At 64.4% G+C, this 115,343-nt stretch carries 104 protein-coding genes, 2 tRNA genes and 1 pseudogene (1 of these 107 running past the window's edge); 56 read left to right on the top strand and 51 right to left on the bottom strand.

The genetic code is table 11. The features are described 5' to 3' along the window. Window positions 1-1,191: the 5' portion of an acyl-CoA synthetase gene (locus DK926_RS17630; RefSeq protein WP_114331486.1), read on the bottom strand. It extends 357 nt beyond the left edge of the window; 1,191 of the gene's 1,548 nt are visible here — the first part of the coding sequence; the start codon lies at window positions 1,189-1,191; the stop codon falls past the left edge of the window. Between the two features lie 265 nt (window positions 1,192-1,456). Here DK926_RS17630 and DK926_RS17625 point away from each other — a divergent pair, with 265 nt between their 5' ends. The 7 genes from DK926_RS17625 to DK926_RS17595 all read left to right on the top strand — a co-directional run bounded on the left by DK926_RS17625 (window position 1,457) and on the right by DK926_RS17595 (window position 8,378). Then, entirely contained in the window at window positions 1,457-2,854 is a 1,398-nt protein-coding gene (locus tag DK926_RS17625; protein ID WP_114331485.1) for a 4-hydroxyphenylacetate 3-hydroxylase N-terminal domain-containing protein, read from the top strand. Window positions 2,855-2,890: 36 nt separating this feature from the next. Continuing rightward, the gene (locus DK926_RS17620) at window positions 2,891-4,081 is read left to right on the top strand and encodes a thiolase family protein (protein ID WP_068421057.1); all 1,191 of its coding nucleotides are present in this window, start codon (window positions 2,891-2,893) and stop codon (window positions 4,079-4,081) included. A 14-nt stretch (window positions 4,082-4,095) separates the two neighbouring features. Continuing rightward, window positions 4,096-4,926: an NAD(P)-dependent oxidoreductase gene (locus DK926_RS17615; protein ID WP_114331484.1), complete on the top strand. Its 831-nt coding sequence runs from the start codon at window positions 4,096-4,098 to the stop codon at window positions 4,924-4,926. A gap of 106 nt (window positions 4,927-5,032) precedes the next feature. Continuing rightward, window positions 5,033-5,794 carry a 3-hydroxyacyl-CoA dehydrogenase gene (locus DK926_RS17610; protein ID WP_114331483.1) on the top strand — a complete coding sequence of 254 codons (762 nt, stop codon included), beginning with the start codon at window positions 5,033-5,035 and terminating at the stop codon, window positions 5,792-5,794. Between the two features lie 20 nt (window positions 5,795-5,814). Next, window positions 5,815-6,561: an enoyl-CoA hydratase/isomerase family protein gene (locus tag DK926_RS17605; RefSeq protein WP_243636875.1), complete on the top strand. Its 747-nt coding sequence runs from the start codon at window positions 5,815-5,817 to the stop codon at window positions 6,559-6,561. 23 nt (window positions 6,562-6,584) lie between these two features. Then, window positions 6,585-7,382 (top strand): crotonase/enoyl-CoA hydratase family protein, encoded by a 798-nt coding sequence (locus DK926_RS17600; RefSeq protein WP_114331481.1) that lies wholly within the window; start codon window positions 6,585-6,587, stop codon window positions 7,380-7,382. Window positions 7,383-7,664: 282 nt separating this feature from the next. Then, entirely contained in the window at window positions 7,665-8,378 is a 714-nt protein-coding gene (locus DK926_RS17595; RefSeq protein WP_114331480.1) for a GAF and ANTAR domain-containing protein, read from the top strand. Window positions 8,379-8,452: 74 nt separating this feature from the next. Here the strand turns inward: DK926_RS17595 and DK926_RS17590 are convergent, their stop codons facing one another. The 3 genes from DK926_RS17590 to DK926_RS17580 all read right to left on the bottom strand — a co-directional run bounded on the left by DK926_RS17590 (window position 8,453) and on the right by DK926_RS17580 (window position 10,847). After that, window positions 8,453-8,632 carry a hypothetical protein gene (locus tag DK926_RS17590; RefSeq protein ID WP_114331479.1) on the bottom strand — a complete coding sequence of 60 codons (180 nt, stop codon included), beginning with the start codon at window positions 8,630-8,632 and terminating at the stop codon, window positions 8,453-8,455. Window positions 8,633-8,683: 51 nt separating this feature from the next. Next, window positions 8,684-9,127, bottom strand: coding sequence for an Hsp20/alpha crystallin family protein (locus DK926_RS17585; RefSeq protein WP_114331478.1), 444 nt, complete (start codon window positions 9,125-9,127; stop codon window positions 8,684-8,686). Between the two features lie 199 nt (window positions 9,128-9,326). Further along, entirely contained in the window at window positions 9,327-10,847 is a 1,521-nt protein-coding gene (locus DK926_RS17580) for a UDP-N-acetylmuramoyl-L-alanyl-D-glutamate--2,6-diaminopimelate ligase (RefSeq protein ID WP_114331477.1), read from the bottom strand. Window positions 10,848-11,068: 221 nt separating this feature from the next. Between DK926_RS17580 and DK926_RS17575 the strand changes: the two genes are divergently transcribed. Together DK926_RS17575 and DK926_RS17570 are read left to right on the top strand one after the other, a co-directional pair. Further along, window positions 11,069-11,980, top strand: coding sequence for a manganese catalase family protein (locus DK926_RS17575; RefSeq protein ID WP_114331476.1), 912 nt, complete (start codon window positions 11,069-11,071; stop codon window positions 11,978-11,980). 88 nt (window positions 11,981-12,068) lie between these two features. Then, complete coding sequence (locus DK926_RS17570) at window positions 12,069-12,785, top strand: hemerythrin domain-containing protein (RefSeq protein ID WP_114331475.1); 717 nt, start codon at window positions 12,069-12,071, stop codon at window positions 12,783-12,785. Window positions 12,786-12,799: 14 nt separating this feature from the next. On the opposite strand, the gene DK926_RS17565 is transcribed toward DK926_RS17570, so the two are convergent. Continuing rightward, window positions 12,800-14,158, bottom strand: a complete 1,359-nt coding sequence (locus tag DK926_RS17565) for a serine/threonine-protein kinase (protein ID WP_114331474.1) — start codon at window positions 14,156-14,158, stop codon at window positions 12,800-12,802. Window positions 14,159-14,300: 142 nt separating this feature from the next. On the opposite strand from DK926_RS17565, the gene DK926_RS17560 reads away from it, so the two are divergent. Further along, window positions 14,301-15,578, top strand: coding sequence for an EAL domain-containing protein (locus DK926_RS17560; RefSeq protein WP_114331473.1), 1,278 nt, complete (start codon window positions 14,301-14,303; stop codon window positions 15,576-15,578). Between the two features lie 14 nt (window positions 15,579-15,592). Here DK926_RS17560 and DK926_RS17555 read toward each other — a convergent pair whose 3' ends face one another. From DK926_RS17555 to DK926_RS17535, 5 genes are all read right to left on the bottom strand, one after another. Continuing rightward, window positions 15,593-16,603, bottom strand: a complete 1,011-nt coding sequence (locus DK926_RS17555; protein WP_114331472.1) for an NAD-dependent epimerase/dehydratase family protein — start codon at window positions 16,601-16,603, stop codon at window positions 15,593-15,595. Window positions 16,604-16,752: 149 nt separating this feature from the next. Continuing rightward, on the bottom strand, window positions 16,753-17,373 hold the full coding sequence (locus DK926_RS17550; protein ID WP_114331471.1) for a TetR family transcriptional regulator: 621 nt from the start codon (window positions 17,371-17,373) through the stop codon (window positions 16,753-16,755). A 137-nt stretch (window positions 17,374-17,510) separates the two neighbouring features. Next, window positions 17,511-17,756, bottom strand: coding sequence for a hypothetical protein (locus tag DK926_RS26675; RefSeq protein ID WP_165839599.1), 246 nt, complete (start codon window positions 17,754-17,756; stop codon window positions 17,511-17,513). A gap of 63 nt (window positions 17,757-17,819) precedes the next feature. Next, a complete protein-coding gene (locus DK926_RS17540) occupies window positions 17,820-19,031 on the bottom strand; it encodes an acetyl-CoA C-acetyltransferase (RefSeq protein WP_114331470.1) in 1,212 nt (403 codons plus the stop codon). Further along, window positions 19,024-19,806 (bottom strand): IclR family transcriptional regulator C-terminal domain-containing protein, encoded by a 783-nt coding sequence (locus tag DK926_RS17535; protein ID WP_243636873.1) that lies wholly within the window; start codon window positions 19,804-19,806, stop codon window positions 19,024-19,026. The genes DK926_RS17540 and DK926_RS17535 overlap by 8 nt, the downstream gene beginning before the upstream one ends. Here DK926_RS17535 and DK926_RS17530 point away from each other — a divergent pair. Both DK926_RS17530 and DK926_RS17525 read left to right on the top strand, forming a co-directional pair. Continuing rightward, window positions 19,747-20,427: a CoA transferase subunit A gene (locus DK926_RS17530; protein WP_243636872.1), complete on the top strand. Its 681-nt coding sequence runs from the start codon at window positions 19,747-19,749 to the stop codon at window positions 20,425-20,427. The two genes, DK926_RS17535 and DK926_RS17530, sit on opposite strands and share 60 nt — an antisense overlap. 31 nt (window positions 20,428-20,458) lie before the next feature. Then, window positions 20,459-21,067, top strand: a complete 609-nt coding sequence (locus tag DK926_RS17525; RefSeq protein WP_114331468.1) for a CoA transferase subunit B — start codon at window positions 20,459-20,461, stop codon at window positions 21,065-21,067. A 20-nt stretch (window positions 21,068-21,087) separates the two neighbouring features. On the opposite strand, the gene DK926_RS17520 is transcribed toward DK926_RS17525, so the two are convergent. Both DK926_RS17520 and DK926_RS17515 read right to left on the bottom strand, forming a co-directional pair. Beyond that, a complete protein-coding gene (locus DK926_RS17520) occupies window positions 21,088-22,506 on the bottom strand; it encodes an acyl-CoA desaturase (RefSeq protein WP_114331525.1) in 1,419 nt (472 codons plus the stop codon). 34 nt (window positions 22,507-22,540) lie between these two features. Continuing rightward, the gene (locus tag DK926_RS17515; RefSeq protein ID WP_165839598.1) at window positions 22,541-23,638 is read right to left on the bottom strand and encodes a ferredoxin reductase; all 1,098 of its coding nucleotides are present in this window, start codon (window positions 23,636-23,638) and stop codon (window positions 22,541-22,543) included. A 167-nt stretch (window positions 23,639-23,805) separates the two neighbouring features. Between DK926_RS17515 and DK926_RS17510 the strand changes: the two genes are divergently transcribed. From DK926_RS17510 to DK926_RS17500, 3 genes are all read left to right on the top strand, one after another. Next, window positions 23,806-24,921, top strand: a complete 1,116-nt coding sequence (locus DK926_RS17510; RefSeq protein ID WP_114331467.1) for a hypothetical protein — start codon at window positions 23,806-23,808, stop codon at window positions 24,919-24,921. Window positions 24,922-25,282: 361 nt separating this feature from the next. Continuing rightward, window positions 25,283-25,423 (top strand): hypothetical protein, encoded by a 141-nt coding sequence (locus DK926_RS26670; RefSeq protein ID WP_165839597.1) that lies wholly within the window; start codon window positions 25,283-25,285, stop codon window positions 25,421-25,423. Window positions 25,424-25,609: 186 nt separating this feature from the next. Continuing rightward, entirely contained in the window at window positions 25,610-27,901 is a 2,292-nt protein-coding gene (locus tag DK926_RS17500; RefSeq protein ID WP_114331465.1) for a zinc-dependent metalloprotease, read from the top strand. A 12-nt stretch (window positions 27,902-27,913) separates the two neighbouring features. Here DK926_RS17500 and DK926_RS17495 read toward each other — a convergent pair whose 3' ends face one another. The 10 genes from DK926_RS17495 to DK926_RS17450 form a co-directional block, all read right to left on the bottom strand. Continuing rightward, a complete protein-coding gene (locus DK926_RS17495; RefSeq protein WP_114331464.1) occupies window positions 27,914-28,600 on the bottom strand; it encodes a GntR family transcriptional regulator in 687 nt (228 codons plus the stop codon). A 13-nt stretch (window positions 28,601-28,613) separates the two neighbouring features. Further along, window positions 28,614-30,251: an ABC transporter ATP-binding protein gene (locus tag DK926_RS17490; protein WP_114331463.1), complete on the bottom strand. Its 1,638-nt coding sequence runs from the start codon at window positions 30,249-30,251 to the stop codon at window positions 28,614-28,616. Continuing rightward, complete coding sequence (locus tag DK926_RS17485) at window positions 30,248-31,156, bottom strand: ABC transporter permease (RefSeq protein WP_114331462.1); 909 nt, start codon at window positions 31,154-31,156, stop codon at window positions 30,248-30,250. The genes DK926_RS17490 and DK926_RS17485 overlap by 4 nt, the downstream gene beginning before the upstream one ends. Beyond that, the gene (locus DK926_RS17480) at window positions 31,153-32,097 is read right to left on the bottom strand and encodes an ABC transporter permease (RefSeq protein WP_114331461.1); all 945 of its coding nucleotides are present in this window, start codon (window positions 32,095-32,097) and stop codon (window positions 31,153-31,155) included. Before DK926_RS17480 ends, DK926_RS17485 begins: the two co-directional genes overlap by 4 nt. Before the next feature lie 4 nt (window positions 32,098-32,101). Continuing rightward, a complete protein-coding gene (locus tag DK926_RS17475; protein WP_114331460.1) occupies window positions 32,102-33,742 on the bottom strand; it encodes an ABC transporter substrate-binding protein in 1,641 nt (546 codons plus the stop codon). After that, window positions 33,742-34,794 carry a 2-dehydropantoate 2-reductase N-terminal domain-containing protein gene (locus DK926_RS17470; protein ID WP_114331459.1) on the bottom strand — a complete coding sequence of 351 codons (1,053 nt, stop codon included), beginning with the start codon at window positions 34,792-34,794 and terminating at the stop codon, window positions 33,742-33,744. The genes DK926_RS17475 and DK926_RS17470 overlap by 1 nt, the downstream gene beginning before the upstream one ends. Then, window positions 34,791-35,612, bottom strand: coding sequence for an SDR family oxidoreductase (locus DK926_RS17465; protein WP_114331458.1), 822 nt, complete (start codon window positions 35,610-35,612; stop codon window positions 34,791-34,793). Before DK926_RS17465 ends, DK926_RS17470 begins: the two co-directional genes overlap by 4 nt. Then, entirely contained in the window at window positions 35,609-36,511 is a 903-nt protein-coding gene (locus tag DK926_RS17460) for a polysaccharide deacetylase (RefSeq protein ID WP_114331457.1), read from the bottom strand. Before DK926_RS17460 ends, DK926_RS17465 begins: the two co-directional genes overlap by 4 nt. Continuing rightward, window positions 36,508-37,890 carry a M20/M25/M40 family metallo-hydrolase gene (locus DK926_RS17455; RefSeq protein ID WP_114331456.1) on the bottom strand — a complete coding sequence of 461 codons (1,383 nt, stop codon included), beginning with the start codon at window positions 37,888-37,890 and terminating at the stop codon, window positions 36,508-36,510. Before DK926_RS17455 ends, DK926_RS17460 begins: the two co-directional genes overlap by 4 nt. A 151-nt stretch (window positions 37,891-38,041) precedes the next feature. Then, window positions 38,042-39,166: an acyl-CoA dehydrogenase family protein gene (locus tag DK926_RS17450; protein ID WP_114331455.1), complete on the bottom strand. Its 1,125-nt coding sequence runs from the start codon at window positions 39,164-39,166 to the stop codon at window positions 38,042-38,044. Window positions 39,167-39,504: 338 nt separating this feature from the next. Here DK926_RS17450 and DK926_RS17445 point away from each other — a divergent pair, with 338 nt between their 5' ends. The 10 genes from DK926_RS17445 (at window position 39,505) to DK926_RS17400 (ending at window position 48,948) form a co-directional block, all read left to right on the top strand. Then, window positions 39,505-40,608 (top strand): ABC transporter substrate-binding protein, encoded by a 1,104-nt coding sequence (locus tag DK926_RS17445; protein WP_114331454.1) that lies wholly within the window; start codon window positions 39,505-39,507, stop codon window positions 40,606-40,608. Between the two features lie 28 nt (window positions 40,609-40,636). Continuing rightward, the gene (locus DK926_RS17440) at window positions 40,637-41,479 is read left to right on the top strand and encodes an ABC transporter ATP-binding protein (protein WP_114331453.1); all 843 of its coding nucleotides are present in this window, start codon (window positions 40,637-40,639) and stop codon (window positions 41,477-41,479) included. Further along, on the top strand, window positions 41,460-42,296 hold the full coding sequence (locus DK926_RS17435; RefSeq protein ID WP_114331523.1) for an ABC transporter permease: 837 nt from the start codon (window positions 41,460-41,462) through the stop codon (window positions 42,294-42,296). The genes DK926_RS17440 and DK926_RS17435 overlap by 20 nt, the downstream gene beginning before the upstream one ends. Then, entirely contained in the window at window positions 42,293-43,195 is a 903-nt protein-coding gene (locus DK926_RS17430; RefSeq protein ID WP_114331452.1) for a MetQ/NlpA family ABC transporter substrate-binding protein, read from the top strand. Before DK926_RS17435 ends, DK926_RS17430 begins: the two co-directional genes overlap by 4 nt. Before the next feature lie 12 nt (window positions 43,196-43,207). Beyond that, window positions 43,208-43,921: a YcnI family protein gene (locus DK926_RS17425; protein WP_243636871.1), complete on the top strand. Its 714-nt coding sequence runs from the start codon at window positions 43,208-43,210 to the stop codon at window positions 43,919-43,921. After that, window positions 43,905-45,446 (top strand): copper resistance protein CopC, encoded by a 1,542-nt coding sequence (locus DK926_RS17420; RefSeq protein ID WP_114331522.1) that lies wholly within the window; start codon window positions 43,905-43,907, stop codon window positions 45,444-45,446. Before DK926_RS17425 ends, DK926_RS17420 begins: the two co-directional genes overlap by 17 nt. A gap of 164 nt (window positions 45,447-45,610) precedes the next feature. Then, entirely contained in the window at window positions 45,611-46,681 is a 1,071-nt protein-coding gene (locus tag DK926_RS17415) for an aldo/keto reductase (RefSeq protein ID WP_114331451.1), read from the top strand. A gap of 44 nt (window positions 46,682-46,725) precedes the next feature. Next, a complete protein-coding gene (locus DK926_RS17410) occupies window positions 46,726-48,012 on the top strand; it encodes an acyl-CoA dehydrogenase family protein (RefSeq protein ID WP_114331450.1) in 1,287 nt (428 codons plus the stop codon). An 82-nt stretch (window positions 48,013-48,094) separates the two neighbouring features. After that, the gene (locus tag DK926_RS17405) at window positions 48,095-48,556 is read left to right on the top strand and encodes a MarR family transcriptional regulator (protein ID WP_243636870.1); all 462 of its coding nucleotides are present in this window, start codon (window positions 48,095-48,097) and stop codon (window positions 48,554-48,556) included. Further along, complete coding sequence (locus DK926_RS17400) at window positions 48,553-48,948, top strand: DUF5313 family protein (protein ID WP_114331448.1); 396 nt, start codon at window positions 48,553-48,555, stop codon at window positions 48,946-48,948. The genes DK926_RS17405 and DK926_RS17400 overlap by 4 nt, the downstream gene beginning before the upstream one ends. A gap of 67 nt (window positions 48,949-49,015) precedes the next feature. Here DK926_RS17400 and DK926_RS17395 read toward each other — a convergent pair whose 3' ends face one another. After that, window positions 49,016-50,035, bottom strand: a complete 1,020-nt coding sequence (locus DK926_RS17395) for an LLM class flavin-dependent oxidoreductase (RefSeq protein ID WP_114331520.1) — start codon at window positions 50,033-50,035, stop codon at window positions 49,016-49,018. A gap of 43 nt (window positions 50,036-50,078) precedes the next feature. Continuing rightward, entirely contained in the window at window positions 50,079-50,288 is a 210-nt protein-coding gene (locus DK926_RS17390; protein ID WP_068421151.1) for a hypothetical protein, read from the bottom strand. A 357-nt stretch (window positions 50,289-50,645) separates the two neighbouring features. Here DK926_RS17390 and DK926_RS17385 point away from each other — a divergent pair, with 357 nt between their 5' ends. Beyond that, complete coding sequence (locus tag DK926_RS17385; RefSeq protein ID WP_114331447.1) at window positions 50,646-51,446, top strand: alpha/beta hydrolase; 801 nt, start codon at window positions 50,646-50,648, stop codon at window positions 51,444-51,446. Beyond that, window positions 51,443-52,639, top strand: coding sequence for a SpoIIE family protein phosphatase (locus tag DK926_RS17380; RefSeq protein ID WP_114331446.1), 1,197 nt, complete (start codon window positions 51,443-51,445; stop codon window positions 52,637-52,639). Before DK926_RS17385 ends, DK926_RS17380 begins: the two co-directional genes overlap by 4 nt. Here DK926_RS17380 and DK926_RS17375 read toward each other — a convergent pair. From DK926_RS17375 to DK926_RS17330, 10 genes are all read right to left on the bottom strand, one after another. Then, window positions 52,629-53,714: a glycosyltransferase family 4 protein gene (locus DK926_RS17375; RefSeq protein ID WP_114331445.1), complete on the bottom strand. Its 1,086-nt coding sequence runs from the start codon at window positions 53,712-53,714 to the stop codon at window positions 52,629-52,631. The two genes, DK926_RS17380 and DK926_RS17375, sit on opposite strands and share 11 nt — an antisense overlap. A 30-nt stretch (window positions 53,715-53,744) precedes the next feature. Further along, window positions 53,745-54,911 carry a lipase family protein gene (locus tag DK926_RS17370; protein ID WP_243636869.1) on the bottom strand — a complete coding sequence of 389 codons (1,167 nt, stop codon included), beginning with the start codon at window positions 54,909-54,911 and terminating at the stop codon, window positions 53,745-53,747. Window positions 54,912-54,948: 37 nt separating this feature from the next. Beyond that, on the bottom strand, window positions 54,949-56,238 hold the full coding sequence (locus DK926_RS17365) for a hypothetical protein (RefSeq protein WP_243636868.1): 1,290 nt from the start codon (window positions 56,236-56,238) through the stop codon (window positions 54,949-54,951). Then, window positions 56,225-57,334, bottom strand: coding sequence for a glycosyltransferase (locus DK926_RS17360; RefSeq protein WP_114331442.1), 1,110 nt, complete (start codon window positions 57,332-57,334; stop codon window positions 56,225-56,227). Before DK926_RS17360 ends, DK926_RS17365 begins: the two co-directional genes overlap by 14 nt. Further along, window positions 57,324-58,595, bottom strand: coding sequence for a hypothetical protein (locus DK926_RS17355; RefSeq protein ID WP_125833410.1), 1,272 nt, complete (start codon window positions 58,593-58,595; stop codon window positions 57,324-57,326). Before DK926_RS17355 ends, DK926_RS17360 begins: the two co-directional genes overlap by 11 nt. A gap of 212 nt (window positions 58,596-58,807) precedes the next feature. Continuing rightward, window positions 58,808-60,325 (bottom strand): flippase, encoded by a 1,518-nt coding sequence (locus DK926_RS17350; RefSeq protein WP_114331440.1) that lies wholly within the window; start codon window positions 60,323-60,325, stop codon window positions 58,808-58,810. A gap of 4 nt (window positions 60,326-60,329) precedes the next feature. Beyond that, a complete protein-coding gene (locus DK926_RS17345; protein WP_114331439.1) occupies window positions 60,330-61,379 on the bottom strand; it encodes a glycosyltransferase family 1 protein in 1,050 nt (349 codons plus the stop codon). Further along, window positions 61,289-62,680 (bottom strand): O-antigen ligase family protein, encoded by a 1,392-nt coding sequence (locus tag DK926_RS17340; protein ID WP_114331438.1) that lies wholly within the window; start codon window positions 62,678-62,680, stop codon window positions 61,289-61,291. The genes DK926_RS17345 and DK926_RS17340 overlap by 91 nt, the downstream gene beginning before the upstream one ends. A 33-nt stretch (window positions 62,681-62,713) precedes the next feature. After that, window positions 62,714-64,195 (bottom strand): sugar transferase, encoded by a 1,482-nt coding sequence (locus DK926_RS17335; protein ID WP_165839596.1) that lies wholly within the window; start codon window positions 64,193-64,195, stop codon window positions 62,714-62,716. A 166-nt stretch (window positions 64,196-64,361) separates the two neighbouring features. Next, window positions 64,362-65,066, bottom strand: a complete 705-nt coding sequence (locus DK926_RS17330; RefSeq protein ID WP_114331437.1) for a GAF domain-containing protein — start codon at window positions 65,064-65,066, stop codon at window positions 64,362-64,364. A gap of 99 nt (window positions 65,067-65,165) precedes the next feature. On the opposite strand from DK926_RS17330, the gene DK926_RS17325 reads away from it, so the two are divergent. From DK926_RS17325 to DK926_RS17305, 5 genes are all read left to right on the top strand, one after another. Next, window positions 65,166-66,278, top strand: a complete 1,113-nt coding sequence (locus DK926_RS17325) for a beta-xylosidase (protein ID WP_114331436.1) — start codon at window positions 65,166-65,168, stop codon at window positions 66,276-66,278. Window positions 66,279-66,475: 197 nt separating this feature from the next. Further along, complete coding sequence (locus DK926_RS17320; protein ID WP_114331435.1) at window positions 66,476-67,129, top strand: MSMEG_1061 family FMN-dependent PPOX-type flavoprotein; 654 nt, start codon at window positions 66,476-66,478, stop codon at window positions 67,127-67,129. Window positions 67,130-67,195: 66 nt separating this feature from the next. Continuing rightward, on the top strand, window positions 67,196-67,795 hold the full coding sequence (locus tag DK926_RS17315) for a hypothetical protein (RefSeq protein WP_114331434.1): 600 nt from the start codon (window positions 67,196-67,198) through the stop codon (window positions 67,793-67,795). 98 nt (window positions 67,796-67,893) lie between these two features. After that, on the top strand, window positions 67,894-69,165 hold the full coding sequence (locus DK926_RS17310; protein WP_114331433.1) for a BTAD domain-containing putative transcriptional regulator: 1,272 nt from the start codon (window positions 67,894-67,896) through the stop codon (window positions 69,163-69,165). Window positions 69,166-69,267: 102 nt separating this feature from the next. Beyond that, window positions 69,268-70,728, top strand: a complete 1,461-nt coding sequence (locus DK926_RS17305) for a hypothetical protein (RefSeq protein WP_114331432.1) — start codon at window positions 69,268-69,270, stop codon at window positions 70,726-70,728. Here DK926_RS17305 and DK926_RS17300 read toward each other — a convergent pair. Next, window positions 70,717-71,082 (bottom strand): hypothetical protein, encoded by a 366-nt coding sequence (locus tag DK926_RS17300; RefSeq protein WP_125833409.1) that lies wholly within the window; start codon window positions 71,080-71,082, stop codon window positions 70,717-70,719. The genes DK926_RS17305 and DK926_RS17300 overlap by 12 nt on opposite strands. Before the next feature lie 40 nt (window positions 71,083-71,122). After that, the gene (locus DK926_RS17295; protein ID WP_068421204.1) at window positions 71,123-71,770 is read right to left on the bottom strand and encodes a TetR/AcrR family transcriptional regulator; all 648 of its coding nucleotides are present in this window, start codon (window positions 71,768-71,770) and stop codon (window positions 71,123-71,125) included. 90 nt (window positions 71,771-71,860) lie between these two features. Here DK926_RS17295 and DK926_RS17290 point away from each other — a divergent pair, with 90 nt between their 5' ends. The 3 genes from DK926_RS17290 to DK926_RS17280 all read left to right on the top strand — a co-directional run bounded on the left by DK926_RS17290 (window position 71,861) and on the right by DK926_RS17280 (window position 75,639). Further along, on the top strand, window positions 71,861-72,730 hold the full coding sequence (locus DK926_RS17290; RefSeq protein ID WP_068421206.1) for an SDR family oxidoreductase: 870 nt from the start codon (window positions 71,861-71,863) through the stop codon (window positions 72,728-72,730). Between the two features lie 28 nt (window positions 72,731-72,758). Beyond that, window positions 72,759-74,252, top strand: a complete 1,494-nt coding sequence (locus DK926_RS17285) for an NAD(P)/FAD-dependent oxidoreductase (protein WP_114331430.1) — start codon at window positions 72,759-72,761, stop codon at window positions 74,250-74,252. Between the two features lie 193 nt (window positions 74,253-74,445). Then, window positions 74,446-75,639, top strand: coding sequence for an Ig-like domain-containing protein (locus DK926_RS17280; RefSeq protein ID WP_114331429.1), 1,194 nt, complete (start codon window positions 74,446-74,448; stop codon window positions 75,637-75,639). Here DK926_RS17280 and DK926_RS17275 read toward each other — a convergent pair. From DK926_RS17275 to orn, 3 genes are all read right to left on the bottom strand, one after another. Beyond that, window positions 75,636-76,388 carry a M23 family metallopeptidase gene (locus DK926_RS17275; RefSeq protein WP_114331428.1) on the bottom strand — a complete coding sequence of 251 codons (753 nt, stop codon included), beginning with the start codon at window positions 76,386-76,388 and terminating at the stop codon, window positions 75,636-75,638. The two genes, DK926_RS17280 and DK926_RS17275, sit on opposite strands and share 4 nt — an antisense overlap. Window positions 76,389-76,693: 305 nt before the next feature. Beyond that, a tRNA-His gene (locus DK926_RS17270) sits at window positions 76,694-76,769 on the bottom strand. An 87-nt stretch (window positions 76,770-76,856) separates the two neighbouring features. Then, window positions 76,857-77,459 (bottom strand): oligoribonuclease, encoded by a 603-nt coding sequence (orn, locus tag DK926_RS17265; RefSeq protein WP_084423536.1) that lies wholly within the window; start codon window positions 77,457-77,459, stop codon window positions 76,857-76,859. Window positions 77,460-77,558: 99 nt separating this feature from the next. Here orn and DK926_RS17260 point away from each other — a divergent pair. After that, window positions 77,559-79,314 (top strand): annotated as a pseudogene (locus DK926_RS17260) (helicase HerA-like domain-containing protein). A gap of 56 nt (window positions 79,315-79,370) precedes the next feature. Here the strand turns inward: DK926_RS17260 and cmrA are convergent. Genes cmrA through DK926_RS17245 form a run of 3 tightly spaced genes read right to left on the bottom strand, consistent with a single transcriptional unit; the run spans window position 79,371 to window position 82,759 of the window. Continuing rightward, window positions 79,371-80,174, bottom strand: coding sequence for a mycolate reductase (gene cmrA, locus DK926_RS17255; protein ID WP_114331427.1), 804 nt, complete (start codon window positions 80,172-80,174; stop codon window positions 79,371-79,373). 24 nt (window positions 80,175-80,198) lie between these two features. Further along, a complete protein-coding gene (locus tag DK926_RS17250; RefSeq protein WP_114331426.1) occupies window positions 80,199-82,262 on the bottom strand; it encodes an NADPH-dependent 2,4-dienoyl-CoA reductase in 2,064 nt (687 codons plus the stop codon). Next, complete coding sequence (locus DK926_RS17245; RefSeq protein WP_114331517.1) at window positions 82,232-82,759, bottom strand: PadR family transcriptional regulator; 528 nt, start codon at window positions 82,757-82,759, stop codon at window positions 82,232-82,234. The genes DK926_RS17250 and DK926_RS17245 overlap by 31 nt, the downstream gene beginning before the upstream one ends. A gap of 124 nt (window positions 82,760-82,883) precedes the next feature. On the opposite strand from DK926_RS17245, the gene DK926_RS17240 reads away from it, so the two are divergent. Continuing rightward, window positions 82,884-84,203: an MFS transporter gene (locus DK926_RS17240; protein WP_114331425.1), complete on the top strand. Its 1,320-nt coding sequence runs from the start codon at window positions 82,884-82,886 to the stop codon at window positions 84,201-84,203. Here DK926_RS17240 and DK926_RS17235 read toward each other — a convergent pair. Both DK926_RS17235 and DK926_RS17230 read right to left on the bottom strand, forming a co-directional pair. Then, the gene (locus tag DK926_RS17235) at window positions 84,200-85,030 is read right to left on the bottom strand and encodes an alpha/beta hydrolase (RefSeq protein WP_114331424.1); all 831 of its coding nucleotides are present in this window, start codon (window positions 85,028-85,030) and stop codon (window positions 84,200-84,202) included. The genes DK926_RS17240 and DK926_RS17235 overlap by 4 nt on opposite strands. Then, window positions 85,027-85,668 (bottom strand): TetR family transcriptional regulator, encoded by a 642-nt coding sequence (locus DK926_RS17230; protein ID WP_114331423.1) that lies wholly within the window; start codon window positions 85,666-85,668, stop codon window positions 85,027-85,029. The genes DK926_RS17235 and DK926_RS17230 overlap by 4 nt, the downstream gene beginning before the upstream one ends. Window positions 85,669-85,879: 211 nt before the next feature. On the opposite strand from DK926_RS17230, the gene DK926_RS17225 reads away from it, so the two are divergent. The 4 genes from DK926_RS17225 (at window position 85,880) to DK926_RS17210 (ending at window position 89,801) form a co-directional block, all read left to right on the top strand. Then, window positions 85,880-86,989: a ferredoxin reductase gene (locus DK926_RS17225; RefSeq protein ID WP_114331516.1), complete on the top strand. Its 1,110-nt coding sequence runs from the start codon at window positions 85,880-85,882 to the stop codon at window positions 86,987-86,989. A 31-nt stretch (window positions 86,990-87,020) separates the two neighbouring features. After that, complete coding sequence (locus DK926_RS17220; RefSeq protein ID WP_114331422.1) at window positions 87,021-88,205, top strand: acyl-CoA desaturase; 1,185 nt, start codon at window positions 87,021-87,023, stop codon at window positions 88,203-88,205. Window positions 88,206-88,255: 50 nt separating this feature from the next. Beyond that, a complete protein-coding gene (locus DK926_RS17215; RefSeq protein WP_068423860.1) occupies window positions 88,256-88,501 on the top strand; it encodes a hypothetical protein in 246 nt (81 codons plus the stop codon). A 169-nt stretch (window positions 88,502-88,670) separates the two neighbouring features. Next, complete coding sequence (locus tag DK926_RS17210; protein ID WP_114331421.1) at window positions 88,671-89,801, top strand: PucR family transcriptional regulator; 1,131 nt, start codon at window positions 88,671-88,673, stop codon at window positions 89,799-89,801. 29 nt (window positions 89,802-89,830) lie between these two features. Here the strand turns inward: DK926_RS17210 and DK926_RS17205 are convergent, their stop codons facing one another. Continuing rightward, window positions 89,831-90,433: a YdcF family protein gene (locus tag DK926_RS17205; protein ID WP_243636867.1), complete on the bottom strand. Its 603-nt coding sequence runs from the start codon at window positions 90,431-90,433 to the stop codon at window positions 89,831-89,833. Window positions 90,434-90,704: 271 nt separating this feature from the next. Here DK926_RS17205 and DK926_RS17200 point away from each other — a divergent pair. The 3 genes from DK926_RS17200 to DK926_RS17190 all read left to right on the top strand — a co-directional run bounded on the left by DK926_RS17200 (window position 90,705) and on the right by DK926_RS17190 (window position 94,113). Next, a tRNA-Arg gene (locus DK926_RS17200) sits at window positions 90,705-90,777 on the top strand. Window positions 90,778-90,871: 94 nt separating this feature from the next. Next, window positions 90,872-92,011 carry an XdhC/CoxI family protein gene (locus DK926_RS17195; protein WP_114331419.1) on the top strand — a complete coding sequence of 380 codons (1,140 nt, stop codon included), beginning with the start codon at window positions 90,872-90,874 and terminating at the stop codon, window positions 92,009-92,011. Between the two features lie 71 nt (window positions 92,012-92,082). Beyond that, the gene (locus DK926_RS17190; protein WP_114331418.1) at window positions 92,083-94,113 is read left to right on the top strand and encodes a cytochrome c oxidase assembly protein; all 2,031 of its coding nucleotides are present in this window, start codon (window positions 92,083-92,085) and stop codon (window positions 94,111-94,113) included. Between the two features lies 1 nt (window position 94,114). Here DK926_RS17190 and DK926_RS17185 read toward each other — a convergent pair whose 3' ends face one another. After that, a complete protein-coding gene (locus DK926_RS17185) occupies window positions 94,115-94,540 on the bottom strand; it encodes a MarR family transcriptional regulator (RefSeq protein WP_114331514.1) in 426 nt (141 codons plus the stop codon). An 84-nt stretch (window positions 94,541-94,624) separates the two neighbouring features. Between DK926_RS17185 and DK926_RS17180 the strand changes: the two genes are divergently transcribed. The 8 genes from DK926_RS17180 to DK926_RS17145 all read left to right on the top strand — a co-directional run bounded on the left by DK926_RS17180 (window position 94,625) and on the right by DK926_RS17145 (window position 106,159). Further along, window positions 94,625-96,454 carry an ABC transporter ATP-binding protein gene (locus DK926_RS17180; RefSeq protein WP_279387093.1) on the top strand — a complete coding sequence of 610 codons (1,830 nt, stop codon included), beginning with the start codon at window positions 94,625-94,627 and terminating at the stop codon, window positions 96,452-96,454. A 37-nt stretch (window positions 96,455-96,491) separates the two neighbouring features. Then, window positions 96,492-97,112 (top strand): YigZ family protein, encoded by a 621-nt coding sequence (locus tag DK926_RS17175; RefSeq protein ID WP_243636866.1) that lies wholly within the window; start codon window positions 96,492-96,494, stop codon window positions 97,110-97,112. A 194-nt stretch (window positions 97,113-97,306) separates the two neighbouring features. Then, window positions 97,307-97,813: a single-stranded DNA-binding protein gene (gene ssb / locus DK926_RS17170; protein ID WP_068423812.1), complete on the top strand. Its 507-nt coding sequence runs from the start codon at window positions 97,307-97,309 to the stop codon at window positions 97,811-97,813. A 124-nt stretch (window positions 97,814-97,937) separates the two neighbouring features. After that, window positions 97,938-99,617 (top strand): energy-dependent translational throttle protein EttA, encoded by a 1,680-nt coding sequence (gene ettA, locus DK926_RS17165; RefSeq protein ID WP_068423855.1) that lies wholly within the window; start codon window positions 97,938-97,940, stop codon window positions 99,615-99,617. A gap of 5 nt (window positions 99,618-99,622) precedes the next feature. Then, window positions 99,623-100,048: a thioesterase family protein gene (locus tag DK926_RS17160; RefSeq protein ID WP_114331415.1), complete on the top strand. Its 426-nt coding sequence runs from the start codon at window positions 99,623-99,625 to the stop codon at window positions 100,046-100,048. 97 nt (window positions 100,049-100,145) lie between these two features. After that, window positions 100,146-104,975: an NAD-glutamate dehydrogenase gene (locus DK926_RS17155; protein ID WP_114331414.1), complete on the top strand. Its 4,830-nt coding sequence runs from the start codon at window positions 100,146-100,148 to the stop codon at window positions 104,973-104,975. A gap of 40 nt (window positions 104,976-105,015) precedes the next feature. Further along, on the top strand, window positions 105,016-105,480 hold the full coding sequence (locus DK926_RS17150) for a thioesterase family protein (RefSeq protein ID WP_068423806.1): 465 nt from the start codon (window positions 105,016-105,018) through the stop codon (window positions 105,478-105,480). Beyond that, window positions 105,473-106,159, top strand: a complete 687-nt coding sequence (locus DK926_RS17145) for a hypothetical protein (RefSeq protein WP_114331413.1) — start codon at window positions 105,473-105,475, stop codon at window positions 106,157-106,159. The genes DK926_RS17150 and DK926_RS17145 overlap by 8 nt, the downstream gene beginning before the upstream one ends. Here DK926_RS17145 and DK926_RS17140 read toward each other — a convergent pair. From DK926_RS17140 to DK926_RS17125, 4 genes are all read right to left on the bottom strand, one after another. Further along, on the bottom strand, window positions 106,132-107,058 hold the full coding sequence (locus DK926_RS17140; protein ID WP_114331412.1) for an EamA family transporter: 927 nt from the start codon (window positions 107,056-107,058) through the stop codon (window positions 106,132-106,134). The genes DK926_RS17145 and DK926_RS17140 overlap by 28 nt on opposite strands. Then, window positions 107,046-108,632, bottom strand: coding sequence for a glycoside hydrolase family 13 protein (locus DK926_RS17135; protein ID WP_114331411.1), 1,587 nt, complete (start codon window positions 108,630-108,632; stop codon window positions 107,046-107,048). The genes DK926_RS17140 and DK926_RS17135 overlap by 13 nt, the downstream gene beginning before the upstream one ends. 66 nt (window positions 108,633-108,698) lie before the next feature. Further along, entirely contained in the window at window positions 108,699-109,094 is a 396-nt protein-coding gene (locus DK926_RS17130) for a globin (RefSeq protein WP_114331410.1), read from the bottom strand. 51 nt (window positions 109,095-109,145) lie between these two features. Further along, a complete protein-coding gene (locus DK926_RS17125) occupies window positions 109,146-110,078 on the bottom strand; it encodes a mechanosensitive ion channel family protein (RefSeq protein ID WP_114331409.1) in 933 nt (310 codons plus the stop codon). Window positions 110,079-110,312: 234 nt separating this feature from the next. Here DK926_RS17125 and DK926_RS17120 point away from each other — a divergent pair, with 234 nt between their 5' ends. The 3 genes from DK926_RS17120 to DK926_RS17110 are packed head-to-tail and all read left to right on the top strand — an operon-like array spanning window position 110,313 to window position 111,749. Further along, window positions 110,313-110,984 (top strand): HNH endonuclease, encoded by a 672-nt coding sequence (locus DK926_RS17120; RefSeq protein ID WP_207890853.1) that lies wholly within the window; start codon window positions 110,313-110,315, stop codon window positions 110,982-110,984. 50 nt (window positions 110,985-111,034) lie between these two features. Next, window positions 111,035-111,286 (top strand): hypothetical protein, encoded by a 252-nt coding sequence (locus tag DK926_RS17115; protein ID WP_068423786.1) that lies wholly within the window; start codon window positions 111,035-111,037, stop codon window positions 111,284-111,286. After that, a complete protein-coding gene (locus DK926_RS17110) occupies window positions 111,273-111,749 on the top strand; it encodes a DUF5130 domain-containing protein (protein ID WP_114331408.1) in 477 nt (158 codons plus the stop codon). Before DK926_RS17115 ends, DK926_RS17110 begins: the two co-directional genes overlap by 14 nt. Before the next feature lie 71 nt (window positions 111,750-111,820). Here the strand turns inward: DK926_RS17110 and pepN are convergent, their stop codons facing one another. Beyond that, entirely contained in the window at window positions 111,821-114,394 is a 2,574-nt protein-coding gene (gene pepN / locus DK926_RS17105) for an aminopeptidase N (RefSeq protein WP_114331407.1), read from the bottom strand. 155 nt (window positions 114,395-114,549) lie between these two features. Here pepN and DK926_RS17100 point away from each other — a divergent pair, with 155 nt between their 5' ends. After that, entirely contained in the window at window positions 114,550-115,173 is a 624-nt protein-coding gene (locus DK926_RS17100; RefSeq protein WP_114331406.1) for a DsbA family protein, read from the top strand. Window positions 115,174-115,343: the final 170 nt, after the last annotated feature.

The following is a 115,343-nucleotide window of genomic DNA, read 5'->3' as shown; positions in this document are numbered from 1 at the left end:
GTCCTCGTCGAGGTATCCGACGTCGCCGGTCGTCGACCAGTTGTCGTGCTGCGGGTGCTGCGCCTTCTTCGTCTTCTCTGGGTCGTTGTGGTACGCGAACGGCATCACGTCGCGCTCGAAGTAGACGTCGCCGATCTGATTCGGCCCCAACACTTCTCCATCGGGACCACAGATGCGAACCGTACCCAGCAGACCGTCCTTGCCTACCGAACCGGGCTTCTTCAGCCACTCGTCGGAGTCGATGCTCGTCATTCCGGCGAGTTCGGTGGAGGAGTAGTACTCCTGCAGAATCGGACCCCACCAATCGATCATGGCGCGCTTGACGTCGACCGGACACGGCGCTGCGGCGTGAATGGCAGTGGTGAGCGACGACAGATCGTACGACTGACGAATGTCGTCGGGCAGCTTGAGCATTCGGACGAACATCGTCGGTACCCACTGACTGTGCGTCACGCGAAACTTGTCGATGCAGGCCAGGGCGTGTTCGGCGTCGAACTTCCCCATCACGACGACCGTTCCGCCCAGAGCCTGCACAGCTGCCGCCGTCCGGAGGGGCGCGGCGTGGTACAGAGGCGCCGGCGACAGGTAGACGGTGTCGGAGTTCATTTTCCATACGCCGGACGCCAGCCCCACCATCGTGTCACCGGGCTCGTCGATCTGCCGGTTCGGGAGCGAGGGTTCGATGCCCTTCGGCTGGCCGGTAGTGCCAGACGAATACAACATGTCCGCGCCGCGGGGCTGAGACTCGAGGGGTTCGTCGGAGAGGCCGACGGTCTCCTCGTCCAGGTCTGCGAAGCCTGGAATCGAGCCACCGAACGCAAGCCGAAGTTCGACGGCAGGCGTCTGGGTTGCAACGAGTCCGGCAACGTCGTGAAGAGTCGCGGCTGCAACCACAGCGCGCGCCCCGCAATCGTTCACGATGTACGCCATCTCGCCGGCCGTCAGATGGCGGTTGATGGCAGTGAAGTACAGCCCCGATCGCGTTGCGGCCCAATAGATCGCAAAGACGCGGGGGTTGTTGTCGCTGATGAGCGCGATGTGATCGCCCTCGCGAAGGCCTGCGTCGCGGAGATATCGGGCGATCCGAATGGACTGCGACTCCAATTCACCGAAGGTCACTGTCTCACCCGAATCGGCCATGATGACCGCTGGCTTGTTCGGGTGGGTTTTCGAGTGGGCCCCGGGGTACATAAATTGCCTTTCGCTGAACAGTTATCGTGCGATAGATCACCAGCCTAACGTGAAGTGACCGTCTAGGGAAGAACGATTTCCGACGCATCGACTTGTGCTGCATAGCCGCGTGAATAGGGTTTTTTCAGTCGGCAGCGCGTGACCGACTGGCGTTGACATGAGCCGCTACGCTCTGTCAAGCTAAACAGCAACCGAACAATTGAACGGTCGCCCGTGTCGCCGACGCCGGTGAGCCGGACCCCGACAACTCGAGAGGTTCCACGAGATGGGCATTCGTACAGCGCGTCAGTACCGGGATGGTTTGAAGGACGGTCGACGAGTCGTCTACCAGGGCCGACGCGTCGACGACGTCACCGAGTTCGCCGAGTTCGACACGGCGATCTCGCATTCCGCGCTCGCATACGACATCGCCGAGCTCGAACCCGACCTTGCCGTAGCGGACGACGGCGACGGTCCCTACACAGCGTTCTATCGCGTTCCGCGCACCGCAGACGACATCGCGCGCCGCGGTCAGCTCATCGAAAGTGTCTGCAGACTCGGGACTGGAACGATCGTTCTCAAAGAGGTGGGCAGCGACGCGCTGTTCGGGCTCCTTCGCGCGCTGACAGGCGAGGGTCTCGAGAACGCCAAGGCGTTCTACGACCATTGCTGCGCCAACGACGTCGCGATTGCCGTCGCGCAGACCGACGTCAAGGGCGATCGCTCGCTCGCGCCCCATCAGCAGGCCGACCCGGATCTCTACCTGCACATCGTGGACGAGGACGAGGAGTCCATCACGGTCCGCGGCGCCAAGGTGCACACGTCGTTCTCCGCGAACGCCGACGAAATCCTCGTTCTCCCGACCCGCGCGATGGGTGCAGCGGACGCCGACTACGCACTCAGCTTCGCGGTGCCGGTCGATACTCCAGGCCTCACCCTGTACGTCTCGCCGTATCTGCACGGCGACCGTGACGAGTTCTCGCATCCGCTGTCGTCGAAGCACAAGCTGCTCGAGAGTCTGACCGTGTTCGACAACGTCCGCGTCCCCAAGAACAGGGTGTTTCTCGCACGTCAGCCCGAGCTCGCCGGGCCGTTGGCCATTGCATTCGTCGACTATCACCGATACACGGCGATCAACTACAAGCTGCCGCTCCTCGACCTCCTCGTCGGCGCCGCGACCATGGTGGCCGAAGCGAACGGCATCATCAAGGCCGGCCACGTCAAGAGCAAGCTGACAGAGCTGATCTCGTACACCGAAACCGTCCGCGGGTTCGGTCAGCTCGCGGCGCTGCGTTCGACCCAGGGCGACAACGGAGTTCAACTGCCGGATCCTCTCGCCGTGAACATGGCCAAGTATCACTTCGCGCACGGTTTCACTGCCGCGACGACGACCGTGCTGGACTTGGCGGGCGGTCTGGTGGCCACCGGTCCTGGCGGAGGCGACTGGGCGGATCCCGATACCCGCAAGGTTCTCGAAAAGTATTTCGCCGCAGCCGTTCCCGCGGAACAGCGTCTGCGCTTGATCAACTTGATCGGCGACCTCTGCACGGGAAGCTGGGGTGGATATCAGACCGTCCTCGCCACCCACGCCGAAGGTTCGACGGAGGCCGAGAAAATGCAGATCGCGCGGTCGTTCGACCCGACACGAGCGCGCAACTACGTGTCCGAGCTTCTCGGAATCTGAATCTTCTCGACCACCTACGAAAGGAATTCGAACTTCATGACTACCGCAGTGATCGTCGACGTCATCCGAACGCCGTCCGGGAAGGGTAAGCCGGGCGGCTCTCTGTCAGGGGTTCACCCGGCAACCCTGCTTGCGGACCTCCTGGCCGAGCTGGTCCGCAAACACGACCTCGATCCGGCGTTGGTGGACGACGTCATCGCCGGTTGCGTGACGCAATCCGGCGAACAGGCAGTCAACATCGCGCGCACCGCCGTTCTGGCGGCAGGCTTCCCGGAGTCGGTTCCTGCGACGACGATCGATCGTCAGTGCGGTTCCAGCCAGCAGGCCGCTGCGTTCGCCGCCCACGGTGTTGCAGCCGGAACGTACGACATCGTCATCGCCTGCGGAGTCGAGTCCATGAGTCGCGCACCCATGTTCTCGAACGTGGGAGACAAGGACCCCAACGTCGGACCCTTGGCCAAGCGCTTCCCGGAAGGCCTGGTGTCCCAGGGCATCGGAGCCGAGCTGATCGCCGCGAGGTGGAAGTTCGGCCGCGAGGAGTTGGACGAGTACGCAGCCCGTTCGCATCGTCGTGCATCCGAGGCGGCAGGGCGGCAGCAAGTCGATCAGATCGTTCCCGTCCGTACGGTCGACGGGTCCGGTAACGAAGTCCTCGTCAGCACGGACGAGACAGTGCGGCCCTCGACCACGGCAGAGTCGCTGGGCGGCCTGCGTCCTGTGTTCCAGAGCGAGGCCATGTCGCAGCGATTCCCTGAGATCGAGTGGTCCATCACCGCAGGAAACTCGTCGCCCCTCACGGACGGCGCGTCGGCCGCCTTGATCATGAGCGAGGAGAAGGCTGCTGCGCTCGGGTTGACACCGCGCGCCCGTTTCCACAGCTTCAGTGTGGCGGGAAGTGACCCACTCCTGATGCTGACGGGGCCGATCCCCGCCACCGAGAAGATCCTCGCGCGTACGGGAATGACGCTGGATCAGATCGACGCGTACGAGGTCAACGAAGCGTTCGCTCCGGTTCCGTTGTTGTGGCAGAGCCACTTCGACACCGACCCCGAACGCCTCAACCCGGCCGGTGGCGCCATCGCGCTGGGGCACCCGCTCGGTGCGTCGGGCGGCAGGCTTCTGGCCTCGATGCTGACGTATCTGGAAGCCACCGGTGGTCGATACGGCTTGCAGACCATGTGCGAAGGCGGCGGCATGGCCAACGCCACCATCATCGAGCGACTCTGACGAGAAGGACTGACATGAGCGACCTACGATTCGACGGTATGACAGCGGTGATGTCGGGCGGAAGCCGCGGCATCGGTTTGGCGATCGCCACCGAATTGGCCAGGGGCGGTGCGAATTTGGTGCTGCTTGCGAAGACCGACAATCCCGACCCTCGCTTGCCCGGAACCATTCACACGGCGGTCGAGCAGATCGAAGCTGCCGGTGGCAAGGCTGTCGGAGTCGTCGGCGACGTGCGAAACGACGACGACGTCCAGCGCGCGGCGTCGACCGCAGCGGACACTTTCGGGGGCGTGGACATCTGCATCAACAATGCAAGCGTCCTCAATCTGGCCGGGACCGAGGACCTACCGCTCAAGCGTTTCGATCTCATTCAGCAGGTCAACGTGCGCGGAACGTTCGCTCTCACGCAGGCGTGCCTGCCATTCCTGAAGAAGTCGGAATCGGCGAGCGTGTTGACGCTGTCACCGCCGCTGAACATGTCCGACGAGTGGCTGGGAAAGCACCCGGGCTATATGCTCGGCAAGTACGGAATGACGTTGTTGGCCAGGGGCTTTGCCGCAGAATTCGCGGACGACGGTATCGCCAGCAACTGCCTGTGGCCGGAGACCACCATCGCAACTGCTGCGGTGAAGAACCTCCTCGGCGGCGAGGAGGGGACGTCGCACGCACGTGACCCACAGGTGATGGCCGACGCGGCCGCCCTACTGCTGTCGCACACCCCGCGTCACCGAACGGGTGAGACGCTGATCGATGTCGATGTGTTGGCCGAAGCCGGCATCACCGATCTCGCTGTGTACGGAGGGCAGGAACCGCTCGACTACGACATCTTCGTCGACCCGCGCTGAGGCTTCGGTTCGCACTGCCGGCCGTGACGACAGCGGGCACCGCCGGCGACACATCACTTCCACCAGCGGCACATGAGGTGTCGCGCGGACAGACAAGGAATTCGAGATGAAGACGACTGATATCACCGCTCTGGTGACCGGTGGGGCATCCGGTCTCGGCCTGGCGACCACCGAGGCACTCGTGCGGGCAGGCGCGCACGTCGGCATCCTGGATCTGCCGGGCTCACCGGGTAAGTCCGTCGCCGAGCAGCATGCAGGATCGGTGACCTTCCTGCCCGGTGACGTCACGTCCTCCGACGACGTCTCGCAGGCGCTGGACGTGCTGTCCGAGCAGGGCCCGCTTCGCGTCGTGGTCAACTGCGCAGGCGTCGGTCCTCCGGGGAAGGTGCTCGGAAAGAACGGACCCCTTCCGATGGAAGACTTCGAGCGCATCGTCCGCATCAACCTGTTCGGCACGTTCAACGTGATTCGACTCGCTGCCGAGCGCATCGCGTCCACCGAGAGCGTGGATGGAGAACGCGGCGTCATCGTGAACACGGCATCGGTTGCTGCGTTCGACGGCCAAATCGGTCAGCCCGCGTACGCCGCGTCCAAGGGCGCAATCGTGTCCATGGCTCTGCCGATCGCTCGTGAGCTGGCTCGCCACCAGATTCGCGTCGCGACCATCGCACCGGGAATCTTCGACACCCCGTTGCTCAAGACGTTGCCCGAAGATGCGCGCGCATCGCTCGGCGCCCAGGTGCCTCACCCCTCGCGGCTCGGTGACCCCGACGAATTCGGAGCTCTGGTACGCCACATCGTCGAGAATCCGATGCTGAACGGCGAGGTCATCCGCCTCGACGGTGCGATCCGCATGGCCCCCCGATGAACGGTGTCGAAAACACGAGCGTGCGATTCTCTATCGAGCAGGGGATCGCTCGCATCGTGCTTGCTCGTGGCGCGTCGTCCAACGCCTTGAACACCGATCTGGCTGCCGGCTTCAAGGCTGCGGTCGAGGCAGTGGCAGCCGATCCCGGCGTCCGCGTGCTCGTGCTGACCGGCGAGGGCAAGAACTTCTGCGCCGGTGGTGATGTGCGCGAAATGGCCTCTGCCGCCGAGATTCCCGGCTTCCTCACCGATCTGGCCGGTACGGTCCACGATGCGTTGAAGCTTCTCGACACGCTGCCCGTCGTGGTCATCGCTGGAGTTCAGGGCTCGGCAGCAGGCGCGGGCTTGGGCTTCGTGCTTGCCGCGGATTTCGTCGTGGCCGGACGGTCCAGCAAATTCGCCGCGGCCTATTCGGCGGTCGGATTGTCGCCGGATTGTGGCGTGTCGACGCTACTGCCCAGGGTCGTGGGTCCGCGCGCGGCGGCGCGGATGTTGTTGGCTGCAGAGGTCATCGGTGGTCAGGAGGCGCTCGAGAACGGACTGGTCACCGACCTGGTCGACGACGCCGAGATTTCCTCTCGTGTGGAGGAGTTGGCACGCAAGGTCGTTGCGAGTGCCTTCCCTGCCGTGGGGCAGACGCGGAGGCTCATGCGGGTGGCGTCGAACGGTTCGCTGTCCGACCGGCTCGATGACGAGGCCCGCACGATTGCCGACGTCGGCGCCTCCGGAAGCGCACGTGAGCGAATCGACCGATTCGCAGGTAGATAGACAACACCGAGAGAGAGATTTCGATGAGTTCGACGACGATCGACGAACCGGCGGCGCTGGTCGAGCGACGCGGGAACGTCGCAGTGGTGTCGCTCAACCGCCCGAGGGCGCTGAATGCGGTCGATTCGACATTGTCCACGGCGGTGGGAAATGCGGTGCACGCAGCCAACGTCGACCCCGACGTGCGAGCTATCGTTCTCACCGGTTCCGGTCGTGCCTTCTGCGCAGGCGCAGATCTGAAGGAGATCGCAGCTGGCAGATCTCTCGACGCCGACGGGCACCCGGAGTGGGGCTTTGCGGGCTTCGTTCGCCAGTGGGTCGACAAGCCGACCATCGCGGCGGTCAACGGTTTCGCCCTCGGTGGTGGAACGGAGCTGTTGCTCGCATGTGATCTGGCCGTCGTGGACGAGACCGCAGCTCTGGGTTTGCCGGAAGTCAAACGCGGCCTCTTCGCCGGTGCAGGCGGCGTTCTGCGCATGAGTCAACAGATTCCGCGCAAGATCGCTTTGGAGATCGCGCTGACCGGTGAGCCGATCACGGCAGCGCGAGCGTACGAGCTCGGCTTGATCAACAGGGTTGCGCCGCAAGGCACGTCGCTCGACGTGGCACTCGAACTCGCAGAATCGATCGCGGTCAACGCGCCGCTGTCGGTGGTGACGAGCAAACAACTCGTCCACGAGAGTGCCAACGGTGATACGTGGGGCGACGGCCTGTGGGCGCGCAATCAGGAAGCCATGAACGTGGTCTTCTCGAGCGCCGACGCGCACGAGGGTGCAACGGCGTTCGGCGAGAAGCGGCAACCGGTGTGGACCGGGAAGTAACGCGTCGAACCGCTCCACGTGGAGGTTGATTCCCGCCCCCTCGTCGGGAATCAACCTGACCACTGCGATCGACCCGACCGCAGTGGTAATAGCACCACATCGGATGAGCAACTGCACCGTTAATCGAGAACGATTTCGTACGACGAGTGTAAAGCGCTACGCACCCGGGTACCGTCCACGAATGGACCTCCGTTTCCCCTGTCAGCTCACCCTCGGCGCCCCGGTGGCGGACCTGCCTCGTGTCGTGTCGTGCGAGGACGCGTCGATCGGCGGCCGGGAAGCATGAATCACGACCCGCGACGTAACACCCTCAGTCGACAGATTGCCGACATGACGAGGTCGTTCTTTGCTCCGAGAAGTCTGGAGGACACCCTCCGGGGGGTGACCGAGAGCGCAACGGAGCTGATCGACGCGGTCGACTGCGCCGACATACTCATCGCGGAGGGCCCGAGAAGGTATCGATCGCACGCCGCAACGAGCGAGCTGCCCGTTCGGCTGGACGCCCTTCAAGAGCAGCTCGACGAAGGGCCATGCGTCGATGCAGCCCGTAGCGAGTTCTTCGTGCGATGCGACGACTTCCGCACCGATCCGCGTTGGCCCGGCTTCGCTCCGAAAGCAGTGGAAGCCGGCGTTCTCAGCAGCATGTCGTTTCGGTTGTACACGAAAGAAGACACGATCGGCGCTTTGAACCTCTTCTCCTTGGCTGCGAACGTGTTCGACGACGCCGACGAGGAACTCGGCGCGGTCCTCGCAACTCACGCTGCCGTAGCGCTGTACACGGCGAACAAAACAGAACAATTTGCCTCTGGTTTGGCGTCACGAGATGTGATCGGCCAAGCAAAGGGCATGTTGATGGAGCGCTACGGTATCGACGCCGTCCAGGCGTTCGAATTGATCCGCCAGCTCTCACAGAACGAGAACATCCCTGTCGCCACACTCGCCGCGGACCTCGTCCGGTTGGGATCGGAGTCTGCGTCGCCACCCGCGGCGAGGTGAAGTGCGTCCCGAAGGCGCCGGGAGTAAAGGAGCGTGGACTCGACACGCGTGTGCCGAGTCCACGTCGGCAGCAGCTACACCATCACAGAACTCCGCGGGGTGAGCGGGAACGGGTCCTCCTCGAACGGGACAGCCAGAGCCTGTTCGAGTGCATCGGCTTCGGGGCATTCACGTACCTCGGTACCGAGCCCGAGAACCTGCCGCCACCACGAATCGCGATCCGATTCCTCCCACCAAATCACTTCGTCGTCCATGCGCGACACTCCCTTCCGATCCGACCGTGAAACGTGTTGTCCGACAGCGTTTCAGGTCGCGTGCGGTTCGATCGAACGTTGCTCGGTGCCCGATCGCGAGATGTCGATCTTGCGAGGCTTCGCTCTTTCTGCGAGCGGAATCGTCACCGACAACACACCGTTGTCGTACGAGGCCGAGATGCGTTCGGTGTCGATTCCGTCGCCCAGCGCGATCTGGCGGCGGTAGGTTCCGGCGAACCGTTCGCTTGAAATCCACTGCACGCCACCGTCGCTCGGCGCAGTCCGATGCGCGGTGAGGGTAAGGGTACCCCGGTCCACGTCGACGTCGATCGAGCCTGGGTCGACGCCGGGTAGGTCGGCGGAGAGCACGTAGTGGTCGTCGACCTTGTACAGGTCCATGGGCATGAAGCGAGGGACACGGTCCGAACCACTCGACGTGCCGAACATCCCGGCAGCGATGGAATCCAAGTCACGGAACGGATCGAATCGAAGCACAGCAATCACCTCCTGATGCAGACGATGCGCCCGCCCCTGTAGCGGGCTGCCGTTTCACTGTGCTGAGGAAGAATTTAGCACTCTCGATCGGAGAGTGCCAAGAGGGTGGAGAAAATTCTTTCGGGATCGACCGGTACCTCAATGCTGTTGCGGGACAGTAGCGCCGAGCATTCTCGGCCTGGACCGCGCGGGTCCGCGGTCAGCTCGTCGACGCACTGTTCTCCAGGACTGCACGTAGTTCCACCCTGTCGTCGAATGGCGCAGACCTGTTGCCGTGGACCACGTGGTCGTCGCATCCCCGTCCGGCGACCACGAGCACGTCACCGTGCCGTGCGTGCTCGACCGCGAGTTCGAAGGCATCGCGCCGGTCCGGTTCGACGATTACCGTCGCCGAACCGGCTGCAACAGCGCCATCGACGACTGCGTCTCGGATGGTGTCGGCGTCTTCGGAGAAGGGGCTCTCGTCGGTGACGATGACGATGTCGGCGTACTCGGCTGCAGTGGCTCCGAGCGGGAAGCGCTTCCCGATGTCACGGTCGCCGGTCGCGCCGATGACGACGATCAGTTTCCCGGTACTCAGCGACCGTAGATAGGGGAGCAGCCGATGCTGGCCGTCGGTGTTGTGCATGTAATCGACGAGGGCCACGACGCCGCTCCGGCCGTCGTCGACGCGTTCCAAACGGCCGGGTACATGGGTCAACTGCTCGAATCCGGCGACAGCGGCGTCGAGTTCGACTCCCGTCGCGGCAAGCATGGCGAGCGCGGTCAACGCGTTGTCGACCTGATGCGGACCCAGCAGCCGGAGGCGGACATCCAGGGGGCCGTCGGGTGTGTGTGCGATGAAGAATGTGCCCGTGGGGCCCGAGCGGATTCGATCTGCATAGATGTGTGCCCCGGGATTCGACGCCGACCACGTCCAACACGGCACACCGACCGACGAGGCGAGCCGACGACCGTAGTCTCCGTCGACTCCGATCGCCGCCACCTCGGTTCGGTGTGGTTCGAACAGGCGTGACTTGACGGCGAAGTAATCGTCCATCGATCGGTGGTAGTCGAGGTGGTCGCGGGTGAGATTCGTGAACCCGACGGCGGCGAAGTGCGTCGCGTCGACTCGGCCCTGGTCCAGCGCGTGCGAGGACACTTCGAGAGCAACCGACGTGGCGCCTTCGTCACGCATCGACGCGAGGGATTGCTGCAGTACGGCGGCTTCCGGGGTGGTCCGGGCAGCCGGTCGGGTGGTTCTCGGTCCTGCGATGGAGATGCCGGTGATGGTGCCGACGGTCTCGCCCGCGGCGGACAGTGCGGCCCCGAGCAGGTAGGTCGTACTCGTCTTTCCGTTGGTACCCGTCGTTCCGTACACCCTCATACCCTTCGAAGGGTGACGGTGAACGAGTGCGCTGGCCGGACCCGCACAGCTGCGGGGGTTGGTCACGACGACCGAAGGCAGTGACACTGCGGGACGGTCCGACAGGATCGCGACTGCTCCGCGGGCGAGCGCTTCGAGTTCGAAGTCGAGGCCGTGCGCATGGCGTCCGGGAAATGCGAGGTAGAGGTCGCCTGGTTCGACCGTGCGCGAATCGTCGCTGACGCCCGTTACCACCGCGTCCCCGTATACGGCGGATGCCGAGGGCACCGCGTCGGCGATGTCGGCGAGGTCGTGACCACCGATCGCCGTCGACGCGTGAGCGGTCGGAGGAGTGGACGCGCTGTTGCAAGTCATTGCTTCTCCTACCCATACGAATCGACGATCAAACGGGTAGCGGCGGTTCTCGCGAACCTGTTGTCGCTGCCGTCTCGAGATACGTTGTCCGGGATCGCAAAAGTAGGCGAGTGTCAGCGGGTTTTTCGCCAAAACTTGTGCAGCAGAGGAGGTTTGACCGATTCGGTCATCCGGTATCCGAAGGGCGAACGGTTGTCTTCCACTGCCAGAATGGAGTTTACATGTTTCGCCATACCGATTACCTGCAGTTCGACGTCAAGCCCGAGAAGCCGGACCCTGTGTACGCCCGCAAGCTCCAGGAGTTGATCGGCGGCGCGTACGGCGAGATGACCGTGACCATGCAGTACCTGTTCCAGGGCTGGAACTGTCGCATGGAAGGTAAGTACAAGGACCTGATCATGGACATCGCCACCGAGGAGATCGGGCACGTGGAGATGCTGGCGACGATGGTCGCTCGTCTTCTCGAGGGCGCGCCTGCGACGGAGTCGACCAAAGCGGCGGCGGCTGATCCGGTGGTCGCGGCGGTGATGGGCGGGATGGATCCGCAGCAGGCCATCGTCGCCGGCGGCGGTGCGATGCCTCAGGATTCGAACGGTGTCCCGTGGAACGGCCGCTACATCGTTGCTTCCGGCAACCTGTTGGCCGACTTCCGTGCGAACGTCGCCGCGGAAGCTCAGGGACGGGTGCAGACCGCGCGGCTGTACAACATGACCGACGACCCGGGAGTGAAAGCGATGTTGAAGTTCAACCTCGCCCGCGACACCCACCATCAGAATTTATGGCTCGCTGCGATCGAAGAGTTGCAAGCCGATGGACTCGAAGGCGTCGTCGCGCCCGACGCTCTCCTGGACGAAGAAGCCACCGAGCATGCCACCGACCTGTGGCATCTGTCCGACGGGGAATTCTCGTCAACCGGCGGGTGGGCGAATCGTCTCGCGCCCGACGGCGCCCGCCAGATGGGGTTCCTCGCGGACCCGCAACCGTTGGGCAACAAGGCATCCGCACCCGCACCGGATCCGAAACTGTACGCGACCTACGACGGCGCCAAGGGCGATCCAGCGTCGGCGGCCCTCGGCACCGAGAAGGGGATGATGGGTAAGATCAAGGACGCCCTCGACCCCGACGAGACGTAACGGGCGTCGACACAAGCCATCTGGCGAGGCGCGGTTCGGGGGCTGTGTCCGGACCGCGCCGCCGGACAATCAGTTCTGTGGGGTGAGCATGCCGAAATCCATTTCCGATCTTTCGGTCGACGAGTTGGGTGGGCCGGGAAGCGTTCTGGTCCGTCAGCGGGACGACCATGTCGAACTCGATCGTCTTCTTCGGGGAATCGAGGCCGCGGAAGGCGTCGAGCAGAACGATCTCCTGCGCGCGCTGTGCCGGCTCGTCTTTCCGCACGCGTTCGCCGAAGAGGCAGTCTTGTGGCCGATCATTCGCAAACATGTGCCCGAGGGCGAGAAGTTGACGCTCGACATCGAGCGGGAACACCAGCAGATAAACGAGTTGTTCTCGGATCTCGAGGCCATGCCATCGCAGGATCCGGATCGTGAGCCCCTGCTACAGAGCATATTCGAGCTTCTGAGGCAGGACGTGCGCGACGAAGAGGACCAATTGCTGCCGATGTTGCGGGCTGCGATGACGGATCGACAGTTGCGCCGCACAGGCGTGATGTGGTCGATCGTTCGACGGGCCGCACCCACCAGGCCTCACCCTGTTGTTGCACGTCGGCCACCAGGCAACGTGGTGTCGGCTGCACCGTTGACCGTTGTCGACCGTGCTCGTGACCGCCTCGACCGCCTGTCCGACCACGCGTCACCCATTGTCGCGCGGCCCAGCCACATCGGTAGTCGCGGACTCGCCGCCGTGGCCGGTGCTATCGAACATATCCCGCCCCTGACACGCGGTGAGCATCCCTCGACCAGGACGACCCGGCGCTAGGCGCGGACGAACCGTCAGTTGCCTCTGCCGTTCCCGTTACCGTTGTTGCCGCCACTTTTGTTGTTGCCGTTGCCGTTGCCGTTGTTGCCATTGCCGTTCCCATTGCCATTGCCGTTGTTGCCCGACTCTGCCGGCGGAATGTCCGCAGGCAGTCGAGGAGCCGGAATCGCGGGTGTCTCGGGCAGGTACGTCTCCGGTGCCACCGGTTCGACGATGACGGACGCGGTGGACGGCGACGAGATGGGTTCTGCTGCTTCGGGTGTCGCGGTGGTCGGTGTCGACGGGGCTGGACTCGACGTTTCGGCTCGGGGGTCGCTTGTCGGGGGTTGTGGTGAAGTCTGGGAACTCCACGCCACCGCGACGGCGACCAGTCCGGCGACCGCCGTTGCGACGCCCGCGGTCAGCCGACCGACTCGTCGCCGAGGCGGAGGTTCCATCTGATTCACCTCGGGCACAGGGACTTCCGTGATCGCAGGGTAGACCCAGGTGCCCAGGTCGCCTGTCGGAACCGATGGGCGATCCAGTGTGTCCACCGTGGCAAGTCGTTCGGCTACCTCGTCCGCCGTGGGACGATCCTCGGGTCGGCGAGCAGTCATCTCGGACAACAGTCTCGCCCACTCCGGGGGCAGCCCGGCAGGCACCTCGGGATCACGATGCAGACGTGCGACGGCCGCGGCGATGGCGCTACCCTCGAAAACCATGCGGCCACCGATACATTCGATCAAGACGAGACCGAGTGAATACACGTCGGTGGGTGGGCCCGTCGTACTTCCGAGAGCTTGTTCGGGACTCAGATAGTGTGCGGTTCCCACGGCAGTGCCGTGTTCGGTCAATCTGGCCGCATCGACGACGCGTGCGATGCCGAAATCGGTGAGCTTGAACGATCGGTGGGCGTGCACGGTCGGCGGTGTGACGAGAATGTTCGCCGGCTTCACGTCGCGATGAACCACGCCTGCGGAGTGGATGTAAGCGAGCGCAGTGGCCACGTCGCGGCCGAGTCCGGCGACATCGGGAAGAGGCAGACATGCTCCGGCCCGTAGCTGATTCAGGGTGGGACCGTCGACGAACTCCATGACGAGGTACGGCGCCTCGAAGCCCTGATCGTCCAGAGCGGTCCCGCCGTCGAACAGAGTCACCAGGCCGGGATGAGACAGGGCAGCGAGCGTCTGCATCTCGGCTTCGATGCGTCGGCGATCCGGCAAGTCGCCCCGGTCGCGACGAAAAATCTTGAGTGCAACCGTCCGGCCCAGTCGTACATCTTCGGCTCGGACGACATCTGCTGCTCCGCCCCTGCCGATGACCTCTCGAACCACGTACCTGTCGGCGAACAACGCGTGGTGCGGGTTCGACAGGTTATGTCCTCGGCCTGCCATGTGATCGTGCCCCAGTTCGGTCGGTTCATCGGTCTCGACCGACTGTATATCTTGTCCGCCTCGTGTCCGGTCTTTCGTATGCCCGAGGTGAAGAATGCAGAACTGAAGGCACAATGGATTCCGGTCGAGGGACGCTGGGACGATGTCAGGAGAGACGCACGTGCAGAGCCCGCAGGCCGACCGTTCGACCGGTGGCACCCCTTTGCCGGACATTCGTCCGGTCTATCAGCCAGTGGTCGCGCTCGACACCCGCACGGTGGTCGGGTTCGAAGCGCTGGTGCGTCCGTCGGCGAACAGTCCCTCCACGTCCCCCGAGCAGTTGTTCACGGACGCCGAGGACCGAAGTTGCATGGTCGAGTTCGACTGGCACTGCCGGCTCACCGCAGTACAGGGGGCTCTTGCGGCCCGCTTTCCCCGGCATCTTCAGCTGTTCGTGAATGCCGAGCCCGCTGCGCTCGGCGCGCCGCCACCGCCGGAGTCGCGTCGATTGCTCGCCGAGGCACGATCGTTGTCGGTGATCGTGGAGATAACGGAACGCCAATTGATGTCGGACGTCGCCGGGCTTCTGGGCGCCGTGGCACAGGCTCGAGACAACGGCTGGCGTGTGGCTGTCGACGACGTCGGCGCGGACGCATCCAGTTTGGCGCTGCTGGCGCTGGTGCGACCCGACGTCATCAAGCTCGACATGCGATTGACTCATGGTCGCTCGACTCGGGAGACCGCCGCGATCCTCACCGCGGTCGGCGCGGAAGCAGACCGCACAGGCGCCGTCGTTCTGGCCGAGGGAATCGAGTCCGAGGCCCACGAGCGGTGGGCACACGACATCGGTGCGGTGTGGGGCCAAGGCTGGTTGTACGGTCCGCCCGGCGCACTTCCCGTGTTCGACGCCCATGCCCGCGTCGTCGATCGATGGACGACGCAACCAGCGGTGACGGTGCGAGCGCCGGTAGCGGTGACGCCGGGCGGTCTCGCTCGGCAACACTCTCGCCTCCGGCACGGCGGTGAAGAACTCGTCGAGTACTGCGAGTACGAGCTTCTGCGCCGTGCCGAATCGGCGGGATCGACGGGGATCGTGCTGGTCACCGCGTCGACCTCGACCGAAATGTCCGACGCGTACCGCTCGCGGCTCGATGACCTGGCGTCACGAACAGCGTTGACCGCGGTGTTCGATTCTCGCCCCGCGCCTGCGGGCCACCGCTACCGTGTCGTCGGCATCGGCTCCGATGAACCACTGGCGCTCGAACGGTCCATGATCGTCGTCGATCCGTTGTTCCACGGCGCGTTGATCGCCGTGCACGACGGGCGCGCACACGACGGAGGTCCCCGTTACAAGTATCTGTTCACACTCGACAGAGAATTCGTCCTCGACGCAGCCACCGTGCTGATGCACCGACTTCCAGGTCCGGACAGTGTCGGCTGAATCGGAACCAGCGTTCATTCCGACAGCGGGGGAGTAGGCGCGTCACGCACTTCGTGAACACCTCGAACGAACTCCGACAACGCTTCCGCCGAGGTGTGACGCGGTTGCCACCCGAGTTCGGTGCGGGCGCGTGAAGTGTCCATCAGTGGCAACCGCAGAACCGCGTCGAGCAGGTCGGGGCTGGTGGGCACGATCCGGAGCTTCCACAGAAGGGTCACCAGTGCGCGAACCGGCATGACCGGAACCGGTACGACCCGGGCGCCGAGTACGTCCGCCAGCACCGCGGCAGTCACGGGTGGTTCAGCGGCGATGTTGAAGGCTCCATGCGCGTGGTTGGTGGCAGCGCGCGAAAATGCGTCACCGACGTCGGCGGAATGCACTGCCTGGAACACGAGGCCCGGTAGTTTCGGAACGAACGGGATCAACTCGGGCCGGACCAACTGTGGCGGCAGGAACGGACCCGCGAACAACCGACGTTGTTCCGTCGAGGCTTCGGGTTTGAACACGAACGCGGGACGAATGCGGACGATGCGCATCGAGGGATGTTGAAGTTCGAACGCGTCGAGTGCGCGTTCGAGGTACGACTTCTCGCGCGTGTAGGCGGCGCCGGGCCACCCGTGTGTGGGCCAATCCTCCTTCACTGCAGTATCTTTCGGTCCGGGCGCGTAAGCGCCGACCGACGACGAGTAGATCAGCGACGGTACGTGCGCGCGTGCGGCCGCGTCGAACACTGCGAGTGCGCCCAATACATTTGCGCTCCAGGTGTGCGCAGGATCGCGGGTGGGCTGAAATTGCCACGCCAGATGAACTACCACATCGACGTTCGAGAAGAACGGCAGCAGATCGTCTTTCGCAATGTCGGCCTCGACGAACGTCGTCCTGTCCGGCTGCAGCGTCGGCGCCCGTCGCGCCAGTCCGATGATTCTGCCGACGCGGGGATTGCGGGTCAGGGCGTCGACGACGCTGGTGCCGAGGTTGCCGGTTGCCCCGGTGACCAGCACGGTGAGCTGTGATGCGTCGTTCACGGTGGGTCTTCTCCAAGTCTGCTCGCGGGTAAGGTGGAACGCGGTGCTACACGCACGGCGGAGGCGCGCATTCTGTGCCTACCCGCTCGAAAAAGGCGTAAACCGCAAGGGCGACAACGGGTTCGGATCCACGACGTGGTCCGTTCCGTTCATCTCGCTCTGCGAGAATCATCTCCTCGACCGCGTTCCACGGCTGCGGTGGTCGCCGCGGAAACCGTCATGACGATGAACTCGCGTCTGCGGTCGTTTCGGTCATCGGTCGTCACTTCGGTGTCCGCGAACTGGCGATCGGTGGTTTGCAGAGCCACCCATCCGTCTACCAGGGTGATGACGGTCAGTATCAGTTCGGAAGCGTCGGCTGCCGACAGTGTCGGCAGGGCACTCGTGGCGCTGTCGATCAACCTGCGTGCGTGTTCGCGACGCGGATCTTCGATTGCCGCCCTGCGTATTTCGAGTCCCTCCCAGAACAGCAGTCTGGTGAGTCGGGGGTGCTCGATCGCGAAGTCGAATCGTCTACCTGCGTAGTCGGCGATCGCAGACGGGCCGTGCCCGATCAGTGGAACTGCGGTCGAGAAAAGAGCCACTTGCTGCGCGAGAACTGTCGAGAAGAACGAACCCTTGTTGCCGAAGTATTGGTAGATGCGTTCTTTGTTGACCCCGGCTTTGGTCGCGATGCGTTCGACCCGGGCGCCCGCGAACCCGTACTCGCTGAACTCGTCGACACCCGCTTCGAGGAGGAGCGTCTTCGTACGTTCGGTGTCCCACGCCATGAGTCGACTCTACCCAACTCCAACCATCTGGTTGGAGATAGATATTCTCGACGGGTAATGTCCATCTCCAACTGTTCGGTTGGAGATGGAGGAGTGCGCTCGATGGAAACGCTGGCGGTGGCGTCGACCGTGTTGGATCATGTCGCACTCGATCGCCACGGCGCCTCGAGTAGCCGGCGTCGTCGACGACCGATGCCGTCCGGGCCTCCGACTCCGTCGACACATCTCAGGGTTCTGATCACCTGGTTGTCGATCTTCCCGTTGGTTGCGGTGGGGATGACCCTGATGGCGTCGGTCGTGCCGACGACTGCCACGTGGCCGACGTGGTGTCGAGCGCTGCTGCTCACCGCGATCGTCGTGCCGACGTCGGCGTATGTCGTCATGCCTCGATTGCTGGCGATGACAGTCCGCTGCATGCACTGGCGTCACCGACGGTCGAACCGGACTCAGCTCGTCTGCTCGAACACTGCTGCGAGGCCTTGTCCGCCGCCGATGCACATGGTTTCGAGGCCGTAGCGGGTGTTGCGGCGCCGCATTTCGCGTAGGAGGGTGGCGAGGATGCGTGCTCCGGTGGCGCCGACGGGGTGGCCGAGGGAGATGCCGGAGCCGTGGGGGTTCAGCCGTGGGTCGTCGGGTTCGATGTTCCAGGTGCGTAGGACGGCGAGGGTTTGTGCGGCGAACGCTTCGTTGAGTTCGATGACGCCCATGTCGTTCATCGTGAGTCCGGCTCGCCCGAGGGCTTTCTCGGTGGCGGGGACGGGTCCGATGCCCATGGTCCGCGGCGGCACGCCTGCGACGGCCCAGGAGAGGAGTTTCGCGATGGGCCTGAGGCCGAGTTGGGCGGCCCTCTCGGGGGTGGTGACGATCGCGAGGGCGGCGCCGTCGTTCTGGCCGCTGGCGTTGCCTGCGGTGACGGTGGAGTCGGGGTCGAGCTTCGAACGGATCGCCCGCAGTTTCGCAAGGGATTCGATGGTGGTGTCCGCACGGGGGTGTTCGTCGGTGTCGACGACGACGGGATCTGATTTGCGTTGTGGGACAGCGACTGCGACTATTTCTTCGGCGAAGACACCGTTGTTCTGGGCGGCGACGGCTTTGTGGTGGGAGGCGGCGGCGAGGGCGTCCTGGTCGGCGCGGCTGATGGAGAATTCCGCCCGTAGGTTTTCGGCGGTTTCGATCATGCCGCCGGGGACGGGGAAGTTTCTGCCGCCTGCGGTGACGCGGGCGCGGGCGAGGCGGTCGGAGAGTGCGATGGCGTCGGCTTTGACTCCCCAGCGCATGCCGGTGGTGTAGAACTCGGCCTGGCTCATGCTTTCTGCGCCGCCGGCGAGGACGAGGTCGCTGGCGCCGGTCTGTACTTGCATGCAGGCCTGTAGGACGGCTTGGAGGCCGGATCCGCAGCGGCGGTCGATCTGTTGTCCTGGGACGTCGATGCCGAGGCCTGCGTCGAGGGCGGCGACGCGGCCGAGTGCGGGTGCTTCCCCGTTCGGTGATGCCTGGCCGAGGATGACGTCGTCGATGTCGGATCCGGATATGCCGGTGCGCGAGGCGAGTTCGGTGATCACGGCAGCGGCAAGAGTTTCGGGTGCGATGCCGGAGAACACGCCGCCGAAGCGCCCGACGGGGGTGCGGAGGGGTTCGCAGATGACGGCGTCAGGCATGTCGATGTCCTTGTTTGTCGGTGGAGTTCGTGTCCAGGCGGCGTAGGTCGGTGTCTATTGCTTGGGCGGCGGCCAGGAGGGCGGGGAGGAGGTGTTCGCGGGCGGCGGCGGCGGAGTGCCGGGCGGCGGGCGTCGACACGTTGGCTGCGGCGACGACCACGCCGGCGGTGTCGTGGATCGGTGCCGCGATCGAGCGCAGACCGGCTTCGAGTTCTTGGTCGACCAGGCAATAGCCCTGTGTGCGAACGGATTCGAGTTCGGCGCGAAGGGATGCGATGTCGGTGATGGTCTTACCGGTCAGCGGTGTCGGATTCAGTCGTGACAGGTAGGCGTCGAGTTCGACGGATGACAGTCCTGCCAACAGCACTCGGCCCATCGAGGTGGCGTAGGCGGGAAAGCGGGTGCCGATGGTGATCGCGACGGTCATGATCCGTGAGACCTGGACGCGGGCGACGTAGACGACGTCGTCGCCGTCGAGGATGGACACCGACGACGACTCGTGCACCCGCTGCGACAACGCCTCGAGGTGGGGACCGGCGACGTCGGGCAACGTGAGCGAGGACAGGTAGCTGTAGCCGAGTTCGAGCACTCTCGGGGTGAGCCAGAACAATGACCCGTCGGTGCGCACGTATGGTCGAGCGCATGATGGACAAAGTCGTAGCGAGCGCCGCCGACGCGGTGGCCGATCTGCCGGATGGGGCGTCGATCGCCGTGGGTGGTTTCGGCCTGGTCGGTCGGGGTTCCCGAGGTGTTGATCGGTGCCGTGCTCGATCACGGCGCATCCGATCTGGAGATCGTCAGCAACAATTGCGGTACGGATGGTTTCGGGCTCGGTGTGCTGCTGGAGAAGCGTCGTATCCGTCGCACGATTTTCTCCTATGTCGGGTCGAACAAGGAGTTCGCGCGCCAGTATCTCGCCGGTGAACTCGAGGTCGAGCTCACGCCGCAGGGCACACTCGCCGAGCGACTGCGGGCGGGCGGGCCGGGTATCCCGGCGTTTTTCACCCCGGCGGGCGTGGGAACACAGGTCGCCGACGGCGGTCTGCCGCTGCGCTACGACGGCAGCGGCGGCATCGCGGTGGCGAGCCCTCCGAAGGAGACCCGCGAGTTCGACGGAGTCACCTACGTGATGGAACGCGGCATCGTCGCCGACTACGCACTGGTGCACGCCTGGAAAGGTGATCGGCACGGCAACCTGGTGTTTCATGCCAGCGCACGCAACTTCAACCCGCCCGCGGCGGCGTCGGGACGGATCACGATCGCGCAGGTCGAGGAACTGGTCGAGCCCGGTGAGATCGGTCCGGACGAGATTCACACCCCGGGCATCCATGTGCAGCGTGTGGTGCACGTCGGCAAGGTGACGGTAGGAATCGAGCAGCGGACGGTGCGGGCATGAGCGAGACGATCATCAAATTGACCGTGAACAGATGGCGGCCCGGGTCGCGCAGGAATTGCATGACGGTGAGTACGTGAACCTTGGCATCGGGATGCCGACGCTCGTGCCGAACTATTTGCCGACTGACATCACCGTCGTATTGCATTCGGAGAACGGCGTTCTCGGTGTGGGGCCGTACCCGACCGAGGACGAACTCGACCCCGAGGTCATCAACGCGGGCAAGGAGACGATCACCGTCCTGCCGGGTGCGTCCTACTTCGACTCGGCGGCCTCGTTCGGCATGATCCGCGGCGGCCAGGTCGACGTCGCCGTCCTCGGTGCCATGCAAGTCAGCCAGCACGGAGATCTGGCGAACTGGATGATCCCCGGCCACATGGTCAAGGGCATGGGCGGGGCCATGGATCTCGTCCACGGCGCCCGCCGCGTCATCGTCATGATGGAACACGTCTCCAAGAAAGGTGAGCCGAAAATATTGGAGGAGTGCTCACTTCCGTTGACGGGCAAGGGATGCGTACAGGGCATCATCACCGACATGGCCGTCCTCGACGTCACCGAGGGCGGACTCCGGCTCGTCGAAACCGCACCCGGAATCACCGAGGAACAGGTCCGAGCGGTTACCGGAGCTCCGTTGGTGGCATGACGTGAACGCCTGTGTCGCCGTCAGTCGTCGCCCCGCGGCGGCGGCTCGACGTCGACGCCCCCGGACGAATGTTCGGGGCCTGCATCCGGATGGCCGGCCGGGACGCGGCTGCGGGACCGAGCCGCCTCGCTTTCGCCCGGCTCCTCACTGAACTTTCGTCGCCATGCTTCCTCGGGACGGTACGGACCCGGCTTCGGACGGGCTTTCCCACCGGGGAACGCGAGTCGCGCGATGGTGCGATGCACCATGCCCCACTGCTGCATCAGCGGTCCGGTGTTGTAAGGCAACTGGTATCGCTCGCAGATGTCCTTCACCTTCGGCGCCACTTCCGAGTAACGGGTGCTCGGCATATCGGGGTAGAGGTGGTGCTCGACCTGATAGCTCAAGTTTCCGCTCATCAAATGGAACAGGGGACCGCCGTCGATGTTGGCCGCGCCGACGAGTTGACGCACGTACCAGCCACCACGCGTCTCGTTCTCCACCTCTTTCTGACTGAAGGTGTACGCCTGGTCGGGAAAGTGGCCGCAGAAGATGATGCCGTGCGCCCACACGTTCCGAATGATGTTCGCGGTGAAGTCGGCCGCAAGTGTGGACAGGAACGTGCTTTCGACGCCACTGAACCGCTTGTCCAACAGCGATGCCAGTTTCGACACGCCCGATGATGTCGACGACTTCCGTAGTCGCGCAGCGAGTCTCGACTTCTTGCTCTCGCGCAGTCGGCCGCCGCTGGCGAGTTGGGCGAGGGCGAAAGCTCCCGCGCTGATGACCGGCCAGCCCACGTAGTCCTTGACGAATTGACGTCGTGCCTTGCCCGCAATGCCTTTCAGGTCGTGGAGGACGTCTTTCGCCGGTTTCTCACCTCGGCGAATGGCCTCGATGTCCAAATCGTGCAGAGCGACACCCCATTCGAAGAAGGCCATCAGCAGTACGTTGTAGAAGGGCTGGAAAAGATAGACCGGGTGCCATTTCTGGTTGGGGTCGATCCGCATGATTTCGTAACCGAGGTCTTTGTCCTTGCCTCGGATGTTCGTGTACGTGTGGTGCACGAAATTGTGGGAGTGTTTCCAAGACTCCGAGGTGGACGCTGTGTCCCAATCCCACACGGACGAGTGGATTTCCGGATCGTTCATCCAGTCCCACTGTCCGTGCATGACGTTGTGGCCGATCTCCATGTTCTCGAGAATCTTCGCGACGCCCAGGCATGCGGTTCCCGCGACCCACGCAGGTTTGCTCGTCGAGCCCAGCAACAGCACACGGCCGGCGGCGACGAGTTGCCTCTGCGCCGCGATGACCGACGTGATGTACTTACGGTCCTTCGCGCCGAGGCTGGCGTACACCTCGTCGTGGATCGCGTCGAATTCCTTGGCCAGTTCGGCGATGGTCTCGTCGCTCAGATGCGCGAGAGGATTGACCGGCTCGGTTCGGGGGGCATGGTCGATGCTCACAAGTGTTCCCTTCGGTGTCGTGCAAAGTTCAGAGTTCGATGGCGATATCGCCTTCTGCCGTGTTCACACAGATGCGAACCGCTTGTCCTGTCGGCTCCGAGACTTCCCCGTTGCGCAGGTCTCGTAACCGTCCTGATTTCAAAGTTCCTACACACGTGTGACAGATGCCGATCCTGCAGCCGAAGGTCAGGTCCAGGCCTGCGTTCTCTCCCGCGGCGAGGATGGTCGTGCCGCCATCGCATTCGACCTCCTTGTCGCTGTTGAGGAACCGGACCGTTCCGCCTTCACCGTCGCCGGCGTCACCGCCGATGACGGGCTGGAAGCTTTCGTGATGGAACCGGTTGGGATCACCTTGCTCCTTCCAGTAGGACCGCAGATCCTCCAGGTGTTCGCCCGGTCCGGAGCAAAATGCTTCGCGCTCCCTCCAATCCGGAACCAGCTGGTCCAGTTCCGACGCCTTCATTCGTCCCTCGTCGCTGGTGATGCGGAGTTCGAGGCGTAGCCCGTCGTGACGAGCGTCCAATTCTTCGAGGGTGTCCGCGAACATGAGCTGTTCGCGACTGTGCACCGAATGCACGACGACGACGTCGGAGATTCGGTCCTGGTGATCGAGACTGCGCAGCATGCTGATGATGGGCGTGATTCCGCTGCCCGCACTGATGAAGACCATCTTCTCCGGAAGCGGATCCGGGAGGGTGAACTCGCCTTCCACTTCGCTGAGACGAACGATGTCCCCGGTCCTGATGGTTCCCACCAGGTACGGCGACACGGTGCCGTCGGGCACCAGCTTCGGGCTGACGCTGACGAGGCCGTCCACGGGATCGGGGTCGGACGTCAACGAGTACGCACGCCAGTGGTAGCGCCCGTCGATCAGTACCCCGAGTCGAACGTATTGGCCGGGAATGTGACCGGTCCACTCGAACCCGGGCCTGATGTACACCGACACGGCGTCGGAGCCCTCAGGAGCGATGCGCACGACCTGTCCACGCAACTCCCGCGTCGTCCACAGCGGGTTGATGAGGGATAGATAGTCGTCCGGCCGTAGGGGATTGAACAGCAGCCGGACCGCGCGCAGCGCCGTCCGGCGCAACAGTGAGACCTTCGGTTCTGCCCCGCGCTCAGCCACACTTGCAACCTAACCGCCCGTCGGCATCGGGGTGGAGAAATCGCGAACTGATTCGAAAGATCGATGAGAAACATTCACGACGTCCGGCCTGACACCCAGGGTTTGCCTGGGCGCGAGTCGGGCACCCGAGAGGGAGCACTGCATACGTTCGTGAAGGAGTGACACCCATGCAGACACATCGATTTCGGGCGCTTGTGGACGAGCCGGGACCGTTCGCCACCGTGTACTACGACGACACGCACACCTCCGAGGACGCGTCTGCCGTGGCCGAGTTGACCGCCCGTGCGGTGATCGAAGAACTCGAAGAGCGTGGCGCCGACGCCTCCCTGACCGGCGCGATCGAGACCGCCATGACCGTGGCCACCCCACCGTCCGGGCCCAGTGGCCGCGTTGTCATCGCCGGTCGGAACGGAGTGCTCGTGGACGAGCATCTCGTACGTCCCGCCGTGAAGACCGAAGTACGCGTGTCGGACCTGCCCTACCTCGTTCCCATCGTCGAACACGGCGCCGAATCCGTCGCGTACGCGGTTGCTCTCGTCGACCACCAGGGCGCGGATCTGACTCTGCACTCCGAGGACGGGGACACGTGGACGACGTCCGTCGACGGCGACGGCTATCCGGTGCACAAGGCGTCGAGTGCAGAAACGGCAGGCTACGGCGATCCTCAACCACGGGCGGAAGAGGCTGCTCGCAAGAATATTCGTGCTGTCGCAGCCGAGTTGGACACAGCGGTCGACAGGTACGACGTCGGAGTCGTGTTTCTCGGTGGCGACGTTCGAGCACGAGCAGAGTTGCTCGAACACGTGGCCGACCGAGTCCGGGAGCGTGCGGTGACCATCGACGGCGCCTCGCGTTCCGCAGGCGTTGATACGCAGGCGACCCGGGACAAGATCGACGAGGAATTCGCACGACGTCGCCTGGCGGCGGTGGATGCAGCTGTCCAGCGGTTTCAGCAGTACGAGGGCACCGGTCGAGCGGCGCAGGGCATCGAAGGTGTGTCTTCCGCTCTGCGATCGGGCAACGTGGACACGCTCATCGTGGGCGATCTGGGCCAACGGACCGTGGTGTCGGCGGACGGGTTGGTCGCGGCCGACGTCGACGCCTTGTCCGAGTACGGCGCCTCCGACGCACAGACCGTTCCGGCCGACGAGGCAGTGGTTGCGGCAGCTGTTCGCGTGGGTGCGTCGATCGTGCGCACGGACGAACGGTTCACGCCCGAAGACGGCGTCGCGGCCGTTCTGCGGTACGACGAATTCAGCTCGGCGGACGCGGGCGTCCGTTAGGTCGGGTTTTCGTATGCTGAGTGCCCGAGGGAACTCTGGCCGAACGGAGGAGGTGTGAAGTGTCCGGGGGCCGGGTACAGGTCTGCAATGCACGTTGGCGACCGCTGTACCTTCATGCCCGGCTCGACTCCCGTAGACGTCATCGTTCGAGACGTACGGGACGACGGGCTTGTCTTGGTGCAGAACGAAGTCTCCGGAGTAGGGGCTTACTCCTTCCTGGTCAGAAGCGATTTTCTGGTCCCCCTCGACGGTGAGAGTCGCGCGATCGTGAAACCGTCTTTCTCGTGTGTGGAAGCGGCCTGAAAACGCGAAGGGAGATATGACGAGGATTCGATCGGAGTCGTCCGGGTATCGCCGCACAATGAGCACAGACGCGACACAACCCGACCGGCCCGAAAGCTACGACCCTGATCAGGATCCCGACTCGGATCCGCACATGCTCGTCGACAAGGCGAAACTGCAAACCAGTCAGGCGGAGGGCGAGGACGAGTCCGAGGAGTGATCGATCCGGCTGGACCAGTATATCCCCTCGGGACGTAGGCACATCTTCGTGCCTACGTTTTCTTGTCGCGCTATGGCGAGGACCCGTATGGACCGTCGGTCCTGCAATGTATCCGCGTGAGCACATTTAAATACACCGTGATGCAAAGTCTGGACGCTTCGTGTCCCGGTGCCTAACGTCGTCATCATGAGTGTCGCTTCAACCACCGCACACGACGGTTATTTCCCGCTGGTCGCGGACCACGATCGAGGCCGTGTCCATCTCGGTATCCGCAACCTGGGCACCGCTTTCCTGTTGTCGGGCGGTCTCGAGACCGGCGTCGGCGCCAGCGAGATTCCGCTCGATCGCGGATATCCAGGGCCGGTGCGGTTGGCGCGCTTCGTGCGGTACGGGCAACGGGTCGTACTCGAGTACCTCACCGCGTCGTTCGCGAACGGTCGGCAGGAAGCCGGGCCCTCCCAACGTCCGGTCGACGACTCGTTCGCGCGGTCCGTGGTGTTCAGCGGTGAGGTCGTCGACGTCGCGACGCTCGCGGAGCTCGTTGCGGATTCGGTTCCGGAAGCGCACGCGTACGTGGACATCACCGATTTCCTCGTATCCGACCTCCATGACTTCGCTGCGGCGATCTACCCCGGTGTCCAACCGGTCGGCGCGCCCCCCGGCTCGGTGAAGTATCGGCGAGTCGCGGACAGGTCGTTTCCCCTGACCCGACAGGCGCGATCGTTCGCAGGAAACACCGAACTCGTCGCTGCCGTGACATTCGAAGCAACCGACACCCCCCCTGCTGCGCTCGTTCGCGTCGTGCCCGATCCGCGGTCGTTGACATTCACGCAGCGCCTCTCGTTCGTTCCACTTCCCGGCGGTTTCGAACCGCGCCCGTATCATCCGGGCTCCGGCGGCTGGCGAAATCGCTACGAGGACCCTGCACTGGTCGGATCATCGAGCATCGACGTGTCGTTCCAGCCCAGATTTCGTACCCAGGACCGCCCCATCGTGTTCTCGGTCGACCCGGGTATCCCCGAGCCGTATCTACAGGCAGTCCTCGACGGCGCATCGTGGTGGCAGCAGGGCTTCGCTGCGATCGGCAGGCCCGACGACTACCGCGTGGAAGTGCTTCCTGCCGAACGCGATCCCTGGGAGATCGGCACGAACCCCGTGTGGTGGGTCCACCGATCCGGTCGCGGCTGGTCGATAGGACATTCGGTAGCCGATCCGTTCACGGGTGAGATAGTCCGCGGCAGTGTCAGGCTCGGTTCGCAGCGTGTCACCCAACTACGAATTCTGTTCGAGGCGTTGTTGAGTCCGTACGGTCGTGAGGACGAGGCCGAGCGGCTCGCAGACATCGAACAGGCCATCGTTCGGCGAATCAGGCAGCTCGCCGCGCACGAGGTCGGGCATGCGCTCGGTTTTCAGCACAACTTCGCCTCGAACGGACATCCCGTCGCATCGGTGATGGACTATCCCCACGCGTCCATCGACATCAGGCCCGACGGTGAATTGTCCTTGCGCAACGCCTATCCCGACGAGCTGGGCCCGTGGGACCGCTTCCTCGTCGCACATGCGTACGGTCCGGGTGACGACCTCGACGGAGTACGAGCCTCGGTCTCGCACCTTCCTTATCTCAACGACCCCGACGGTCATTCACCGCGAGCGACCAGCTGGCGCGCCGTTCCGTGGACGATTCGCTACTCGGACGACATTCCCGACGCCTTTGCCGCACTCGATCACATTCTCGCGGTTCGTGCGAAAGCATTGGCGGACTTCGGCGTCGGCGTCGCACCTGCGGAATCGCCCCTGGGCGAAGTCGAGGCGCGATTGGGGTCCCTGTATTTCCTGCATCGATTCCAGGTACAAGCAGTCGCGCGATATCTCGGCGGTGTCGACTATTCGTACGGCCAGGGCCGCGACGGGGTCGACGCCGTCACCACCGCGTCTCCGAAAATGCAGCGTAAAGCTCTTCGTCAGTTGTCCAAGCTGCTGTCCGACGACGTCCTGCGGATCGACACCGCGTTGATCGATCGGCTGACCCCGCCGTCGATCGGATATGAACGCGCCGCATCGAACCTCGGCAGTCGCTTCGGCGCCGCTTTCGACCCCGTTGCCTATGCCGAAGCCGCAGCCTCGTTGGTCGCGTCGGAGGTGCTGTCGTCCGAGCGGCTCAATCGAATCCACCAGCAGCACGCCACCGATTCGGCTGTACCGTCGATAGATTCGGTGGTCGATGCCCTGCTGAAGCATGCCGACGCGGTGTCCGTCCGATTCACGATCGCCCGACATGCGCTGCACACTCTCGCATCCGGGAAGTTGACTGCAGCGGCGCGAGTGGAGGTGCGACGGGCGATTGAGCGTCGCATCGCCCGATCCGACCAAGCCACAGGCGATCTCGTTCGCCGCGGACTCGCCGGGGTCGACGCGGACACGCTACGTGACGCCGACGAGTTCGCCCTTCCTGTGGTTCCCGCCGGGATTCCGCTGTAGTCGGAGGAGCACCTAGGGCCGCACCTGAGCCAACTTCGCGAGCCGAACATCGCGAGTACGGCTCAGGTGCGCGATCACTCCGACACGTGCGGCTTCGGCGTCGTTCGCTCGAAGTGCAACGAGAATCGCTTCGTGCTCGGCGACCGTCTTCTCCAGGCTGTTCGGAGCGCCGACGGGAGAGTCGTCGAACAATCGCATCTGCGTGATGACACGGTCCAGAAGATCCGACAGCACGCTGTTGTGTGCGGCCGTCCAGAGTGTTCGGTGCCAGTCGGCGTTGACGGACGAGATCTCCTCGATCTCGGTGGCCTCGCTCAACAGTTCGGCGAGATGCTCGAGTCGCGCGAGGTCGAGTTCGGTCCGGCGCAGCGCCGCTGCGGATGCGGCTGCCGACTCGAGGGCGATTCGGGCCTCGTACAGCTCCATGATGTCCTCGGCCGTGGCCACGCGAATGCGGTACCCGCGTACGACGCGCTCGACGAGACCGTCGTGCTCCAACCTGGTCAGTGCATCTCTGATGGGAGTGCGAGAAACTCCGTAACGTGCGCTGAGCATCGTTTCGAGCAGAACGGTTCCCGGTGGAAAGACGTGATCGACGAGTTCTGCGCGAAGGCGTGCGTACTGCACCGAGGCGGAGTCGATCGCGGTGACTCGCTCCGGTTCGGGAGCGCTGCTCGGGCCCGGGCGGGTGGGTGCCATCGGGCCATCATATTTACCCATGTTCGGTTCCTACGGAGGCGCGTCGACCCGGGATCGCATCGATCAACGCTGCCGTGTACTCGTGCGTCGGCGAATCGAACACGTTCGTGACGAGACCGTGCTCGACGATCCGGCCTTCCTTCATGACGGCGACGTCGTCGGCAATCAGGCGTACGACGGACAGGTCGTGGGAGATGAAGAGGTAGCTCACCGACAGTTCGCGTTGAAGGTCGGCGAGCAGATCGAGGATTTGTGCCTGCACGGACACGTCGAGGGCGGAGATCGGCTCGTCGCACACGATCAGCTCGGGTTCGACCGCGAGCGCACGCGCGATGGCGACGCGCTGGCGCTGCCCTCCGGACAACTCGCTCGCTCGGCGGGACGCGAACGACGTCGGGAGACCCACCTGGTCGAGTAGCTTTCGGGATCGTGCAGCCCGTTCGGTGCGTGAGCCCACTCCGAACGCGCGTAGCGGTTCCTCGATGATCTTCGCGACCGACCAGCGCGGACTGAGCGAACTGTACGGATTCTGCTGGATAAGTTGAAAACGCTTGCGTAGCAACCGCAATTCGCCCGAACCGAGGGTCGACGTGTCGGTGCCGTCGAAGGTGACGGTGCCGGAAGTCGGCTTGTCGAGGTTCATGATCATCCGTGCCGTCGTGGACTTGCCGGACCCCGATTCACCCACGAGCGCGAACGTCCGACCACGTTCGATGGAGAAGCCGACGTCGTTCACGGCCGTGATACGCGTGCGCTTTCCGGTGGTGTCGACGGCCTCGAATTCCTTGACGAGATTTCGGGCGACGACGACGGGCGTCGCAGCTGTCCTCGAGCCGACGGTTTTCTTCGCGAACGCCGCCCGCTCGGTGGGGACCGTCGAAAGAAGTTGCCTGGTGTACTCGTGCCGTGGGTTCGCGAGAACCTCCGACGTCGATCCGTGCTCGACGACGCGTCCGCCGGACATCACGATCAGGTGGTCCGCGCGATCGGCAGCGACTGCGAGGTCGTGCGTGACGAGGAGTACCGCCGTACCGCTGTCCCGGCGCAGAGTGTCGAGGCGATCGAGCACCTGGCGTTGGACGGTGACGTCGAGGGCACTGGTCGGTTCGTCGGCGATGATCAGCTGTGGTTCGCACGCCCACGCCATGCCGATGAGCACTCGTTGTCTCATGCCGCCCGACAACTCGTGGGGATACTGGCGGGCACGACGCTCTGGCTCGGACAGTCCTACCGCCCCGAGGATCTCGACTGCCCGGGTCGGAGCATCCTTGCGACTGGCATGACCGTGAATCTCCAGAACCTCGGAGATCTGCCCACCGATGCGCTGAGTCGGGTCGAGGGACACAGTGGGATCTTGTGGAACGAATCCGATCTTGTTGCCGCGTAACCGGCGAAGGGCGCGGTCGGACAATTCGGTGAGCTCGGTCCCGTCGTACCTGATACTTCCTGCTTCGACCGAGGCCGTGGCGCCGAGCAATCCGATGATCGACAGCGCCGTGGTGCTCTTGCCCGATCCGGACTCGCCGACGATCGCGACCATCGCTCCACGGTCCACTTCGAACGAGACGTCGTCGAGTGCGACCGCGTCGGCTGATCCGTACCGCACCGTCAGGCCGCGGACCGACAGCAGAGGCCGGGACGATTCGGTCATTTTCTCTTCCTTCCACGGAACGTGAAACTCTTGCGATCCTGCAGTGCGTGCGACACCCGGTTGAGCGACAGGACCACCGCGACGATGACGAGTCCGGGAATCGTGATCAACCACCAGGAGGTAGCCATGTAGTCGCGGCCCGTCGAGATCAACGCTCCCCATTCGGGAGCAGGTGCCGGTTCTCCGTAACCGAGGAAGCTGAGCCCAGCGATCGCCAGTAACGCGGTTCCGAACTCGATCGTCGCGAGGACGACGACGGGACCACGGGCGTTGGGGAGGACATGGGCGAACATGATGGTCCACCAACGCACACCGGCCGCACGCGCTGCATCGGTGTAGTCGGCCACACGAACCTTCAGGACCTCGCTGCGCATCGTGCGCGCGATGCTTGCGATGCTCGCGATTCCGACGGCTACGGCAACGACGACCACTCCGCGACCCAACACGGTGATGATCGCCATCGACAGCAGGATGCTCGGAATCGACAGCATGACGTCGGCGCCTCGCATGATGATGTCGTCGGTGCGACCTCCGACGAACCCCGCGAGCAGGCCGAGGAGCGAGCCGACAACCAGCGCGAGTACCACGGCGATGACAGCACCCGTCAGCGACAGGGATGCGCCGTACACGATGCGGGCGAACAGATCCCGGCCCACCTGGTCGGTGCCGAACCAGTGCGCGCCGCTCGGCGGTTGCAGCTTCTCGGCGCCGACCCCGAGAAGAGGATCCTGATCGGTGAAGAGCGACGGGACGAGTGCCCACAGAACGACGAGCGCCACGATCGCGATCGAGGCGGACAGCATCGACGCGCTGAAGACGCGGCCTGCGACGCCGGTACGTCGTCGACGTGGTGGTCGTGAATCGACGGCTGCTTCGCCGACCACGACGTCGAGTGCGGTGCTCATGCCCTGGCTCCTTCGATACGCACCCGGGGATCGAGTGCCGAATACAGTAGGTCGATCGCAAGGCTGACGACGACGAAGACGACTGCGGATACGAGCACCACACCCATGACCACCGGGATGTCCTTCTGGCCCACCGCGGTCGCAGCGATTTGTCCGAGTCCGTTGCGTGAGAAGACGGTCTCGGTCAGGACCGAACCACCGAGAAGCGTCGCGACGGTGACGCCGACAGTCGTCAACGCCGGCAGCGATGCGTTGCGCAGCGCATGCCGGAAGAAGATGCGAAAACGCCCGACGCCTTTCGCCCGCAGTACATCAGAGTACGGTTCGGCGAGAGTCGTCGTCAGGGACTTGATCAGCACCTGCGAGGTGATGGCTGCGACCGGGATCGACAGCGTGATCGCGGGGAGTACCAATCCGGACAGTCCACGTTCACCGAAGGCAGGGAACCAACCCAGCTGGAACGAGAAGACCTGCAGCAGAACGAGTCCGATCCAGAACGATGGAAGTGACACGCCCAACGGTGGCAGCGAGACGAGCAGTTCCCGCAGCCACGCAGATCGGGTGAGTGTCGCGGTGATGGCCAGGGCCACACCGAGAACGACACCGAGGACGAGGGCGGACGCAGCGAGTTCGAGAGTCGACGGCGCCGCGTCCGCCAGGGTCCGGGTCACGGCAACTCCATTTCGATACGAATGCCCGAGGTCGCCGTGGAGTGCATTCCACAATTGGTCCACGTACTGCACGTAGAACGGTCGATCGGTGCCTGCCTGTGCGCGCAGTTCGTCGATCTGCTCCGGCGTCAGCGATTGGAGCTGTTCGGTGCCGAGACCCATCGTGACGGGGTCTCCCGGCACGACGAACAGCACGGCGAAGGAGACCGTGAATGCCGCCCACAGCACGAGCACGGCATGGCGCATGCGACGGAGTATGTACCGTGACATGGCGTTACTCGCTGAATCCGGCGTCGTAGACCAGGAACCGCGAGAACGAGTCGAAACGCAGGCCCGTCACGTCGTCGGAGACACCGATGACTTGAACCAGCTGACTCAACGGGTATGCCCAGTCGTTCTCGATCAGCGTCGACTGGATGTCCGACGCGATGTCGTTCCGACGTGCCTGATCGGTCGTTTCACGCTGTGCGGCCAGCAGGCCTTCGAAGTCGACGGTCGCGGGGTCGGCAGGGTCGAGGCCTGCGGAGTTCAGGTTGGCCTGGCCGAAGACGGTACGCAGGATGTCGGGATCCGGTCGCGAGAACGACACCGATCGGAGGTCGTACGCGTGCGTGTTGAACGCAGGAGTGAACTCCGACGAGGTGACCTGGTTCAGCTGGAGATCGATACCCACTGCGCGCAACTGCTGCTGCAAATACTCGTAGACGTTGACCTGGTAGAAGTACAGAATGCTCAGCGACAGCTTCTGGCCGTCCTTCTCGCGGATCCCGTCGGAACCGACTTTCCACCCCGCCTCGTCGAGCAGCTTCTTCGCCTGTTCCTTGTCGGAGGTCAGCTCGGACGAAAGGTCGGTGAATCCGGGGGTCGTGTCCCCGAGGAGGCTGCGTGCCGTGCCGTAGGTGGGGGTCAACACGGTGTCGGCGATGTCCTGCTGGTCGATGGCCAACTGCAGTGCCTTGCGCACCTGTGGGTCGCGCAGGATGACCGAGTGCGACAGATCGGGTGCCGCGCCGATGAGAACTCCGGGGTTGGTGCGCGACAGAATCGAGAATCCGCCGCCACTGAGCGTCTGTTCGTCCTGCGACTGGATCGTGGTCGCGACGTCGACCTGACCGGACTTCAGGCCACCGCTGCGAACGCTGGGTTCGGTGCTCACGAGGTAGGTGACGGAGTCGAGATGGGCGCGACCGGAATGCGCAGCTCCCGCCGGCGCCCAGTCGTACCCTTCGCGCGCAGTGATCTTGGCGCTTTCGCCGACGGTGTAGTCGCTCAGTACGAACGGTCCCGATCCGACGATTCCGATTCCGCGGCAACGATCTTCGAACGACGTCTTCAAGGTGGTCTCGCCGAGGATTCCCAACGACGCACTCGACGCGCCCATCAGAAACGGTGCGTTGGGGGCCGAGAATCCGACGGTGAAGTGTGTCGGATCGACGACGGTCGTGCCCGTGTAACCAGCGAGATAGCCTGCGGCCGTTGCTGTCTTGCCCGGGCTTGCGACGAGTTGATCGAAGAAGTTCTTCACGGCGGTGCTGTCCAGCGGCGTTCCGTCCGAGAATGTGACGCCGTCCTTCAACGTGAAGTCGTAGCTCGTTCCGTCGGCGTTCGCGCTCCACTCGGTCGCGAGCCACGGTTCGAACTCTCCGGTGTCGGGATTCTGCTCGACGAGCGAGTCGACGACCTGTCGTCCGATGACTGCGCTGGCGATCAGGTTGGTCTGACTCGGGTCGATGCAGATCGGATCCGAGTCGATGGCGATCTTCAGATCGCCTCCCTCACGCGGGGTCCCGTTCTGTGCGCCACTGCTGTTCGCGCCACCGGAGCAAGCAGCGAGCAGCAGCGTCGACGACGCAGCGAGGGCGACGGCGGCAGCTCTGGCGGAGCGCCGTCCATGTCGCGGTGCATACGAATTCATCAGTTCTCTCGTTTCGTGTTCAGAAGGGACCGCAGTGAGTCGAGATGGGTGGGGGAGAAGTCGAGTTCACCGACCGAGATTCGGCCGAGGAGCGCGAACAGTTCTGCGGTGAACGACGTGTCGAGACCGTGCTGGTCGGCGAGGGCTGCGTAGCCGTCGTCGAGCAGGCCGCGTTCGGTGGGCCTTTTACGGACCGCGATGTCGCGGAACACTCCGCTTCGATCCTTGGGTTGCCCGGCGAGCCACGTGACCAATCGGTCCAAGGCTGCGTCACGCACGTCCGCGGGCGCGTCGGCGCGGAATGCGTACGGTTCGTACGCGTCGAAGCTCTCGAGAGTGATTCCCGCTCGGATGGCAACCTCGGTGCTCTCCACAGCCACGGCCGCGGCCAGGTCGCGGTTTGCGTCGACGATCTCGGCCATCGGGGCGTCCACGAGCGTGGTCAGTCCGAGAATGCCCCCGAAACCGCGCTTGGCGAAACGATAACCGCCGACGTTGGCAGTCGATACGACGTCACCGTAGCGGCGGAAGTCGGCGGCCACCTCCAGTGCCCGTGCGTCGGGTGCGCCTCCATCCGGCAGGCCGACGGCGAGTGCACCCGCGCCGCCGAACGATACGACGCCGGGTTCGAGGTAGTCGGTGAAGATGTTGACGAATGCGCCGACGACACGATCCGAGCCGACCTCGGCTGCGATGACCGGTTCATTGTGGCCGTTCTGCAATGACACGACGTAACCGGATTCGGCGAGGCGCGGTGCCACCCACTGCGCAGCGTCTCGCGTGTGCTGCGACTTGGTCGAGATGACGGCGCGATCGATCGCCGCCACGTCGGTCGGGTACTCCTCGGGCGTGTACGCATGGGCGACGCGGACGACATCGTCGGTTCCATCGACTGCGCGAATACGAAGCCCGTCGGTTCGAATCGCTTCGACATGGCTCGCGTCGGTGTCGACGAGTGTGATCTCGTGCCCGGCTTTCGCCAAAGCATGTGCGACCGTTCCGCCGATCGCGCCTGCACCGACGAACGTGTAGGACCGTAGTGGTGTGCTCATTGCTCGATTCCAGAGAGTTCGGTCGTGAAATGTCCTGATTGCCAGTGTGTTCGGTCGTCCCAGTGCTGGGGCAAGCTTCGGGTGCCCGCGGAGCTTCCGCCGTCGACGGGCACGTTGGCTCCGTTGACCCACCGTGCGTCCTCTCCGAGCAGGAACCTCACAGCGTCGGCGACGTACTCGGTCTTGGCGGGACCGGGCAGAACGGTCGTCGACAGAAGCTCCGCGTACTCGGCCGTCACAGGGTTGACCTCGCTGTCGACGGCGAAGAATCCCGGTGATACGGCGTTGACGCGAATACCGTACGGTCCCAACTCGATTGCCGATGCCTTGGTCAGCATCACGAGCGCAGCCTTGGACGTCGAGTAGTGCGCAGTACCGGGGCGAGCGCGAGTTGCCGCGCCCGAGGCGACGTTGACCACCGACGGCGTCGTCGATGTCGCGATGGCGCGGCGTGCAAGCTCTTGCGTCGCGAGCAGCGGCGCGACGACATTGACGGCCTGAACTCGGTTCCATGCGTCGGCGTCGACGTCCAGGAACGGAATCGCCGGGTAGATACCTGCCGCGTTGACGAGCCCGTCCACCGGTGCGATGTCCCACGCGTTGCCGACGAATTCCGTCGCGAACGTCGCATCCGCGAGATCGCCGACGATGGCACTGACGCGGGTCGAATGATCGTGCCCGAGAATGTCGGCCGCCTTCGCCAACGCACCGTCGCGTACGTCGACGAGCGTGACGTCCCAACCGTCGGTGAGCAACCGGCGTGCAATGGCCAGCCCGATCCCGGATGCAGCGCCCGTGACCACTGCGTGACGACTCATGAAATGTCCTTTCCGGCAACGAGAGTGGCCAGTTGTTCGTGGGTCGCGAACCACGGGTTCGACGTCGAACGGATGTAGGTCAGCAGCTCGTCGAGAATCCACAGCCGCGATCGGTGGCCGATGATCGACGGATGCATGGTGAGCTGGAAGACTCCCTTTTCAGCTCGCGCACCGTCGAATTCGCGCTTCCAGATATCGAGGACGGCCCCGGGGGCGGTGTAGGGACGGAGGCCGGCGAAACGCGCCATTCCGAAGTAAGGAGCGTCGTCCCGAATCCACTCGACGGGGAGTTCGACGATGCCGGTGGGCTCGCCTGCGGCGACGAGTTCGTACGGATCGTCGTCGGCCATCAGCGACGAGTCGTACAGGAATCCGAGCTCGCGGATGATGTCGAGAGTGTTCGGCGAGAAATCCCACGACGGCGTTCGGATTCCGACGGGGCGCTTGCCCGAAAGCTTCTCGAGCGTGTCGATGCTTCGTAGCGTCAGATCGAATTCGTCGTCACGAGACAACAGCGTGTTTCGTTCGTGAATCCAGCCATGGACCGCGATTTCGTGTCCACCGGCAAGCGCTGCGTCGATCTGCTCCGGGTACAGCAACGCCGACACCGCGGGTACGAAGAAAGACGCAGGAACCTCGTGGCGAGCCAGTAGTGCGTCGATACGGGGGAGTGCGACGCGTGCGCCGTACTGACCGCCGGACAGCACACCCGGTGTCACCGAGCCGTCGCGAAGCGCGGGGGTCTCGTGGTCGGAATCGAACGAGACGGCGACGGCCACATCGGCGTCGCCCGGCCATGTCGAGGGGCTGAGGCTTCGTCCTGCTCGGACGTGTTCGACGATCGGACGCCAGGTGGATTCGGGCCACTGCCACGGATCGTCGGAATGCGGTTCGGTCATGCAGAGGTCCGTTCTTGCTGGCTCGATCGGGCGGATTCTGGTGCGAGAAAATCGGTCACGACGTGTCCGAGCGCGCGCGTGGTGCGCATCAGTGAGTTGATGTCGATGTGCTCGTCCTCGCCGTGGAACAACGTGCGATAGCGGCCGATACTCCAGTCGGGCTCGAACAACGCGAAGCCGTACGCGTTACCGCCGCGCTTGCGGACGAAACGGGCGTCCGTGCCGCCTCCGGTGAGAACCGGGACGGTGGTCGCGCCGGGAAACTCCGTGTCGACAGCGTTTTGGAGCGAGCGGTAGAGGCGTGTGTCGGTCGACGAGCTCGACGGGTTTCCGCTGCCGAGGTGCACGATGTCGAATCGATCTCCGATGTCGCCCAGTGCAACTCGTAGCTCGCGATCGACATCGTCCGCGCTCTGTCCGCTCAGCTGACGAATATCGAGGTCGACCTGCCCCGCGCCGGGAATCACGTTGGACTTCTCGCCGGAGTGCAGGATCGTCGGCGTGATCGTCAGATGCGACACGGCGTGCGCGAATCGACTAGCGCTGCCGAAGACATGCAAGTGATCGTCGATGGTGCGCGCGTCCAGCAGTGCCCGCTCGGTGCGCTCGTCGAAACCATGCGCGCGCACCAACGTGCGCCAACTGTCGTCGAGCTGGGTCGGTGTTCGATGACGTGCGATGCGCACGACCGCCTCCGCGATCAGAACTGCTGCGTTGTCGACTCCGTAGGGCATGGAGGCGTGCCCGCTCGCGGTGCGCACCACGATCCGATGAGGCAATCCACCTTTCTCACCTACGGTGACGGTCACGACCGGTCCTGCGGTGGGTGCGTGTCCGGCCGGGATGTGCGCGCCGCCGCTCTCCGTGATCGCGTTGTCCCACGGGAGAAGTTCCGGTCGGTTCTGCTCGATCCAGCCGACGCCGAATCGGCTTCCCGCCTCCTCGTCGGCGACGGCTGCGAACACGAGATCTGCTGCAGGAGGGCGATCGCGCTCGGCGATGCGCTTGGTCACCACAGCCATGGCCGACGTCAGGTTCAGCATGTCGATGGCGCCTCGGCCCCATACAACGCCGTCGGCGACCTCGCCGGAGAAGGGGTCGCGGGACCACCGCGCCGGATCGGCAGGGACGACGTCGGTATGTCCCAGCAAGGACAGCGGCGATGCATCGGGGTCCTCGCCTTTCACCGTGAAGATGACGCTCACCCGGCCCGGGTGCGGCTCGACACGGGTGACCTCGACGCCGGAGCCGTCGAGATATTCCTCGATCGTGTCGGCGTTGCGCACCTCCTGTCCGGAGTCGGGTGTGCCGTCGTTGACGCACCTGTTGGCTATGAGCCGTGACAGAAGCGACACGGACTCGTCGGTGGAGAACTGCATTTTTCGAACTCTAAGATTTGTGGATACGCGTGGCTACATTAAAAATCACAGTGAATCCAAATGGATTCACGAGAGCGCACCAGGTCTCGGCACGAAAAAAACCGCCGCGCACGAGGCGCGGCGGTTAGGTGGGCTGGGTCTGGTGTTCAACTCATTGGTTCGTGCGGACATAGCTGCGGAAGTGTGCTGTTCGGACGAGTGGTGCCAGACCGCGCACCTGCAGAAACGTAGCGGCGCGGGCACGCACCTGTGCGATCTCGTTGTCGAGCAGCCCGACACCACCGCGAGCGACGACGCCTGCGGTCGTGGCCCGGACGGCGATCTCGTCGAGCGTGACGCGCCATTGCGGATCGGGGAGCGGCGTCGCCACGGCCGATTCGAGCTCGGCGGAGATAGCGAGCAGCGATTCGTCGTCCGGATGCACGACGAGTGCATCGTCGAGTGCGGCACGGGCGAGACCGTAGGCGCCGACCGGTGGAAGCTGTGGCACGTCGTCGGGATCCAGATCGGGGTCGAGCTGCAGAGCGCGGCGTAGTTCGGGGCGGATCAGGCCGTCGCGGGCCTTCCATTCCGCGACCGACACCACCTCGGTGACGTATTCGTCGGGAAGGAAGACATCGTCGAGAGTCAGTGTCGCCGTTCGTGATCCGAATACAGCAGACAACTTCAAGATCTCGCCGCTGATTCCTCGTTCATGCAGATCGGCGATGCCGAAGACGTACTCTTCGCGATCCTCGTCGACGGCCCCGAGCCAGATGACGTCGGTCAATCCCCACCCGGATGCCCAGCCGACGACACCGTCGATGCGATAGCCACCGGGAACCCGACGTGCGACGGTTCCGCGTTTGGCAGGCCAGGAACGAACGTGACCCATACCTGCACCACCGATCAGCTCGCCGCTCGCGAGCTTCGGCAGCAGAGCGAGAGTCTGCTCGGTCCCGGCTGCGATGGCAGGGACGACGGGCGCTCCGTGCTGTGTGACGACCGTTGCGGTGGACGGATCGGCGCCGAAGAGAAGATTGTCGGCGGCATTGCCGACCTCCGCAGGTAGGTCGAGTCCGCCGAACTCCGCGGGAACCGCCCATCGAAAGTAACCGACCTCGCGCAGTGCCTCGATATGTGAACGGGGGACCTCGGTTCGGTCGACCTCGACCGCTCGCGGCGCGATCACCTCGTCGACCAGAGAAGCGAACTCGATGTAAGCATCGTGTTCTCTTGGATCGGCGGCGAGGGTGTCCTCGGTCTCGGTCTCGGTCTCGGTCGCGATCGTCGTCATGCACTCTCCTGGATACGCCGTCGAAAATAGTTGACTTCGTCAATCTATTTCCACCGTCCGACAAAAACGCTGGTTTGTATCGTTGAGATTTGATTGACGAATTTCGAATTGGATGAAGTTTTGCTAAGAACAAGCGTTTTGTTACTTTTTGCAACTATTTCGTCGATTCGATCCGACCTGCAATCACGATGAATCTATTTATTCACGAGCCCATCCGAGCTGACTAACGTTCAGGAAACGCTCGACGCGACCACGTTCGCGTACTCACGAGCGTCGATTCGCATATCCCAGAGAGGAAAAGCCGTGAGCGGCACTACACACCATCGGCAGGCGCGCGCATGAGCCTTCGTCGTCTGACCAGAAGACTGACTGTTCTCGCGGCCGCACTCGTTGCCGCCCCGCTCGTTCTGTCCGGCTGCAGTGCCGCCGGAGACGACGGGGTCGTGACCTTCCGTTTCGCGAATTCGCCCACCGCATTGTCTCTCGTGCGCATCGCCGACGAACTCGGCTACTGGGACGATGCGGGCGTCAAGCCGGAGTACGTCGGTCCAGCCACCGCCGTGCCTGCCGTTCAATTGCTCGATCAAGGTGCAATCGACATTGCGACCGGCATGTTCAACAACGATATCGACGGCAAGGTGAAGGGATTCGAATTCACCGCGATCGCATCGAGCATGCTCGATCTGCCCGAAGAACCGCACATGTCGTACTTCACACAGGCCGGATCGGACATCACCCGCGAGAACTTGAAGGCGATCGAGGGAAAGACCGTCGGGCTGTCCGGTTTCAACAGTTGCACCGACTTGGTGCTCAAGCGTTATCTGCTCAAGAACGGTGTCGACCTGGACAAGGTCAACTTCCTCGAACTGAAGAACGAGTTGATCGCGCCGGCAATCGAGCGCGGTGAAGTGGACCTGGGCGTCTTCCATCCGCCTCTGATCGGCGTTCTGCTGAGCCAGCCGGACAAGTTCACGCAAGCGTTCACCTCCTACGAGGACTGGGGACCGTTGGGTGGCCAGGCACCGTACGTCGCGAGTAACAAGTGGCTGAAGGAGAATCCCGATGCTGCCCGTGAGTTCGTCGGCGTGATCGCTCGAACTGCCAACTGGGCCAACGCACATCCGAAGGAGTCAGCCGAAATCGCCGGCAAGACAACCGGTTACCCCGTCGAGCAGACCACCAACTGGCACTACGCGCCTAATGCCCTGCTCGACAAGGCAAGCCTTCAGCTGTGGTGGGATCTGGTCGAGGAGGTCGGAAATCCGCTCCCTGGCTCCCAGAACCTGAAGCCGGAGGATATCGCGACCAACGCATTCAACCCCTACGCAACCTCCGCTGACCTCATCGAATCCCAGGAGTTCAACACCTCGATCGTCACCGAGGAGCAGAACGACGGGATCTTCGAGACCCATCTCGTCGACATCGAGGGACTCGAAGAGTGACCACCACCGCCAACGAAGGTGAACCGACATGAGCCAACAACTGCTCGAAGAACAGAGCGTCACGAGCGTTCGAACCCACGCCAAGATCGAGGCCAAGCGCGTTGCGAAGCTGTACCCGAAACCGGGATCGAGGCGCGAGACCACCGCGGTTCTCGACGACTTCGATCTGCGCATCGAGAGCGGCGAATTTCTGTCGCTGCTCGGTCCGAGTGGCTGCGGAAAATCGACATTCCTCAATATCCTTGCAGGCCTCGAAAACTACAACGGCGGAGCGGTTCTCGTCGATGGCAAACGCGTCGACGGTGTGAACAAGAACGTCGGAGTCGTGTTTCAGGGTTACGCATTGTTCCCGTGGCTCACGGCGCAGAAGAACGTCGAGGTCGGGTTGAAGGTGCGCGGTGTGCCGAAGGCCGAACGTCGTGCCAAGGCAGCCGAGGTGCTCAAGACCGTCGGGTTGGAGGCAGCAGCCGATCGACTGCCGCACCAGCTGTCCGGCGGTATGCGTCAGCGCGTCGCCATTGCCCGTGTACTCGCCTACGAACCCGAGATCCTCGTGTTCGACGAGCCGTTCGCGGCTCTCGACGCGCAGACCCGTGAGTTCCTGCAGGGCGAACTGGTCCGGATCTGGGAGTCGGGGGAGACGAAGAAAACAGTCCTCTTCGTCACCCATTCGATCGACGAGGCGGTGTTCCTCTCGGACCGAATTGCGGTGATGACCCGGTCGCCCGGCAAGGTCAAGTCCATCATCGACGTCGATCTGCCTCGCCACCGCGACAACGCGATTCGCAGTTCGGAAGATTTCGTACATGTGCGGTCACGGGTTGCCCGTGTCCTGGAAGCGGAGGTGGATCTTGGTCACGACGCTCGATGACTCCCGCAGCGAGGAGATCATCACCCCTCCGAAGGGACCGAACCCGTTCCTCGCGAAGTACGACCGATACATCTACGGCGCTGTCGGTCTCGTCGGCTTCCTCGTTCTGTGGTGGGCGATAGTCGAATTCGGCTATGTGTCCGACTTGTACCTGTCCAAGCCCCTCGACGTCTTCTCGGCCTTCGTCGACGGCTTGGCCGACGGAACCCTGGCAACCGAGATCTGGCCGAGCGTGCAGCGCGCGTTGATCGGGTTCGTCCTCGCGCTGGTGTCCGGTATCGCGCTGGGCATCCTCGTCGGCTCGGTGAAGATTTTCCAGAAACTTACCGAGCCGGTGCTGCTGTTCTTCCGAAATCTGTCGCTGCTCGCGCTTCTTCCGGTCTTCGTGGTCTTTCTCGGCATCGGTGAGGAGTCCAAGATCGCGATCGTCTGGTGGGCGTGCTTCTGGCCGATATTCATCACCGCTGTCGGTGCAGTCTCGAGCGTGGAGCGGATACTGCTCAATGCCGCCCGCACCCTGGGTGCCGGACGTCTCTACATCTTCACTCGCGTCGTGCTTCCGGCCGCTATCCCCGGAATCTTTCCCGGCATCAGGCTGGCTGCGTCGAATGCATTCACTGCACTCGTCGCGGCCGAACTCGTCGGTGGCGCACAGGGAATCGGTATCTACATCAACAACGCGGCGTTGCGATACCAGACGCCGCAGATGTACGCGGGAATTCTCGCACTCGGTCTGATCGGCATCCTGGTGAACGCGGTGATGACCGGGATCGAATGGCGTGTGACCGGATGGCAACGAGGACTCACCAGCAAATGAGGTCGAAAGTTGTCGTAGCCCTCGCTGCACTCCTGATTCCGGCATTGGTGGCGTGCGGATCGAACGTACGGGCCGACGATGGGTCGTCCGGCACCGACGCACTGAAGGTGTACGTCGGTGCCGGCGATGACAGGGAGATTCTTCAGTACGCAGTGGACAATCTGCTTCCGGACATCGATGTCGAATTGATCGACGCCGATGACGGCTCGAACGGGAAAGTGGCTGCAGGAGAGGGGGACCTGTCGTACTACCAGCACATTCCGGCGTTCGAGGCCGATCAGGAAGAACACGGTTACGACAACCTCAGCATTGTGTCGAAGGTCAATGTCGTTCCCTATGGTCTCTATTCGTCGAAATGGAAGGATCTGGCCGACACTGCCGACTGGCTCAACGTCGATCTCATCGAGGATCAGGTCACCGGAAGCAGTCTGCCGCACGGATCCAAGGTGGTTCTGCCCAACACACCCACCGGCTTCGCGCGCGGGCTGTACCTACTGCAGAGTGCAGGGCTGACCCAACTGGATCGGCCTTTCGGCGGCACAGCCGTGCAGGACCTGACGGTGACAGAGGCCAATGTCGTCGATTCGCTGCGTCACCTGTCGTTGCTCCCGCTGGAATACGGCGAGTTCATCGACGGGCTGTACGAGAACTACGATGCCGTCGTACTCAGTCCGAAGCAAGCGGAGGCCATCGGACTCGGGCCCGACAAGGACGCGCTTGCCGTAGAACCGGGCCCGCAGAACCCCTACGCGCACGTGCTCGTCGCGCCGTCACGGCTGGCGGGTGACGAGCGAGTCCTCGAACTGACGCACGCGCTGGAAAGCGCGGATGTAGCCGAGTTCATGAAACAGAACTTCCACGGCGCGAACATTCCCGTCGCCGTGAACGAAACCAATTGAGCGAAAGAGCACATGAAGATGAAGCATCGCATGTTCCGGATCGGGACGGTCGTGTTGGCGGCGGCAGTCGGTGCACTCGCGCTTGCCTCACCGGCGTCGGCGCACGTCCGGTCAGGCGGGTCACCACTGCCGCACGGTGGTTACGGCATCGTCGAACTCGTCGTACCGGGTGAATCCGACGGCGCAGAGACCATCGGTCTGACGGTCACGATTCCCGAGGAAGTGAATCTGACATCGGCACGGACGCAACCGGTTCCGGGATGGACGGCGAATGTAGAACGTGAACAGACGGGCGGCGCGGAGCGAATATCTCGAATCGTCTGGACTGCAACCGATCCCGCGGGAGGATATGGCGTCGGCGAATATCAGGTGTTCTCGTTCTCCGCGGGGCCGTGGCCCGAGGATGCGGAATCCGTTGCGCTGCCGTCCGATCAGTCGTACACCGACGGATCGGTAGTCTCCTGGAACGAAGTGGCTGTCGACGAGTCCAGCGAGCCCGAACATCCCGCCCCCGAGGTGGCTCTGGTGGCAGCTGCCGGTGATCACGGAGACGGCCACGGTACTTCGTCGTCGGATGGTGTTTCGGAGCATCACGACGCGGCGGCGACGTCCGACGACTCGAATCGGGTATGGCAGGCCATCTCCGTGGTGAGCCTGATACTCGCCGTTGCGGCCGTGGCCGGGCTCGGCGTCGTGTTGCGGCGTGGTCGTGGCGCGGGTTCGTAGCCTCTCGGTTCTGCTGCTCGGAGTTGCCACGGCACTACTGCTCGGATCGGGACTCGCATCGGCGCATGCGAGTCTGATCTCGACCTCGCCGACCACGGGTACTCACGTCGATGAGGCACCGAGCGAACTGGTACTGCAGCTGAACGAGCCCGTCACCCTCATCGATGGATCGGCGCAGCTGATCGACGGTGACGGTGGGGTTGCGGAACTGGCCGATGTGCGAGTCGACGACGGTCAGCGACGCATCGTGCTCGTACCTGCCGAACAGGTTCCGGACGGGGCTTACCTGGCGACCGCTCGGGTGGTGTCGGCGGACACCCATGTCGTGTCGCTGTCGATCCAATTCACCGTCGGCTCTGTCACCGAGCAGGGTTCGTTTGCGACAGACTCGACGCGAGGCATCGAGCAGTACCTGAACTACCCCAGCAAGACCTCGGCGTATCTCGGCCTGGTGTTGTCGTCTGGATTGCTGCTGGCGTCCTTGTGGGTGTGGAGGACTGCTCCGGGCCACGTCCGGTTTCGGTGGGTGTATCGGATCGGGGCAGGGGTGCTCGCGCTCGGCCTGTCGGGACGGTTGTTGGTCCTCGTCGCGCAGCAGTCGGGTGGCGTCCACGAGATTTCCTCGGACAGCGCGCGGACCGTGATGGCGGCTCCGGGCGGGCTCGCCATTACGGCTGCTGTCGTGGTGTCGGTTGTCGCGATGGTCGTTCCCCCCGGCCTTGGGCGCGGTTCGGTTGCGCTCGGGCTGGTCCAGGCTGTCGTTGCGATGTCGGCGGTGACGCTCGGTGGACACGGTGGCTCGGCCGGTGGGTGGCCGTGGTCGTTCCTCGCGACGTTCCTCCATGTCTACGGGATGACGGTGTGGCTCGGCGGACTCGCAGTGATGTTGCTCGTGCTGCGCGCAGCCCCTCGGCTACGCCGGTGGCACGTGGTGGCCGCGATACACGTCGGGTTGGTCGTATTCGCGGGTTCCGTGTTGTCCCTCCTGCAGGTCCGTCCCGTCGAAGCGCTCTGGGGGACGACGTACGGACTTGTGCTGGTGGCCAAGGTGTTCGGTGTCGCGGTCGTGGTCGGACTCGGGTATTCGGCTTTCCGCCATTTCCGTCGTCGCGTGTTGACCGCGGAAACCGTTGCGGCGCTGTTGGTTCTGGCGTCGACTTCGGTGTTGTCCACGGCCACACCCGCAAAGGACGTGTACACCACCGATATCGCGACCACGCTCGACTTCGGCTCGTCCGAGCTGCTGGACGTCGGGATCGACTCGATACGGCGTGGACCTCAGGAGCTCACCATCGCGTATCCGTTCACCGACGAAGATGCCTCCGTGAGCGTGGATCTGTCGTCGGCGACTGCCAACGTGGCGCGGCTGCCCGTGGACCTCACCGAAGCCGCCGAGGTGGACGGCAAGCTGGTGTGGCGCAGCGACGGTCTCATCGTCCCTGCGCCCGGGGAGTGGAAGGTGACAGTGCGGTTCGACGGCTCCCATGGGCCGAAGGTTGCATCGTTCTTCTACGACGCCCTGTGACGCGGCACCTCTGCACTTTCCTTCTCGATGATCGGAATGGTTTCGCACCGAGCGGGATTGGGTGAGACTCGTTGGCAGTGGTGATCACCTCGGGGTGCCACTGATGACGTCGTCGATCCGGGTTGGGTGAGACACCATCGGATACACGAAGGAATGGACAACAGATGAGTTACCGCACGCTGGGCAAGACCGGAGTCAAAGTCAGTCAGCTGACGCTCGGCGCGATGAACTTCGGTTCACGATCCGGAGCCCTGAGTGACCACGACGAAGCAATTTCGATCATCCACCACGCGTTCGATTCCGGTATCAACATCGTCGATACTGCGGACTCGTACTCGCAGGGGGAGAGCGAGGAGATCGTCGGCAAGGCGATCAAGGGACGTCGTGACGACGTCATCGTCGCCACCAAGTTCCACAGCCAGTGGAGCGACGGCATCAACACTCGCGGCAGCTCGCGCCGCTGGATCTTCCAGGAGGTCGAGAATTCGCTACGTCGCCTGGACACCGATTACATCGATCTATACCAGCAGCACAAGCCCGATCCCGAGGTCGACATCAGCGAAACCGTCGGCGCACTCGATGATTTGGTGCGTCAGGGAAAGATCCGCTACTACGGAACGACGACGAACGAACCGCACCTTCTCGTCGAGGCGCAGTGGGCCGCGGCACGTGACGGTCGCAGCAAGCCGGCCACCGAGCAGGCGCCGTACTCGATTCTCGCTCGCGGAGCTGAGCGCGCAGTGTTCCCTGTCGCCCAGAAGTACGACCTCGGTGTGCTCACCTGGAGTCCGCTTGCGGGCGGATGGCTTTCGGGTCGGCACGTCGAGGGAAGCGAAGCTCCGGCTTCGGCTCGCGCCGCACGTATCCCGGCACGCCACGACCCCACGCTGCCGATCAACCGCACCAAGCGCGAACTGGCGATCAAGCTCGGCGACATCGCACGTGACGCCGGACTGACGCTGCCCGAGTTGGCGGTCGCGTTCGTGCTGAACCACCCGGCCGTGTCCAGCGTCCTCGTCGGCCCTCGGACTCGCCAGCACCTCGACAGTCTCCTCGCCGTCCCGGAGATCGTGCTCGACGAGTCGATCCTCGATGCCATCGACGAGGTCGTGCCTCCAGGTATCACCGTCAACCGCGCTGACGAGGGATGGATCCCGCCCTGGCTGACGAGCGATACAGAAGGACGTCGACGCGTCCGTCCTTACCGCCCGACTGCGGTTCTCGCCGGCGCCTGACTCGCGCCTTCCATCGAATTCACCGACCACTCCAGGAGTTTCGAATGTCCACGTCTCTCATCGCGGATGCACCACCGACGGACGACGAGCTGCTCGATCGATTTCGGCCGATCTTCGAGCGCATCGCGGAGGGTGCACTGGAACGAGAAAAAGTTCGACGCGTCCCGATCGAGGAAGCGACGTGGTTGCGCGACCGTGGTTTCGGCGCGATCCGTGTGCCACGCGAATTCGGCGGGCTCGGCGCGACTCAACGACAGTTGTTCGCGCTTCTCATCGAACTCGGTGCGGCCGAATCGAATCTGGTGCAGGCGCTTCGTGTCCACTTCCGATTCACCGAGGACAGGCTCCGAGAACGGGACACCGAGCGTGGACAGCTCTGGCTTCGGAGAATCGCCGACGGTGCGATCGTCGGTAACGCAAGTAGCGAGCGCGAGGGCAACGTCCGCGGACGGACGAATACGACGTTGCGTGCGAATGGCGATACCTTCCTGCTCAACGGCACCAAGTACTACAGCACGGGGAGTCTGTACGCGGACTACATTTCGGTGGCGGTCACCGACGACGACGGTCAGCGCGTCACCGCATTGGTCCGCAGTGACGCGCCAGGGCTCCACGTGCTCGACGACTACTCCGGCTTCGGTCAGCGCACCAGCGGAAGTGGTACGACGATTTTGACAGACGTCGTCGTACGGCCGGAGGACATCATCGGTAGACAGGAAGTCCAGGGCGGTCAGCTCGCCGGCCTGCAGTTGACTCATCTGGCCGCGCTGTCTGGAATCGTTCGGGCTGCGGTCGACGAGACAGCGGACTTCGTTCGTCGGAGGCGTCGGTCGTACAGCCAGAGCAACGGTGATCTGCCACGTGAGGATCCTCAGGTGCAGCAGGTCATCGGACGTGTCGACGCCGTTGCTTACGCCACCAAGCAGATCGTGCTCGGGGCCGTCGACGAGCTCGACGCGGCGACCGACGCCCGGTTCGCTTTGCGGGTTGCGTCACCGGAGGATCACACTCCCGACGCCGAAGAGGCCGTGCGGAAACTGGAATTGGCCGCGGAACTCGGCGCATACCGAGCACAGACGACGGTGATCGACCTTGCGCTCCGAGCGACCGCCGAGATCTTCGAAGTCGGCGGGTCGTCGGCACTGGACGAGAGCCTCCACCTCGACCGGCACTGGCGTAATGCCCGTACCCTGTCGTCACACAATCCGGCGATCTACCGCGAGCGGGGAATCGGTGACTTCGTGCTCAACGGGAACGAACCGGTGCACGTTCCGTCGGTCGGGATTGCGCCTGGGTTGGCCCAGGAGGACACGCAGGTCGTCACACCGTGACGCGATCCCGATAGCCTAGAACCCCACGAGTGCTTGTTGCGCTAACAGTTAGTACACTAACTATTGGCGTATGCTCGAACGCGTGACTTCGACTGCTACCGATCCGCTGGCGCTCGACCGTCAGGTCTGCTTCGCCCTGGCGGTCACCAATCGGACCGTTCTGGCCGTGTACCGGCCGTTGCTCGAACCGATGGGGCTGACGCACCCCCAGTACTTGGTCATGCTCGCACTGTGGGAGCAATCCCCGCGCTCGGTCAAGAACATCGGTGCCGCGCTTCACCTCGACTCGCCGACGCTGTCGCCGCTGCTGAAGAGGCTTGAGGGCAACGGTCTCGTCGAACGCACCCGGAGCCAGGCCGACGAAAGGCAGCTGGCCGTCGCGCTCACGGAGAAGGGTGTCGCGCTGCGGACCCAGGCCGAGGGCATTCCCGGTGCAGTCGTCGCCAAGCTCGGAGTCGACATGTCCGAACTGGAAGAACTCCACAGAGTCCTCACTCGCATCAACGCTGCAGCACTGGCTGCCGACCGATCGGAGCAGGTATGAACGACAATGCGGCACGCACCAAGCCCACCTTCTTCCAATGGCTCGGTTACGTGATCTTCGGGAGGAAACTTCCGCTTTCGATGCAGGAGTGGGTGCGCAACGACCTGGTCGGTAAAGGAGCGGTTCCTCGCCACCTGTTCCGGTCCTTGCTGCCCTTCACACCCATCTTCGTCGGGTTTCTCGTGCTGTTCCCCGGCCCGCTGTGGTTGAGGGGTGCGATGGTGCTTTTGAGCGTTCTGCTCGCCCTCTTCTACACCGCGGCGTTCATGGAGCTCAATCGCGCGCGTCGACTCGAGCTACACGGGTTGCCCCGTGACCTGCAGAGCGACCGCAGGCGACGAGACATCGATTCGCAGCGCGCGCGATACGAAGCTCAGTATCCGCATCACTGAACCAGCACGAAGACAGGTCCCGACGGCGGACGCCGTCGGGACCGGTTTTGTGGCGACCTGGTGAGATCTACCGCCACCCGAGGGCAGGTGCCACGTCGCGGAGCAACGACTCCATGACGTGAGCGCAGTAATCCACACCGAGCTGATTGGGAACCGTCAGCAACAGCGTGTCGGCGGCAGCGATCGCTTCGTCTTCGGCCAGCTGCGCGATCAGCTCGTCGGGTTCGCCCGCGTACGTCTTACCGAAACGTGCCTTGCCGCCGTCGAGGTATCCGACCTGGTCACTGCTGCCGCCTTCACGACCGAAGTATGCCCGGTCGACGTCGTCGACGATCGGAAAAATGCTACGGCTCACTGAGACTCGCGGCTCGAATGTGTGCTGGGTGTCCGCCCAACGCTTACGGAAACGCTCGATCTGCTCGGCCTGCAGCTGATGGAACGGCACACCCGTGTCCTCGCTCAACAATGTCGAACTCATCAAGTTCATGCCGTTGTCCGCGGCCCACTCGGCGGTCTGACGCGTACCGGCACCCCACCAGATTCGCTCCCGGAGGCCGGGGGAGTGTGGCTCGAGGCGCAGAAGGCCCGGCGGGTTGGGGAACATCGGGCGTGGGTTCGGTTTCGCGAATCCTTCACCTCGGAGCAGGTCTAGGAAGACGCGCGTATTCTCTCGTGCCATCTCCGCATGGTCGGCACCATCGGCAGGAACATGTCCGAAATGACGGTAGCCCTCGACGACCTGCTCGGGCGATCCTCGGCTGATGCCGAGCTGCAGCCTGGATCCCGAGATCAGATCGGCTGATCCGGCGTCCTCCACCATGTAGTGGGGGTTCTCGTAGCGCATGTCGATGACGCCGGTACCGATCTCGATCCGGTTCGTCTTCGCGCCTACCGCTGCCAACAGCGGAAACGGGGACGACAACTGGTTGGCGAAGTGGTGCACCCGGTAGTAGGCGCCGTCGGCACCCAACTCCTCGGCAGCGACCGCGAGGTCGATCGACTGCAACAGGACGTCCGACGCCGATCGCGTCTGTGATCCAGGCGCCGACGACCAGTGGCCGAAGGACAGGAATCCGATGTTCTTCATGCCCCGTTGAACGTTCAACCGCATACGGTCATTCCCCGCGCTGTCACGGAGGCAGAACGAGCAGAAGAAAACCGGCTCCCGCCACCATTCCGGAGGCACCGATTGCTATCGCGATCGCCACGTCCGCCCGCTCCGGGGCGTCTGCCGCCTCCGGTCCCTGCGTCGACCACACCGCGCCCGCCACGGCGAGCGCGCCCAGGACGATGCCGATCCCGAAAGCCCAGAACGTCACGATGGACATCGCGCCTGCCATGAACGACCAGTCGATCCCCGCCTGGCGGGACCGAGGAGCGCGTGTTCTGACATCGTGTGATCTATTGTTGCGAATTCTCCACCGGTGTAACATCTTTCGTCATTCCTCGTGTGCGAGCACAGGACAGAAGACTCGTCTATCGGATGTCGAACCCCATGGCCACCCCCGTCGCCTCGGCGAGCGTCGAAAGGGAAAGCTCGGTGCGTTCGCGACGCTCGTTCGGTCTTCCCATTGTGGTCCTCGCCCGGGAACGATGTCAGTCGGTTCGGCATACCGGGAAGAATTCTTTCGCCAACTCGCCGACCGCATAGGGCAGGCGTGGGCCGCAGGCTCACGACGGGGTGAGACAATTCTCCGGTGAACCCGCGCGTGAAGAACAATGTGACGACGATCGGTGTCGACGGCGGCCCGACGGTCATGCTCGCGCATGGTTTCGGGTGCGATCAGAACCTGTGGCGTGCCGTCGTCGAACACTTGATCACGCACTGCAAGGTGGTGCTGTTCGACCATGTCGGTTCGGGTAGTTCGGATATTTCCGAATGGACGGAGGAGCGTTATTCCACTCTCGACGCCTACGCGGACGACGTCGTCGACATCGTCCGCGAACTCGACCTGCACGACGTCGTCTTCGTCGGCCACTCGGTGGCGTCGATGATCGGCGTTCTGGCGGCGGCTCGGCATCCGGATCTCTTCGCCAAACTCGTGCTTCTGACACCGTCGCCCCGCTACATCGACGACGACGGGTACTGCGGCGGCTTCTCCGAGGCTGACATCGCCGAACTGCTCGAGTCCCTCGACAGCAACTACATGGGGTGGGCGCAGGTCATGGCGCCGCGCATCATGGGCAATCCCGACCGTCCCGAATTGGGTGAGGAATTGACCGAGAGCTTCTGCCGTACCAACCCTGCGTGTGCACGCGCGTTCGCTCGGGCGACGTTCCTGTCGGACAACCGCGCCGATCTCGACCGCGTCGTCACGCCGACGACGATCGTCGAGTGCGCCCACGATTCGCTCGCCCCACGAGAGGTAGGACGATTCGTGCACGAGCACATTCAGGGCAGCACGTTGGTGACGTTGGATGCGCATGGTCACTGCCCGCACGTCAGCGATCCGGGGTCGACGGCCGACGCCATTCTGACGTTCGTCGATGCGGCATGAAATATCTCGACCCCGCCTTGCGGGACACTGTGGACGATCTGTACGACAACGCCCCGTGCGGTTACCTTGCGACCTGGCCGGACGGCAAGATCGCGGGAGTCAATGCGACGCTGTTGAATTGGCTCGAAAGCACACGAGAGGACTTGCTGGACAAGCAGTTCGGCGATCTGCTCACCGCCGGGGGGCGCATTCACTACGAAACGCACTTCGCCCCGCTCTTGTTCTCGGTGGGCGAATTCGACAGTGTTGCACTGGATTTGGTGTCGTCGACCGGTGAGCGACTACCGATGTTCGTCACCGGCAATGTACGGCGCAACGAGGACGGTGAACCGGTACTCGTTCGCATCACCGCGATCGACGCACGGGAACGGCGCGCGTACGAGCGTGAACTCGTCGAGGAGCGTCGACGTGCCGAGCGCGAACACGAGCGCGCTCAGGTACTCGTCAGCACATTGCAGCGCTCGTTGCTACCGCCGAAGCTGTTGCCTCCCCACGGACTCGACGCCGACGCGTACTACCACACCGCTTCGTGGGACGACGTCGGCGGCGACTTCTACGACATGTTCCCGCTGTCCGAGGACAGCTGGGGATTCTTCCTCGGTGACGTCTGCGGCAAGGGCTCGGACGCGGCAGTCGTCACCTCGCTCACGCGCTACACGCTGCGCGCGGCCGCGGTGTACGACTCCGATCCGGTCAAGGTACTGCACAACCTCGACACCGTGTTGAACCAGGAGCTCGACCAGGCAGACGCTCGATTCTGCACCGTGATCTACGGGACCTTGTCACGGCGAGACGGCGGGTTCGACGTGCAACTGGCCAGCGGCGGACATCCACCGGCCCTTCTGCTGAAGGCCGACGGTTCGGTCCGTTACGTCGAGACACCGGGTGGGCAGTTGGTCGGTATCCTGCCGAACGCGCGATTCGTGGCGACCGAATGCCGACTCGAGCCGGGAGACACGTTCGTTCTTTACACCGACGGTCTCACCGAGGCCCGAACCGGGCGCGGACGCGAGCGCTACGACGACCACGGCGCGCTGCTCGAGTTCGCGCGGCGACACGCGCCGAACACTCCGTCGGGCATCGTCGCGGACTTGAAGACTCTGATGGAGAGTTTCGACAGCGGGCTGGAGGACGACGCCGCGGTCATGGCGTTCGGCATGCCGGTGCAGGAGCCGGATTCGTCTACTCCGTAAGGCGTTTCAACAATTGCGGCAACGTGACGGCGAGGTCGTGCTCGGCTTCGACTCGGCGTCGGGCGGTCTCCCCGAGCCGTCGACGCATGCTCCCGTCGGCCAGTACACCCTCGATCGCCGTTGCGAGTGCGGCCGAGGTTCCCGGTTCGACCAGCACTCCCGCTCCGCCGGTCAGAAATTCGGTGGTCCCGCCGTGATCGGTCCCGACGACGGGCAGTCCGTGGGACATCGCCTCGAGTACGGACAGCGGACCGGCCTCCGGCGAGGTGCTTGCGGACACCGCGACATCCCATCGACGTAGCGCGGCATCGGTGTCGGTATGACCGAGGAATTCGACGCGGCCCGCCAGATCGGGTTGGGCAGCACGACGTTTCAACTCCTCGACGTAGTCGACGTCGCCGGGAAAGCTGCCGCCGGCGAGCTCGAGCCGGACGCCGGGGAGCGACGCCACGGCGTCGAGAAGGACGGTGTGTCCCTTCCACGGCGTGAGGAGCGCGACCATCCCGACGACGGGCGGATCGTGTAGGTCCCCGCCGTACTGTTCGACCGGCCATCGAACACCGTTGTGCGACACGACGGTCGGTACTCCGGCGGCTTTCAGTGGAACTGCGGTGGCCTCCGACACCGACACCGCGACGCGGATCACGGGTTTGCTGAGCGCGACGACGGCCTTCTGCTTCGTGCTCGTCATCGTGTCGTGTACGAGCCACGACGCACCTCGCTTCGGTCCCGCCACACGGGCGACCGGAAGTGCGAACAGCGAGTTGACGACCGTCGATGTTCCGGGGGAGCGGACAATCGATCGCACCGACCGGCCGGCGGACAACCATCGACCGACCAGTCGACACGCTGCGACACCGCGTGCAAGCCCCCGCTCACCACCGAGACTCAGCTCCGGAATGGCGATGTGGCGCACTCCGTCCGGTAGCGACTCGGACAGGCGACCGGTGGGGCACGCGACCACCGCCCGGTGCCCTGCGGTCTCGGCCTCGTCGACAAGATTCAGCAGAACCTTCTCGGCCCCCGAAACCTGGCCGGTATGTGCGATGAACACGATCGTCGCCGCATCGGTCATGTTCGACCCTTCTTCGTTCGTGGTGGTGGGTTACGAGCCGCAGGTGTTCGGAGGCGGGGTGCCCGCGACACGCCCGTCGACCCAGTCCTGCACTGTCGACCCGATGTTCAGAATGCCGTGCCCTTGTCCAGGTGCCGCGACGAGTTGCACGACGTCGCCGGCCGCGCACGCCTCACCCACTGCGGCCTGGGTCCACGAGGGAGTGATGAGGGCGTCTTGATCGCCGTACGCGACCAGCATCGGCTTCTGCGCGCGGGTTCTCGGAACGCTGTATTCGGCCAGCCATTCGCGTAGCCGCTCTGCGGCCTCGGGGCTCGACGGCAGGTAGTCCGACGCCGGGGTGTCCTCGGCGATATCGGCCTGCAGTTGAGCTTTCTCACCGGTGCAGGTGTCGAAGGCGTCCACGCGGCTCGCCAATGTTCCGTGCACGTAGTCGTCGAGGTTCAGTTCGGGGTGCTTGACCTGCAGTCCCTGTAGGAGCGACGGCAGCACCGTGATCTGCTCGGGCGTCAATGTGCCGGCGAGCATGGAGTCGACGAACGGTGTCAGATCGGTGGCCGGGGCGACGCTGATGGAACCGAGGAGATTCAGGCCCTGCCCGTAATCCCCGGACAACTCGTTCGCGGACCACACAGCCTGTCCACCTTGAGACACGCCGTACCCGAGCCAGGTGTCGGACGTGTTCGGCTCGACTTCCTTCGCAGCCCGCACGGCGTCGATGACGTTGTATCCCGCGGTGACCGGTTCGAGGTACGGGTGCGAGCGCGGGGTTCCCAGACCCTCGTAGTCGGTCATCGCCACGACGTAACCGTTCACGAGGAAAGGAATGACGGTCGGCAGGTTGCCGAGGAGACCGATGTGTTTCGACGGCGCGCACCGACTCGACGACCCGGTGGTCGCGTGGCCCACCGACACGATCGGCCAGCCACCCGCAGGAGGGTCACCCTGTGGAACGAACACGACCCCGGTGACTTCGGTGGGGGAGGAGTCGATTCCCGACGTCGACTGGTAACGAACGGCGACGGTCTTCTGCGTCACGGTATCGAGGGCCGCATACCCCTGGAAGTCAGTCGGTTCGGCCAGCAACGTGCCCGGCGCTTCCGGGGCCGAACTCGTGGTCGCGGAGGATTGATCGTTTCCGCCCGACGAGCAGGCGGCGATCAGCAGTACGACGAGCATCGGTGCCAGCCTGCGCACCGATGCGAGGCTGGTAGCGGGGTGTGCGCCCCCGGCGCTAAGCCCGAACATCTCGCAGCAGGGACAGCGGGTCGCTGCACAGTTGCTCGAGTGCGGACTCGACGACCGCCGAGTCGATCATCTTGTCGCAGAACGACGCCGTGTACGTGCGTCCGCCGGCAACCTCGGCGATCAACATGGTGACGCCGTCGGGTCCGTCCGGTTCCAAGGACGCGGCGATCTGCGGCGGTCGCCCGTCGTTCGCCCATGCCAGATGGTCGAACATGCGCAGTTTGCCGAGGTCGCTGACTGCCAGGCGAAGCCGATCGGGAACGTCGACGACGCCGCCCGGTTCGGGCGTCGACGGACGCGAACGCCAGGACAGCAGTTTGTCCTTGATCTCGGACATACCGAGAATGGCGACGGGCCACCCGGAATCGATGACCTGCTTCATCGTGGACGCGATGTCCACGGGTGAGAGGTCGACGGGAAGGTGCAGCGGGATGCCGACCGCGAAATTACCGTGCGACGCAAGATGTTCCGGACCCAGATAGCGGCGAGAATTGAACAGAATCATGACCTGCTCGGACAGCGGCACGTTCTGTGCCAGCAGTGCGGCGCGCCAGAGCGCCACCGAAATCGATGCCGCGGTTGCGCCTGCCGCATTCTCGGACGCCCATCGGCGGAGTTCGCTCACACGCGCAGGCTCCATGTATGCCGAGCGGCTGACCTTTGCCGACTCCCAGTTCTCGATCCTTCTCGTCGGCACCTTCTCGGACGCGCCCGTGTTCTTGTGCTGTTTCCGGAGGCGCCAGAAATCCCGCAGTGCAGCAGGTTTCGCGGAATAGTGCTTACGCAACGCGGTCCACGTCGAGCCATCGGGCAGTCCGGTGGCCAGGCCGCGGGCACGTGCGTCGTCGACGTCGCCCGAGAACGCCGCCATGAGCATCAGGCCCATCTGCCCGTCACCGATGCCGTGCGACAGATCGACGGCGAGATAGTCACCGCAGATGATCACTTCCAGGGCCTTTTTCGGCCCCGGACGGTTCCTGATCGCGGTGAGCAGGCGCCCGAGATCCGTTGTGTCGAGGTCGGGGAGTGTCAGTACGGCGCTGTTGTTCTCGCCGGTGCGATACTCCCAGTCGCGACTGTCGTGCTGCGGTTCGAGCGCCAACCGGGGTGTCGCGGAGGATTGCTCGGCTGCGTTCATCACCGCACGTGCCGTGGCCGCGTCCAGTCCCTTGGTCGGACCCGTCAGTGCGATGATGCGTGCGTCCGCGAAGACTCGGTCCATCGCGGTCGATCGGTAGCGAGGGCGGGCTGCACCGGGAGCGTCAGATCGCGGCATCGACGACCTCCTGCATCCGGTCGCGGAAGTTGGCGCGCGAGAAGCCTTCTGCCCATGTGCGAATCTCGTTACGGTCGAACTCGCTCGGGGAGAACGACCTCATCGCTTCCGCGAAGCCGGCCACGATCTCGTCGTCCGAACCGAATGCGACATGAAGGCCGGTCTTGCCGGGCAACACCGTGTCGACGGCCCCACCCTCGCCGAGAGCGATGACCGGGGTGCCGGTGGCCATCGACTCCACGGGAACGATGCCGAAATCCTCGATACCGGGCATCAGAAGAGCGCGCGTCTTGCGGTGCAGTTCCAGAAGCTTCTCGTGAGACACCCGGCCGAGGAACGTGGTCTTCGGACCCGCGAGCTCCCGACACTGCTCCATCGCTCTACCATCACCGGCGACGACCAGCGGAACGTTCGCTTCGGCAGCTGCGCGCACCGCGATGTCGGGTCGCTTGTACGGAACCAGACGCCCGGCGAGCAGGAAGAAGTCCTCGCGCTCGACCGACGTGTCGGGTGTGAACCCCTCGATGTCGACGGGCGGGTGCACGACGACGGCGTCGTCCCTGCCCCACCAATTCGAGATGCGCTCGGCCACCGCCGTCGAGTTGGCGACGACAGTGGTCAGCTTGGGGGCCGCCGACGTCTCGCACTTGCGCGCCACAGCAGACAGCGCGGTCAGGATTCCCGCACCGAGTTTGCCGCCGCCTTCACCGGCACGCAGTTCCGGATCCCACGCCCACCGCGCTGGGCTGTGAACGTAGGCGACGACCGGGGCCTCCGTCGCGAACACGGTCTGTGTGGCGAACGCGTGATGGCTGACGACGACGGCGGAATAGTCGTCGAGCTTCAACCGCCGGAAGGCGACCGGCATCAACGGCAGCACCGGGGCGTAGGAACGCTGGCCGATGGCGTTGTAGATGTTGTTGAGAAAGGTGGTGTGCGGCGGTGAGGACAGGCCGGGAGGAATGCCTTCGGCACGGGCGATGGGGGCGAAGACGTCCGCGTTCGGCCAGTGGAGCGCCAGCTGCTCCATGACGTGTTCCGACCCGGCGATTTCGGTGAATCGCTCGTGTACGAGGGCGATCTTGTCAGTTGGCACGGGTGTCCACCTCCGTGTTCTGTTGCGGTGTCGCCTGGTCGGCCTGATGGTCCTTGTTCTTGTTCTTCGGTTGCAGAACCAGGAACGACGAAATTCCGAATTCGTGAATCTGCTTCAGCGCACGCGCTGCGGCCTTCTTGTCCTTGCCGGCCTTGGAGACCAGAACCGCGACGGTATCGATGTCCGCGACATCGACTGCGCGCCACCACTCGTCGGTGAGTCCCATCGTCACGACCACGGGACGGCCGGCCGCCGCATCGGCGGCGTATCCGCGGGTCGGTCGATACACGGCTTCGTCTCCGACGAGGACCACGACCACTGCATCCCGCTTGCTCGCTGCATGCCGCGCATTGCTCCCGGACACGGAACTTCCGCGGTGAAGACTGTCGATGCGCGACGCCAGAATCGGAGGCAGATCGCCGGACGACGTCGCGTCGAACGCAGCACCGTTCTTCTTCGCGACCCGCCTGGCCCACGAACGGTTGGGTGACGAGCCGAACCGGCCACGCAGCAGAACGATCAGCTCCGCCGCCACCACCAACGTGGCCAACGCTGCCACCAGAGCCTCGGACATCGGTTTGGGAGACACAGGTGCGGTGTTCTGCTCCGGGCTCGACAGCACGACCAACTGGTCTCCGCCGCCACCCTGCAGCTGCGAGAGCTGTTGTTGCAGTTGCGACAGCTGTGTCTCGGCGGCGCTGCGGTTCGGGTCCTCGGCGGCGAGAGAGTTGACCCGAGCCTCCGCCGCCGCGATCGATGCCTGGGCCTGCTCGACCTGGCCTTGGGTGTCGCGCGCGTAGTTGGCGTTGGCTGCCTGCGCCACGTTGGTGACCATGGACTGCGCGAGGGCGAGGGCTGTCTCGGGCGAGTCCGTCGTGACCGTGTACGTCAACAGCGCGGGAGACGTGCCGGGGACGAGTTCGAGACTTGCGCTGAGTTGCCCGGCGTCCATGTCCGTGTCCACCTCGGACAGAACACGATTCAGCACGTCCGTGTCCGTGGCCAGCTGTTCGAACGGTGCACGCATCTGTTCGATGAACGCGTCGCCCGGGATGAGTGTCTGCGCGGGCTTGATTTCCGTGACGATCGAGGCTGAGTACTGCTTCTCCGTCAGCTCACTGCGGACGTAGAACACACCGGCCCCAACGAGAACTGCGATGACGAACGCAGGCAGGAGAGCGCGCCCGAGTTCTCGCATGTGCCCCGCCAGATCGATGGGCGGAGGAACGTCACCGCGATGCACGGCATCGTCTACGGGCACCAAGAGGGGCTCCTAAGGTCGCATCTGTCAACGTGGCCGAGTGTTACCCGCCCGGTAGTGTCGTCAATCTCGATCATAACGCGATGTGAAAGATCAAGCGGTGCAGCGTGACCGGTGGGAACGTGCACGAATCTTGCTTTCGGCTCCATAGCCGACGGCGTGTCCGATTCGGTCGGTGACGCGGTCATGTGAACCTCCTTCTCTGTGGCGACTCAACGACGCGCATGGCGGCCCTTGTTCGCGGACGGAAGCGGCGAATCGATGGCACCGATGGCGACCAGGGCGAAGACGACGATTCCGACCAGCGCGGCGGCGACGATCGAGATGGGAAGCCAGATCGCCGAAAACGCCTGAACCGCAAAGTACCCGACCGCGGATACCGCCGCGCACACGACGATCACCGCCGCGACCGATCGGACCGGTAGTACCCCCGACACCGGCATACTGCGTTCGATGACGATCCACAGCAGCACCAGCGTCACCCCGATCGTGACGACCGTGGAGATCGCGGCGCCGTCGAACGACATACGTGGAATCAGAACCAGATTGAGCCCGACGTTGATCGCCAGTCCGAGTAGCGCGACCAGGGGGTAGTGGCGTTGCATGCCCGCCGACGCGAGTACGAAGATCCCGAGCATCACGAGAGACATGAGGGCCGCGCCCAACACGAGCAGTCGCGCCGCCTGCGCACCGTCGACGAATCGCTCACCGTAGAGCAATCGGATGAGCGGTTCGGCCGAGGGCCAGAACGCGGCGACGGCCATGGCGCCGAAGACGATGAACAACGTTGCCGCCGAACGTGATCGCTCGCGGAACGTCGTCAGATCGTCCGGCCAGGACGCGATCAGCAACGTGCTCACCGGGGCGACCGCCGCGAGCGTGAACGTGTCGATCATGTCGGAGAACTTGTAGCCGATCGAGTAGAGGCCGACCGCGTCGAAATCATCGAGCAGACTAAGCATCAACATGTCGATTTTCAGCATCGCGATGGTCAGCGCGAAACCGATGGCCAGCGGAATTGCTTCCCTGAGATACGCACTCCAACGGCGTATCTCGATGTGCCGCGACGGCCGCAATCCGACCGATCGGCGGCGGATTCCGAAGCCCTTGGTCACGAGTTTGAATATCTCGTTGGCGACGGCGGGAAGTACGAACCACAGCAGTGTCGGCGCGAACACTGCGGCGAGAACGGTCAGTGCGAGTTGCAGTACCTGACCGACGCTTTCGGCGACCGCCACGAGGAGCAGTCGGTGCCGAGCCTGGAAGAGTACGGAGAGTGCATGACTCGGTGTCGCGAAGACGACCACGAGTCCACCGACAGCGGTAGCGAGCACGACCTCGGACGGATACCCCAACACCACGGTGTAGCCGATCGCCAGCACATAGCCGACCAGTCCCAGCACGAAACGCAGTGCCAGGAAAGACGATGCGGTCCGTGCGATCTCCTCGGCGTCGTCGTCGATGAGTCGGGCCAACACGACTCGGCCGACTCCCAGATCGGTCACGACCGACATCAGGCCGAGAAGTGCGAAGACGAAACTGAACTGACCCCACTCGTCGGGACTGAGGGTACGGGCGATGACCACGCTGCCGATCCAGCCGAGAGCCGCGACGACGACGCGGCTCATCAGAACGGCTGCGGTCGCCCGGGCTGCGGCTTTCGGATCCGCCGCGATAGCCCGGTAGTCGGGTGGTGTCTCCATCCCGTCCGGGACAGTCGTTTCGGTCATCCGTTCACACTCCGGCGCCTCGGTACGCCTGCGCGGTCTTCTCGGCCGTTTGTCGCCAGCTCATTCGAGAGGCCGCCGCCACAGCCGCCGTGGTCAACGCGTCTCGTGCGGCGTCGTCGAAGACGAGTGGGCGAATGGCGTCCGCCCAGTCGGAGACGCGTTCGGACTTCAGCAGGGTCGCGCCGTCGCCGACGACGTCGGGGAGTGCACCGACCGCGCTGGCGACGACGGCACCGCCACATGCCATTGCTTCGACGGGTGGCAGGCCGTAGCCCTCGTAACGCGACGCGTACGCGGTCACCGTTGCGGCCGCGTAGAGCGCAGGAAGGTCTTCGAGGTCGACGTAACCGAGGCCGACGGCCGACGTCGGCTTGTCGGGACCCGTCGATCCGGCTCCCGCGAGAAGACAAGGGATGCCGACTTTCTCGGCCGCGTCCGCGACGAGTTGGACGTTCTTGCGAGGTTCGACGGTACCGACCTGCATGACGAACTTGTCCGGCAGCGAGTATTTCGCGCGGACCGCCTCGACCTCCTCTTCTTTCGGGGGCCGCGCCCATGCGGCGGGTGCCAGCTCCGTCACCACTGCGTCGCGTCCGCTCACCGACTTGATTCGGTCGGCGGTGAACTGAGAGACGGCGAGAAGGAGATCTGCGCGTCGGAGCGTGTGCCGGACGAGGCGTTGCTCTCCCAGAGCTCGGAACCGGCTCGATGCAGACGGCATGTCGATCACCGAGAGGTCGTGCACGGTGGCAACTTTGAACGCTCGGGTCACGAGCGGCAGATCCACATCCAAGCCGTGGACGACATCGGCGGATCCGACGGGGAGTGCGCCGAGCACGGCACGGACTGCGCCGTCGGCAACCCTGCGCGTCGACGGCGTGACGGCCGCGGGCAATTCGCCGACGGCATCTTCCTGCACGACGGCGTTCAGGTCGGCTCCCGGAAGCTGCTCGGGGAGCTCGTTCAGTAACTCGCGGATGTAGGTCTGAACTCCGCTTCCGCCGGGCCGAAGCGCGAGCGCACCGTAGACGTATCGTGTTGCGCGGCTGCGCATCCCACCACTCCTAACAGTAACCAGAAATAGACGTCGATCGGGAAGATCTCGAAATACGTGGACACCAACGAAGCGAACATCGCGGCGACGATGGATGCACCGACGCCGAGTGCGAGGGCGCCGTCGCGGCCCGGCATGGACCGTGACAAGCGGGTGCACCACAGCAGTGCAGTGACGAGGAGTGCCACCACGACCCACAGTCCGATCGGTCCGAGTTCGAGAAGGGCCTTCACGTAGTAGTTGTCGGGTTGATAGTTGGTGGAGAGCCCGTCCTCGGTCTGGAACGAGGCGCCCGATGCAGTGGATATTCGGTCGGCTGCCGATCCGCTGGAACCGAGTGCGGTTCCGAGTGGATGAACTTGGATGCTGGCGATGATGTTGTTCCAACCATCACTGCGCTGCCCGAGACTTCTCGACGAGAAGAAGACCTCGGTGATCTTCGGTACGAACGGAACGATCACCGCCACGGCGGCCGCCGCCACGGCGAGGGGAGCAGCGAGGAATCGGAACCGGATAGCGATCAGGTAGATCAGTCCGACGATCAGTCCGAGGATCGCGCCGCGCACGATCGAACTGGCCATCGCCACGACCATGACCGGAGACGCGCACAGGAACAACAGGTTTCGGCGCCGACGTGGATCGGCCAGGGCGACGGCACCGCCGACCAACAATGCGAGCATCACGTACAACCCGAACGGGAACGGCAGGTTGAACGTGCTGAACGTGCGCAGCAGGCCACCCGACGTGCGCACCTGCGTCCCGTACTCGTAGCCGAGGGAGACGAGCGCTGCCGGACCCGCGATCAACTGGGCGATGCCGACGGCCGACGTGAAGGCGCCTACCCCCATCAGGATGCTGACGATGTCGTCGCGATCCTTGGCGTCGAACGGCGCGAGCCACATGATGCCGATCAACAGGATGTAGAAGAAGGTCACCTTGATCGCGAAGATGCCCACGAAACCGAACACCGCTAGGGCGGAGACGACGCCCATCGCGATGTACAGGGCCACCGCAGGCCACCACGGCATGAGAAGAGGGGCGCCGCCTTGTCTCGGCCCGCTGTCTCTCTGCCGCTTGTCGCGACGAAGCCACGCGCAGATCAACGTGAACAGGACGAGGCCTTCTTTCCACCCCGAGACGAACCCGGGGACCGGAAGCAGCACCAATAGCCCGTTGAACGGGACCCCAAGTGCAAGAAGGAGAACGCCACGCTGCGGCCGGTACCAGATCGATCGAGCGACGAACCAGCCGACGATCAAGACGATCACGGCACCGACCGTCGCAGCGACGACGGTGATCACGAGACGCCCGATGAGTCTTCGCGACTCATGGAATCAGTCCTCAGCCCGCTTCAACACCGCGAGCACGGTGAGGAACAGGATCTTGATGTCGAGCCACACCGACCAGTTCTCGATGTAGTAGTTGTCCCACTCGGCGCGATCGGCGATGGACGTCTGGCCGCGCAGACCGTGGACCTGCGCCCACCCGGTCACGCCGGCCTTGACGCGGTGACGCTCTCCGTAGCGTCGGATCTGCATCTCGAACAGGTCCACGTACACGGGCCGCTCGGGCCGCGGTCCCACCAGACTCATGTCGCCCTTGAGGACGTTGAGCAGCTGGGGGAGCTCGTCGAGAGACGTCTGACGCATGATCTTCCCGATCTTGGTGCGGCGATCGACGCCTTCGACACCGCCGGGCGCCGAGCCCTCGGTGCGAACGAACTCGGCATCCTCCGGCCGCGGTGGACGCATCGAACGGAACTTCAAGCAGTCGAACGGAACTCCGTCACGACCGATGCGTTCCTGGGCGAAGAAGATCGGGCCGGGTGAACTCAACCGGACGAGCAGCATCAGCAGAAGAAAGAGAGGAGATATGAGCAGCAGGCCGAGCCCGGTCAGGGTGCGGTCCATCGCTCCCTTGACGAGGAACTGCCAGCCCTTCGGGTCGACGTGCGGCATGACCATCAACGGAAGACCACCGATGTGCTCGACTCTGGTCTTGTTGCCGACGGTGTCGAACAGGCGGGGTACCACCCACACCCGCATACCCAGCTTGTGTGCGCTACGGGCGACCGCGACGAGTTCCTCGTCGCGGACCGTCGAGAACGAGATGATGACCTCTTCGGCACCCGTGCGGCGCGCGATGGCCTCGAACTCGCTCGGTGTACCGAGGTAGGGGACCTCGATGTAGTCGGCCGCCGAGGGGTCGAGAGGCTTCACCTGGTCGACGTCGACGACGCCGACCGGCCGGAGACCGTACTCGGGGAACTGCCGCATGCGGGCCACGAGCTGATGGCCGATCGGACCCGAACCGACCACCAGTGTCGGTGCGGCGGAGTGGTACTTGCTTCTGAGGCGCCGCTGGATCACGACGCGGGCGAGCCTGCCGACGGCGAGCAGGATTGCAGCGGACAGCCAGACGCGCAGCATCAGCGTGCTGGGTCGATAGTCGGTGCCTGCAATCAGCATGATCGTGAGCACGGCGAGCACCGCGAACGCGACGGACGTCTCGACCGGACCGATCTCGTCGAGGAAGTTCCGACGCAGGCTTCTGCGATACAGGGATTGCGCGCCGAGGATCGCCACGACGATCGGGATGAAAAGCCATGGCAGCCAGCCGAGCTCGGTAAGGCTTCCGCTCCTCCAGAGCAGACCGGCGACGACGGCAAGGGTCGCGGTCAGTACATCGACGGCGACGGTGACGACGGTGTGCAGCGGATCCACCCGAAGGCGATCGGCCAGGCCTTTCTGTGGCGCCGGATTGTCGGAGTGCGTGAGTCCGGGTCTAACCGGCCGTCTTTCGAGTGTATTGGACACGAGTCAAACTCCCGTTTGGGACCGATTTCGAGTAGAGAGCACCTTCGAACAATATCCGAGCCGGGCAATTCGGAAACGCCATTGCTCTATCGATCTCGTCACGAAAAAGCGGCAGACTTCCGGTTTCCATGCGGTTTTACAGGGCGGTAGTTTTGATTGCGAACGTTCAGCCGAAGATTCGCTCACGAACGATCCACGCGAGGTCCTGAAGAATCTGTTGGTGGCCGACCGTCCATTCCCGTGGCTGGTCGTCCCACACGCACAGAGTCCCCACCGCGTGGCCCTGGTCGTCTTTCAGGGGGATGCCCATGTACGACACGGCAAGCTTGTTCAGGACGGCAGGATGATCCTTCAACACGTCGTGCAGACGTGCATCCTCGACGGTCAGAATGTCACCGCCATCGATTGTGTACTGGCAGATCGATTGGTCCACCGGGAGTTCGCGTGCTTGGTCGAGTTCTATGGGCAGGCCCACTGCGCTCTTGTAGAACTGGCGGCGATTGTCGATGAGCGACACTGCCGCAGAGGGCACCTGCAGTGCGTCGACGACCATCGCGACGAGTCGGTCGTAGCTGTCTTCCCGTGGAGAGTCCAGGAGGCCGGTGCGTTCGACGGCGGCGAGTCGCTCCGGATCGTCGAGTGGACGATCGCTGGCCGGTGCCCCGGTCGGCGCCGGGGCCTCGATCTGCACCTCTTTCAGATGCCGCAGGAGTTGTCCGAGTTCGGACTGGTCTTCGTCGGTGAGTTCTTGTACCAAACGCGTGACGACCGCACGTCGCACGTACGCGTCCACCGATTCGCCTGCCTTTTCGGCCTGCTGTCCGAGAATCTCCTCGAGTCGATCATCGAACCCTGGAACTCCGATAGTCATTTTCCCGATGGTAGTGCAGACCGGTGAATATCTCGCTTCCATTCGTTCTGTAAATCGAGAAGATTCTTTTTTTCTGTGATAGTGCGTTAACCTTCTGCGGTGATTCAGCGTGTACAGCTGAGCGTGACGCCGAAGCTGTTCACGCTCGCCACCCTTGTCCTGTTGCTTCTTTCGACATTCGTGTCGCCCCCGGCGGCTCAGGCTGCACCGATGTCAGGCGGGAAGTGTTCCGGTATGTCGAGCGCACCTCGTATCGGTGTCTCCCCAGGTGCCTCGATCGGAGCTGCCTCCGACGCCGACCTCGACCGTGAACTCACTCTGATGAGCAATGCGGGTGTATTCGGAGTCCGCGTCGACATCGACTGGTCCGCAATAGAATCGGTTCGAGGCCGGTTCAACTGGACGAATACCGACCGGATTCTTTCGGCAATTGTCGGGCACGGCCTGTGTCCCCTGGGGATCATCGCCTATACGCCGCAGTGGGCGCGTGTGGCGGGTGCTTCGAACGACTCGCATTCTCGTCCGGCCAATCCGGACGCGTTCGCGGCGTTCGCGTCGACTGTCGTTCAGCGCTACCGCGACTACATGAATCTGTGGGAGGTGTGGAACGAGCCGAACATCGTCGGCTTCTTCAAGCCGGCGCCCGATCCCACCCAGTACTCGATCCTGCTTCGCGCCGCCTACACGGCGATCAAAGCGGCGCAACCGGAAGCCACTGTGCTGTCGGGCGGACTCGCACCCGCGGAGAGCAACGGCGTCAACATCAACCCGAAAGCATTCCTGCAGGCGATGTACGACGTCGGCGGAAATCGGTACTTCGACGCGTTCAACATCCACCCGTACACGTATCCCTATCTGCCCAACGACCCGAGCACTGCGAGTTGGAGTACGGCACAGGCGATGTGGCCGATGCGCGACATCATGGTCGCGGGCGGGGACAGTGCCAAGCAGATCTGGCTGACCGAGTTCGGCGCGCCGACCGGTACCGCGTCGAATGCCGTCACCGAGCAGGTGCAGTCGGACACGATCGGGATCGTCATGGACGCGGTGCTCGGTAACTCCTGGATGGGGCCCGCATTCGTGTACGCCTCGCGCGATGCCGGTACCAACGCCTCGGACCCGGAGCAGAACTTCGGGTTGCTGCGGCGGGATTTCACTCCGAAGCTGGCCTACGACCGGGTCGCGAGTTTCACTGCGGGGCACCCCGCTTAGAACCGATCGGGGGCTTCGTTTCCCGCCGGCGATTCGAATCGTCGTCCCGGAGGTGGGTTTCGGACCGAGTGTGGCTTTTCGGTCACTCTGAGTGACTGAGGGCCGCCCTCGCTCCGTTCGGGGGACACGATGTCGGAGCGATGTCGGTGGATCCACGCGAGTGCACGCGCACGTGCGGGGTTCGTTACGCTCGCGGCGTGACCTGGGACGAGATTCGAGACGCGGACGAGCTGACCGACATGTTCGGTACCCCGAGCTACCGAGCTGCCAACAAGGATCGATCGTCGTTGCACCCGATCGATGTCCGCTGGTTGGCGGAGTCTCCGTTCTGCCTCATCGGCACTGCCGACGCCGACGGCCGTTGCGACGTCTCGCCGAAGGGTGACCCTGCGGGTCTGCTTGCCCACGTCATCGACTCCACGACCATCGCGATCGCCGAACGCCCGGGCAACAAACGTATGGACGGCTACCGGAACGTGCTGGCCAATCCGTTCGTCGGGATCAACTTCTTCATCCCGGGTCGCGGTGACACATTGCGCATCAACGGCCGTGCACGATTGATCAAGAATGCGCCCTTCTTCGACGAGATGGTGGTGAAGGGACACCGGCCGATCCTGTGCCTCGTCGTCGACGTCGAACAAGTCTTCTTCCACTGTGCCAAGGCGTTCATGCGATCGAAGTTGTGGGAGCCCGAGACGTGGAATCCCTCGATCCTGCCGACCGTCTCCGAGATCACGAGGGCGGTCATGCCGGACTCGCCCGAGTCGTTGGCCGAGCTCGAGCAGTATTACGGCGCGTCCTACGAGCAGAAGCTCTACGAGAAGCAGGCGGTCCAAGCAGATCCCCAGTGACTTCCCAGTAGAACCGCCGATCGTGTGAGCCAGAAGAACCTTCCACTCACACGAGGAGCTGAGACGATGGCCGTTCTCGAGAACTCACACCGCACGAGAAGTGGCGTGACACCGCAGTCCGTGCGCAACACCGGAATTCTGTTGGCAATCGGCACGACGGCCTGGGCCGTCGGAATGCCCGCGATCGGCGACCACCAGGGATTCGGGTGGCAATCGCTCGTCGGAGGTGCCACTGCGATCGCCTTTCAGATCGGCGTCGTCCGGCTGTTGCTCTTGCAGGTACGCACGCACGCGATGGGCGACGGCCGCGTCGCCCGCGGCTTCTACGTCGGACAGTTCGTGTTCATGGCAGGCGCACTGGTCTCGTCGACGTTGGACGCGTTCTGGCTGCTTCACGACACAGCGGTGTGGATGGCGTTCGACCTGTGCTGGCCCCTGTCGATGGTGGGCATGGTCGGTATCGGCATACGAGTTGCGATCGCGGGGCGATGGACCGGAGTCGTCCGGTGGTGGACGCTGTGGGCTCAATCCTGGTTCGTCGCCACGATTCCGCTCGTGATGATCGTGCGTGACGCCGGACTGGTCGTCAGCTCCGTCCAACTGGTCCTGGGTTACACGATCCTCGGGGTACTGCTCGCCACGCGGCGATCGGTCACAACCGAGTAGGTGGCGGACGTCCTGGGCCCGGTCCCCGCACGGCGGGGTCCGGGCCCGGGTCGTGCCAACGGTGAGACGAAAGACCGGTGGCACTTTATGATCCATCGGTGTCGACAGATCAGGCCACCACGAACGCTCGCGTCGAGCTGCGCGTTCTGGGGCCGATCGAGGCATTCCTGAACGGCGAGCCGATTGCACTCGGTGGGCCCGTGCCTCGCGCGATCGTTGCCCGGTTGGCGATCGCAGGTGGCCACATGGTCGCCGACGACACCCTGATCGACGACCTCTGGGGCGACTCGCCACCGAGGACGGCATCGCTGACGTTGCAGGGCTACATCTCCACGCTGCGCAAGGCGTTCGAACCGAACCGTGGCACCGCCAAGCCGACGGTGCTGGTCCGGCGCGGGCCCGGGTACGCCCTCGTCCTTCCCGACGACGGTCTCGACTCGACGCGGTTTCTGGCGGGCGCGCACGCCGGGAAAGAAGCACTGAACGAACAGCGGTTCGCCGACGCCCACCGCATTCTCGGCGAGGCACTCGACCTCTGGCGTGGTCCCGCGCACGCGGATTGCGCAGACCGGCCGTTCGCCCAGGCGGAGATCCGGCACCTCGAGGAGCGTCGTCTCGGGGTGTTCGAAGATCGCATGGATGCGGCGATAGCCCTGGGGGAGAACGCGTCGGCCGCCGCAGCGCTCGAGGCGCACATCCGGAACCATCCGCTTCGCGAACGTGCCTCGGAGTTGTTGGCGCTCGCGCTGTACCGAGCGGGTAGGCAGGGTGACGCATTGGCGGCCCTGCGCGCAACCCGCGAGAGTCTGGCCGATCAACTCGGCGCGGATCCGAGACCGAGTTCGATCGCGCTGCACGACGCCATCCTGCGGCAGGATTCGGCACTCGACGTCACCGTCGCCGAGATACCGGACGCACGTCCGCCGGCTCGGCACAGCCTTGTTCCGATCCCTTCCACACCGTTGGTGGGCCGGCACGACGATCTGCTCGCCGTCGAGTCTGCAGGAGCCACGAACAGGCTCGTCACGTTGACCGGACCCGGCGGGATGGGGAAGACGCGGCTGGCACTCGAGGTGGCGCGTCGGCGTCGAGATTCCGACGGCCCCTGGTTCGTGGAACTCGCCGACGTCCGGGAGGGCGGATTGCTCGTCGACGCCATAGCCACCGCGCTCGGGGTGAGCGTGTCCGGCGGTATGTCGTCGCTCGAGGCGATCTTGCGCGATCGTCGTACCCTCCTCGTGCTCGACAACTGCGAACAGGTCCTCGGGCCCGTCGCTGAGTTCGTCGCAGCAGTGCTCGCGTCGTGTTCGGAAGTCTCGGTACTCGCGACGAGCCGCGAGGCGCTCGGCGTGCACGGCGAGTACGTGTAGGACACGCCGTCGCTGTCCTCCGGGGCCGGCGGCGCGGCCGTTCGCCTGTTCGTCGATCGTGCGTCGCAGCAATCCGGCGGCTGGGATCCGAGTACCGAGGACATGGAGCTACTCGACAAGCTGTGCGGGGCATTGGACGGAATGCCGCTGGCCATCGAACTTGCTGCGGCACAGTGTCGTACGCTGTCGGTGCGTCAACTCGTCGACAATCTCGACGACCGGTTCGAGGTACTGCGCGGTGGACCGAGAACCAATCTCCGGCACTCGACCATGCTCGCTGCGGTCGAGTGGTCGTACGCGAGTCTGGCGCCGTCGGAAAAGGCGTTGTTCGAAGATCTGGCGATCTTCGACGGTGGTTTCGATCTCGACGCGGCGCGTACGGTAACCGGCCATCGCGGCATCATCGCCGACCTCGGCGCACTCATCGACAAGTCGCTGATCAAGTCCTCGGGCGGTGATCCCCGGCGGTACCGCATGTTGGAGACGTTGCGGAGTTTCGCTGCGCTGCATCGTGATCCGGACCGGTCGGCCGAATTGCGCCAACGGCACTCCGAGTGGGTCGTCGCGATGGCGGAAGAAGCCTATTTCGGTCTGCGGGGACCCGAGTGCCCACGATGGATGACGCGCCTCGATCACGACATGCCCAACGTGCGTTCGGCTCTCGAACATCTGGACAACACGTCGGAGACCTATCTCCGCATCGTCGGAAGCCTGTACTGGTTCTGGTACCGCCGCGGTCACGTCGCGGAAGGGCTTCGCTACCTGGAGTCGGCGATGAAGGCCAAGGACATCGGCATCGGTGTCCTGGTCCGGGCGGTGGCGGGACTGACCATCACGCGGTACCTCGCGGGCGACATCTCGGGTTTGCTCGAATCCTTCGGCAGGCTGGGGGAATTGGAGCCGGAAACTCATTCCGACAAGGTGGCGCGGTCGGACGTGCTCGTGTCGCTGGCATTCTTCGAGGCAGGTGCCGGGTTGACCGAACAAGCAGTCGTGCATGCCGACGAGGCGCTCGTCGTGGCCGACGCTCTCGACGCGCCGTACACGAAAGCCGAAGCGTTGATGTCCGCTGGGACGGCTTTTCTCCGCAGTGGGGACATGATCCGCGCCGAGGAGCTGCTCGAGTACTCGACGGCCGTGGCCGCCGACTGCGGGTATCAGTGGTGCGAAGCATCCGCCTTGTGGATCCATGCCAAAGTCGATCTTGCGCAGGGCCGTTGGGGAGGACCTGCCGAACTCAAACTCCAACGGATGATCGACGCGTGCGACTCCGTATCGGACACGTCGTCGTGGATGGTGGGGCTTGCAACGCTTGCGTACGCACTGTTCCGGCGGGGTGACATCGATTCGGCGACACGGTTGTTGGGCGTCGTGGATCGTCAGGTCGAGATGATCGGCTACGTTCCGTCGGCGATGGATCCGATCGACATCGGACGTTACGACCAGGAGATCCGGTCGGCCGTCGACGACGACACGCTCCGGCGAAACATCGAGGTCGGGCGTCAGCTGACCCGCGGCGAGGTTCGCGAACTCGTGTTCGCCGCGGTGCCGTCATCGCAGTGACAGTGCGTACATGACCTCCCATCCTCGCTCGGTCGCGTACGGTCCGAAAACCGCGGGGAGCGTGGCCTGCTCGACCCGAACGGCGACCGTGTCGACAAGATCGACGACATCGGAATCGCCGAACACGGCGCACGTCAGAGCCGAGGACACGCTGTAGGCGTCGGCCGCAGTGCAGACGAACACGGGGAACGTGACCTCCGCAGTCGCGTCGGCGCGTGCGTACGATGCGGCGCGCGCGTGCAGCCATTCGAGGAACATCTCGGCGTCGTCGCGGTCGCAGAACTGCACTCGCGCGGATCGTAGCCGGGTTGCGGTCTGCGGGGCGGCGAACTGGGGGAGGGTCGGTGCGCTCATAAGGGAAGACTGCACCCGCCCACTTGGAAACGACTTGGAGCTAGTCGAGCCGTCCGAACGCCACTGCACCGAGGATGGTGTGAGCACCCGCGATGACGTCGTCGAGAGACTCGGTGTCGGGAGCGAGGACCCACTGCTGCGTCATCATCAGCACGGCCCCGACGAGTCCGACTGCGAGAGTTCGACGGTTCGGCCCCGCGAGCCCGTGCGCTGTACCCACGGACGCGGCGAGCGCGAGGACTGCGTCGACGAACAGCGCCGTCGTCTGTCTGTAGAGCGCGTCGACCTCGGACGACACGCCAAGGACTTCGAGCAGAACGATACGCGCCGATCTCGGGTCGTCGGCGACGCTGCGGAAGAAGTTCGCCAGGGCGGCCTGCAGCACCTGTTCGGCGGACGCGCTGCGGCCGTCCGACGGCACTGCGATGCTGCCGAGCATCGTGGCGGTCGCGCGACGGTAGACGGCCTTCAGCAGATCCTCGCTGCTGTCGAACGACTCGTAGAAGTAGCGCTTCGTCAGGCCTGCGGCTGCGCAGATGCGGTCGATCGACGCGGATCGGTATCCGCTGGTTCCGAAGAGTTCCACGGCAGCGTCGAGCAGCTTCTCTCGGCGGTCTTCTCGACGTTGGTCGGACGACGAGCCGCGGTAGGGGCGTCCAGGGAGTGCTCGAGTGTCGGAAGTGCTCACCCTCCGATCTTGACACCGATCAGTATCAGATGGAAAGTGACACGTAGCAGTTCCCAAAACGGGGGACCGGAACATGGAGGTGGACTTCTCGTGTCCGTACTCGCGAACAAGGTCGTGTTCATCACCGGCGCCGCGCGCGGAATCGGCGCCGAGACCGCACGCGCCCTCGCTGCGCGCGGAAGCAAGCTGGTGCTCACCGATGTCGACGCAGAGCCGCTCCGCGATCTGGAAGCAGAGCTCGGAAGCGACGTCGCGCTGGGCATCGTCGCCGACGTGCGAGATCTCGCAGCGATGCAGGCGGCCGCGACGGCGGGCATCGAGAAGTTCGGTGGCCTCGACCTCGTTCTGGCGAACGCCGGAATCGCGAGCTACGGATCGGTGCTGAAGGTCGATCCGGCGACGTTCCAGCGAGTGCTCGACGTCAATCTCCTCGGCGTGTTCAACACTGCTCGTGCGACCGTGCCGTCGCTGATCGAGCGCAAGGGCTACATCCTGATCGTGTCCTCGCTCGCCGCGTACGCTGCGTGCCCCGGTCTCGCCGCGTACAACGCCAGCAAGGCGGGTGTCGAGCAGTTCGCCAACGCGCTCCGGCTCGAAGTCACCTATCAGGGCGTCGGCGTCGGATCCGCACACATGGCGTGGATCGACACCCCGCTCGTTCAGGACGCGAAAGCGGACCTCGGTGCGTTCCGGGAGATGCTCGGCGTCATGCCCGGTCCGTTCGGGCGCACGATGACCGTCGACCAGTGCGTCGACGCGTTCGTCGACGGCCTGGAGGGCCGCAAGCGCAAGGTCTACGTGCCTCGGTGGGTAGGTGCTGCAGGCTTCCTTCGCGGAGTGCTGCAGTCGGCCGTCGGTGATCGCGCCATCCTGAAGCACGTGCCACGCCTGCTCCCGAAGATGGACGCCGAAGTCGAAGCGCTCGGTCGCTCGACGAGCAAGCGCAACGTAGCTCACTAGCCTGCCCCGCCGACACGAAAGCCTTTCCATGACAACCATTTCCCCTTCCGAGTCCCGCGAGTCCGAATCGTCCGATGCGGCCGAGACCGTCGACGTCCTGATCGTCGGCGCAGGTCTGTCCGGAATCGGTGCGGCGCATCATCTCCAGAGCAAGCTCCCCGGCAAGAGCTACGCGATCCTCGAGAGCCGCGGCGCGATCGGCGGGACCTGGGACCTGTTCCGGTACCCGGGTATTCGGTCCGACTCGGACATGTACACGCTCGGATACAACTTCCGTCCGTGGACCGGCGACAAGTCGATCGCCGACGGCAAGGACATCCGCGAATACATCGAGGACACCGCGCGCGACGGCGGCATCGACAAGCACATCAGATTCCATCACCGCGTCGTGAAAGCCTCGTGGTCCACCGCCACCTCGACGTGGACGGTCGTCGCGGAAAGATCGGACACCGGCGCGACCGTCACGTTCGAAGCGTCGTTCCTGATGTGCTGCAGCGGATATTACGACTACGCCAAGGGATTCACGCCGGAGTTCGAGGGTGTCGACGACTTCCGCGGAACCGTCGTGCATCCGCAGTTGTGGCCCGAGGACCTCGACTACTCGGGCAAGAAGGTCGTGGTGATCGGAAGCGGGGCGACGGCGATCACCCTGGCGCCCAACCTCGCGCGCGACGCCGAACACGTGACTCTTCTGCAGCGATCGCCGAGTTACATCATGTCGTTGCCGTCGAAGGACCCGGTCGCACTCGCGCTGCGCAAGTACCTGCCGTCGAAAGCTGCGTACGGCATCACGCGTCTGAAGAACGCCGTCACCGCCATCGGTATGTACGTGCTGTGCCAGCGGTACCCGAACTTCATGAAGAAGCAGATCCGGAAGTTGCAGGAGAAGTGGCTGCCGGAGGGGTACGACCTGGACACTCACTTCACGCCGAAGTACAACCCGTGGGATCAGCGGCTGTGCCTCGTGCCGGACAACGACCTGTTCCGGTGCATTCGCAAGGGGGAAGTCGAACTCGTCACCGATCACATCGACAGGTTCACCGGGGACGGCATCCGGCTCCGGTCGGGGAAGCACCTCGACGCCGACATCGTCGTGACGGCAACGGGCCTCAACCTCGTCGCATTCGGTCACGTCGACCTCGAGGTCGACGGCAAGACCGTCGATCTGACCGAGACGATGGCCTACAAGGGCATGATGCTCACCGACGTGCCCAACTTCGCGTTCGTCGTGGGCTACACCAACGCGTCCTGGACACTCAAGGCAGACCTCGTCTGCGATTACGTGTCCAGGCTGCTCGGACACATGGACGAGTCCGGGTACCGAGAGGTGCGGCTGAAGCGCGATCAGTCGGTCGGGGAGGAGCCTTTCCTCGACTTCGCCGCCGGGTACGTGCTTCGATCCGTCGACACGTTTCCGAAGCAGGGATCCGAGGCTCCCTGGCGCCTGCGGATGAACTACTTCCGCGACCTGCCGGTTCTGCGATTCGGTTCGCTCGTCGACGACAACATGAGCTTTCGCTGACGTGTGACGCGTCATCACGCCGATTGCGGGTGTTGATGACGTAACACGAACCCCGAACATGCCGATTGGTATTGGAACGTTACTCGAACTCACGGCATTTCAGTTGGAGACGCAGGCTGCGAGCTGGCAATATCCTCCCGGAATGTCCGATTCGGTACGTGCGTAATCGGTTGGTGTGGAAGTGGGGCGGTTCATGAAGGTCTGGCGCGGAACGGTACTCGGCGCTGTCGCGGCACTCGCTGCGGTAGCTGTCCTGTCCGCTTGTGGAACGACGACGGAGACGACCGAGGCGGTAGCTCCGATCGATTCGAACCCCATTGCCGAGCTCATGAAGCCGAAAGTGAGCTCCACCGTTGCCGACGGTGCCGTCGGATTCTCGCCCGCCGACCCGGTGACCGTGTCGGTGACCGACGGCAAGCTCGGATCCGTGACGATGCTCAACCCCGACGGCAAGGTCGTGTCAGGGGCGATCGCGCCGGACGGGCTGTCGTGGACCAACACCGAACCGCTCGGCTACAACCGCGAATATCGTGTCCAGGCCGACGCGTACGGCCTCGGCGGAGCGTCGAGCACCGTCACCAGCTTCACCACGAGTCAGCCGGGGAACTTCACCAAGCCGTACCTGCTGCCGTCCGACGGGGAGGTCGTCGGAATCGGCCAGCCCGTCGCGGTGCAGTTCGACGAGACCATCACCGACAAGATCGCCGCGCAGAACGCCATCCAAGTGACCACGACGCCACCCGTCGAGGGCGCGTTCTACTGGGTCAACGACCGCGAGGTTCGCTGGAGGCCGCAGAACTACTGGGCGTCGGGCACCCGCGTCGACGTTGCGGTCAACGTCTACGGCCGCGACCTCGGTGACGGAATCTACGGGCAGGAGAACGCCACCGCGTCGTTCACCATCGGTGACGCCGTCGTCGCCACGGCCGACGACAACACCAAGCAGGTCACGTTCAATGTGGGCGGCCAGGACGTCATCACGATGCCGACGTCGATGGGCAAGGACAGCACGCCGACCGACAACGGGGTCTACATCATCGGCGATCGATTCGATCACCTGGTCATGGATTCGTCGACGTACGGTGTGCCGGTCAACTCGGCTGCCGGCTACCGCACACCCGTCGACTGGGCGGTGCGGATGTCCTACAGCGGCATCTTCTTCCACTCTGCGCCGTGGTCGGTCGGGCAGCAGGGCTACTCGAACGCCAGCCACGGCTGCCTGAATCTCAGCCCGACCAACGCCAAGTGGGTCTACGACAACACCAAGCGCGGGGACATCGTCGTCGTCAAGAACACCGTGGGTGGCACCCTGTCCGGGGTCGACGGTCTCGGCGACTGGAACATCCCGTGGGATCAGTGGAAGGCAGGCAACGCGACTGCGGTCTAGTCGCCGTCGTCCTTCTGGTACCGCGCGGGATCGATGCCGAGGGTTTTCAGGTAGGCGACGGGTTCGATGCTTGACCCGTTGTTCCTCACCTCGAAGTGCAGATGCGGGCCGGTGGAATTGCCGGTGCTTCCGACCGACCCGATGCGGTCGCCTGGTTGCACGGTGTCTCCGACGGAGACATCGATGTCCGATTGGTGTCCGTAATAGGTGACCGTGTTGCCGCTCTTGATCCGCACGAGGTTCCCGTACCCGTCACCCGCGTCACCCGCCTGTTCGACGGTTCCTCCCGTCACGGCATAGATCGCGGTTCCCGACGGTGCTGCGAAGTCGACGCCCTGGTGGAACTGAGCGCCGTTGCCGGTCGGATTGTTTCGTCCGCCGTATCCGGAGCTGATGTCGTAGCTACGCGCCGGGAGCGGCAGAATCGATCCACCCAGGCCGACGGACGGGGGAGCGGCTTCCACCTCCGGCGTCGAATCCTCCGACTCGTCCGTCGTGTCGGGTGTCGGTCCGAAGTCCGAGTCGAGAATGACGGCGGCAACCTCGTTGATGAGCACGCCCGTCGCATCCAGGACCGCAGTGAGAATTGCCGCGCGCTGTTGTGCGTCGGGCTGCGGGATCGGGATCTCGGGCAGATCGATGGTCGGCTGCGCTGTGGCCACGGCAGGGTTGATCAGACCCGCCCCGCCGAGGCACAGCGCTGCCGACAACACCGAACCTGCGATCACCGTGTGCATTCGTCGACCCACGTGACGTACCTCCTCGTCTCTGCCCGCACGCGTACGGCGGGCTTCGAACTGCTGGCGACGCGTTTGGGGGCACGACAAATCAGAGCCGCGTGATCACAGCTTCAACATCGGTACTTTTCTTCCCCAAAAGTGCCATCAGTAACCGTACGTCACATCAATCACATGCGAAACTCGAAAGTTGAATTACAACAAGGTAATTCACGATTTTCGACTGTGTGTGCGAATGCGTGGCGGGTGGTGATCGGTGCCTGCTTGCGACACAAAAAAGCCGGCCTCCGTGCGGAGACCGGCTTTCTTGCTCTCGATGGGGTGAGTGACGGGACTCGAACCCGCGACACCCAGGATCACAACCTGGTGCTCTACCAGCTGAACTACACCCACCATAGCTACGTCTTCTTCGCCCGTTCAGGCTCTGTTTCAGCAGCGACGACAATATTAGCGGTTCGGTTCCCAGGTTCCTAATCGCCCCTACGACTGCGTGTCGAGACCCTCGACGATTGCTGCAATGTCGCTGGTGGAGGGGCCGGGCTGAGGTACGAAGACCGTCTGGCGGTAGTACTTCAGCTCCTTGATCGACTCCTTGATGTCGGCGAGGGCGCGGTGCGCGAGCCCCTTCGTCGGCTGACCGAAGTAGATCCGCGGGTACCAGCGACGCGACAGTTCCTTGATGGAGCTGACGTCGATCATGCGGTAGTGCAGGTAGGTGTCCAGGTCGGCCATATCACGCGCGATGAATCCGCGGTCCGTCGCGATGGAGTTGCCGGCGAGCGGAACCGTCGACGCCACGGGCACGTGTTCGCGGATGTAGTCGAGGACCTGTTTCTGCGCCTCCTCGATGGTGACCGTCGAGGCACGTACCTCCTCGGTGAGACCGGATTTGGCATGCATCTTCTTCACGACGTCGGGCATGCCCGCCAGCGCTTCGTCGTCGGCGTGAATGACGATGTCGACGCCCTCGCCGAGAATTTCGAGCTCGCTGTCGGTGACGAGCGCCGCAATCTCGATGAGTTTGTCCTTCGACAAATCCAAACCGGTCATTTCGCAATCGATCCACACAAGTTTGTCCTGCACGACAGACACACTAGTGCGCACGGCCGGTCCCTATGGTGTGCGGTGATGATCGACAGTGTGTAATCAGCGGGGCGCGTTCGTTTCAGAGGGAGTGGAGACATGTCGGTCGATCCGAATCAGCCGAGCAGCACCGAAACGTCGACGCCGGCGGAACGGGCGAAGGCAGCGAAGGCCGCGGCGGTCGAGGCCGCCCGGATCGCACAGGAGGCGGCTGCTGCTGCGGAGGCGGCGGAAGCGGCTGCAGCAGCGGCAGAAGCCGAGGAGAAGCAGGCTCGGAGCACAACCGATCCGGCTGTGCAGAACGACGTCGCCGCAACGATCGCAGCCGGGTACGCGACATCGGGCGCCGCACTCGAACTCGGAACGGTGATGGTCGACGGCGTCGTCGACCCGTCGGCGCGCATTCGCATCCCGTTGGCGACGTTGAACCGGCACGGACTCGTCGCGGGTGCGACGGGAACCGGTAAGACGAAGACGCTGCAGGGCATCGCCGAGCAGCTGTCCGCGGCGGGCGTGCCCGTCGTCATGGCCGACATCAAGGGAGACCTGTCGGGCCTGTCGGCGATGGGCGCGGACAACGAGAAGATCCGGGCTCGTGCCGTCGAGTGCGGTGAAGCGGAATGGCAGCCGACCGCGTACCCGACCGAATTCCTGTCGCTGGGGACCGACGGAATCGGCATTCCCGTCCGCGCGACCATCACCGCGTTCGGCCCGATTCTGCTTAGCAAAGTGTTGCAGCTCAACAAGACTCAAGAGTCCACCCTCGGCCTGATCTTCCACTGGGCGGACAAGCAAGGACTGGCGCTGCTGGACCTGAAGGACCTTCGAGCCGTCATCGCCCACCTGACGTCCGACGAGGGCAAAGCCGACCTGAAGGGTATCGGGGGGGGTGTCGGCGGCCACGGCGGGCGTCATCCTTCGCGCGCTCGTCAATCTCGAGGCGGACGGTGGCGACACGTTCTTCGGCGAACCCGAGCTCGACACCGAGGACCTTCTGCGTGTCGGTGCCGACGGCAGAGGCGTCGTCACGTTGTTCGAACTCGGTTCGCAGGCAGCACGCCCGGTCATGTTCTCGACATTCCTGATGTGGGTGCTGGCCGACCTGTTCCAGACGCTCCCCGAAGTGGGCGACATCGACAAGCCCAAGGTGGTCTTCATCTTCGACGAGGCGCACCTTCTGTTCGCCGACGCGTCGAAGGCGTTCCTCGAACAGGTGGAGCAGACCGTCAAGCTGATCCGGTCGAAGGGCGTCGGCGTCGTCTTCTGCACGCAGCTGCCCACCGACGTCCCCAACGAGGTTCTCTCGCAGCTCGGTGCGCGAGTCCAGCATGCTCTGCGCGCGTTCACACCCGACGATCAGAAGGCGCTCACCAAGACGGTGCGCACCTACCCGAAGACCGATACCTACGACCTCGAGGAAGCGCTGACGTCACTGGGCACCGGCGAAGCGATCGTGACGGTCCTGTCCGAGAAGGGAGCGCCGACGCCCGTGGCGTGGACCAGGATTCGGCCGCCGCGCTCGCTGATGGACACCATCGGGAACGACGCGATCACCGAGGCCGCGTCGGCGAGCGCCTTGAACGGTAAGTACCGCACCACGATCGATCGTGAGTCGGCCTACGAAAAGCTCGCAGCCCGTGTCGTCGACGTGCCTGCACCCGACGAGACATTCGACATCCCGTCGTTGCCCGCCGACCTTCCCGACCTGCCACCCCCGGCGCCCGAGGGGCCGTCCGCGGCCGAACGGATCATGAGCAACCCGGCGGTCAAGAGCTTCCTGCGATCGGCGGCTTCGGCTGCGGGGCGGGAGATCTCGCGCAGCATCTTCGGGACGGGGCGTAGGCGTAAGCGCTGACGCACTCGTGAGTGCGAATGTAGAGCCCGCTCTACATTCGCACTCACGAGTGGGCGTCAGCTGCCGAGTTTCTTGTAGAAACTGCCGATGATCGGCGCCGAGATGGCGCGCGGGCTGTACTGACCGGCCACGGACATGCCCTTGCTGATCAAGCCGGGTACGACGCGCATCTTGTTCTTGGCCAACGAATCCAGCGACAGCTTCGCGGTGTAGGCGCTGTCGATCCACAGGAAGCCGGGGACCAACTTGTCGACGATCGACGCGTCGGCGGGGTCGGGAGTCTCGGTGCGGACCGGACCAGGTGCGAGCAGCGTGACGTTCACGCCGCTGCCTTTCAGCTCGTCGCGCAGTGATTCCGAGAACGTGTTGGCGAACGCCTTCGTCGCCGCGTATGTCGCGTTGTTCGGGATTGCCATGTTGCCGGCCGCCGAGCCGACGATCAAAATTCCGCCGCTGCGTCGGGCAACCATCCCGGGCAGAACCGCGAGGGTCAGATCGTGGACGGTGACCGCGTTGAGTTCCACCTGCGCTCGCTCGTACGACGGGTCCAGGTTCGCGACCGGCCCGAACGTCGCGATGCCCGCGTTGTTGCACAGGATGCTGATCTCGCGCTCGGCAAGCTCGTCGGTGAACGGCTTGCGCGCATCACGGTCCGACAGGTCCACGACGCGCACGTCGACGGTTACGCCGTGGTCCGCGCGCAACGTGGCGGCCAGTTTCTCGAGGAGGTCGCCGCGTCGGGCAGCGATGATCAGGGAATGGCCTCGGGCGGCCAGTTCGGTCGCCAACGCCTCTCCGATTCCGGAGGAGGCGCCGGTGACGACGGCGCGGGCTTCGGGTGCAGGACTCGGCAGGCTCACGGTCAGCCAGGGTAATGGATGCGGTCACAACCGTGCGGCGAGGCGTGTGCCCTGCTCGATCGCGCGTTTGGCGTCCAGCTCCGCGGCCAGGTCGGCGCCGCCGATGACATGCGTCGTCACGCCTGCTGCGTCGAGGTCGTCGGCGATATCGCGTACCGATTCCTGGCCCGCGCAGACGACGATCGTGTCGACGTCGAGCACGCGCGGCTTCTCGTGCTTCTCGCCGAAGGAGATGTGCAGTCCGTCGTCGTCGATGCGCTCGTAGTTGACGCCGGAGATCTCGTGCACGCCCTTGGCCTTCAGCGCAGCGCGGTGGACCCAGCCGGTGGTCTTCGCGAGACCTGCCCCGATGCGGCCCTTCTTCCTCTGCAGGAGAAAGACCTCACGGGGCGACGCCGCAGGCACGGGCGTCGTCAACGCGCCGGGCGCGGCCTCGGGTTCGGTGACGCCCCATTCTTGTTTCCATTCCTTCAGATCGAGCGTGGGGGAGACGTCGGTGGTGAGGAATTCGGAGATGTCGACGCCGATGCCGCCCGCACCGATGACCGCGACGCGATCACCCACCGGTTTTCCGTGCTCGACGACGTCGGCGTACGACAGCACCGATGGGTGATCGATGCCTGGAATCGACGGGATGCGGGGGACGACACCGGTTGCGACGACAACCTCGTCGAACTCGCCGTCCACGAGCTCCGCTGCCGTGACGCGCCGACCGAGATGGAGGGTGACGTCGGCATCGCGCAGCGCAGTGGTGAAGTAGCGGATCGTCTCGGAGAACTCTTCCTTGCCCGGGATGCGTTGTGCGATACCGAATTGACCACCGAGACCGGGACGTGCCTCGAACAGGCTGACGGAATGCCCGCGGCGCGCGCACTCGAGCGCAGCGGACAGACCTGCAGGGCCTCCGCCGACGACCGCCACCTTCTTGGTGCGCTTCGCGGGGAGCAGCTTCAACTCGACCTCACGGCCGGCCCGGGGGTTGACCAGGCAGGACACGTTCTTGTGGACGAATGCATGATCCAGGCACGCCTGATTGCACGCGATGCAGGTGTTGATGGCGTCGGCGTCGTCCGCTTCGGCCTTGCGCACCCAGAACGGGTCGGCGAGCATGGGGCGAGCCATCGAAATCAGTTGAGCGTCACCGCGAGCGAGGATGTTCTCGGCGATGTCGGGCATGTTGATGCGGTTCGACGCCGCCACCGGGATGTCGACGTGCTTGTCGAGTTTGCCGGTGATGTCGGCGAATGCGCCACGAGGTACCGAGGTCACGATGGTCGGGACACGCGACTCGTGCCAGCCGATGTCGGTGTTGATGACGTCGACGCCCACACGTTCGAGATCCTGTGCGAGAGAGACGATCTCGTTCCAACTTTGTCCGCCTTCGACAAGGTCGGCCATCGACAATCGGAACATCACCAGAAAGTCGTCTCCGACGGCGCTGCGGATTCCTCGTGCGATCTCGACGGCGATGCGTCGGCGCTTCTCTGGGCTGCCACCCCATTCGTCGCGTCGGCGGTTGGTGCGCTCGGACAGGAACTGGTTGATGAAATAGCCCTCGCCGCCCATGATTTCGACGCCGTCGTATCCCGCGGATTGGGCGAGCCGCGCGCATCGAACGAAATTCCTGATCTGCCATCGCACCCCTCGAGACGTCAACCTTCGAGGGCGAAAAGGATTGATAGGAGCCTTGATCGACGACGCCGACACACTGAACGGCTGGTAGGAGTATCGACCCGCATGCAGAATCTGCAGAGCGATCTTGCCGCCTTCACGGTGCACGGCCTCGGTGACGCGGCGGTGTCGGCGTGCTTCCAGTCTGTTCGTCAACTTCGCGCCGAACGGGAGCAGCCAACCCGTTCGGTTGGGCGCATAACCGCCGGTGACGATGAGCGCGACGCCCCCGCGTGCCCGCTCGGCGAAGTACTCGGCGAGGCGGTCGATGTCGCGCGCACGGTCCTCCAAGCCGGTGTGGATGGACCCCATGATCACACGGTTCTTCAATGTCGTCCTGCCGACATTGAACGGGGACAACAGAATCGGATACCTGCTCGCCCCGGTCACAGTCTCTCCAGAATCTCGTCGCACCATTGCGTGAACCCCTCCTCGACTCGAATTCCGCCCCGCAGCACCAGGTATTGATGCAATGCGGCTCCCTCCACGCTTTCCGGTGACGGAAAGTCCCGCTTTTCGATCAGTCGATACATCTCCAGGCGCTCGGAATGCACCTGGCGGTGGCGTCTGACCTCGGCTCTCACTGCCTCGACGTCGCCGAGTGCGGTACCCCTGATCTTCACGGCCAGTTCGTCCCGTAGGCGGCTCGGGTCGGTGGGCTCGGCGATCCAGCGATCCAGCTCGGCCCGGCCCGCGTCGGCGACGGAGTAGACCTTCTTGTCGGGTCGGCCGTCTCGGGAAACAACGGTGCCGGCGACCCAGCCAGCCGCGTCCATCCGCGTCAACACGCGGTAGATCTGCTGGTGGGTGGCGCTCCAGAAGAAGCCGATCGACTTGTCGAAGCGGCGGGCAAGCTCGTATCCCGAGCCGGACTGCTCGGAAAGGGACACCAGAATCGCATGTTCGAGAGCCACGGGCATCAGTATGTATGCAACGAGGTGAGTATGCAACTAGTTGCATGTTCGCAGAAATACATAGAGGGCTATGTATTGCCGCGCACGTGCGCCGGAGGCGCCTGCCTGGCTTAGGCTTCGACACATGAGTGCACAGGCGGATGCCGTAGTCGGCGTCGCGACCACCCGCAAGCAGGTATTCGCCTGGGGGATATGGGATTGGGGATCGGCGGCGTTCAACGCGGTGATCCTGACGTTCGTGTTCTCGGTCTACCTGACCGATGCCGTGGGCGACGACCTACCCGGTTCGATCTCGGCGACGTCGTGGTTCAGCTGGGCAATCGGACTGTCGGGCGTCGTGATCGCCGTTCTCGCACCGATTTCCGGCCAACGATTCGACGCGCGAGGAAAGCGCAAGCAGTCACTGGCGATCCTGACCGGCCTGACCGTCGCGAGCATGGCTGGCCTGTTCTTCGTTCGCGACGACTACCACTACCTGTGGCTCGGTCTGGTTCTCCTCGCTGCCGGATCGATCCTGTTCGAGCTCGCCAGCATTCCCTACAATTCGATGCTTCGGCAGGTCTCGACGCCCCAGAACATCGGGCGCGTCTCCGGATTCGGTTGGTCGATGGGGTATTTCGGCGGCATCGTGCTGTTGCTCGTATGTTACTTCGGGTTCATCACCGGTGACGGCGACACCCGAGGTCTGCTCGGGTTGACCACCGACGGTGGCCTCAACATCCGTCTCGTCGCGTTGCTCGCGGCCGTGTGGTTCGCGGTGTCGGCAATTCCGGTGTTCTTCGCCGTACCCGAGATGCCGTCCACGAGTGCCGACCCCGGCGCCGCGAAGGCCGGGTTGGTCGAGTCCTACAAGGTATTGTTCCGCGACTTACGCGAACTGTGGGCCGCCGACCGCCGCAGCGTCTACTTCCTCGTCGCGAGTGCACTGTTCCGCGACGGACTGGCAGGCGTCTTCACCTTCGGAGCCGTACTCGCCGTCAGCGTGTACGGCATCGGAACCGCTGATGTGCTGCTGTTCGGTGTGGCTGCGAACGTCGTCGCCGGTCTGGGTGCGGTGACGGCAGGGCGGTTCGACGACCGAGCCGGGCCCAAGGCCGTCATCGCGTTCTCACTTGCGTCGATGATCGTCGCGGGGATCGTGCTGCTGTTCGTGTCCGGACCCGTTCTGTTCTGGATCTTCGGACTGATTCTGTGTTTGTTCGTCGGCCCGGCGCAGTCGTCGTCGCGTACCTTTCTCGCTCGTCTGGCGCCTCCAGGACGGGAAGGTCAATTCTTCGGGCTCTACGCGACGACGGGCCGCGCGGTGTCGTTCCTCGCGCCGACGATGTTCGGGCTCTTCGTGTGGTTGTTCGACGCCGACCGAGCCGGGATCGGTGGTCTGATCCTCGTACTCGTCGTCGGACTGGCCGCCCTGATGGCGGTCCGGGCGCCCGACAGGGTCTAGACGGCGCGGACGCGGGTGAGGATCTCGTCGGCGAGCCGCGCGGGCGCTTCCTCCGGAACCCAGTGGGACACCCCGTCGAGTTCGACGAACGAGTAGGGCGCGTCGACGAATTCGCCGCACCGCTCGGCTGCCGCGCGTCCGATCGCCGAGTCCTGATTGCTCCAGACGTACGTCGTCGGCACGCGGACCGGTTCGAGTGAGCCGAACGCGTTGGTCATCGCGCGATACCAGTTCAGTGCGGCGGTCAGCGCGCCCGGTTGACTCAGGTGCTCGACGTAACGGTCGTCGAGACTTCGGTCGGAGAACATCGCCCGCAGGCGGGCCCCGTCGTTCTCGAGCAGCACCCTCTCGGCTTTGCCTTCCTGGCGCAGCAAGCCGATGTATTCGGATCGCTCCTGCTGATCTTCGTCGTGACGTAGCGCCCACCCGAACGCAGCCGTGTGCGGAACGGAAACTGCTGTCAGCGAACGCACGCGGTCGGAATGGTGTGCTGCCAGTTGCCATGCAACCGCAGCACCCCAGTCGTGTCCGACGATGTGTGCCGAGTCGAGATCGAAGGCGTCGAGCAGACCGAGAACGTCACCGACCAGCTTGTCCGACGCGTACGCGTCGACCCCGGCGGGACGCGCGCCGGGGGAGTAACCCCGTTGGTCGGGTGCGATGGTCCGCAGCCTGCCTGCCGTGAGATGCGGAACGACCGCATCCCAACACGCGGACGTCTGCGGAAAGCCGTGCAGCAGCACGGTCGGAAGGCCGTCGGCTGGACCTGCGACGAGCACGTCGAACTCGAGCTCGCCGAGGGTCACCGTCGTGGCGGTCGACGTCATGAACGATCCTCTCGACTGTGGTCGGGCTTCCAGGCTCCCATGCCGAGCACGACGAGGCGCACCTGTTGTTCCGTTCTGCGCACGAGGTCCTGCTCCTTGCGGCTGCCAGGCCTGTCGATCTCCAGCAGGCCTTCGGCGGCGGTGAGCATCGTCGACACGATCAGGTCGGCGGCCATCTCCAGGTCGTCCACGTTCCACGCCCGAAGGCCGGGCATGCGCGCCAGATCGATGGTCAGTTCGCTGACGAACATGCGCAGCTCGGTGGCGAACGCTCGACGCACCTCGGTGACTCCGCCGTAGCGCTCGCGCGCCAGGAAGCGAAACTGTTCTTCGTGGTTGCGCACCTGTCGGACCAGGATGCGCAGCGATTCCGACGCATTCTTGACGCTCGGATCCTTTCTGGCGTCCCGAAGCATCTGCCGGAGCATGCGCATCGAGTCCTCCACCAGTGCGACCCCGAGATCTTCCATCGACGCGAAGTGTCGGTAGAACGCCGTCGGGACGATGCCCGCGGACCTGCTGACTTCGCGGAGGCTGACGCTGGCGAACGACCGGTCACGCAGCAGCTCCAACGTGCCCTCGATGAGCGCTTGGCGCGTGCGTTCCTTCCGTTCGGCTCGCGTTCCCGGTTCCGTCACGACTGTCAGTTTATGGCTGTCCACTGATCGGTTGCCGCCGGCTCGGCGAAGACTTTTGTCGACGGGGTGACGTGTGTCACGTACAAGCGGGGGTGTACTTGCCATCACAGCATCGTTGACAGGTGCCCGTGATCGTCTGGCACACTTACTTCCAGTGCACATACGTACACTGAAACTTTCTCGGTTTCGACCCTGATCGGGAGGCGAGATGATGCTCGGACAGAAGTCGCGACGGTCAAGTCTTTTCGGAAGGTTCTCGGCGTTGTCGCTGTTCGAGGCCATGGCGTCGCCACACGAACTCGATCGCTACCTCGAGCTCGTGGACCCGATGACGACGGTGCGTGATCTGCGCGCCGAGGTCGTCGCAGTACATCGATCCACCGAAGACACCGTCACGTTGACTCTGCGTCCGACGTGGCAGTGGAAAGGGTTCGAAGCCGGTCAGTTCGTCCAGGTCGGTGTCGTCATCGACGGAGTCCGCCACACGCGGTGCTATTCGCCCGCCTGCTCGCAATATCGGTCCGACGGCCTCATCGAGATCACCGTCAAGGCGCATCCCGACGGTCTGGTCTCGGGTTATCTTCATCGCGCGGCAGCGCCCGGACTCGTCGTCAGCCTCTCGCAGGCGGACGGCACCTTCCGCGTTCCGACGCCTCGTCCGGCCCGGACACTGCTGATCAGCGGCGGAAGCGGCATCACGCCCGTGTTGTCGATGCTGAGGTCGCTGCTGGACGAGGGGTGCACCAGCGATCTCACTTTCGTGCACTACGCGTACACCGAACGGGACGTCGCCTATCGACGTGAACTCGACGAGATCGCCGATGCGTTTCCGGACGTGCGGATCGTGTATGCCTACACGGACCAGGATTCCGGTGGCGACCTGCACGGCTATTTCTCACGTGCACATCTCGACGAGGTCGCGCCGTGGTTCGAGGACGCAGAGACTTTCCTGTGCGGGCCGCCGGCCTTGATGCGGTCGGTCGCCGAGACGTACGACGACCTCGGTCTGTCGGATCGGTTGCACACGGAGGAATTCGCGGCGCCTGTCGTGGCCGTCGAAGAAGATGTGGACGGTACGCTCACCTTCGCGGAAAGCGGTGTCGTAACCGAGAATTCGGGTCGAACGTTGCTCGAACAGGCAGAAGACGCCGGATTGAGGTTCGAGTACGGCTGCCGCATGGGCATCTGCTTCACGTGCACGTCCGTGAAGAAGTCCGGGTGCACGAAAAACGTCAAGACGGGTGAAGTCGACGTCGAGCCGGACAAGGAGATCCAACTCTGCGTGTCGGTGCCCGTCGGCGACGTCGCGCTCGACATCTGAACCAGGACAATCCGGAACGGAGAACGATCTTATGTTCGGAATACCTTTTCCCACACTGTCTTTCCCGCTGTTCGGCGGTTCTCGCGCGGACACACCGCGGGATCTCGCGCCGACAGTGCTGTCGTACGAGCAGGTCCAGGAACTCGGGCGCGAACTCGACGAGCTGCGCGCCCGTACCGTCGCCAAGCTCGGCGACGAGGACCGCGAGTACATCTACAACATCGTCAAGACGCAACGTGGCTTCGAGATCGCCGGCCGCGCCATGATGTACATGCCGTTTCTTCCGCCGGTATGGCTGGCAGGCGTCGGTGCGCTCGGCATCTCGAAGATCCTCGACAACATGGAGATCGGGCACAACGTCATGCACGGCCAGTACGACTGGATGCGTGAACCAGGCTTCAATTCCCGTGTGTTCGAATGGGATACGGTGTGCCCGGCCGATCAGTGGAAGCATTCGCACAATTACATGCACCACACCTTCACCAACATCGTCGGCAAGGATCGCGACATCGGGTACGGAATTCTGCGCATGGACGAGGGGCAGAAGTGGAACCCGTACTACCTCGGCAATCCGGTCTATGCCTTTCTGCTCATGGTGTTCTTCGAGTGGGGCGTCATGTTGCACGATCTCGAGGCAGAGAACGTGATTCAGGGCAAGCGCAAATGGCACGACATCAAGCCGTTGCTGAAAGGCATGTGGCGCAAGGCCGGTCGCCAAGTGCTGAAGGACTATGTCGTCTTCCCCGCCCTGTCCGGGCCGTTCTTCGTCACCACGCTCGTCGGCAACGTCGGTGCGAATCTCATTCGCAATCTGTGGACCTACTCGATCATCTTCTGCGGGCACTTCCCGACTGGCGTCCAGACGTTCACCGAGGAAGAAACGGAGAACGAGTCGCGAGGGGAGTGGTACGTCCGTCAGATGTTGGGTTCGGCGAACATCGAGGGAAGTCCGCTGTTCCACATCATGTCGGGAAATCTGTCCCATCAGATCGAGCATCACCTGTTCCCGGATCTTCCTGCTCATCGGTACCCCGAGATCGCTCCCGAAGTGAAAGCTCTGTGCACCAAGTACGGTCTGCCGTACAACACCGGCGGCTTCTTCAAGCAGATCGGAACGGTGTGGGGCAAGATCTTCAAACTCGCTCTTCCCGATTCGCTGACCGGTTCGACACAGCATGTCGGTGTTATCGTCGAGCGCACGAAGGTTGCGGCCTGATCATGGCCGACATCGCCACAGTCGACAGACCTATGCGAGGGGACGAATCGGTGGTTGGCAAGTTCGAACGCAACAAGGACACCGTTCAGGAATTGACGGAATCGGCGGCCGGACACGTCGGCAAGATCGCCGTCATCATTGCTGGAGCCGTGCGTGATGTGACGCGGGAGATCGGGGACTGGATCTCCGACGGGATCGAGATGCGGGAAGCCGCGCGCAAGGCGCGGGACGACGCGTCCCTCGGTACCGTCATCGACGGCGAGTTCGAGCACCGCCGAGACATCGAGAATCGCTGAGCGAAACGACCGAGACCACCCGGCATCACGCCGGGTGGTCTTCGGGTGTCCACGGCCTTCCGAAACAAACTTCGAGAATGTTTGAATGCGTAATCGCGTACTTGCGGACCGTAAATTGCGTTACGGTATTCCCGACGCTCAGGCGCACGTCGAGAAAGGGTGATCCGACATGTTGGTGAACGTGGGGCCGCGACACTCCGATACGCCCGTCAGGCCCGAGGACGAATTCAGGTCGAGGTGCCGCGCAGTCGCCTCCTCCGCGCTCTCCGCGCGAAAGTTACCGGACCCCGGGCAGCTCGACGAGTTGTCACGCGTATCACGAGCGCTTGCGCGCAAGGGCGTTCCACTGCGAGCCGTACTGCACACGATGCATGTCGCAGCCGCGCAGGTACTTCGAGAGAAGGCGTCCACCGGCGACGCGTCTGTCGTCGACGGTGCGGTACTCATGGTCAGCGTCCTGGAAGCCGTGGGAACTGCGGTGTCGGGTGTCTACCTCGACAGCTGCGGATCGAGCACGGGGGAGCGTGATCGCACGCGTCGATTGACCGAGTCTCTGCTGGCAGGTGACGGGGAAAGCGTGCGTCTGGCGGCACGGGCGGGCGTTGCGATCGCGGCCGACTACGACGTCGTCTCGCTGTCTTTCGACGACGATCGCACCGGTCCCGGCGGGGAGGTCGTGGCGCAGAACGTTCTCGACCGCATCGAAGACGACGTGGCCCGGTTCGAGCCGGACGGGACGCTGATCTCGTTGGGTGGGCGCGGCGGTGTGGTGCTTCGGCCCGGTGGTGCACAGGGATCGGTAGAGAGCCTGGTCGGTCGCGTGGAGTCGCTGCTCGGACGTCGTGTGCTCGCCGCGACCGCATCCGCCAGAACGAACGACGTTCCGTCCACCGCGACTCACTGCCGTGAGTTGGTTTCGCTCGCACGCGGTTTGAACTATCGGTCGGGCGTATACCGCACTGCCGACATGGCGTTGGAATTTCAGCTGACGCGACCCGGACCCGGACGGGCGCGGATGCGGGCGCTGATCGATCCGCTCAGCGCGTCACCCGAACTCGTGCACACATTGCAGACGTTCATCTCCACCGAGGCCAACCGACGTGCGAGCGCGAAAGCTCTGTTTGTGCACCCCAATACGGTCGACTACCGACTGAAGCGGATCGAGACGCTCACGGGCGTCGACCCGCTCAGCCCTGTCGGCCTGATGGCTCTCCACGCGGCCTTGGTCGTCGACGCCCTGGAACGTGCGGAGAACCTCGACGTCCCGCCGCCGACCGGTGAGGTCGCCGAGGCGTCCTAGGCCCGGGCCGTCGGCAGCGTGGACGCCTGTCAGCCCGCGGAGATCACGCCGCTGACAGGCAGTCTGCCCGCCGTCGCGTTGCGGAAGTTCACCAGCGCACGTTCGACGTGATTCGGACTGGACACGACGACGATTCCCGACGTCCGCCGACCCGCCAGCAGCGTGACGGTGTTCGCGGCATTTTCGATGGTGGAACGTGATCGGTCCTCCTCCGTGATTCGGTGGGGCGCGATACCGTTGTCCACCAACCAGTTACGCATCGCGCGCGCCTCGGTCACCCCCGAACGCGGAACGCCGCCACTCGTGACGATGGGTGCCGCCGGATAGCGCCGGGCCAACGTCAACGCGGCGTTCAATCGGTCGACCAGCATCGGACGCATCGAACCATCGTCGTACAGGCCCGCGCCGAGAACCACGATGGTCGTGCCTGCCTGATCGATGTCCAGCATCAACGGTGCCTGCCTGGTGAGGAACTCGAACTGCGTACACCGGATGATCGCCTGCAGGTCGGCGGACTGGCATCCACCGACCGTCGACACGATGCCGTTGACGACCGTGATCGGTGTGATGTCGGCCTGCGCCGTCGCCGGCAACGACGCGAGTGCGAACGCGGCAGCGGCCGCCGCGAACACTCTCGACTTCTTGCCCCCGCGAACAGATTTCGTTGCCTTCGGACACGTTTCCCCCGCCATTGAGCAGCCCCCCGCCGCGTCGATGAATCGATCCCGAACCACTGTGGCAGGAGTGCAGGGTGTGAGACGCCGGAAGCGCGTTGTGACTGCTGACAACATCGTCCCGCGGTGCTATGACGGCGTCCAAGCGCAGTGTCCGCGGGACCTGCGAAACGCTCCGAACCGAGCGGGTACACTCATCAACCGTGCTCGGGCGGTCACGCCCGAGTCAGCCTCCGTAGCTCAGGGGATAGAGCAAGGGCCTTCTAATCCCTTGGTCGCAGGTTCGAATCCTGCCGGGGGCACTTCAGCTACACGCATTCTCCGTTTCGACTGCGCTCCGGGTGGGCATCAGTGTCGAGTTCGACAGTGCGACGACGTAGTCCGGAAGGGTGGCCGATGCGGGACGTCCTGGACGACTTGATCGCGATCTGGCGCGGTGGTGGGACCGCGGGGGTCGGCACCGTCGTGCGGACGTTCGAATCCGCTCCGCGTCCGGCGGGCGCCTCGATGGTCGTCGCACCCGACGGTTCCGTTCTGGGATCGGTGTCCGGCGGCTGCGTCGAAGGTGCGGTGTACGAGGTGGCGACGACGGCCACGACCACCGGTTCGCCCTCGTTGGAACGTTACGGGGTCAGCGACGACGATGCTTTCGCCGTCGGTCTCACGTGCGGGGGAGTGCTCGACGTGTTCGTCGAACCGGTCTCGCGCGCAACGTTTCCCGAACTCGACACCGTCGCGAACGCCGTCGCCGCGGATCACCCGGTCGCTGTCGCCACGATCATCGCGCATCCCGACCCGGACCGAGTAGGCATGCACCTCGTCGTGCGCGAGGCCCACGCGAACGGATCGCTCGGGTCCGCGAGGACGAACAACGCCGTCGTGGACGACGCTCGGGGACTGCTCGCGACGGGTGCCTCGGCCGTGCTGAGTTACGGGCCCGACGGTGAACGCCTCGGCGACGGGATGGACGTCTTCGTGGCGAGCTACGCGCCGCGCCCGCGCATGCTCGTGTTCGGCGCGATCGACTTCGCGGCCGCCGTCGCCGAACAGGGCGCGTTCCTCGGTTACCGCGTCACGGTCTGCGATGCGCGCGCGGTGTTCGCGACGCGCGCACGCTTCCCCTCCGCGGAGGAGGTGGTGGTCGATTGGCCGCATCGCTATCTCGACGCGCAGATCTCGACAGGCGCGGTGGATCGGCGAACCGTCGTGTGCGTGCTGACTCACGACCCCAAGTTCGACATCCCGTTGCTCGCTCGTGCTCTGCGGCACCGAGAGTTCGCCTACGTCGGGGCGATGGGTTCGCGTCGTACCCACGACGATCGCGTGGCGCGACTGAGGGACGAGGGGGTGACGGACGCGCAGCTGGCCGGACTGTCGAGCCCGATCGGACTCGACCTCGGCGCGCGTACCCCGCAGGAAACGGCGGTGTCGATCGCGGCGGAGATCGTCGCACGTCGGTGGGGCGGGTCCGGCGAGCCACTCGCGACGCGGCACGGCCGGATCCACCACGATTCGGCCGTGGCGCACGACACATGAACTACGACAGTGCGTAGCAGATCCGGGCGCTGGCTATCGACGCACTTCAGGGACGTCTTACTCTGGACTGCATGGCAGCACCCGAAGTACCACCCGCCGAACCGTCGTCGACCCCGAAAGCACAGTCGTCGACGTCCGTGTTCGCGACGGCAGGTGCGATCGCTGCCGTGGTGGCCGCGCTCGTCGTCACGTTGTCGGCGTCCGACGCGTTGGTGTTGCTCGGCATCCCGGATCCGGGTCCTGCCACGATCTACGGACTTCCGGCCGTGCGCGCTGCGGGAGAGATCGCCGCGTCGATCGCGATCGGGTCGTTCCTACTCGCGGCCTTCCTCGTGCCCCCACAGAAGAACGGTGTGCTCGACGTCGGCGGTTACCGGGCCGTGCGTACGGGCTCGATCGCTGCGATTGTCTGGGCGGCATGCGCACTCGTGCTGGTGCCACTGACGCTGTCGGACACTTCCGGTCAGCCGTTCCTCGTCGCACTGCAACCCGACAATCTGTGGGTTGCGCTCGATCAGGTCGAGATCGCCAGTGCGTGGCGATGGACGGCGATCCTGGCCGTCCTGCTCGCGATCGCGTCGAGGACGGTACTGCGCTGGTCGTGGACCCCGCTGCTGCTGGTGTTCGCGCTCGGCACGGTGATGCCCATCGCGGTGACGGGTCACTCGTCGTCGGGTGGGTCGCACGACGCCGCCACGAACAGCTTGATTCTGCATCTCGTCGCCGCGACGTTGTGGGCGGGTGGATTGTTCGCGGTACTGGCGCATGCCCGACGCGCGGGTGCACATACCGACGTCGCCGCCCGCAGGTTCTCTGCGGTCGCCACGGTCTGCTTCGTCGTCATGGGCGGCAGCGGTGTCATCAACGCGCTGGTCCGAGTTTCGGTCTCGGACCTGTTCACCACCACGTACGGCCTGCTCGTGGTCGGCAAGATCGTCGCGCTGATCGTCCTCGGATTCTTCGGGTGGATTCAGCGTCGACGCTCACTGCCCGCCCTCGTCGCGGACCCGCAGTCGCGCGGCGCACTGGTCCGCTTCGCCGGAGGCGAGGTCCTGATCTTCGCGGCGACGATCGGACTCGCCGTCGGACTTGGTCGGACACCTCCGCCGGCGAACATCGACCCGAATCTGTCGTTGACGGAGGCCGCACTGGGATACGACCTGGACGGGCCCCCGACGTTCGCTCGTCTCGCCCTCGACTGGCGCTTCGATCTGATCTTCGGCACGGCGTCGATCGTGTTGGCCGTCGTCTACCTGCTGGGCGTCCGACGCCTTCGCCGACGCGGCGACACGTGGCCGATGGGCCGCACGGCCGCATTCCTGCTCGGCTGTCTGACGATGCTGATCGGCACGTCGTCGGGCGTCGGTAAGTATTCGCCCGCGGTGTTCAGCGTGCACATGGGCGGACACATGGCGCTGTCGATGTTGGCTCCGGTGTTGCTCGCCCTCGGTGGTGCGTTGACGCTCGCGCTGCGCGCGCTGCCGGCAGCAGGCAAGGACGGTATCCCTGGTCCGCGCGAATGGCTGCTGCAGGCACTGCACAGCCCGGTCTCGCGGTTCCTGACGCATCCCATCGTCGCGGCAGCGCTGTTCGTCGGCGGCTTCTACGCGCTGTACCTCGGCGGAATCTTCGACGCGATTCTGGACAACCACTCGGCGCATCTGCTGATGAACGCCCACTTCATCCTCAGTGGCTATCTCTTCTACTGGGTCGTGATCGGTGTCGATCCGTCGCCGCGCCGCATCGAGCCCATCACCAAGTTGGCCATGGTGTTCGGGTCGCTGCCGTTCCACGCGTTCTTCGGTGTGGCACTCATGAGCATGAACACCGTGCTGGGCGGCTGGTACTACCGAACTCTGGGGCTGGACTGGAACGGCGACCTGATCGGCGACCAGCGACTCGGGGGAGGAATCGCCTGGGCCACCGGCGAGATCCCACTCGTCCTCGTCATGCTGGCGTTGCTCATCCAGTGGTCGCGGAGCGACGATCGCAACGCCAAACGCGTCGACCGCGCCGCCGAGCGGGACCACGACGCGGACCTCGCCGCGCACAACGCCATGTTCGCCGAGTTGGCGCGTCGGGACCGCGAAGCAGGACTTTAAGTCACGCAGACGCGGTGACTTTCGCAAGCAACCGCGCGAGTTCGACGCGTTCGGCGGGTTCGAGCCCGTCGAACACCAGGGCCGCGACGTCGCGACGCGCGGCGTCGATCGCCTGAAGGCGCCTGCGTCCGTCGTCGGTGAGCTCGACCAGCACTGCGCGCCGATCCGCTGGGTCGGGCGCACGGACGACGAGTTCGGCCTGTTCCAGCGAGTCGACGATGTCGGTGGCCGACCGCGCGACGATGCGCAACCGGTCGGCGAGTGCGCGCAGCCGGACCGGCTTCTCTTCGCGGGCGAGAACGTGCAGCGCGCGACTCTGCGACGGGTTCAGACCGAACGGCTCCAGCGCGTTCATGTGTGTATGGCGGATGCGCCGGGCAACGGCCATGAACGAGTCCGCGAGATTCGGTGTCTCCTCCGGGTGCATGTCCGACAGCATAGCGAGCGTTGCCTGCAACCTCTTATTGAGGTAACCTCTCCAATATGTTGCTCGATCATCATGGAGGTCTACTTGGTAAGCCCACAAACACATTCGACGTCCGCCGCCTCTGATCGCGGCTCATCCGACACGGCCCCGGTCGGACGAGTCCTCGGCCTGTTCCGCCCCTATCGGTTCCGCATCGCGGTCGTCTCCGCAATCATCGTCTTCAGCGCAGTCGTCGCCCTGGCGTCGCCGCTGCTGCTCCGCGAACTGCTCGATCACGCCATTCCCGATCGCGACGTCACACTCGTCACGCTGATCGCAGCAGGCATGATCGCGGTCGCAGTCGTCACCAATGTTCTCGGCGTCGTACAGACCTGGATGTCCAACGGCGTCGGACAGAAACTCATGCACGACCTCCGCGTGGCGGTCTACGGCCATCTGCAGAAGCAGTCCCTCGGGTTCTTCGCGAGAACTCGCACCGGGGAGGTGCAGTCGCGTATCGCCAACGACATCGGCGGCATGCAATCGGTCGTCACCAACACCGCGACGTCGATAGCGCAGAACGCGACGACGGTCGTGGCCACGGTCGTCGCCCTGTTCCTGCTGGATTGGCGCCTCGCGCTGTTCTCGCTCATGATCCTGCCCGTCTTCGTGCGCATCGCCCGACGCATCGGCAACGAGCGTCGAAAGATCTCGGGAACACGTCAGAAGTTGTTGAGCGAGTTGACAGTGCAGATCGAGGAATCACTGTCGGTCAGCGGGATTCTGCTCGGCAAGACTACCGGCTCCGGCGCCGTGCTGACCGAGCAGTTCGCAGACCGATCCGGCAAGGTCGCCGATATCGAACTCTCGGCGATGATGGCAGGCAAATGGCGGATGGCCAGCATGCAGATCAGCTTCGCGGTCATGCCGGCGCTCGTCTACTGGTTCGCCGGACTCACGATCGGGCACGGCAGCACGCTGAGCGTCGGCACGCTCGTCGCATTCACGACGCTGCAGACTCAACTCTTCCGTCCGACCATGCAACTGCTGAGCACCGGCGTCGACGTACAGTCGTCGCTCGCGCTGTTCGGTCGCGTCTTCGAGTACCTCGACCTCCCGATCGACATCGACGAGCCACAGACTCCGAAAGTGCTCGACAAGAACGAGATTCGAGGCGACGTGGCGTTCGACCACGTCCACTTCTCCTACGCCGGTGCGACGCGGCCGACGCTCGTCGACATCGACCTGGACGTCCCGGCCGGCTCCACCCTGGCGCTGGTCGGAGCGACCGGATCCGGGAAGACGACGCTCGGCAATCTGACCGCACGTCTGCACGATCCCGACGCCGGTGCCATCACGGTAGACGGCGTCGACTTGCGTGACATGAGCACTGCCACGGTCGCCGAGCTGGTGGGAGTGGTATCGCAGGAGACGTACCTGTTCCACGCCACGATTCGCGAGAACCTGCGGTTCGCAAAGCCCGATGCGACCGACGACGAGATCGAACAGGCAGCCAGGATCGCGCAGATCCACGAGTTCATCGAGGGCCTGGACGACGGGTACGACACGGTCGTCGGCGAACGCGGTTACCGCTTCTCCGGAGGTGAGAAGCAACGACTGTCCATCGCGCGCACGGTTCTTCGCAACCCGCCGATCCTGATTCTCGACGAGGCCACCAGTGCGCTGGACAACTCGACCGAACGTGCGCTGCAAGACGCATTGGAAAGTCTGATGACGGGACGCACCACGATTCTGATCGCCCACCGCCTGTCGACCGTGCGCACGGCCGACCGTATCGCCGTGCTCGATCACGGCCGCGTACTCGAATCCGGAACGCACGCAGAACTTCTCGCCGCGCGTGGGCCCTACTTCGAGCTGGCTCGGACGTCCGATGCCGCGATCGACCGCGAATTCGACGACGAACAGGCCGCGTAGAGTTCTCTGTTCTACAGCGAGAAGGAACGGAGTGGTCGTGGTGCGCACGGTGGCGTCGGCGGTGCGTGCCGAAGTGGAGATCAAGAAGTCGCGGTTCATCGCGATCGTCGCCCGTGCGGCCTCCGAAACGGAAGCGCGCGCGGTGATCGCGTCGAGGCGAAGCGCCGAACCTGCTGCGCGACATCATTGTTCGGCGTTCGTGTACGGAGACGTGCACCGAGTCGAGAGGTCGAGCGACGACGGTGAACCGGGCGGAACCGCGGGCACTCCGATGCTCGACGTTCTGCGCGGACACGACCTGACCAACGTCGTTGCCGTCGTGACGCGGTACTTCGGGGGAACGAAGCTGGGCACCGGTGGCCTGACGCGGGCGTACGGGGGAGCGGTCGCAGAGGCTCTCGGCGGTGCGTCGTTCCTGTACCGACACCGGCGAACGCTGATGCGCATCGAACTGCCGCACACCGATGCCGGGCGCGTCGAATCGGAGCTGAGGCGTCGCGACGTGGAAATCGTGTCTGTCGAGTACGGCGCTTCGGCCATGCTGACCGTGGCCGTCGCCGATACCGCGGACTTCGACGCGACCCTGGCGGATCTGACGGCGGGGACCGTGACGTCCGAACGGCTCGGAGAAACGTACGTCGAAACGTCCGCTCCGTAGCAGCGGACACCGACACGTTCGTCACCGGTGAGCCCGAGACGGCCTCGTTCGTCCACAACGCGTGCTCTATCCCCAGGGTTGTTCGTTCGCCCAGCTCGGACCCACGGTTCGACGTCACCCGTGCCGCACAGTGTTCCCATCGGCCCGGCGACGCCGACCGAGACCAGCGAATCCGATTCCGAGGGGGACAGTCGATGTACGAAGCACAGTGCGCGGTGGTGGGAACCGTCATCACACATCCGGTCAAGCGACAGACCGCGAGCGGGGAGCAGGTTCTGAGCTTCCGGATGGCGAGCAATGCCAGGCGGCAGAACCGCACCACAGGGGAGTGGACGGACGGGGGCACGTTGTACTTGACGGTCACATGCTGGCGCAGGCTGGTCACGGGCGTCGGTGCGTCGCTGATGAAAGGTGACCCGGTGGTCGCCTACGGCCAGCTCCGAACCAACGAGTACACGACGAGAGAAGGCGTCGAACGCGCGGATCTGGAGATGACCGCGAGCGCAGTCGGGCCCGATCTCTCGCGCTGCGTCGTCGAGGTCGATCGGAGGCGAGCCGCGGCGAAACTCGTCGAGCAGGATGGTTCCGAGGACGCCGTCGAGCCGGATCGAGGCGACGAGGACGAGTACGACGAGCAGGATCCGACCGATCCGGGAACGGAGTTCTCCGACACGCACGACGCCGTCACCGCGGCAGTCTGACCGATGCGTCCGGGCATGCGCCTCGGGGCCGTCGCGCAGCGCATGTCCGGTGCGTCGCACCGTTCCCGACGACGGAGAACGGTCGATGGTGTTCGACGGCCGTTCCACCGATAAGCTGGCGCACATGGCGGAATTCATCTACACCATGAAGAAGGTGCGCAAGGCGCACGGCGACAAGGTCATCCTCGACGACGTCACGATGAGTTTCTACCCGGGAGCGAAGATCGGCGTCGTCGGCCCCAACGGCGCCGGTAAGTCAAGCATCCTCAAGATCATGGCCGGTATCGATCAGCCCGGCAACGGCGAGGCGTTCCTCGCGCCCGGCGCTTCGGTCGGCATCCTGATGCAGGAACCGGAACTCGACGACGCCAAGACCGTTCGCGAGAACGTCGAAGACGGCCTCGGCGACACGATGGTGCAGCTCAAGCGGTACAACGAGATCGCCGAGCTGATGGCCACCGACTACTCGGACGAGCTCATGGAAGAGATGGGCGAACTGCAGGAGAAGCTCGACCACGCCGACGCGTGGGAAATCGACTCCCAGCTCGAGCAGGCGATGGACGCGCTGCGCTGCCCGCCGCCGGAGTCTCCCGTCACCAACCTCTCCGGTGGTGAGAAGCGACGTGTCGCGCTGTGCAAGCTGCTGCTGAGCAAGCCAGACCTGCTCCTTCTCGACGAACCGACCAACCACCTCGACGCGGAATCCGTTCTGTGGCTCGAGCAGCACCTGGCGGCGTACCAGGGTGCCATTCTCGCCGTCACCCACGACCGGTACTTCCTCGATCACGTCGCACAGTGGATCGCCGAGGTCGACCGTGGACACCTGTACCCGTACGAGGGCAACTACTCGACCTACCTCGAGAAGAAAGCCGAACGTCTCGAGGTCGCGGGCAAGAAGGACCAGAAGCTGCAGAAGCGCCTCAAGGACGAACTCGCATGGGTTCGTTCCGGTGCGAAGGCTCGGCAGGCGAAGAACAAGGCTCGTCTCGACCGATACGACGAGATGGTCGCCGAGGCGGAGAAGACCAGGAAGTTGGACTTCGACGAGATCCAGATTCCCGCGCCTCCGCGCCTGGGTGACGTGGTCGTCGAGGTCTCGCACCTCGACAAGGGCTTCGACGGCCGTGTCCTGATCAAGGACCTGTCGTTCACGCTGCCGCGCAACGGCATCGTCGGCGTCATCGGCCCCAACGGTGTCGGTAAGACCACGCTGTTCAAGACCATCGTCGGGCTCGAGGAGCCGGACGGCGGCGAGGTCAAGGTCGGTCAGACGGTCAAGCTCAGCTACGTCGACCAGAACCGTGCGGGTATCGACCCGAAGAAGACGGTGTGGGAGACGGTGTCCGACGGCCTCGACTTCATCACCGTCGGAAACCAGGAGTTCCCGTCGCGCGCCTACATCAGTTCGTTCGGTTTCAAGGGGCACGACCAGCAGAAGCCGTCGGGCGTGCTGTCCGGTGGTGAGCGCAACCGCCTGAACCTGGCGATGACGCTGAAGCAGGGCGGAAACCTGATCCTGCTCGACGAGCCGACCAACGACCTCGACGTCGAGACGCTCGGTTCGCTCGAGAACGCGCTGCAGGAGTTCCCGGGTTGTGCCGTGGTCATCTCCCACGACCGCTGGTTCCTGGACCGGACGTGCACGCACATCCTTGCCTGGGAGGGTGGTTTCGGTGACAACGAGGCAGCCTGGTACTGGTACGAAGGCAACTTCGAGGGCTACGAGGCGAACAAGATCGAGCGCCTCGGACCCGACGCAGCCCGTCCGCACCGCGTCACGCACCGCAAGCTGACCAGGGACTGACGCTCTTGTCGAAGACATTCGAGTATTCACTGCAGGTTCGGTGGAGCGACTCGGATCGACTCGGGCACGTCAACAACACGCGGTTCGTCGAATATCTGCAGGAAGCTCGGGCGCACTTCATCACCGAACTCCTGACGGAGACAGTGGGGAGCAGGGGGACGACGGTCGTGCGCAGGCTGGCCGTCGACTTCCTGCGTCCCCTCTTCGACGACTCGGGGCCGCTGTCGATCGAGGTGACGGTTTCGAGTATCGGCACGACGTCCTTCGGCGTCCGGCATCTGGTCCGGGACGCCGAGGGCGCGCTGTGCGCCGAGGCGGAAGCACTCATGGTGATGTTCGACCTGTCGTCGCAGTCGTCTCGGCCGATCACGGACTCGGAAAGAGCCGCGTTCACCGAGTACCTGCTCGACGTCCCGGCCACCTCGACGTAGTCCGCGTACCCCGTGAGAGACGTCGATCCCCGATAGGGTCGTGTGAGGCGACGACGAGGTCGCCGGAGATTCCTGTTCGAGGGAGTGGTTGAAACAGATGCCGAACTCGGCTGACACGACGGACACGGACCGACCGACCGGACTACCCGAGAAGCTGGTGACCACACTGCCGGAGGTGGAGGCCGCGTATCTCGCGCACGTCGACACCGACGATTCGACTGGAACGGTCGTCCGGTCGAATCGGCAGATGGTGCTGGCCCACCTTCGATCGGCAGCACACCGATCCTCCGGGACCGCGGTCGTGCAGTTGAATCGGCCCGATGCCGCCGCCGAGGACGGTGGTGGCTTCTACCTGCAGATCGTCGCCGACGACATGCCCCTGCTCGTCGAATCGGTCGTGTCGCAGCTCGGTCGGCTCGGTGTCGACGTCCTCGAGGTCGTGCATCCCATTCTGTCGGTGACGCGGGACGACGACGGCAATTTGCTGACGGTCGGTCAAGGCAACGGCACCGCGTCCTCCGGAACTATTCGCGAGTCGTGGATGCACCTGCAGCTGGGCCCGTCCGTCGACGACGAGACGCTCGACAGTCTGGAGTCGGCTGTCGCGGAAGTGCTGTCCGATGTGCGTGAGGTCGTCGAGGACACCGACGACATGCGTCTCGCACAGAGCTCGGTCGCGAGCGCACTCGACGAACTCGCGGACCGGGAGAGCCGGCCCGACGGCGGTCAGCTCCGCGATGCGGCGAATCTGCTTCGATGGCTCGCCGACGGCCACTACACGTTGCTCGGATACCGCCGTTACCGCGCGGGCGAAGCGTCGACGAACGAGCTCGGTCTCGGAGTGCTTCGTTCGGACAACGCGCTCGGATCGGACCTGCCGCCCGAGGCGGGTCGAAACGAGTTGCTGACGCTGACACAGGGGTCGAGACCGGCAACGGTTCATCGCGCGGTATACCCGTACTTCGTGACCGTGTTCGACAGGGCCACACCGGAACTCGGCGAACACCGGTTCGTCGGCGTCTTCACGGTGACGGCATTGCACGAGAACGTCCTCGACATCCCGGTGATCGAACGTCGGGTGCGGTCGGTGATCGACCGTGCCGGATACGATCTCGGCTCGTTCTCCGGCCAAGCCATGCTCGAAGTGATGCAGTCCATGCCGCGTTCGGAGCTGTTCGCGACGAGTGAGGACGTGCTCTTCGACACCGCGTCTGCCGTCATGGCGATCGGCAGGCGTCGTCGCGTCAAGGTGTTTCTGCGTGAGGACTCGGACGGTGCATTCGTGTCCGCGCTCGTCTATCTGCCCCGCGACCGGTACACGACGCGTGTGCGTCTGGCGATCCAGGATTGCCTGCTGCGTGAACTCGGCGGCTCCAGCATCGACTACACCGCTCGTGTCACCGAATCCGCCCTTGCTCTTCTGCACGTGACGGTGCGCCGCGCTTCCGGGGAATCGGTCCACGCCGACCTGTCACCGGACAACATCGCCCACATCGAATCGCTCCTCACCCGGACCATCCGGACGTGGGAAGACGGCCTCGCCGAGGCAGTGACGCGGGACGGTGCCGTGGACCCTGTACTGGCGACGCGGTACGCCGACGCGTTGCCGGAGGCGTACAAGCAGGATTTCGGTCCCGAGCGGGCGGTGTCCGATATTGCTCGCCTCGGTGCGCTCGCCGACGGCGGCATCGACATGCAGCTGTATCGGGATGCCGATTCCGACGTGGGATCGTGGCGTTTCAGCCTGTACATCGGTGGGCGTGGAGTCTCGCTGAGTCAGGTCCTGCCGATTCTGCAGAGTCTCGGCGTCGAGGTCGACGACGAGCGGCCGTACCCGGTCGTTCGCCCGGATGGAATCCAGTGCTGGATATACGATTTCGGTGTGTCGGCGTCGCGCGAGATGCTGTCCGGCGCCATCGACGGCGACCTCGACGCCGAACTGCACACCGCGGGTGATCCCCAGACCGAAAGCCGTGTGCAGATTCGTTTCACCGACGCGTTCAGCGCCGTGTGGCACGGACGAGCCGAAGCGGACCGGTTCAACGAACTCGTCATGCGGGCGGGACTGACGTGGCGTCAAGCGGTCATACTTCGCGCGTACGCGAAGTACCTGCGACAGGCCAACTTCCCGTACAGCCAGTACGCCATCGAGGGTGTTCTGCTCGCACACCCGCGGACGGCGGGACTGTTGGTGGCACTGTTCGAATCGCAGTTCGATCCCGATGTCGCACAACGTCGCTCCGACGAGTTGATCATCGAGCTTCGTTCCCTGATCGACCAGGTCATCAGCCTCGACGCGGACCGAGTTCTTCGGTCGATCTTCGAGTTGATACGTGCCACGCTGCGGACGAATTTCTACGTGCTCGACGACGCGGGCGATGCGCGAGAATTCCTGTCGCTCAAGTTCGATCCGCAGGAGATCGCCGAACTGCCGAAGCCCCGGCCGAAGTTCGAGATCTTCGTCTACTCGCCGCGGGTCGAGGGTGTGCACCTGCGATTCGGCGAGGTGGCGCGAGGAGGGCTGCGGTGGTCCGATCGCCGCGAGGATTTCCGTACCGAGATACTCGGGCTGGCCAAGGCGCAGATGGTCAAGAACGCCGTCATCGTCCCGGTGGGCGCGAAAGGCGGGTTCGTCGTGAAGCGGCCGCCCGCGCCGTCGGGTGACGCTGCGGCGGATCGCAAGGCGACCGCCGACGAGGGCCAGGCATGCTATCGCGTGTTCGTCGCGGGACTGCTGGACGTGACCGACAATCTCGACCGCGCCAGCGGCGCGGTCGTGCCACCCGACCGGGTCGTGCGTCGCGACGGCGACGACACCTATCTCGTCGTCGCCGCCGACAAGGGAACCGCGACGTTCTCCGATTTCGCCAACGAGGTTGCGGCCGAATACGATTTCTGGCTCGGCGACGCGTTCGCGTCCGGTGGGTCGGCCGGCTACGACCACAAGGCCATGGGTATCACCGCCAAGGGTGCGTGGGAGAGCGTCAAACGTCATTTCCGTGAGCTCGGGATCGACACGCAGACACAGGATTTCACGGTCGTCGGCGTCGGCGACATGAGTGGCGACGTGTTCGGGAACGGCATGTTGCTCAGCCGACACATCGGACTGCTCGCCGCGTTCGACCACCGCCACATCTTCCTCGACCCGAATCCCGACCGTGCGGCGTCGTTCGCCGAGCGCGAGCGGCTGTTCGCGTTGCCCAGGTCGTCGTGGGCGGACTACGACAAATCGCTGATCTCGGAGGGCGGTGGGGTGTACGAGCGGACGGTCAAATCGATCCCGATCAGTGAGCCCGTCCGCGAGGCGCTCGGGCTCGACGACGATACGACGGCCTTGTCGCCGCCCGATCTGATGCGCGCGATCCTCACCGCGCCTGCGGACCTGCTGTGGAACGGCGGAATCGGCACCTACATCAAGGCGTCGACCGAGTCGAACGCGGACGTGGGGGACAAGTCGAACGACGCGGTGCGCGTCAACGGTCGCGACCTGCGGGCCACGGTCGTCGGCGAGGGAGGAAACCTCGGCGCCACCGCGCTCGGCCGCATCGAATACGACATGGCGGGTGGGCGAATCAACACCGACGCCGTCGACAACTCTGCCGGTGTGGACTGTTCGGACCACGAGGTCAACATCAAGATCCTGCTCGAATCGGCAATCGCCGACGGCAAGCTTGCGCGCGAGGACCGCGATGAGCTGCTCGCGTCGATGACCGACGAAGTCGGCCGACTCGTGTTGTGGGACAACATCATGCAGAACGAACTACTCGGTACCTCACGGGCCGATGCGCCCGCGCTGTTGTCCGTGCACCGACGCGTCATTGAAGATCTGGAGGAGCGACGGGGCCTCGACCGCGAGTTGGAGGCGTTGCCGAGCGAAGCCGACTTCCGTCGTCGGAAGCAGGACGGCCGCGGGCTGACGTCTCCCGAGCTCGCGACGCTCATGGCTCACGTCAAGCTCACACTCGAAAGCGATCTGCTCGCAAGCGAACTCGTGGACAGCGACGTCTTCGCATCGAAGCTGCCCGCGTACTTCCCGGCACCACTACGCGAGCCGTACGCGAGCGAGATCACCTCGCACCCTCTGCGACGGCAATTGGTGGCGACCATGTTGACGAACGAGACCGTGGACCGAGGCGGTATCACGTTCGTCTACCGCCTCGCCGAGGATGCCGGTGCGTCCGGCACGGATGCCGTGCGCGCCTATGCCGCGGCCACCGCAATCTTCGATCTCGAGACTCTGTGGCAGGACATTCGCAACGCACCGGTTTCCACCGCGACCGCCGACGAGCTGATGCTCGAGTCGCGGCGGGTACTCGATCGGGTGGCACGCTGGCTGTTGGCGAACCGCCCGCAACCGCTCGCCGTCGGAGCCGAGATCAGCAGGTACGCAGGCACGGTCGCGCGGCTACGCGATTCGATCGGGCGGTGGATCGACGGCCACCGGGCCGGTGAACTCGCCGGCCGGGTCGAGGAATCAGTGAAGAGCGGTGCGCCGAGGGAGTTGGCGGTCCCGGTCTACCGGCTTCTCGACATCTACTGCCTGCTGGACATCGCCGACGTAGCCGACATCACCGAGAACGAGCCCGAAGAGGTCGCCGAACTGTACTTCGCGCTCGACGCGCACATCGGCATCAACTGGTTGCTGACGTCGGTGTCCGGTCTGGCGCGAGGCGATCGCTGGCATTCGTTGGCGCGCTTGGCCCTTCGCGACGACTTGTACTCGTCGTTGCGCGCGATCACGAAAGAGGTTCTGCTGGGCGGTGAACCGCACGAGAGCCCTGCCGAGAAGATCGCCGAGTGGGAAGCGACCAATTCGTCGCGTCTGACGAGGGCGCGGACCGCGCTCGGTGAGATCGCCGACTCGGGGACACTCGATCTCGCGACGCTGTCGGTGGCGGCACGACAAGTACGCAGTATGGTGCCGTGACCGGATTCGAGCAGAACTACCAGCAAAGGACGGCCCGAGAGTGAGTGTGCCCGACGCCCATCTGTCCGAGGAGTTGCAGCCGAGCGAACGCATCGGTTTCCACACCACCGTCGAGGTGCGGTGGTCGGACATGGATGTCTACCAACACATCAACCACGCACGCATGGTGACGTTGCTCGAAGAGGCGCGCATTCCGTGGCTGCTGGTGGACGGCAGGCCCACCGCGAATCTTCGGCACGGAGCCGTCATCGCGGACCTGCACGTGAAGTATCGCGGGCAGTTGCGGCACGAGGACGGGCCGCTCGACGTGTTCATGTGGGTCGACAAGGTCAGAGCGGTCGATTTCGTCGTCGGCTACGAGGTCCGCGCGAGGGGCAAGTCCCTCGACACTCCCGCGTCGATCGTCGCGTCGACGCAGATCGCCGCGTTCGACATCGACACGCAACGCCTGCGGCGGCTGACCGGGCCCGAGCGTGCCTACCTGGAGAGCTGGCGACGTGTTTGAGCGACGGCTCACGGTGCCCGACGTCGTCGAACGCGAGAACTTGACGGCGTTTCTCGGAAAGGCCGTTCGGCTCGACGAGGCTGCGGTGGTTCGGCTACGGATGCGCGCCGACGGTCGACTGTCGGTGTGGGCGACAACAGGTTTCGACGCGCTGGCGGTTCGTGTCGTCGACGGGACCATCGTGCCCGACGACACGTCGGCCGGCGCCGACGGCCTGCTCAGGGCGTTGGCGTCCGCGACGTCGGGAGAGATCGACCCGGGGTTCTCGATGGACTCGGCCTGGCGTGGTGCCCTGCCGCCCGACCACGGTTTCGAGCACGTCGACGACGTGCCCGCACGCGTGTTGATCGATCTCGCGCAGCGCGGCGCCGCGTTGGCGAAACAACACGGCAGCAGCCACGGTCCGCCGGTGTCGCTTCTGGACCAGGACGTGCTGCACGTCGAAGGGCCTACAGGAGACGTGTCGATCGCGATGCGCACCGTGTTCGCGCTCACCGCCATGGGCTTCGTGCCTGCCACCGGGCAAGACCCGATGACCGCCGACATCGATCTGTCCCGGATCGCGTCCGACGAACGCGTGCGGGTGCGCGCGACCGCGGTGTGGCTACGCCTCGACGCGCGGTTCGGGTCGGTGTTCAGCCGACGCGGTAATCAGTTGTCGCTCAGCGTCGAACGCTGAGACTGCCGCCGCACGTCGACGGCCAGCAGGATCAGAGCGGACGCGACCACTGCCATGCCGATCCCGGCGAGTACCGTCGGCGATTCTCCGAGGACGACGATGCCGAGCAACGCGGCGACGACGGGTTCCGCCAACGTGAGTGTGGCCACGGTGGCGGGCGGCAGCGCGCTCAATCCGATGCCGAACAGCAGATAAGCCACGACCGTCGGAATCAGCGCCAGGTACAGCACCACCGCGAGCCCAGGCGCCGAATCCAGCCCGCCGGGCCAGCGCAGGACGAGCACGGGCAGCAGTACGACGGCTCCCACGGCGAACATCTGCGCCATGGCCGCGTCGGGTCGCGTCCCCGAGGCGATGATCCTCGACCCGGCGACCGTGTAGATCGCGTAGCCGACACCCGCGGACAGTGCCGCGAGCGCGCCGAACACCATGTGGGATGCGTCGTCGGGGTCGGAACCGGTGACGAGGAGCATCATCCCGGCCACGGCCAGCGTCGTCGACGCGAACCAGACCGGTCCCGGCCGGGTTCGGTCGACGAGGGACTGCAGGACGCCGGTGAATGCCGGACCCGATCCGAGCGCGATCATGGTGCCCGCGGCGACACCCGCCATCTGTACGCCCGAAAAGAATCCGACCTGATAGACGGCGACCCCGACGCCGCCGATCAGGACGCGTCGCACGCCGGCGGACGACGTTGGTCCGAAGCCGCCGCGCAGCCACGCCAACGGCACCAGGACGAGGCCCGCGAGTGCGATGCGCGCGCTTCCGACCGCGAGAGGATCGAGGTCGACGCCGGCCGAGGAGGATCCGAGCGCCTGGGCGGTCCCGGTGGTCCCGAACAGGGCAGCCGCGGCGAAGACGGCCGACAGGCCTGCAACGCCTGGCGTCAGACGAGCCACGCCGCCGCGTCGGCCGGAAGCTGACCGTCGACGAGGGGTGCGCTCGACATCAGCAGCTCGCCCGGAGGCAGCGGGATGGGCGCGTTCGTGGCGTTCAACGCGCAGATGAGCCCGCCTCGTCGCCGGAATGCGATGCACCCGGACGGGCTTCCGTACCAGTCCACCTCCGAACCGGTGAACTCGGGACGCAGTCCGCGCAGTTCGATCGCCGCGCGGTAGAGGCTGAGCATCGAGTCGACGTCCTCCAGCTGTGCCTCGACGGTCGACGACGCCCACTCCGGTGGCATCGGAAGCCAGGTCTCGGCGGATGTGCTGAAGCCGAACGGCGGCGCGGTTCCTTCCCACGGGATCGGAACGCGGCACCCGTCGCGTCCGCGCTCGGCGTGGCCGGATCGCTCCCACACGGGGTCCTGCAGAACCTCGTCGGGGAGATCGACGTTCGGCAATCCGAGCTCCGCGCCGTTGTAGACGAACACGGCTCCCGGCAGTGCGAGCTCGAGCAGGACCATCGCCCGTGCGCGTCTCGTACCGCGATCGCCACCGCCGTAGCGAGTGACCTCGCGCGCGATGTCGTGGTTGGACAACGCCCAGGTGGGGGTACCATCGACCCGATCGACCGCGTCGATGGAGTTCGTGACCGCGTCGCGAATGTCGGCTGCGTCGAAACGCGCCTCGGCCAGACGGAAATTGAAACCGAGATGCAGTTCGTCGGGCCGGATGTAATCGCCGAAGCGAACGTTGTCCTGCACCCAGATCTCGCCGATCGTCGTCGTACCCGGATACTCGTCCATCACCTTGCGAATGCCGCGGTGGATCTCGTGGACCGCGTCGTTGTCGAACCGAGGATCGTCGTCGTCGTTCCTCATCAACGCGTTGCCTTCGAGGTTCATGTCGAGGAGCTCGTCAGGCTTGGCCATTCCGTGCGCGACGTCGATGCGAAATCCATCGATGCCGCGATCGAGCCAGAACCGCAGCGTCGTGGACAGATCTTCGACGACCTCCGGGTTGTTCCAGTTCAGGTCCGGCTGTTCCTTCGCGAAGATGTGCAGGTACCACTGGCCCGGCGAACCGTCGGGATTCTCGACGCGAGTCCACGCGGGCCCGCCGAAGATGGACGGCCAGTTGTTCGGTGGTTGCGAGCCGTCCGGACCCGAACCGTCTCGAAAGATGTACCGCGCCCGCTCGGGACTGCCGGGCGCCGACTCGAGCGCGTCCACGAACCACGGATGCTGATCACTCGTGTGGTTGGGGACCAGGTCCATCGTGACCTTGATGTCGCGGCTGTGCGCTTCTGCGATCAGCGCATCCATGACGTCCAGGTCGCCGAACAGCGGATCGATCGCGCGAGGGTCGGAGACGTCGTACCCGTGATCTGCCATCGGGGAGCGCATGACCGGGCTGAGCCAGATGGCGTCGACACCCAGCAGCTCGAGGTACCCCAGACGGTCGCGGACGCCGCCGAGATCACCGACACCGTCGCCGTTCGAATCGGAGAACGAACGAGGATAGATCTGATAGAAGATCGCGTTCTTCCACCATGTGGTGTCGGTCGCGTGTTCGTTCGGGTCGGTCACGACTGTCAAGTCTGCCAAATGGGACACGGTCACTCGACTCAGGGACGGCGCACCGCGCGAGTGGTGTCAGATCGGCGAATTCACCATCGAGTTGGCGGCCATGTCCATGTAGTCGACGAGCTGAGCGCGGTGTGCGTCGTCCAGCACCGAACGGTCGATGGAGTCGATCGCGACGTGCATGCACCGCAGCCACGCGTCGCGCTCCATCGGGCCGATACGGAACGGAGAGTGCCTCATCCGCAGTCGGGGGTGGCCGCGCTCGTCGGAGTACGTGCGCGGCCCGCCCCAATACTGTTCGAGGAACATTCGCATGCGTCGTTCGGCGGGTCCGAGATCTTCTTCCGGGTACAACGGGCGAACGATCTCGTCCTTCGCCACTTCCTCGTAGAACTTGGCGGTCAGCTTGTGAAAGGTGTCCGCACCGCCGACCGCGTCGTAGAACGTCTGCTGCGGTTCGGTCATGTCAGTGCTTCTCTCCGTGTTCGGTGGGACGTGCATTCGGGTCCAGTATCGCTACTTCGACAGGTCGGGGACGAATCCGCCCGCTCGACCTTCCGGATACGGCGCCCGGACGCCCGCGTTCTCGAACGCCTGGAGGATTTCTCGGTGCATTCCGCGCTGCACGGCCCACTGACGTCCCGGTCGCGTCTTGACGGTGATGCGAATGGTCACGGTGTCGGCGCTGACGGCGTTGACACCCAGCATCTCGGGTGCGCCGAGCAGGTCTTCCTCGAAGACGTTCGACTCCACGACGTCCAGTGCTGCCTTCTCCGCGACCTCGCACGCCTCGTCGACGTTGGCGGTGTGCGCGACCGGTAGATCGAGAACGGCGACGGCGAAGCCCTGGCTCATGTTGCCGACGCGCAGCACTTCTCCGTTTCGGCAGTACCAGACGGTGCCGTTGACGTCGCGAACCGTCGTCACGCGTAGACCGACGCTCTCGACAGTGCCGATCGCTTCGCCGAGGTCGACGACGTCACCCACGCCGTACTGGTCTTCGAGGAGCATGAAGATGCCCGACAGGAAGTCACGAACGAGGTTCTGGGCACCGAACCCGAGGGCGACGCCGACGATGCCCGCGGAGGCGATGAAGGGTGCGACATTCACTCCGACGACGTCGAGCACCGACAGGACGAACCAGGTGAGGATCACGACGGACACGCCGGACTTCATCACCGACCCGATGGTCGTGGCTCGTTGCCTGCGTCGTTCGGACAGGATGGTTCCCTGCAGCGACGTCGCCGCACGCTCACGCAGCGGGCGAAGCAGCAGTGGCGGCTTGGAGGAATCGCTCGAGCTCCGACGCGTGAAGCGGTCGATGAGCTTGTGCAGTACGAGTCGAAGGACGATCGCGAGAGCTACGTAGCCCGCGATTTGCGAAGGCCTGTCCACCAGCCAGTCCCGACCGGTTTCCGTCAATTCGAATGCTCGCGAGTCCAATGACAAGGCGGTGATGGATGAACGTGGATTCGGATCGATTGGAGACACCTGGAGAGTCTACGGACGGCGCAAGATCTCGCCACCCGCGTCGGCGACGGCTCCTCGTTCGCCCGGAATTCACCGATCCGCAATCGTTCGATCCGCAAAAAGAGGTGTGCGCGCAGGTCGGATTCGTGTTCCACTGTTCCTCGTGTTCCGCGCAAGCCATGCGCGGGCGCCGACTGCTCTGGGAGACCACCCATGAAGAAGAAGCAACACCACCGACAACTTCCGCCCACTGATGCCTACGAGACCGCAGACCAGCGGCTACGGACATCAGGGGCGAATGCTCTACACGTAGTCCCTCCCGACGATTCCGCCGGGCATCCCCATATGGCGGAGGACGTCGTGCCCGCCTGGGTCAAACGACGGGTTCTGCTTCTCAACGCCACGTTCGAGCCTCTCACCGCGCTTCCGATGCGCCGAGCCGTCGTGCTCCTGGTGTGTGACAAGGCCGACGTCATTCACGACGATCCCGAAGGGCCGTTCATCCGATCCGCGGATTTCTCGGTCCAGGTTCCGTCCGTCATTCGTCTCCGGACGTTCGTCAGGGTTCCGTATCGCGCCCGGGTTCCGATGACCCGAGCCGCACTCATGCATCGCGATCGCTTCCGGTGTGCGTATTGCGGCGGGAAGGCCGAGACGGTCGATCACGTCGTACCCCGTAGTCGCGGGGGAGGCCATTCGTGGGAGAACTGCGTCGCATGCTGTGCCCCGTGCAATCACCGCAAAGCGGACAAATTGCTCAGTGAGCTGGGGTGGACGTTACGCGCACAGCTCGTGCCTCCGAAGGGCCCACACTGGCGGCTGCTCGCCAGCACCAAGGAACTCGATCCCTCGTGGCTTGCTTATCTGGGTGAAGGCGCAGCCTGACGGCCACCCGCCGTCGCTCTGCCGGGAAAAATGGACTAACGTCACACCCCGTGAGCATTCTCGAGACCTTGCTGATATTCGGGGTGATCCCGCTTGCGATCGTCGGGATCATCGGCGCGTTGTCCTACGTTGCAGCCAAGCAGCCGGGCCTGGACATCACGCCCTACCGGTTGACCGACAAGTGGACACGTGGCCCTGTGCTGTGGAGCGCGACCGACGAGGTGACCCCGCACGGCGGTGGCCACGGATCGCACGCGTCCGCAGTCGATTCGATCGGAGGTTCGGCAAGTGGCAAGTGGTGAATTGACACGCACTCATGTCGACGAGAGCGACCTGCCCTACGGCGCAGCGCTGACGTCGAGCGGCCGCATCTCGGCGGTGCACGAATTCGGAAAGCCGAACCCCGAGCACCTGCCGTTCGCGACGCAGGACCTCGTGGCCCTCGACGACGCCCTCACCGAAGCGACGCGTGCAACGCAGATTCGCTTCAACGTCTTCGTCGGAGACCTCGGCGCCGACGCCGCACTCGGAGCGAACGAGGTGTTCCCCGGAACCCCCGACGCCATCCGATCGGTGCTCGTCGCAGTCGACCCCGACAACAAGGCCATCGAGATCCGGACCGGCCGGCGCGTGTCCGACCGCGCGACGGACCGCGTCGCCCAGCTCGGCATCACGGCAGCGATCGGGCCGTTCCGCGACGGCAACCTGATCGACGGGCTCGTCAGCTCGGTCCGCGTCATGGCTGCGGCGATCGTCAGCCCGTAACAACCTCTGCTCGCTACGACAGCGCCCCCGGGAGATCCCGGGGGCGCTGTCTGCGTCGATGGACCCAGAGGTCAGCTCGCGTCGAAGCGACGCGCCTTCAACGAGCGCACGATTCCGGCGCGTCCCTCGATGACGAGGCGGCGCAACGCAGGCGGCAGATCACCGTCCAGGAATCGGTCCGCGGCCGCCACCGACTCGTCGCTGATCGACCACGACGGGTACAGGCCCACGACGACGGTCTGCGCGACCTCGCTCGACCGGCGTGCCCAGACACCCGAGATGGCCTCGAAATAGCGATCGACGAACGGCTCGAGCAGTGCGGACTGTCCCGGTCCGGCGAACCCGCCGATGATCGAGCGCGCAGTGATGTTCGGAACCGAATCGTCGTCGACGACAGTCGCCCATACCTGGTTCTTGACCTCGGCATCGGGACGAGCCGCGCGAGCGGCCGCAGCCGAACGGGCGCCTGCGGCGGTGTTGTCGCGGGCTGCTTCGGCGTCGATGACGGGTGACGCCGAGCCGCCGGAGTCGATCGCGCCCGCGCCGGCCAGAGCGGTGACGATTCTCCACCGCAGATCGGTGTCGACGTCGAGTCCGGCCAGACCCTGACCGGCGGCGTCGCCGTCGAGCATGGCCTTCAGCACGTCGACGTGGCGGTCGGCCAGCACCGAACCGGTGAGTGAGTTGACGAACGCCAGCTGATGATCGGATCCGGCGTCTGCCGCGCGAGCCAGTTCGAGCAACGCGTCGGCGAACTCGGGCTGCCCGGTGGTCTCGGCCCAGTGCGGATCGGCGTAGCTGTTGATCGCCGTCTGTGCCTGCAACAACAGACGCTGCACGACGCCGACCTCGGTCTCCGCGGCGATGCCACGCTGGACGAGCGCGACGAAATCGCGTGCCTTCATCTCGGCCTGACGCGTCATCTCCCACGCGGCCGACCACGCGAGCGTCCGGGGGAGCGGATCGACGATGTCACCGATGCGCGTGATCAGAGTGTCGAGCGACTCCGAATCGAGACGCACCGAGCAGTACGTCAGGTCGTCGTCGTTGACGAGAACCAGCTTGCCGCGCGAGACGCCGACCAACTCGGCGATCTCGGTGCTCTCGGCCGCGTCGAGATCGAGTTCGACGCGCTTCGTGCGGACGAGCTTTCCGCCCTCGTCGTCGTAGATTCCGACGGCGATACGGTGCACGCGTCGCTCACCGGCGCCGGGTTCCGCACCGCCCTGTACGACGGCGAAGCGCGTGAAGTTGCCGGCGTCGTCGACGTCGAAGTCGGGGCTCAAGGTGTTGAGGCCGGTCGTGCGGAGCCACTGGTTGCCCCAGTCGGACAGATCGCGTCCCGACGACTTCTCCAGCGCCGACAGCAGGTCCGAGAACGTCGCGTTTCCGAAGGCGTGATCGACGAAGTACGCACGGAGGCCGGCCAGGAAGTCGTCCTTGCCGACGTACGCGACGAGCTGCTTGAGAACGCTGGCGCCCTTGGCGTACGTGATGCCGTCGAAGTTGACCTCGACTGCGGCGAGGTCGGGGATGTCCGCGGCGATGGGGTGTGTGGACGGCAGCTGATCCTGCCGGTACGCCCATGACTTCTCGACGTTGGCGAACGTCGTCCACGCGTTGGTGTACTCGGTGGCCTCCGCCTGGCACAGCACGGACGCGAACGTCGCGAAGGACTCGTTGAGCCACAGGTCGTCCCACCACCGCATGGTCACGAGGTCGCCGAACCACATGTGGGCCATCTCGTGCAGCACCGTTTCGGCGCGCCGTTCGTACGAGTAGCGCGTCACCTTGGAGCGGAAGACGTAGTCCTCGAGGAAGGTCACCGCCCCTGCGTTCTCCATCGCACCGGCGTTGAATTCCGGGACGAACAGCTGGTCGTACTTGCCGAAGGCGTACGGGGTGCCGAAGTTGGCGTGGTAGAAGCCGAATCCCTGCTTGGTTTCGGTGAACAGTCGCTCGGCATCCATGTGCTCGGCGAGCGAGGCGCGGCAGTAGATGCCGAGGGGGATGGTGCCGTGGTCGTCGCTGTAGGAGTCGGTCCACTCCGCGTACGGACCTGCGATCAGCGCGACGAGGTAGGTGCTCATGAGCGGCGTCGTGTCAAAGACGTGTTCACCCGCGGCCGGTTCGGCGGCGTGCGCGGAGTTCGAGATGATCTTCCAGCTCTCGGGCGCGGTGACCTTCAGATCGAAGGTGGCCTTCAGGTCCGGCTGATCGAAGCACGCGAACATCCGTTTGGCGTCGGCCGTCTCGAACTGGGTGTACAGGTACACCGAGCCGTCGGAGGGGTCGACGAACCGATGCAGTCCCTCACCGGTGTGCGAATAGACGCACTCGGCATCGACTATCAGCTCGTTCTTCTCGGCGAGGTCGGTCAGCGCGATACCGGTCTCTTCGTCGTAGGACGAGATGTCGAGGTCGACGCCGTTGAGCGTGGCGGAGCGGATGCTGTCGGCGACGATGTCGACGAAGCTCGAAGAGCCGGGCGTCGCGGAGAACTGGATCGTCGTCGTCGACAGGAACGTCTTCTCGCTGGGGTTGCCTGCGCCGTCGGTGAGATCGAGAACTATCGAATAGGTGGGGTCGCCGAGGACGGACGCGCGCGTCGCGGCCTGGTCGCGAGTCAGGTTGGGAGCAACCACGTTGTGTAGGCACCTTCTCGAGTAGGGAAACGATGGATGCCACCATCCCATCACGTTCCTGTTGCGGCATGCTGGTCAAGGGAGGGCATGGAATTGTTCGGCGCCGTCCGCAGTTGCGTGTTCTCGTAGTGGCTACGAACCCTTGGACGAAGGAGATGGACGTGACCGACAGTGCACAGAAGGACACCGCCGACTTTTGGTTCGACCCGCTGTGCCCCTGGTGTTGGATCACCTCGCGATGGATTCTCGAGGTCCAGCAGGTTCGCGACATCGACGTGAACTTCCATGTCATGTCGCTCGCAGTGCTGAACGAGGGACGTGACCTACCCGAGCAGTACGCGGACCTGATGAAGAAGGGCTGGGGACCCGTCCGCGTCGCGATCGCAGCCGCGCAGGAGAAGGGCGACGAGATCCTCCCGGCCCTGTACACGGCAATGGGCACTCGGATCCACAACGAAGGCAACAAGGACTTCACCGAGGTCATCGAACAGTCGCTCGCCGAGGTCGGTTTGCCTGCCGAGCTCGCCGAGGCTGCCGACAGCACCGACTACGACGAGGCCCTCCGCACGAGTCACCATGCCGGCATGGACAAGGTGGGCGACGACGTCGGAACGCCGACGATCCACGTCAACGGAGTCGCGTTCTTCGGGCCGGTTCTGTCGCGTATTCCGCGCGGCGAAGAGGCAGGCAAATTGTGGGACGCGTCGGTGATCTTCGCGTCGTACCCGCACTTCTTCGAGCTCAAGCGCACGCGCCACGAGGATCCCGAGTTCGATTAGGCGGCTTTGCCGCTCGTGCGTGCGAATGTATACCCCGCTATACGGCGGTCTCAAGCAGTCATCGCAACGTGCCTGATCATTGAGGGATGGTTGCGATGGGACGTCCGGTGTACACCAATGAGGTGCGGATGCTGTTCTGGGTTCTGTTGGGTTTGGGCTCGACGGTGAAA

This window comes from Rhodococcus sp. Eu-32 (genome assembly GCF_003336925.1).
Classification (GTDB): domain Bacteria; phylum Actinomycetota; class Actinomycetes; order Mycobacteriales; family Mycobacteriaceae; genus Rhodococcoides; species Rhodococcoides kyotonensis_B.
The sequence above is the reverse complement of the archived record's forward strand: the minus strand, read 5'-3'. Positions and strand labels throughout refer to the sequence as shown.

Bases quoted from the DNA above. Each gene is read 5' to 3' on its own strand.
- DK926_RS17595 (WP_114331480.1), top strand. From the start codon at position 7,665: ATGAATCACGACCCGCGACGTAACACCCTCAGTCGACAGATTGCCGAC.
- DK926_RS17240 (WP_114331425.1), top strand. From the start codon at position 82,884: ATGAGTGCACAGGCGGATGCCGTAGTCGGCGTCGCGACCACCCGCAAG.
- DK926_RS17480 (WP_114331461.1), bottom strand. From the start codon at position 32,097: ATGTCACGGTACATACTCCGTCGCATGCGCCATGCCGTGCTCGTGCTG.
- ettA (WP_068423855.1), top strand. From the start codon at position 97,938: ATGGCGGAATTCATCTACACCATGAAGAAGGTGCGCAAGGCGCACGGC.
- DK926_RS17280 (WP_114331429.1), top strand. From the start codon at position 74,446: ATGAAGGTCTGGCGCGGAACGGTACTCGGCGCTGTCGCGGCACTCGCT.
- DK926_RS17540 (WP_114331470.1), bottom strand. From the start codon at position 19,031: ATGCCTGACGCCGTCATCTGCGAACCCCTCCGCACCCCCGTCGGGCGC.
- DK926_RS17570 (WP_114331475.1), top strand. From the start codon at position 12,069: ATGCCGAAATCCATTTCCGATCTTTCGGTCGACGAGTTGGGTGGGCCG.
- DK926_RS17330 (WP_114331437.1), bottom strand. From the start codon at position 65,066: ATGACTATCGGAGTTCCAGGGTTCGATGATCGACTCGAGGAGATTCTC.
- DK926_RS17600 (WP_114331481.1), top strand. From the start codon at position 6,585: ATGAGTTCGACGACGATCGACGAACCGGCGGCGCTGGTCGAGCGACGC.
- DK926_RS17575 (WP_114331476.1), top strand. From the start codon at position 11,069: ATGTTTCGCCATACCGATTACCTGCAGTTCGACGTCAAGCCCGAGAAG.
- DK926_RS17565 (WP_114331474.1), bottom strand. From the start codon at position 14,158: ATGGCAGGCCGAGGACATAACCTGTCGAACCCGCACCACGCGTTGTTC.
- DK926_RS17220 (WP_114331422.1), top strand. From the start codon at position 87,021: ATGTTCGGAATACCTTTTCCCACACTGTCTTTCCCGCTGTTCGGCGGT.
- DK926_RS17100 (WP_114331406.1), top strand. From the start codon at position 114,550: ATGGACGTGACCGACAGTGCACAGAAGGACACCGCCGACTTTTGGTTC.
- DK926_RS17375 (WP_114331445.1), bottom strand. From the start codon at position 53,714: ATGACCGATGCGGCGACGATCGTGTTCATCGCACATACCGGCCAGGTT.
- DK926_RS17490 (WP_114331463.1), bottom strand. From the start codon at position 30,251: ATGACCGAATCGTCCCGGCCTCTGCTGTCGGTCCGCGGCCTGACGGTG.
- DK926_RS17560 (WP_114331473.1), top strand. From the start codon at position 14,301: ATGTCAGGAGAGACGCACGTGCAGAGCCCGCAGGCCGACCGTTCGACC.
- DK926_RS17120 (WP_207890853.1), top strand. From the start codon at position 110,313: ATGAAGAAGAAGCAACACCACCGACAACTTCCGCCCACTGATGCCTAC.
- DK926_RS17485 (WP_114331462.1), bottom strand. From the start codon at position 31,156: ATGAGCACCGCACTCGACGTCGTGGTCGGCGAAGCAGCCGTCGATTCA.
- DK926_RS17410 (WP_114331450.1), top strand. From the start codon at position 46,726: ATGTCCACGTCTCTCATCGCGGATGCACCACCGACGGACGACGAGCTG.
- DK926_RS17190 (WP_114331418.1), top strand. From the start codon at position 92,083: ATGGCAGCACCCGAAGTACCACCCGCCGAACCGTCGTCGACCCCGAAA.
- DK926_RS17380 (WP_114331446.1), top strand. From the start codon at position 51,443: ATGAAATATCTCGACCCCGCCTTGCGGGACACTGTGGACGATCTGTAC.
- DK926_RS17500 (WP_114331465.1), top strand. From the start codon at position 25,610: ATGAGTGTCGCTTCAACCACCGCACACGACGGTTATTTCCCGCTGGTC.
- DK926_RS17130 (WP_114331410.1), bottom strand. From the start codon at position 109,094: ATGACCGAACCGCAGCAGACGTTCTACGACGCGGTCGGCGGTGCGGAC.
- DK926_RS17525 (WP_114331468.1), top strand. From the start codon at position 20,459: ATGGCGGCCCGGGTCGCGCAGGAATTGCATGACGGTGAGTACGTGAAC.
- DK926_RS17470 (WP_114331459.1), bottom strand. From the start codon at position 34,794: ATGAGCACACCACTACGGTCCTACACGTTCGTCGGTGCAGGCGCGATC.
- DK926_RS26670 (WP_165839597.1), top strand. From the start codon at position 25,283: ATGAGCACAGACGCGACACAACCCGACCGGCCCGAAAGCTACGACCCT.
- ssb (WP_068423812.1), top strand. From the start codon at position 97,307: ATGTACGAAGCACAGTGCGCGGTGGTGGGAACCGTCATCACACATCCG.
- DK926_RS26675 (WP_165839599.1), bottom strand. From the start codon at position 17,756: ATGACGACATACGCCGACGTCGGCACGACGATCGCGGTGAGCAGCAGC.
- DK926_RS17450 (WP_114331455.1), bottom strand. From the start codon at position 39,166: ATGACGACGATCGCGACCGAGACCGAGACCGAGACCGAGGACACCCTC.
- DK926_RS17615 (WP_114331484.1), top strand. From the start codon at position 4,096: ATGAGCGACCTACGATTCGACGGTATGACAGCGGTGATGTCGGGCGGA.
- DK926_RS17465 (WP_114331458.1), bottom strand. From the start codon at position 35,612: ATGAGTCGTCACGCAGTGGTCACGGGCGCTGCATCCGGGATCGGGCTG.
- DK926_RS17350 (WP_114331440.1), bottom strand. From the start codon at position 60,325: ATGACCGAAACGACTGTCCCGGACGGGATGGAGACACCACCCGACTAC.
- DK926_RS17195 (WP_114331419.1), top strand. From the start codon at position 90,872: ATGCGGGACGTCCTGGACGACTTGATCGCGATCTGGCGCGGTGGTGGG.
- DK926_RS17625 (WP_114331485.1), top strand. From the start codon at position 1,457: ATGGGCATTCGTACAGCGCGTCAGTACCGGGATGGTTTGAAGGACGGT.
- DK926_RS17155 (WP_114331414.1), top strand. From the start codon at position 100,146: ATGCCGAACTCGGCTGACACGACGGACACGGACCGACCGACCGGACTA.
- DK926_RS17345 (WP_114331439.1), bottom strand. From the start codon at position 61,379: ATGCGCAGCCGCGCAACACGATACGTCTACGGTGCGCTCGCGCTTCGG.
- DK926_RS17495 (WP_114331464.1), bottom strand. From the start codon at position 28,600: ATGGCACCCACCCGCCCGGGCCCGAGCAGCGCTCCCGAACCGGAGCGA.
- DK926_RS17550 (WP_114331471.1), bottom strand. From the start codon at position 17,373: ATGGCGTGGGACACCGAACGTACGAAGACGCTCCTCCTCGAAGCGGGT.
- DK926_RS17390 (WP_068421151.1), bottom strand. From the start codon at position 50,288: ATGGCAGGCGCGATGTCCATCGTGACGTTCTGGGCTTTCGGGATCGGC.
- DK926_RS17460 (WP_114331457.1), bottom strand. From the start codon at position 36,511: ATGACCGAACCGCATTCCGACGATCCGTGGCAGTGGCCCGAATCCACC.
- DK926_RS17250 (WP_114331426.1), bottom strand. From the start codon at position 82,262: ATGGTGCGACGAGATTCTGGAGAGACTGTGACCGGGGCGAGCAGGTAT.
- DK926_RS17210 (WP_114331421.1), top strand. From the start codon at position 88,671: ATGTTGGTGAACGTGGGGCCGCGACACTCCGATACGCCCGTCAGGCCC.
- DK926_RS17285 (WP_114331430.1), top strand. From the start codon at position 72,759: ATGACAACCATTTCCCCTTCCGAGTCCCGCGAGTCCGAATCGTCCGAT.
- DK926_RS17425 (WP_243636871.1), top strand. From the start codon at position 43,208: ATGAAGATGAAGCATCGCATGTTCCGGATCGGGACGGTCGTGTTGGCG.
- DK926_RS17475 (WP_114331460.1), bottom strand. From the start codon at position 33,742: ATGAATTCGTATGCACCGCGACATGGACGGCGCTCCGCCAGAGCTGCC.
- DK926_RS17395 (WP_114331520.1), bottom strand. From the start codon at position 50,035: ATGAAGAACATCGGATTCCTGTCCTTCGGCCACTGGTCGTCGGCGCCT.
- DK926_RS17455 (WP_114331456.1), bottom strand. From the start codon at position 37,890: ATGCAGTTCTCCACCGACGAGTCCGTGTCGCTTCTGTCACGGCTCATA.
- DK926_RS17620 (WP_068421057.1), top strand. From the start codon at position 2,891: ATGACTACCGCAGTGATCGTCGACGTCATCCGAACGCCGTCCGGGAAG.
- DK926_RS17225 (WP_114331516.1), top strand. From the start codon at position 85,880: ATGCTCGGACAGAAGTCGCGACGGTCAAGTCTTTTCGGAAGGTTCTCG.
- DK926_RS17400 (WP_114331448.1), top strand. From the start codon at position 48,553: ATGAACGACAATGCGGCACGCACCAAGCCCACCTTCTTCCAATGGCTC.
- DK926_RS17415 (WP_114331451.1), top strand. From the start codon at position 45,611: ATGAGTTACCGCACGCTGGGCAAGACCGGAGTCAAAGTCAGTCAGCTG.
- DK926_RS17445 (WP_114331454.1), top strand. From the start codon at position 39,505: ATGAGCCTTCGTCGTCTGACCAGAAGACTGACTGTTCTCGCGGCCGCA.
- DK926_RS17305 (WP_114331432.1), top strand. From the start codon at position 69,268: ATGGAGCTACTCGACAAGCTGTGCGGGGCATTGGACGGAATGCCGCTG.
- DK926_RS17610 (WP_114331483.1), top strand. From the start codon at position 5,033: ATGAAGACGACTGATATCACCGCTCTGGTGACCGGTGGGGCATCCGGT.
- DK926_RS17315 (WP_114331434.1), top strand. From the start codon at position 67,196: ATGGCCGTTCTCGAGAACTCACACCGCACGAGAAGTGGCGTGACACCG.
- DK926_RS17430 (WP_114331452.1), top strand. From the start codon at position 42,293: ATGAGGTCGAAAGTTGTCGTAGCCCTCGCTGCACTCCTGATTCCGGCA.
- DK926_RS17185 (WP_114331514.1), bottom strand. From the start codon at position 94,540: ATGCACCCGGAGGAGACACCGAATCTCGCGGACTCGTTCATGGCCGTT.
- DK926_RS17510 (WP_114331467.1), top strand. From the start codon at position 23,806: ATGCAGACACATCGATTTCGGGCGCTTGTGGACGAGCCGGGACCGTTC.
- DK926_RS17365 (WP_243636868.1), bottom strand. From the start codon at position 56,238: ATGCCGCGATCTGACGCTCCCGGTGCAGCCCGCCCTCGCTACCGATCG.
- DK926_RS17580 (WP_114331477.1), bottom strand. From the start codon at position 10,847: ATGACTTGCAACAGCGCGTCCACTCCTCCGACCGCTCACGCGTCGACG.
- DK926_RS17590 (WP_114331479.1), bottom strand. From the start codon at position 8,632: ATGGACGACGAAGTGATTTGGTGGGAGGAATCGGATCGCGATTCGTGG.
- DK926_RS17235 (WP_114331424.1), bottom strand. From the start codon at position 85,030: ATGACGTCGACCGCCACGACGGTGACCCTCGGCGAGCTCGAGTTCGAC.
- DK926_RS17440 (WP_114331453.1), top strand. From the start codon at position 40,637: ATGAGCCAACAACTGCTCGAAGAACAGAGCGTCACGAGCGTTCGAACC.
- DK926_RS17300 (WP_125833409.1), bottom strand. From the start codon at position 71,082: ATGAGCGCACCGACCCTCCCCCAGTTCGCCGCCCCGCAGACCGCAACC.